Source organism: Allobosea sp. WAO (genome assembly GCF_001509835.1).
Taxonomy (GTDB): Bacteria; Pseudomonadota; Alphaproteobacteria; order Rhizobiales; family Beijerinckiaceae; genus Allobosea.
The window spans coordinates 55,015-166,830 of sequence record NZ_JXTJ01000004.1; the positions used below are offsets into that span (position 1 = coordinate 55,015).

Annotated in this window: 109 protein-coding genes and 1 tRNA gene (2 of these 110 cut by a window edge); 67 read left to right on the forward strand and 43 right to left on the reverse strand. The window is 66.9% G+C overall.

The window, feature by feature from the left end; translation table 11 throughout:
* On the reverse strand, positions 1–923 hold the start of the coding sequence (locus DK26_RS04815; protein ID WP_066468929.1) for an ABC-F family ATP-binding cassette domain-containing protein. It extends 958 nt beyond the left edge of the window; only the first 923 of its 1,881 coding nucleotides appear in the window; its start codon is at positions 921–923; its stop codon lies beyond the left edge, outside the window.
* 154 nt (positions 924–1,077) lie between these two features.
* On the opposite strand from DK26_RS04815, the gene DK26_RS04820 reads away from it, so the two are divergent.
* The 6 genes from DK26_RS04820 (at position 1,078) to DK26_RS04845 (ending at position 7,460) form a co-directional block, all read left to right on the forward strand.
* A complete protein-coding gene (locus tag DK26_RS04820; RefSeq protein WP_066468932.1) occupies positions 1,078–1,260 on the forward strand; it encodes a hypothetical protein in 183 nt (60 codons plus the stop codon).
* Between the two features lie 57 nt (positions 1,261–1,317).
* A complete protein-coding gene (locus DK26_RS04825; RefSeq protein WP_066468933.1) occupies positions 1,318–3,456 on the forward strand; it encodes a methyl-accepting chemotaxis protein in 2,139 nt (712 codons plus the stop codon).
* Between the two features lie 39 nt (positions 3,457–3,495).
* Positions 3,496–3,996 carry a pantetheine-phosphate adenylyltransferase gene (coaD, locus tag DK26_RS04830; protein WP_066468934.1) on the forward strand — a complete coding sequence of 167 codons (501 nt, stop codon included), beginning with the start codon at positions 3,496–3,498 and terminating at the stop codon, positions 3,994–3,996.
* A 120-nt stretch (positions 3,997–4,116) separates the two neighbouring features.
* Positions 4,117–5,448 (forward strand): proline--tRNA ligase, encoded by a 1,332-nt coding sequence (gene proS, locus DK26_RS04835; RefSeq protein WP_066468936.1) that lies wholly within the window; start codon positions 4,117–4,119, stop codon positions 5,446–5,448.
* 13 nt (positions 5,449–5,461) lie between these two features.
* Positions 5,462–6,760: a lipoprotein-releasing ABC transporter permease subunit gene (locus tag DK26_RS04840; protein ID WP_066468939.1), complete on the forward strand. Its 1,299-nt coding sequence runs from the start codon at positions 5,462–5,464 to the stop codon at positions 6,758–6,760.
* Positions 6,761–6,770: 10 nt separating this feature from the next.
* Positions 6,771–7,460 carry an ABC transporter ATP-binding protein gene (locus tag DK26_RS04845; RefSeq protein ID WP_066468941.1) on the forward strand — a complete coding sequence of 230 codons (690 nt, stop codon included), beginning with the start codon at positions 6,771–6,773 and terminating at the stop codon, positions 7,458–7,460.
* 134 nt (positions 7,461–7,594) lie between these two features.
* Here the strand turns inward: DK26_RS04845 and DK26_RS04850 are convergent, their stop codons facing one another.
* Entirely contained in the window at positions 7,595–8,548 is a 954-nt protein-coding gene (locus DK26_RS04850) for a DMT family transporter (RefSeq protein ID WP_066468943.1), read from the reverse strand.
* A gap of 443 nt (positions 8,549–8,991) precedes the next feature.
* On the opposite strand from DK26_RS04850, the gene dnaE reads away from it, so the two are divergent.
* The 3 genes from dnaE to pncA all read left to right on the forward strand — a co-directional run bounded on the left by dnaE (position 8,992) and on the right by pncA (position 13,967).
* Positions 8,992–12,462 carry a DNA polymerase III subunit alpha gene (gene dnaE, locus DK26_RS04855; protein WP_066468949.1) on the forward strand — a complete coding sequence of 1,157 codons (3,471 nt, stop codon included), beginning with the start codon at positions 8,992–8,994 and terminating at the stop codon, positions 12,460–12,462.
* Between the two features lie 156 nt (positions 12,463–12,618).
* Positions 12,619–13,344, forward strand: coding sequence for an FkbM family methyltransferase (locus DK26_RS04860; RefSeq protein WP_066468951.1), 726 nt, complete (start codon positions 12,619–12,621; stop codon positions 13,342–13,344).
* Positions 13,341–13,967 (forward strand): bifunctional nicotinamidase/pyrazinamidase, encoded by a 627-nt coding sequence (pncA, locus tag DK26_RS04865; RefSeq protein ID WP_066468952.1) that lies wholly within the window; start codon positions 13,341–13,343, stop codon positions 13,965–13,967. The genes DK26_RS04860 and pncA overlap by 4 nt, the downstream gene beginning before the upstream one ends.
* A gap of 13 nt (positions 13,968–13,980) precedes the next feature.
* Here the strand turns inward: pncA and DK26_RS04870 are convergent, their stop codons facing one another.
* Positions 13,981–15,147: a GGDEF domain-containing protein gene (locus DK26_RS04870; RefSeq protein ID WP_066468958.1), complete on the reverse strand. Its 1,167-nt coding sequence runs from the start codon at positions 15,145–15,147 to the stop codon at positions 13,981–13,983.
* Between the two features lie 249 nt (positions 15,148–15,396).
* Between DK26_RS04870 and DK26_RS04875 the strand changes: the two genes are divergently transcribed.
* A complete protein-coding gene (locus DK26_RS04875; RefSeq protein ID WP_184231672.1) occupies positions 15,397–15,792 on the forward strand; it encodes a pore-forming ESAT-6 family protein in 396 nt (131 codons plus the stop codon).
* A gap of 151 nt (positions 15,793–15,943) precedes the next feature.
* Here the strand turns inward: DK26_RS04875 and DK26_RS04880 are convergent, their stop codons facing one another.
* Positions 15,944–16,129, reverse strand: a complete 186-nt coding sequence (locus DK26_RS04880; RefSeq protein ID WP_066468959.1) for a hypothetical protein — start codon at positions 16,127–16,129, stop codon at positions 15,944–15,946.
* A 240-nt stretch (positions 16,130–16,369) separates the two neighbouring features.
* On the opposite strand from DK26_RS04880, the gene DK26_RS04885 reads away from it, so the two are divergent.
* The 3 genes from DK26_RS04885 to cysN are packed head-to-tail and all read left to right on the forward strand — an operon-like array spanning position 16,370 to position 19,748.
* Positions 16,370–17,203: a phosphoadenylyl-sulfate reductase gene (locus DK26_RS04885; RefSeq protein ID WP_083532969.1), complete on the forward strand. Its 834-nt coding sequence runs from the start codon at positions 16,370–16,372 to the stop codon at positions 17,201–17,203.
* Positions 17,200–18,102, forward strand: coding sequence for a sulfate adenylyltransferase subunit CysD (cysD, locus tag DK26_RS04890; protein ID WP_066468960.1), 903 nt, complete (start codon positions 17,200–17,202; stop codon positions 18,100–18,102). The genes DK26_RS04885 and cysD overlap by 4 nt, the downstream gene beginning before the upstream one ends.
* A complete protein-coding gene (cysN, locus tag DK26_RS04895; RefSeq protein WP_066468962.1) occupies positions 18,102–19,748 on the forward strand; it encodes a sulfate adenylyltransferase subunit CysN in 1,647 nt (548 codons plus the stop codon). Before cysD ends, cysN begins: the two co-directional genes overlap by 1 nt.
* A gap of 161 nt (positions 19,749–19,909) precedes the next feature.
* Here the strand turns inward: cysN and DK26_RS04900 are convergent, their stop codons facing one another.
* The 6 genes from DK26_RS04900 to DK26_RS04925 form a co-directional block, all read right to left on the reverse strand.
* Positions 19,910–20,341, reverse strand: a complete 432-nt coding sequence (locus DK26_RS04900; protein WP_066468964.1) for a RidA family protein — start codon at positions 20,339–20,341, stop codon at positions 19,910–19,912.
* A 26-nt stretch (positions 20,342–20,367) separates the two neighbouring features.
* Positions 20,368–22,014: an AMP-binding protein gene (locus tag DK26_RS04905; protein ID WP_066468965.1), complete on the reverse strand. Its 1,647-nt coding sequence runs from the start codon at positions 22,012–22,014 to the stop codon at positions 20,368–20,370.
* 156 nt (positions 22,015–22,170) lie between these two features.
* Complete coding sequence (locus tag DK26_RS04910) at positions 22,171–23,376, reverse strand: acyl-CoA dehydrogenase family protein (RefSeq protein ID WP_066468970.1); 1,206 nt, start codon at positions 23,374–23,376, stop codon at positions 22,171–22,173.
* A gap of 1 nt (position 23,377) precedes the next feature.
* Complete coding sequence (locus DK26_RS04915; RefSeq protein WP_066468972.1) at positions 23,378–24,211, reverse strand: enoyl-CoA hydratase family protein; 834 nt, start codon at positions 24,209–24,211, stop codon at positions 23,378–23,380.
* On the reverse strand, positions 24,208–24,753 hold the full coding sequence (locus DK26_RS04920) for a MarR family transcriptional regulator (protein WP_066468974.1): 546 nt from the start codon (positions 24,751–24,753) through the stop codon (positions 24,208–24,210). Before DK26_RS04920 ends, DK26_RS04915 begins: the two co-directional genes overlap by 4 nt.
* A gap of 2 nt (positions 24,754–24,755) precedes the next feature.
* Positions 24,756–25,517, reverse strand: coding sequence for an SDR family oxidoreductase (locus tag DK26_RS04925; RefSeq protein WP_066468977.1), 762 nt, complete (start codon positions 25,515–25,517; stop codon positions 24,756–24,758).
* Between the two features lie 234 nt (positions 25,518–25,751).
* Between DK26_RS04925 and DK26_RS04930 the strand changes: the two genes are divergently transcribed.
* The 7 genes from DK26_RS04930 to DK26_RS04960 all read left to right on the forward strand — a co-directional run bounded on the left by DK26_RS04930 (position 25,752) and on the right by DK26_RS04960 (position 32,256).
* Positions 25,752–28,106 carry a bifunctional salicylyl-CoA 5-hydroxylase/oxidoreductase gene (locus DK26_RS04930; RefSeq protein WP_066468979.1) on the forward strand — a complete coding sequence of 785 codons (2,355 nt, stop codon included), beginning with the start codon at positions 25,752–25,754 and terminating at the stop codon, positions 28,104–28,106.
* Positions 28,107–28,175: 69 nt separating this feature from the next.
* Positions 28,176–28,526, forward strand: a complete 351-nt coding sequence (locus DK26_RS04935; RefSeq protein WP_157089514.1) for a hypothetical protein — start codon at positions 28,176–28,178, stop codon at positions 28,524–28,526.
* Between the two features lie 136 nt (positions 28,527–28,662).
* Positions 28,663–29,610 carry a ring-cleaving dioxygenase gene (locus DK26_RS04940; RefSeq protein WP_066468983.1) on the forward strand — a complete coding sequence of 316 codons (948 nt, stop codon included), beginning with the start codon at positions 28,663–28,665 and terminating at the stop codon, positions 29,608–29,610.
* A 246-nt stretch (positions 29,611–29,856) separates the two neighbouring features.
* Positions 29,857–30,978 (forward strand): DUF2778 domain-containing protein, encoded by a 1,122-nt coding sequence (locus DK26_RS04945; protein WP_066468984.1) that lies wholly within the window; start codon positions 29,857–29,859, stop codon positions 30,976–30,978.
* A gap of 110 nt (positions 30,979–31,088) precedes the next feature.
* A complete protein-coding gene (locus DK26_RS04950) occupies positions 31,089–31,496 on the forward strand; it encodes a DUF6152 family protein (protein ID WP_083532972.1) in 408 nt (135 codons plus the stop codon).
* 8 nt (positions 31,497–31,504) lie between these two features.
* A complete protein-coding gene (locus DK26_RS04955; RefSeq protein WP_066468986.1) occupies positions 31,505–31,972 on the forward strand; it encodes a hypothetical protein in 468 nt (155 codons plus the stop codon).
* A gap of 8 nt (positions 31,973–31,980) precedes the next feature.
* Positions 31,981–32,256: a hypothetical protein gene (locus tag DK26_RS04960; protein ID WP_066468988.1), complete on the forward strand. Its 276-nt coding sequence runs from the start codon at positions 31,981–31,983 to the stop codon at positions 32,254–32,256.
* Between the two features lie 94 nt (positions 32,257–32,350).
* On the opposite strand, the gene DK26_RS04965 is transcribed toward DK26_RS04960, so the two are convergent.
* Entirely contained in the window at positions 32,351–34,438 is a 2,088-nt protein-coding gene (locus DK26_RS04965) for a methyl-accepting chemotaxis protein (RefSeq protein WP_083532973.1), read from the reverse strand.
* Between the two features lie 92 nt (positions 34,439–34,530).
* Positions 34,531–37,197, reverse strand: a complete 2,667-nt coding sequence (gene topA / locus DK26_RS04970) for a type I DNA topoisomerase (protein WP_066468993.1) — start codon at positions 37,195–37,197, stop codon at positions 34,531–34,533.
* Between the two features lie 221 nt (positions 37,198–37,418).
* Here topA and panB point away from each other — a divergent pair, with 221 nt between their 5' ends.
* From panB to dprA, 5 genes are all read left to right on the forward strand, one after another.
* A complete protein-coding gene (gene panB / locus DK26_RS04975; protein ID WP_066468997.1) occupies positions 37,419–38,240 on the forward strand; it encodes a 3-methyl-2-oxobutanoate hydroxymethyltransferase in 822 nt (273 codons plus the stop codon).
* Positions 38,241–38,350: 110 nt separating this feature from the next.
* Positions 38,351–39,295 carry an aspartate carbamoyltransferase catalytic subunit gene (locus tag DK26_RS04980; RefSeq protein ID WP_066468998.1) on the forward strand — a complete coding sequence of 315 codons (945 nt, stop codon included), beginning with the start codon at positions 38,351–38,353 and terminating at the stop codon, positions 39,293–39,295.
* 53 nt (positions 39,296–39,348) lie between these two features.
* Entirely contained in the window at positions 39,349–40,653 is a 1,305-nt protein-coding gene (gene pyrC, locus DK26_RS04985; protein WP_066468999.1) for a dihydroorotase, read from the forward strand.
* A gap of 111 nt (positions 40,654–40,764) precedes the next feature.
* Entirely contained in the window at positions 40,765–41,388 is a 624-nt protein-coding gene (gene plsY / locus DK26_RS04990) for a glycerol-3-phosphate 1-O-acyltransferase PlsY (RefSeq protein WP_066469001.1), read from the forward strand.
* A 6-nt stretch (positions 41,389–41,394) separates the two neighbouring features.
* Positions 41,395–42,603, forward strand: coding sequence for a DNA-processing protein DprA (gene dprA / locus DK26_RS04995; RefSeq protein WP_066469003.1), 1,209 nt, complete (start codon positions 41,395–41,397; stop codon positions 42,601–42,603).
* Here the strand turns inward: dprA and DK26_RS28865 are convergent, their stop codons facing one another.
* Positions 42,604–42,912 (reverse strand): hypothetical protein, encoded by a 309-nt coding sequence (locus tag DK26_RS28865; protein ID WP_157089515.1) that lies wholly within the window; start codon positions 42,910–42,912, stop codon positions 42,604–42,606.
* 222 nt (positions 42,913–43,134) lie between these two features.
* Here DK26_RS28865 and DK26_RS28870 point away from each other — a divergent pair, with 222 nt between their 5' ends.
* From DK26_RS28870 to DK26_RS29295, 3 genes are all read left to right on the forward strand, one after another.
* Entirely contained in the window at positions 43,135–43,569 is a 435-nt protein-coding gene (locus DK26_RS28870; RefSeq protein WP_157089516.1) for a hypothetical protein, read from the forward strand.
* Between the two features lie 496 nt (positions 43,570–44,065).
* A complete protein-coding gene (locus DK26_RS05000; protein ID WP_066469005.1) occupies positions 44,066–44,485 on the forward strand; it encodes a hypothetical protein in 420 nt (139 codons plus the stop codon).
* A 174-nt stretch (positions 44,486–44,659) separates the two neighbouring features.
* Complete coding sequence (locus tag DK26_RS29295; protein ID WP_066469007.1) at positions 44,660–45,052, forward strand: hypothetical protein; 393 nt, start codon at positions 44,660–44,662, stop codon at positions 45,050–45,052.
* On the opposite strand, the gene ruvX is transcribed toward DK26_RS29295, so the two are convergent.
* From ruvX to DK26_RS05020, 3 genes are all read right to left on the reverse strand, one after another.
* Positions 45,037–45,543 carry a Holliday junction resolvase RuvX gene (ruvX, locus tag DK26_RS05010; protein WP_066469009.1) on the reverse strand — a complete coding sequence of 169 codons (507 nt, stop codon included), beginning with the start codon at positions 45,541–45,543 and terminating at the stop codon, positions 45,037–45,039. The two genes, DK26_RS29295 and ruvX, sit on opposite strands and share 16 nt — an antisense overlap.
* Positions 45,544–45,595: 52 nt before the next feature.
* Positions 45,596–46,543, reverse strand: a complete 948-nt coding sequence (locus DK26_RS05015) for a tripartite tricarboxylate transporter substrate-binding protein (RefSeq protein WP_157089517.1) — start codon at positions 46,541–46,543, stop codon at positions 45,596–45,598.
* Positions 46,544–46,676: 133 nt separating this feature from the next.
* Positions 46,677–47,393: a GntR family transcriptional regulator gene (locus DK26_RS05020; RefSeq protein ID WP_083532974.1), complete on the reverse strand. Its 717-nt coding sequence runs from the start codon at positions 47,391–47,393 to the stop codon at positions 46,677–46,679.
* Positions 47,394–47,531: 138 nt separating this feature from the next.
* Here DK26_RS05020 and DK26_RS05025 point away from each other — a divergent pair, with 138 nt between their 5' ends.
* The 7 genes from DK26_RS05025 (at position 47,532) to DK26_RS05055 (ending at position 53,351) form a co-directional block, all read left to right on the forward strand.
* Complete coding sequence (locus DK26_RS05025) at positions 47,532–47,819, forward strand: UxaA family hydrolase (protein ID WP_066469014.1); 288 nt, start codon at positions 47,532–47,534, stop codon at positions 47,817–47,819.
* 69 nt (positions 47,820–47,888) lie between these two features.
* Positions 47,889–49,172: a UxaA family hydrolase gene (locus DK26_RS05030; RefSeq protein ID WP_083532975.1), complete on the forward strand. Its 1,284-nt coding sequence runs from the start codon at positions 47,889–47,891 to the stop codon at positions 49,170–49,172.
* A 32-nt stretch (positions 49,173–49,204) separates the two neighbouring features.
* Positions 49,205–49,804, forward strand: coding sequence for a GNAT family N-acetyltransferase (locus tag DK26_RS05035; protein WP_248309872.1), 600 nt, complete (start codon positions 49,205–49,207; stop codon positions 49,802–49,804).
* Positions 49,801–50,853, forward strand: a complete 1,053-nt coding sequence (locus DK26_RS05040; protein ID WP_066469018.1) for a putative sulfate exporter family transporter — start codon at positions 49,801–49,803, stop codon at positions 50,851–50,853. The genes DK26_RS05035 and DK26_RS05040 overlap by 4 nt, the downstream gene beginning before the upstream one ends.
* 24 nt (positions 50,854–50,877) lie before the next feature.
* On the forward strand, positions 50,878–51,810 hold the full coding sequence (locus tag DK26_RS05045) for a hydroxyacid dehydrogenase (RefSeq protein ID WP_066469024.1): 933 nt from the start codon (positions 50,878–50,880) through the stop codon (positions 51,808–51,810).
* Positions 51,807–52,772, forward strand: coding sequence for an Ldh family oxidoreductase (locus DK26_RS05050; RefSeq protein ID WP_066469031.1), 966 nt, complete (start codon positions 51,807–51,809; stop codon positions 52,770–52,772). Before DK26_RS05045 ends, DK26_RS05050 begins: the two co-directional genes overlap by 4 nt.
* 144 nt (positions 52,773–52,916) lie before the next feature.
* Positions 52,917–53,351 carry a hypothetical protein gene (locus tag DK26_RS05055; protein ID WP_157089518.1) on the forward strand — a complete coding sequence of 145 codons (435 nt, stop codon included), beginning with the start codon at positions 52,917–52,919 and terminating at the stop codon, positions 53,349–53,351.
* A 41-nt stretch (positions 53,352–53,392) separates the two neighbouring features.
* Here DK26_RS05055 and ade read toward each other — a convergent pair whose 3' ends face one another.
* Entirely contained in the window at positions 53,393–55,093 is a 1,701-nt protein-coding gene (ade, locus tag DK26_RS05060; RefSeq protein WP_066469035.1) for an adenine deaminase, read from the reverse strand.
* Between the two features lie 89 nt (positions 55,094–55,182).
* On the opposite strand from ade, the gene DK26_RS05065 reads away from it, so the two are divergent.
* From DK26_RS05065 to DK26_RS05080, 4 genes are all read left to right on the forward strand, one after another.
* The gene (locus tag DK26_RS05065; protein ID WP_066470127.1) at positions 55,183–55,881 is read left to right on the forward strand and encodes a metal-dependent hydrolase; all 699 of its coding nucleotides are present in this window, start codon (positions 55,183–55,185) and stop codon (positions 55,879–55,881) included.
* 197 nt (positions 55,882–56,078) lie between these two features.
* The gene (gene gatC / locus DK26_RS05070) at positions 56,079–56,366 is read left to right on the forward strand and encodes an Asp-tRNA(Asn)/Glu-tRNA(Gln) amidotransferase subunit GatC (protein WP_066469037.1); all 288 of its coding nucleotides are present in this window, start codon (positions 56,079–56,081) and stop codon (positions 56,364–56,366) included.
* A 99-nt stretch (positions 56,367–56,465) separates the two neighbouring features.
* Positions 56,466–57,980: an Asp-tRNA(Asn)/Glu-tRNA(Gln) amidotransferase subunit GatA gene (gatA, locus tag DK26_RS05075; protein ID WP_066469042.1), complete on the forward strand. Its 1,515-nt coding sequence runs from the start codon at positions 56,466–56,468 to the stop codon at positions 57,978–57,980.
* A gap of 118 nt (positions 57,981–58,098) precedes the next feature.
* Entirely contained in the window at positions 58,099–58,986 is an 888-nt protein-coding gene (locus tag DK26_RS05080) for a PhzF family phenazine biosynthesis protein (RefSeq protein ID WP_066469043.1), read from the forward strand.
* A gap of 120 nt (positions 58,987–59,106) precedes the next feature.
* On the opposite strand, the gene DK26_RS05085 is transcribed toward DK26_RS05080, so the two are convergent.
* The gene (locus DK26_RS05085) at positions 59,107–59,469 is read right to left on the reverse strand and encodes an MmcQ/YjbR family DNA-binding protein (RefSeq protein WP_066469044.1); all 363 of its coding nucleotides are present in this window, start codon (positions 59,467–59,469) and stop codon (positions 59,107–59,109) included.
* Between the two features lie 6 nt (positions 59,470–59,475).
* On the reverse strand, positions 59,476–60,549 hold the full coding sequence (locus DK26_RS05090; RefSeq protein WP_066469045.1) for a malate/lactate/ureidoglycolate dehydrogenase: 1,074 nt from the start codon (positions 60,547–60,549) through the stop codon (positions 59,476–59,478).
* 194 nt (positions 60,550–60,743) lie between these two features.
* Here DK26_RS05090 and DK26_RS05095 point away from each other — a divergent pair, with 194 nt between their 5' ends.
* Positions 60,744–61,139 (forward strand): iron-sulfur cluster assembly accessory protein, encoded by a 396-nt coding sequence (locus DK26_RS05095; RefSeq protein WP_066469046.1) that lies wholly within the window; start codon positions 60,744–60,746, stop codon positions 61,137–61,139.
* Positions 61,140–61,153: 14 nt separating this feature from the next.
* On the opposite strand, the gene DK26_RS05100 is transcribed toward DK26_RS05095, so the two are convergent.
* Together DK26_RS05100 and DK26_RS05105 are read right to left on the reverse strand one after the other, a co-directional pair.
* Complete coding sequence (locus tag DK26_RS05100) at positions 61,154–62,212, reverse strand: GGDEF domain-containing protein (protein WP_066469048.1); 1,059 nt, start codon at positions 62,210–62,212, stop codon at positions 61,154–61,156.
* 221 nt (positions 62,213–62,433) lie between these two features.
* Entirely contained in the window at positions 62,434–63,879 is a 1,446-nt protein-coding gene (locus DK26_RS05105; RefSeq protein WP_066469058.1) for a DEAD/DEAH box helicase, read from the reverse strand.
* Between the two features lie 168 nt (positions 63,880–64,047).
* Between DK26_RS05105 and DK26_RS05110 the strand changes: the two genes are divergently transcribed.
* Complete coding sequence (locus DK26_RS05110; RefSeq protein WP_066469060.1) at positions 64,048–64,749, forward strand: alpha/beta fold hydrolase; 702 nt, start codon at positions 64,048–64,050, stop codon at positions 64,747–64,749.
* A gap of 4 nt (positions 64,750–64,753) precedes the next feature.
* On the opposite strand, the gene DK26_RS05115 is transcribed toward DK26_RS05110, so the two are convergent.
* The 3 genes from DK26_RS05115 to parE all read right to left on the reverse strand — a co-directional run bounded on the left by DK26_RS05115 (position 64,754) and on the right by parE (position 68,305).
* Positions 64,754–65,014: a hypothetical protein gene (locus DK26_RS05115; RefSeq protein ID WP_066469062.1), complete on the reverse strand. Its 261-nt coding sequence runs from the start codon at positions 65,012–65,014 to the stop codon at positions 64,754–64,756.
* A 126-nt stretch (positions 65,015–65,140) separates the two neighbouring features.
* Positions 65,141–66,028 carry a LysR family transcriptional regulator gene (locus tag DK26_RS05120; RefSeq protein ID WP_066469064.1) on the reverse strand — a complete coding sequence of 296 codons (888 nt, stop codon included), beginning with the start codon at positions 66,026–66,028 and terminating at the stop codon, positions 65,141–65,143.
* Between the two features lie 219 nt (positions 66,029–66,247).
* A complete protein-coding gene (parE, locus tag DK26_RS05125; protein WP_066469068.1) occupies positions 66,248–68,305 on the reverse strand; it encodes a DNA topoisomerase IV subunit B in 2,058 nt (685 codons plus the stop codon).
* 301 nt (positions 68,306–68,606) lie between these two features.
* Here parE and DK26_RS05130 point away from each other — a divergent pair, with 301 nt between their 5' ends.
* Positions 68,607–68,807, forward strand: a complete 201-nt coding sequence (locus tag DK26_RS05130; protein WP_157089519.1) for a hypothetical protein — start codon at positions 68,607–68,609, stop codon at positions 68,805–68,807.
* Positions 68,808–68,864: 57 nt separating this feature from the next.
* A complete protein-coding gene (locus DK26_RS05135) occupies positions 68,865–70,100 on the forward strand; it encodes a glycosyltransferase family 4 protein (RefSeq protein WP_066469071.1) in 1,236 nt (411 codons plus the stop codon).
* Here the strand turns inward: DK26_RS05135 and DK26_RS05140 are convergent.
* From DK26_RS05140 to DK26_RS05150, 3 genes are all read right to left on the reverse strand, one after another.
* Positions 70,082–71,041, reverse strand: a complete 960-nt coding sequence (locus DK26_RS05140; RefSeq protein ID WP_066469073.1) for an FkbM family methyltransferase — start codon at positions 71,039–71,041, stop codon at positions 70,082–70,084. The two genes, DK26_RS05135 and DK26_RS05140, sit on opposite strands and share 19 nt — an antisense overlap.
* 187 nt (positions 71,042–71,228) lie before the next feature.
* Positions 71,229–72,638 (reverse strand): type I glutamate--ammonia ligase, encoded by a 1,410-nt coding sequence (gene glnA, locus DK26_RS05145; protein ID WP_066469075.1) that lies wholly within the window; start codon positions 72,636–72,638, stop codon positions 71,229–71,231.
* A 94-nt stretch (positions 72,639–72,732) separates the two neighbouring features.
* Positions 72,733–73,071 (reverse strand): P-II family nitrogen regulator, encoded by a 339-nt coding sequence (locus tag DK26_RS05150; RefSeq protein WP_066469077.1) that lies wholly within the window; start codon positions 73,069–73,071, stop codon positions 72,733–72,735.
* A 279-nt stretch (positions 73,072–73,350) separates the two neighbouring features.
* Between DK26_RS05150 and DK26_RS05155 the strand changes: the two genes are divergently transcribed.
* Entirely contained in the window at positions 73,351–74,862 is a 1,512-nt protein-coding gene (locus DK26_RS05155; protein WP_066469078.1) for a bifunctional ADP-dependent NAD(P)H-hydrate dehydratase/NAD(P)H-hydrate epimerase, read from the forward strand.
* A gap of 70 nt (positions 74,863–74,932) precedes the next feature.
* Here DK26_RS05155 and DK26_RS05160 read toward each other — a convergent pair whose 3' ends face one another.
* Positions 74,933–75,484, reverse strand: coding sequence for a PRC-barrel domain-containing protein (locus DK26_RS05160; RefSeq protein ID WP_066469079.1), 552 nt, complete (start codon positions 75,482–75,484; stop codon positions 74,933–74,935).
* A 206-nt stretch (positions 75,485–75,690) separates the two neighbouring features.
* Here DK26_RS05160 and DK26_RS05165 point away from each other — a divergent pair, with 206 nt between their 5' ends.
* Positions 75,691–75,948, forward strand: coding sequence for a hypothetical protein (locus DK26_RS05165; RefSeq protein ID WP_157089520.1), 258 nt, complete (start codon positions 75,691–75,693; stop codon positions 75,946–75,948).
* A gap of 98 nt (positions 75,949–76,046) precedes the next feature.
* Here DK26_RS05165 and DK26_RS05170 read toward each other — a convergent pair whose 3' ends face one another.
* A complete protein-coding gene (locus DK26_RS05170; RefSeq protein ID WP_066469083.1) occupies positions 76,047–76,370 on the reverse strand; it encodes a hypothetical protein in 324 nt (107 codons plus the stop codon).
* Between the two features lie 522 nt (positions 76,371–76,892).
* Here DK26_RS05170 and DK26_RS05175 point away from each other — a divergent pair.
* Both DK26_RS05175 and DK26_RS05180 read left to right on the forward strand, forming a co-directional pair.
* A complete protein-coding gene (locus DK26_RS05175; RefSeq protein WP_066469084.1) occupies positions 76,893–77,132 on the forward strand; it encodes a YdcH family protein in 240 nt (79 codons plus the stop codon).
* A 65-nt stretch (positions 77,133–77,197) separates the two neighbouring features.
* Complete coding sequence (locus DK26_RS05180; protein WP_066469086.1) at positions 77,198–77,575, forward strand: hypothetical protein; 378 nt, start codon at positions 77,198–77,200, stop codon at positions 77,573–77,575.
* Positions 77,576–77,884: 309 nt separating this feature from the next.
* Here DK26_RS05180 and DK26_RS05185 read toward each other — a convergent pair.
* Positions 77,885–77,959, reverse strand: a tRNA-Lys gene (locus DK26_RS05185).
* 198 nt (positions 77,960–78,157) lie between these two features.
* Here DK26_RS05185 and DK26_RS05190 point away from each other — a divergent pair.
* The 8 genes from DK26_RS05190 to lpdA all read left to right on the forward strand — a co-directional run bounded on the left by DK26_RS05190 (position 78,158) and on the right by lpdA (position 86,269).
* The gene (locus DK26_RS05190) at positions 78,158–79,237 is read left to right on the forward strand and encodes a hypothetical protein (protein WP_066469088.1); all 1,080 of its coding nucleotides are present in this window, start codon (positions 78,158–78,160) and stop codon (positions 79,235–79,237) included.
* Positions 79,238–79,271: 34 nt separating this feature from the next.
* Entirely contained in the window at positions 79,272–79,583 is a 312-nt protein-coding gene (locus DK26_RS05195) for a septum formation initiator family protein (protein ID WP_066469090.1), read from the forward strand.
* Between the two features lie 174 nt (positions 79,584–79,757).
* Positions 79,758–80,840 (forward strand): pyruvate dehydrogenase (acetyl-transferring) E1 component subunit alpha, encoded by a 1,083-nt coding sequence (gene pdhA, locus DK26_RS05200; protein ID WP_066469092.1) that lies wholly within the window; start codon positions 79,758–79,760, stop codon positions 80,838–80,840.
* Positions 80,841–80,905: 65 nt separating this feature from the next.
* Positions 80,906–82,312: a pyruvate dehydrogenase complex E1 component subunit beta gene (locus DK26_RS05205; RefSeq protein ID WP_066469093.1), complete on the forward strand. Its 1,407-nt coding sequence runs from the start codon at positions 80,906–80,908 to the stop codon at positions 82,310–82,312.
* Between the two features lie 24 nt (positions 82,313–82,336).
* Positions 82,337–82,699 carry a hypothetical protein gene (locus tag DK26_RS05210; RefSeq protein ID WP_066469094.1) on the forward strand — a complete coding sequence of 121 codons (363 nt, stop codon included), beginning with the start codon at positions 82,337–82,339 and terminating at the stop codon, positions 82,697–82,699.
* Complete coding sequence (locus DK26_RS05215) at positions 82,690–84,054, forward strand: pyruvate dehydrogenase complex dihydrolipoamide acetyltransferase (protein WP_066469096.1); 1,365 nt, start codon at positions 82,690–82,692, stop codon at positions 84,052–84,054. The genes DK26_RS05210 and DK26_RS05215 overlap by 10 nt, the downstream gene beginning before the upstream one ends.
* A gap of 7 nt (positions 84,055–84,061) precedes the next feature.
* Positions 84,062–84,754 (forward strand): SGNH/GDSL hydrolase family protein, encoded by a 693-nt coding sequence (locus DK26_RS05220; RefSeq protein WP_066469098.1) that lies wholly within the window; start codon positions 84,062–84,064, stop codon positions 84,752–84,754.
* A gap of 75 nt (positions 84,755–84,829) precedes the next feature.
* Positions 84,830–86,269: a dihydrolipoyl dehydrogenase gene (lpdA, locus tag DK26_RS05225; RefSeq protein WP_066469100.1), complete on the forward strand. Its 1,440-nt coding sequence runs from the start codon at positions 84,830–84,832 to the stop codon at positions 86,267–86,269.
* A 33-nt stretch (positions 86,270–86,302) separates the two neighbouring features.
* On the opposite strand, the gene DK26_RS05230 is transcribed toward lpdA, so the two are convergent.
* Positions 86,303–86,926: a hypothetical protein gene (locus DK26_RS05230; protein ID WP_066469102.1), complete on the reverse strand. Its 624-nt coding sequence runs from the start codon at positions 86,924–86,926 to the stop codon at positions 86,303–86,305.
* 319 nt (positions 86,927–87,245) lie between these two features.
* On the opposite strand from DK26_RS05230, the gene DK26_RS05235 reads away from it, so the two are divergent.
* The 5 genes from DK26_RS05235 (at position 87,246) to DK26_RS05255 (ending at position 89,818) form a co-directional block, all read left to right on the forward strand.
* Complete coding sequence (locus tag DK26_RS05235; RefSeq protein WP_066469103.1) at positions 87,246–87,494, forward strand: GlsB/YeaQ/YmgE family stress response membrane protein; 249 nt, start codon at positions 87,246–87,248, stop codon at positions 87,492–87,494.
* 46 nt (positions 87,495–87,540) lie between these two features.
* Positions 87,541–87,879: a hypothetical protein gene (locus tag DK26_RS05240; RefSeq protein ID WP_066469105.1), complete on the forward strand. Its 339-nt coding sequence runs from the start codon at positions 87,541–87,543 to the stop codon at positions 87,877–87,879.
* A gap of 79 nt (positions 87,880–87,958) precedes the next feature.
* Positions 87,959–88,234: a GlsB/YeaQ/YmgE family stress response membrane protein gene (locus tag DK26_RS05245; RefSeq protein ID WP_066469106.1), complete on the forward strand. Its 276-nt coding sequence runs from the start codon at positions 87,959–87,961 to the stop codon at positions 88,232–88,234.
* 95 nt (positions 88,235–88,329) lie between these two features.
* Positions 88,330–89,334: a lipoyl synthase gene (gene lipA / locus DK26_RS05250; protein ID WP_066469107.1), complete on the forward strand. Its 1,005-nt coding sequence runs from the start codon at positions 88,330–88,332 to the stop codon at positions 89,332–89,334.
* Between the two features lie 13 nt (positions 89,335–89,347).
* Positions 89,348–89,818: a type II toxin-antitoxin system RatA family toxin gene (locus tag DK26_RS05255; RefSeq protein WP_066469108.1), complete on the forward strand. Its 471-nt coding sequence runs from the start codon at positions 89,348–89,350 to the stop codon at positions 89,816–89,818.
* Here DK26_RS05255 and DK26_RS05260 read toward each other — a convergent pair.
* Genes DK26_RS05260 through DK26_RS29300 form a run of 3 tightly spaced genes read right to left on the reverse strand, consistent with a single transcriptional unit; the run spans position 89,805 to position 91,814 of the window.
* Positions 89,805–90,302 (reverse strand): CinA family protein, encoded by a 498-nt coding sequence (locus DK26_RS05260; RefSeq protein WP_066469109.1) that lies wholly within the window; start codon positions 90,300–90,302, stop codon positions 89,805–89,807. The genes DK26_RS05255 and DK26_RS05260 overlap by 14 nt on opposite strands.
* 4 nt (positions 90,303–90,306) lie before the next feature.
* On the reverse strand, positions 90,307–91,494 hold the full coding sequence (locus DK26_RS05265; protein WP_083533054.1) for a bifunctional 2-C-methyl-D-erythritol 4-phosphate cytidylyltransferase/2-C-methyl-D-erythritol 2,4-cyclodiphosphate synthase: 1,188 nt from the start codon (positions 91,492–91,494) through the stop codon (positions 90,307–90,309).
* Between the two features lie 2 nt (positions 91,495–91,496).
* Positions 91,497–91,814, reverse strand: a complete 318-nt coding sequence (locus DK26_RS29300; protein ID WP_184231678.1) for a hypothetical protein — start codon at positions 91,812–91,814, stop codon at positions 91,497–91,499.
* Between DK26_RS29300 and dusB the strand changes: the two genes are divergently transcribed.
* The 3 genes from dusB (at position 91,789) to ntrC (ending at position 95,366) form a co-directional block, all read left to right on the forward strand.
* Positions 91,789–92,730, forward strand: coding sequence for a tRNA dihydrouridine synthase DusB (gene dusB, locus DK26_RS05270; protein WP_248309894.1), 942 nt, complete (start codon positions 91,789–91,791; stop codon positions 92,728–92,730). The two genes, DK26_RS29300 and dusB, sit on opposite strands and share 26 nt — an antisense overlap.
* A 108-nt stretch (positions 92,731–92,838) precedes the next feature.
* Complete coding sequence (locus tag DK26_RS05275; RefSeq protein ID WP_248309895.1) at positions 92,839–93,891, forward strand: ATP-binding protein; 1,053 nt, start codon at positions 92,839–92,841, stop codon at positions 93,889–93,891.
* Positions 93,892–93,914: 23 nt separating this feature from the next.
* On the forward strand, positions 93,915–95,366 hold the full coding sequence (ntrC, locus tag DK26_RS05280) for a nitrogen regulation protein NR(I) (RefSeq protein WP_066469113.1): 1,452 nt from the start codon (positions 93,915–93,917) through the stop codon (positions 95,364–95,366).
* Between the two features lie 60 nt (positions 95,367–95,426).
* Here the strand turns inward: ntrC and DK26_RS05285 are convergent, their stop codons facing one another.
* Entirely contained in the window at positions 95,427–96,371 is a 945-nt protein-coding gene (locus DK26_RS05285; protein ID WP_157089521.1) for a DUF4239 domain-containing protein, read from the reverse strand.
* A 110-nt stretch (positions 96,372–96,481) separates the two neighbouring features.
* On the opposite strand from DK26_RS05285, the gene DK26_RS05290 reads away from it, so the two are divergent.
* The 4 genes from DK26_RS05290 to hflX all read left to right on the forward strand — a co-directional run bounded on the left by DK26_RS05290 (position 96,482) and on the right by hflX (position 101,940).
* Positions 96,482–98,731 carry a PAS domain-containing sensor histidine kinase gene (locus DK26_RS05290; RefSeq protein ID WP_083533056.1) on the forward strand — a complete coding sequence of 750 codons (2,250 nt, stop codon included), beginning with the start codon at positions 96,482–96,484 and terminating at the stop codon, positions 98,729–98,731.
* Positions 98,728–100,095, forward strand: a complete 1,368-nt coding sequence (locus DK26_RS05295) for a sigma-54 dependent transcriptional regulator (protein ID WP_066469117.1) — start codon at positions 98,728–98,730, stop codon at positions 100,093–100,095. The genes DK26_RS05290 and DK26_RS05295 overlap by 4 nt, the downstream gene beginning before the upstream one ends.
* Before the next feature lie 195 nt (positions 100,096–100,290).
* Positions 100,291–100,539, forward strand: a complete 249-nt coding sequence (hfq, locus tag DK26_RS05300) for an RNA chaperone Hfq (RefSeq protein ID WP_066469118.1) — start codon at positions 100,291–100,293, stop codon at positions 100,537–100,539.
* 12 nt (positions 100,540–100,551) lie between these two features.
* Positions 100,552–101,940 (forward strand): GTPase HflX, encoded by a 1,389-nt coding sequence (gene hflX / locus DK26_RS05305; RefSeq protein WP_066469119.1) that lies wholly within the window; start codon positions 100,552–100,554, stop codon positions 101,938–101,940.
* Positions 101,941–102,042: 102 nt separating this feature from the next.
* On the opposite strand, the gene hspQ is transcribed toward hflX, so the two are convergent.
* The 8 genes from hspQ to guaB all read right to left on the reverse strand — a co-directional run.
* Positions 102,043–102,372 carry a heat shock protein HspQ gene (gene hspQ, locus DK26_RS05310; protein WP_066469120.1) on the reverse strand — a complete coding sequence of 110 codons (330 nt, stop codon included), beginning with the start codon at positions 102,370–102,372 and terminating at the stop codon, positions 102,043–102,045.
* 121 nt (positions 102,373–102,493) lie between these two features.
* Positions 102,494–103,543 carry a CoA ester lyase gene (locus DK26_RS05315; protein ID WP_066469122.1) on the reverse strand — a complete coding sequence of 350 codons (1,050 nt, stop codon included), beginning with the start codon at positions 103,541–103,543 and terminating at the stop codon, positions 102,494–102,496.
* Positions 103,544–103,719: 176 nt separating this feature from the next.
* On the reverse strand, positions 103,720–104,658 hold the full coding sequence (locus DK26_RS05320) for a DUF2865 domain-containing protein (protein ID WP_066469124.1): 939 nt from the start codon (positions 104,656–104,658) through the stop codon (positions 103,720–103,722).
* 313 nt (positions 104,659–104,971) lie between these two features.
* Complete coding sequence (locus DK26_RS29815; protein ID WP_157089523.1) at positions 104,972–105,910, reverse strand: DUF2865 domain-containing protein; 939 nt, start codon at positions 105,908–105,910, stop codon at positions 104,972–104,974.
* Positions 105,911–106,041: 131 nt separating this feature from the next.
* A complete protein-coding gene (locus DK26_RS05330; RefSeq protein WP_066469128.1) occupies positions 106,042–109,182 on the reverse strand; it encodes an efflux RND transporter permease subunit in 3,141 nt (1,046 codons plus the stop codon).
* Positions 109,182–110,444, reverse strand: coding sequence for an efflux RND transporter periplasmic adaptor subunit (locus DK26_RS05335; RefSeq protein WP_184231669.1), 1,263 nt, complete (start codon positions 110,442–110,444; stop codon positions 109,182–109,184). Before DK26_RS05335 ends, DK26_RS05330 begins: the two co-directional genes overlap by 1 nt.
* Positions 110,445–110,661: 217 nt before the next feature.
* A complete protein-coding gene (locus tag DK26_RS05340; protein ID WP_066469132.1) occupies positions 110,662–111,072 on the reverse strand; it encodes an MAPEG family protein in 411 nt (136 codons plus the stop codon).
* Between the two features lie 49 nt (positions 111,073–111,121).
* On the reverse strand, positions 111,122–111,816 hold the 3' portion of the coding sequence (gene guaB / locus DK26_RS05345) for an IMP dehydrogenase (RefSeq protein ID WP_066469134.1). The gene runs 799 nt beyond the window's last position; only the last 695 of its 1,494 coding nucleotides appear in the window; its start codon lies beyond the right edge, outside the window — the gene reads right to left on this strand; its stop codon occupies positions 111,122–111,124.

Consider the following 111,816-nt stretch of genomic DNA (forward strand, 5'->3'; position numbering starts at 1 on the left):
GGCGACAGCGGCCTTTCGGGTGAGGGGAAGGAGAAAGGCTGGACGTCGCGGTCCTCGATGAGCGCGATCTCCTGCATCTTCTCCAGCCGTTTGACGCGCGACTGGGCCTGCCGTGCCTTGGTGGCCTTGGCTTTGAAGCGGTCGACGAAGGACTGCAGATGCTTGCGCTCGGCGTCCTGCTTCTCGCGGGCCTTGGCGAGATGCGCCTGCTTCTCGGCCCGAAGCTTCTCGAAGGCGCTGTAGCCACCGCGATAGATCGTCAGCTTGCCCTGGTCGAGATGCAGGATGTGGTCGACGCAGGTGTCGAGCAGTTCGCGGTCATGGCTGACCACCAGAACGGTGTGCGGGTAGCGCTCGAGATAGTCGTAGAGCCAGAGTGTGCCTTCGAGGTCGAGATAATTGGTCGGTTCGTCGAGCAGCAGCAGGTCAGGCTCGGAGAACAGCACGGCGGCCAGTGCGACGCGCATGCGCCAGCCGCCCGAGAAGTCGGAGCAAGGGCGTTGCTGGGCCGCTTCGTCGAAGCCGAGCCCGTAGAGAACCGTTGCGGCGCGGGCGGGAGCCGAGTGCGCGCCGATATCGGCGAGTCGCGTCTCGATTTCGGCGATGCGCATCGGATCGGTCGCGCTTTGCGCCTCCTGCATCAGCGCGGCGCGCTCGGTATCGGCCGCGAGCACGACGTCGATCAGCGACTCCGGTCCGCCGGGTGCCTCCTGAGCCACGCCGCCGATACGCATGCCCCTCGGCAGGCTGACGCTGCCGCCTTCGGGCGAGAGATCACCGGTGATGATGCGGAACAGGGTGGTCTTGCCGGTGCCGTTGCGGCCGACGAGGCCGACGCGCGCGCCGGTCGGCAGCGCCGCGCCGGCCTTGTCCAGCAGCAGCCTGTCGCCGAGCCGGTAGGTGATATCGCTGAGGGTGAGCATGGGCTGGCTTTAGGCAAACTTGCCTGCGCGATGCAAACGCGAAATCGCTCGAAATGATCGAGTCACGAATTCGACATATTCCAGCCACGCTGGAGCCCGCCGGCTCCCGCACCTCGAAGGTCTATGTAACGCACTGATTCGCAAAGAACAATCCATGCAGCTCGGCTTCCTTGTCCAGCAGCGGCGTCGCGTTTCGCTCATGGCTGTCTTCATCGTTCTTCTGGCTGTCGTCGTCGGCAGCGCCGCCGCGCTCGCGGCGCTGGCCCCGTCTCCGGGCTCCCTGCGAGGCGAGGCGGGGGCCTCGACGCACCAAACCGGCGTCTTCAAGCAAAGTTAACCGGCTTAGGATTGTATCCTCCGCAATCGACTGAAGATCGAGCGGGGATAGAGAGCAGTGTTCAGCCTCAGGGTGCGGCTTCCCGCCGCCATGCTCGCGCTCGCCTGTCTTGCTGCGATAGCCGTCGGTGTCTCCGCCTATCTCGCCGTCTCCAACTGGGCCCATGAAGCGGCGCGGGCGCGATTGCATGCGCTTGCCGAGAGCCATTCGCGCGCCATCGAGCGCCGGCTCGTGCTGCTGCGTTCCGAGCTCGCCGTCCAGGCACGCAGCGCCTACACGGTCTCGGCCCTGGACGAGCTCGGCAAATGGCTGGAGCTCGGATCGCATGATCTCAACAGCATCCTCTCGCATTATCAGGGGGACGGGATGCGGCCTGTGGCCGAGCGCATCGCGCTGTCCGGGCAGGACCATCGCCACGGCTACTCCTGGCGCCATACCAAGATCCACGAGACCTATGCGGCGGCCCTGAAGCAGTTCAACTACGCGGACATCTATCTCGTCTCGATGAAGGGCAGGGTGGTCTACAGCGTCACCAAGGGCCCAGAATTCGGCCGACTGGTTAGCGATCCGGCGCTTGCAGATTCAGGGCTGGCGCATGTCGTCGAGGCCGCCCGGGACAAGCCTGTCGGGACGCAGATTCTGCGCGATTACGCCCCCTACAACCTGATCGGGGGCGAGCCGCGGGCATTTCTCGCAGCTCCGTTCTACGATGCCGAATCGGGCGAAATCGAGCAGGTAGGCACGATCGTCATTTCGGTCGGCTCCGGGCTGATCGACGATGCACTCGGCGCCAACGCTGCCGGGACCGGCGACATTCGCGTCTTCGTCGTCGGCGATGATGGTCTGATGCGTTCCAACCCCGCCGCCCGCCGTGAGGCATCGGCGCCGCGCGATACGCTCGACCAAGGGCGCCTAGCCGGCCTGGCCAGCGACGCATTGCTGCGCATGTCGAGCCAGGATGGCACACCTCTCGTCGCCAGCGGCCAGAAGATCTCGGCCGGCGATTGGAACTGGCAACTCTGGCTGACCGAGCCGGAACGCACGGCCTTTGCCGTCGTCGGCGAGATTCGCGAGGCGATCGTCACTGCCGGCCTGCTCGTGCTGGCGCCTTTGCTCGGCTTTGCGATCCTGCTTGGCTGGTCGGTGGCGCGGCCGATCGGGGGGCTCTCCGATGCGCTGGCCGGCATCGCCGCCGGTCGCACCGACCAGCCGATCCCCGGCGCCCAGCGGCGCGACGAGATCGGCGGCATCGCCGCCTCGATCGCCGCGATACGCGAGACCTTGCAGCGCGAGGCACAATGGCGCGAGGCGCAGCAGGAGACGCGCCGTGCCGATGCGGACCGGCATCGCCGCAGCCTTCTCGGCGAGCTCGCCGGCGAGCTCGAGCAGTCGGTCCGGACCGTCAGCGGTTTGGTCGCGACGGCGGCCGAAGAGCTCGCCAACACGGCCAACCAGCTCAGCGAGAGCGCCGGCGAGGCCAGGACGGGTGCCGCCGACGCCGATGTCTCGACCGGAAACGCGATCGCCCGCGTCCATTCGATCGAGCGGGCGGCGCGGGAACTGCTCGGTGCGGTCGATAGCCTGTCGGCGGAAGTCCGCCATTCCGATCTCACGGCGGGGCAGGCGCATCGGCACGCAGACGAGGTCAGCCAGGTCGTCGATGGGCTGGCCACGGGCGCAGCCCGCGTCTCCGAGGTCGTGGGGCTGATCTCGGCCATTGCCGGCCAGACCAATCTCCTCGCACTCAACGCGACGATCGAGGCTGCCCGAGCCGGCGAGGCGGGGAGGGGCTTTGCCGTCGTTGCCGCCGAGGTGAAGTCGCTCGCGACCCAGACGGCCGGCGCGACCCAGGACATCGCGCTTCAGATCGACGCGATGAACCGCGCGACCGCCGCCACGGTCGACGGCATGGCCGGGATTCGCGCCATGGTGCAGGAGCTCAGCGAGGCGACGCGGCGCACCGCACACACCATGCTGCGCCAGCACGAGGCGACGCACGCAATCGCCGCCGACGTCGTCGCTGCGACGCAGGAGATCGTCCAGATCGGCCAGGCGACGGGGCAGGTCGCGCTGGCGTCGCATCAGACCGCCGGTTCGGCCGAAGCCGTGCTGGCCGCCGCCGGCGAGCTGACCGGGTTGGCGCAGGCGCTGGAAGGCCGCGTCGACCGGCTGATCGTCGAACTTCGCGTGGCCTGAGCGCTTGTCGTCGTCCGACGCTTTGGCTAACGCTGGAGTATGCGTACCGCCTTCTACACCGGCTCCTTCGATCCCGTGACCAATGGCCATGCCGACGTCATTGCGGCGGCGGCGAAACTATGCGACCGCCTCGTGCTGGCGATCGGCGTCCACCCCGGAAAGAAGCCGGTGCTGTCGGTCGAGCAACGCGCCGAGCTGCTGCGCATCGTCGCGGAGCCTCTGGCGCAGGCCGCCGGGGCGAGCGTCGAGGTCGTGACCTTCGACGATCTCGCGGTCGACGCGGCGCGGAAGGCCGGCGCCGGCATCATCATCCGCGGCCTGCGTGACGGCACCGATCTCGACTACGAGATGCAGATGGTCGGCATGAATGCGGCGATGGCGCCGGAGCTGCAGACCGTGTTTCTGCCGGCGACCCCGCTGACCCGCCATATCACCGCCACCCTGGTGCGCCAGATCGCTGCGATGGGCGGCGATATCTCGGCCTTCGTGCCGGCGCCGGTCGAGCACGCGCTGAAGGCTGCTTTCGCCGACAAGGCGTGATGGGGCTGTCCAGCGTTTAAGGCACTCGCCGGGTTGCAATTTCGCGACCGGGATGGTGTTTCTGGAACCTTGCCGACTCGCTGCGCCGGCCGGCGCAATCTCCTCCTGAAGAGCCCTGCGATGCGCCTCTCCCGCTATTTCCTGCCGATCCTGCGCGATACGCCCAAGGAGGCCGAGATCGTCTCGCATCGGCTGATGCTGCGCGCGGGCATGATCCGCCAGCAATCGGCCGGCATCTATTCCTGGCTGCCGCTGGGTCTGCGCGTGCTCAACAAGATCAGCGCCGTCGTGCGCGAGGAGCAGAATCGCGCCGGCGCCGTCGAGATTCTGATGCCGACGATCCAGTCCGCCGATCTTTGGCGCGAGAGCGGCCGCTACGACGCCTATGGCAAGGAGATGCTGCGGCTCAAGGACCGGCACGACCGCGAGATGCTCTACGGCCCGACCAATGAGGAGATGGTCACCGAGATCTTCCGCTCCTACGTCAAGTCCTACAAGGATCTGCCGCTCAATCTCTACCACATCCAGTGGAAGTTCCGGGACGAGGTCCGTCCGCGCTTCGGCGTGATGCGCGGCCGCGAGTTCCTGATGAAGGACGCCTATTCCTTCGATCTCGACCAAGCCGGCGCCCGCCATGCCTACAATCGCATGTTTACCGCCTATCTGCGCACCTTCGCCCGGCTCGGTCTGAAGGCGATCCCGATGCGGGCCGATACCGGCCCGATCGGTGGTGACCTCAGCCACGAGTTCATCGTGCTCGCCTCGACCGGCGAGAGCGAGGTCTTCTGCCACCAGGACTACCTCGGCTTCGAGACGCCGTCGGCCGACACCGATTTCGCCAGCGTCGCAGGGCTGCAGGGCGTGGTCGACAAGTGGACGAGCCTCTACGCCGCCACCGAGGAGATGCACGACAAGCCGGCCTTCGACGCCATCCCCGCCGACAAGCAGGTCTCGGCCCGCGGCATCGAGGTCGGCCACATCTTCTATTTCGGCACCAAGTACTCCGAGCCGATGGGCGCGACGGTCGCCGGGCCGGACGGGCGTGAGACGCCGGTCCATATGGGCTCCTACGGCATCGGCCCGAGCCGGCTCGTCGCCGCGCTGATCGAGGCTGGCCATGATGAGGCCGGCATCGTCTGGCCGGACGAGATCGCGCCCTTCGACATCGCGGTCCTGAACCTCAAGACCGGCGATGCCGCGACCGACGCCGCCTGCGAGCAGCTCTACAAGGGTCTCGCCGCCAAGGGCTATGACATGCTCTATGACGACCGCGACGAGCGGCCGGGCGGCAAGTTCGCCACCGCCGATCTGATCGGCATGCCCTGGCAGGTCATCGTCGGGCCGAAATCCCTCGCCGAAGGCAAGGTCGAGCTGAAGCGGCGCGCCGGCGGCGAGCGCGAGCTGGTTTCGCTGGAAGCGGCCCTGGCCCGCTTCCCCGGCAAGAACGCGTGAGCGGGGCGCGGCGATGAGCACGGCCAGCGAGGCGCCTCCAGCTGCAGCGGCGCCCACCGGCACGAAGCCTTTTGCCGGCTTCGAATGGCTGCTCGCCGGGCGCTATCTGCGCACGCGCCGCCGCGAGGGCTTCGTCTCGGTCATCGCCGGCTTCTCGTTTCTCGGCATCCTGCTCGGCGTCGCGACGCTGATCATCGTGATGTCGGTGATGAACGGCTTCCGCAAGGAGCTGCTGGAGAAGATCGTCGGCGTCAACGGCCACATCTTCGCCACCCCGATCGACCGGCCTCTCGACGATTACGAGGCGGTGGCGCAGCGGCTGCGCAAGGTGCCCGGCATCAAGTTCGCGATCCCGCTGGTCGAGGGGCAGGCCCTGGCCTCCTCGCAGGTCGGCAATGGCGGCGTGCTGGTCCGCGGCATCTCGGAGGACGACATCAAGTCGATCCCCTTCGTCGCCAACAACATCAAGCAGGGCACGCTCGACGGTTTCGGCACGTCCGGCGGCGTCGCCATCGGCCGGCGGCTCGCAGGCTCGCTCGGCCTGCAGGCCGGCGACACCATCACCATCGTCACGCCGCGCGGGGCTTCGACACCCTTCGGCACGGCGCCGCGGATAAAAGCCTATCCGATCACGGCGATCTTCGAGATCGGAATGTCGGAGTTCGACGCCTCCTTCGTCTTCATGCCGCTCGGCGAGAGCCAAGCCTATTTCAACCGCGACGGCGACGTGAACGTCATCGAGATCTTCATCGACAACCCCGACCAGACCCAGGCGGTGCGCGATGCGATCGAGGCGGACGCGCCGCGCCCGCTCGTCCTGTCCGACTGGCGCCAGCGCAACCGCACCTTCTTCAATGCGCTCGAGGTCGAGCGCAACGTGATGTTCATCATCCTGACCCTGATCGTGCTCGTTGCGACCCTGAACATCGTCTCGGGCCTGATCATGCTGGTTAAGGACAAGACCGAGGACATCGCGATCATGCGCACCATGGGGGCTTCGCGCGGCACGGTGCTGCGGGTGTTCCTGATCACCGGTGCGGCGATCGGCGTGATCGGCACCTTCGCCGGTTTCGTTCTCGGCCTGCTTTTCGCCAAGAACATCCAGACCATCAACAAGGGCGTGAGCAGCCTCCTCGGGGTCAACCCGTGGGATCCGACCGTGCGCTTCCTCAGCGACATCCCTTCGGTGGTCGACTGGCGCGAAGTGACCGCTGTGGTTGTGATGACGCTCGTCCTGTCGCTGCTGGCGACGCTCTATCCGGCCTGGAAGGCGGCGCGGCTCGACCCCGTCCAGGCCCTGCGCATGGGCTAGGGGCAAGGCCATGGCAACCGAGACCCCCTCGCTCTTCCTCTCGCAGATCGAGCGCTTCTATCCGCAGACCGACGGGCCGCTGGAGATCCTGCGCAAGGCCGATTTCGCGATCTGGCCCGGCGAGATGGTGGCGCTGGTCGCGCCGAGCGGTACCGGCAAGTCGACGCTGCTCCACGTCGCCGGCCTGCTGGAGAGCCCCGATGCCGGCGAGGTCTTCGTCGGCGGCGTCGCGACCTCGCAGCTCGACGACAAGGGGCTGACCCGGCTGAGGCGCACCGAGATCGGCTTCGTCTATCAGTTCCACCACCTCCTGCCCGAGTTCACCGCGCTGGAGAACGTCGTGCTGCCGCAGCGCATTCGCGGCCTCGGCAAGCGGGAGGCGTCAGAGCGGGCGACCGAGCTCCTGACCTTCCTCGGCCTGGGCGACCGGCTCGACCATCTGCCGAGCGAATTGTCGGGCGGCGAGCAGCAGCGCGTCGCCATCGGCCGCGCCGTTGCGAATGCGCCGCGCCTGCTGCTGGCCGACGAGCCGACCGGCAATCTCGACCCGCACACCTCGCTGCACGTGTTTTCCACGCTGGTGGCGCTGGCCCGGGCCTCTGGCCTCGCAGCGCTGATAGCAACCCATAATCTCGACCTGGCCTATCGCATGGACCGGCGCGTCACGATTCGCGACGGGTTGGTCGTTCCGCTCGACTAGCACCAGTTCGAGCAGGAGAGCTGGTCAGGTGGAAGCGAGCTGACCGGCACGTCCGCCAAATGCAGACGGCAGATTGGGGCAGGGCTCGACCGTGCGCGCCGCGCGGCTACTCGTGCTGGGCTCCTTGGCCCGGCTCAGGGCGCTCTCGGTTTCCGGCGCGGTGCGACGACGATCAGGCCGGCGATGACGATCACCGCGATCCCGGCCCAGGTCGCCGGCGCCGGAAAGTCGCCGAACACCGCGAGGCCCAGAGCCGTCGCTCCGACCAGTTCGAGATAGACCAGCGGCGACAGCGTCGAGACCTGGGCGAAGCGAAAGGCGCTGATCGTCATCAGATTGCTGGCGGCCGAGACCAGGCCCATCAGCAGGATCAGCATGATGCCCTCGCGGTCGGGCATGCTCCATTGGAAGATCACGAAGGGCGTCAGCATGGCGATGCCGAGCGTGAGCTGCAGCGTCAGCGTCGACAGCGGCGAGGAGGCCTTCGCCGTGGCGCGGGTCATCACGAGATAGCAGGCCATCAGCGCTCCCGAGGCCAGGGCGATGAGCGTGCCGCTGCTGGTCTCGGCACCGGGGCGAACGACCAGAAGTGCACCGGCAAAGCCGAGCCCGACTGCCGCGAGGCGGCGCCAGTCGAGCCGCTCGCGCAGGATCACGGTTGCGAGCAAGGTCGCGATGATCGGAGCGACGAAATAGGCCCCTAGCGCATCGGCCAGCGGCACATGCTTGATGGCCATGAAGTACAGCGTCATGGCGCCAACGAGGAAGGCCGTCCGGATGATCTGCGGCAGGAGCTGCTCGCGCGCGATCAGCGGTTCCGGCGAACGCCACTGTGCAACGGCGACGATTGGAAGCAGGAAGCCGAGCGCCGCGACATAGCGGGCCCAGCTCAGGAAGGCGGCCGAATGCGCGCCGCTGAGATATTTGGCGATCGCGTCGGAGCTCGGGATGATCAGCATCGCCCCTGCCATCAACGCGATGCCCATCGCCGTGTTGCGCCCGTGATCGGTCTGGCCCGGGCGGGGAGCTTCGGCCGCAACCGCTTCATCCAGGGCTTCGGACACCCCGTCCTTGTTCTGCGAGTTCATGGGCAGGTCCCGGCCACTCCGGCTCCGCCGTCATGGAAGCCGAGCCCGCGCCGGGCTTGACGCGGAGCCGTCGTCGGCGCAAGTCCGGCAGATGCTGCGAAAGGTTTTGTTAACCGCCGTCGAACGTGCGGCAGGTGGAACTAACCTATCGGCATTGACGTGAACAAAATAGGAACTAACCTGAACATAGATCGAACGAAGGAGACCGACATGCTGATCGCTCGCAAGCTGATGGCCGGCGCCGCCGAGTTTTTCGCCCTCGCGCTGTTCGTCGGGATGATCTGGGTCTGGGCGGCGCTGGCCTCCGCCCCGGGCGTCTGAGGAGGTTCCCGACATGCCTCGCGGCCCCGGCTGCGCGGCATGCGCCTGGCGTCCACAGCCCGGCCGCCGCAGCGTCTCGACCCCGGCGCAACGCTGCGCGATAACCCGCCCGAGAGGGCATCATGACCGACCGGAAGAACGATTCGCAGGTTGAGGACGAGGTCGGATTCGTCCACCTCCACGTCCATTCGAGCTATTCCTTGCTCGAAGGCGCGATCCAGGTCGGCGCGCTGGCGAAGCTCGCCGCTGGCGACGGTCAGCCGGCAATGGCGCTGACCGACACCAACAACATGTTCGGCGCGCTCGAATTCTCCGAGAAGCTGGCGGGCATCGGCGTCCAGCCGATCGTCGGCGTGCAGCTCGGCGTCGATTTCCAGGACGAGGAGGGCGGCGGCCGCAAGCCCGTCCAGCCGGTGATCGGCCATCTCGTCCTGCTCGCCATGAACGAGGCGGGCTACGGCAATCTGATGAAGCTGGTGAGCCAGGCCTGCCTGGCGGCCGGCGCCGGCCAGCCCGTGGTGACCATCGAACAGCTGCACGATGGACGCGAGAACCTGATCGCTCTCACGGGCGGCGCTGGCGGGCCGCTGGACCTTGCCTTGCGGGCTGGCCAGCCGGCGCAGGCCGGGGCGCGTTTGAAGCGACTGCAGGCGAGCTTCGGCGACCGTCTCTATGTCGAGCTGCAGCGCCATGAGCGCGATGACGGCCCCTCGGTCGAGGCCGGGCTGCTCAAGCTCGCCTATGACGCCGACCTGCCGATCGTAGCAACCAACGAGCCCTATTTCGGCAAGCCGACGGATTTCGAGGCGCACGACGCTTTGCTGGCGGTCGCGGCCGGCCGGCTTCTGTCCGACAATGAGCGCCGCCGCGTGACGCCGGAACACTATTTCGCGACGCGGGCCGAGATGAAGCGCCGCTTCGCCGATCTACCGGAAGCGCTGGCCTCGACTGTCGAGATCGCGCGGCGCTGCTCCTGGCGCGTCGGCACCCGCAAGCCGATCCTGCCGCGCTTCGGCGAGGAGGGCCGCGACGAGGCGGAGGAGCTGGAGAGTCAGGCGCGTGCAGGGCTCGCCGCCCGGCTGGAGAAGCATGGCCCAGCCCAGGGCTTCACCGTCGAGGACTACGACAAGCGGCTCACCTTCGAGCTCTCGATCATCACCCGGATGAAGTTCCCGGGCTACTTCCTCATCGTTTCCGATTTCATCAAATGGGCCAAGGACCACGACATCCCGGTCGGGCCCGGCCGCGGTTCGGGTGCCGGCTCACTCGTCGCCTATGCGCTGACCATCACCGACGTCGACCCGCTGCGCTTCGGCCTGCTGTTCGAGCGCTTCCTCAATCCGGATCGCGTCTCGATGCCGGACTTCGACATCGACTTCTGCCAGTACCGGCGTGAAGAGGTGATCGAGTACGTCAAGCACCGCTATGGCCAGGAGCGCGTCGCCCAGATCATCACCTTCGGTACCTTGCAGGCACGCGGCGTGCTGCGCGACGTCGGCCGCGTCCTGGAAATGCCCTACGGCCAGGTCGACAAGCTGACCAAGCTCGTGCCGCAGAACCCGGCCAAGCCGATCACCCTGCCGGAAGCGATCGCCGGCGAGCCGAAGCTACAGGAGGCGGCGGCGGAGGAACCTGTCGTCGCGCGACTGCTCGAGATCGCCCAGAAGCTCGAAGGCCTGCACCGCCACGCCTCGACCCACGCCGCCGGCGTCGTCATCGGTGATCGGCCGCTGGAGCAGCTCGTCGCGCTCTCGGTCGATCCGCGCACCGGCATGCGCGTCACCCAGTTCAACATGAAATGGGTCGAGCAGGCCGGGCTGGTGAAGTTCGACTTCCTCGGCCTGAAGACGCTGACGACGCTGACCATCGCGGTCAAGCTGATCGCCCAGCGCGACATCAAGGTCGACCTCGCGCAATTGCCGTTCGACGATCCGACGACCTACGCCATGTTGGCGCGCGGCGAGACGGTCGGCGTGTTCCAGGTGGAATCGGTCGGCATGCGCAAGGCGCTGGTCGAGATGAAGGCCGACCGGATCGAGGATCTGATCGCGCTGGTGGCGCTCTACCGCCCCGGTCCGATGGACAACATCCCAACCTATTGCCGCCGCAAGCTCGGGCTGGAGGAGCCGACCTATCTCCATCCCGGCATGGAGCCCTATCTCTCCGAGACACATGGCATCATCGTCTACCAGGAGCAGGTGATGCAGGTGGCGCAGGCGCTCTCGGGCTATTCGCTCGGCGAAGCCGACCTGCTGCGTCGCGCCATGGGCAAGAAGATCAAGGCGGAGATGGACGCCCAGCGCGATCGCTTCGTGAAGGGCGCCATCGAGAACGGCATCAAGAAGGACATCGCCTCCGAGATCTTCGACCTGCTGGCGAAATTCGCGGACTACGGCTTCAACAAGAGCCATGCCGCGGCCTATGCCGTCGTCGCCTTCCAGACGGCCTATCTCAAGGCCAATTTCCCGGTCGAGTTCCTGGCGGCGTCGATGACGCTCGACATCGGCAACACCGACAAGCTCTCGGAATTCCGCCGCGATGCCGAACGCCTCGGCATCAAGGTCGAACGGCCCTCGATCAACCGCTCCGGCGTCGATTTCGACGTCGCCGATGGTGCGATCCGCTATGCGCTGGGAGCGATCAAGGGCGTCGGACGCGCCGCGGTCGAGTCGATCGTCGTGGCGCGCGCCAAGGAAGGTCCCTTCCGCGACCTCGCCGATTTCGCGCGCAGGATCGATACGCGGCTGGTCAACCGCCGCACGATCGAGGCGCTGATCTGCGCCGGCACGCTCGACGAGATCGAGCCGGAGCGCGCCAAGGCGATGGCGGCGGTCGACGGCATGCTGGCGCTCTCGAACCGCATTCGTGACGAGGCCGCGGCTGGACAGCTCGACATGCTCGGCAGCGGCGGGAGCGCGGAAGCCTTCCGCATTCCGCCCTTCGAGCCCTGGGCGCCGGCTGAGCGCCTGCAGCGCGAGCACGACGCCGTCGGTTTCTTCCTCTCCGGCCATCCGCTCGACGATTACGAGCATGTGCTGAAGCGCCTGCGGGTCCAGAGCTATGCCGATTTCGCCCGCACCGTTCGGGCCAGCGGCACCTCGATCGCCAAGGTCGCCGCCTCCGTCATCGACCGATCGGAGCGCCGGACCAAATCGGGCAACAAGATGGGCATCGTCCAGCTCTCGGACCCGACCGGCCAGTTCGAGGCGATCCTGTTCTCGGAAGGCCTGCAGCGCTATCGCGACCTGCTCGAGCCAGGTGCGGCGCTGGTGATCAGGCTCTCGGCCGTGCTCGACGGCGAGGAAGTCCGTCCGCGCATCGAGGATGTCGAGCGGCTCGACGAACTCGCCTCGCGCCAGAAGCAGGATCTCTGCGTCTTCCTGCGCGACGACAAGGCGCTCGCCTCGATCGCCGAACGGATCAAACCGCGCGGCGACGGTGCCCGCGCCGTCGGCAAGGTCTCGCTGGTGATGATCCTCGACGATGGCGCACAGGAGGTCGAGGTCGAGCTGCCCGGGCGCTATCCGATCAACCAGCAGGTCGCGAACGCCGTCCGCGCTGCCCCGGGCGTAGTGAACGTCGAGCTGAGCTGACGGACCGCATGTCCAAGCAGGGCCTTCCTGGCCCTCATCCTGAGAAGCGCTCCTCAGGACGAGAGCTGGGGAAGGCCGCAAGCAGTTTCTTGAGCTTGCGCCGTAAGCCGCTGCTGCCTCAGAGTGTTTGCAGAAGACGATGACGTCCGGGGGGACATGATGAAGCAGTATGTCGCGCGCATTCCGATGAGCCTTGCCGTGCCGGATGCCATGCATTGGGCGATCAAGGACGTGCTCGAGGGTGAGTACGAGGCTGGTTTCGATGGCGTCGGTCTCGACATCCTCGATATCGGCGCCAATGTCGGCTCCTTCGCGCTTTGGGCGACGGCGCGCTGGCCGGGCAGCGTCGTCACCTCCTATGAGCCGCATCCCGGCACCTTCGAACTGCTCAAGCGCAATACCGATCGGCGCCGCGACATCCGGCCGGTCAATGCGGCGCTGTTTCCAGGTGGTCAGAAGACGGCGAGCTTCGTCAGCCGCTTCGCCGGCGACGGGGAATCGGGGCTGGCATCCTATGCCGGCGACACCTTCGTCGACGGCGCCATGCTCGAGCGCTACGAGGTCGCGGTGGTCGATCCAGCGAGCCTGCCCTCGGCCGATATCGTCAAGATCGACATCGAGGGCGGCGAGGGCGACGTGCTCGATCACATCGACCTCTCGCAGACCTCGCTCGTCCTGCTGGAATACCAGAACCGCAAGAACCGGCTGCAGCTCGAGGCTCGGCTCGCGGCCAATTTCGAGCTGATCGACACTGTGGAGCATATCTGGGACCCGCTGCTCGAGCAGCGCTGCTACCGCCCCGACCTGGCCGGAGACGTCTATGGCCGTATGTTCGCGGCCCGCAGGGGGATCACCCGGATGACCAGGTCAGCCACGCGATGATCGACGCCGGGACGGCGCTGATCGCCGTCGATCTCCAGAACGATTTCTGCAGCGGTGGCAGCCTCGCCGTGCCGGGTGGCGAGGAGGTCGTTCCGCTCGTCAACGCGCTCGGTAGCCGCTTCTCCACGGTGGTGCTCACGCAGGACTGGCACCCAGCCGGCCACGCCTCCTTTGCCTCGAGCCATCCCGGACGCTCGCCCTTCGAGGTCATCGAGATGCCTTACGGCCCGCAGGTGCTCTGGCCCGACCATTGCGTTCAGGGCGAAGCCGGTGCCGATTTTCATCCGGCGCTCGCGCTCAGTGCGGCGCAGGCCGTGATCCGCAAGGGATTCCATCGCGGGGTCGACAGCTATTCCGGCTTCATCGAAGCCGATGGCCGCACGCCGACGGGCCTTGCCGGCTATCTGCGCGAGCGCGGTGTCGGGTGCATCGTCATCGCCGGCCTCGCCACGGATTTCTGCGTCAACTGGACGGCGCAGGATGCCGTCCGGGGCGGGTTCGAGGTGCTCGTCGTCGAGGAGGCCTGCCGGGCCATCGATCTCGACGGCTCGCTTGATCGGGCCTGGGCCGAGATGGCCGCGCTCGGCGTCCGGCGTGTGAGCATGGCCGAGTTCGCCGGCTAGACCGCATCATGCTTCAGTAGAGCGCGGCGGCCGGGTGCAGCTCGGCGCGGTCGCGGCCGAGGCGCTTCGAGCGGTAGAGCGCTTCGTCGGCCTGCAGCAGCAGCGCTTCCAGGCGATTATCGGCAAAGCTGCCTTCGGCGACGCCGATGCTGAGCGTCGGCTTCACCCTGGTCTCGCCCCAGGCCGCCAGGGCCCGGCCGAAGGCGGCGCGAATCCGGTTGGCGACGCTGATCGCCTCGGCCGCCGTCAGATGCGGGAGGACGACCACGAACTCGTCGCCGCCTTGGCGCGCCAGGACATCGCTCGCCCGCAGTTCGCTGCGCGCCGCATCGGCGAAGATCAGCAGAATCTTGTCTCCGGCAGCGTGGCCATGGGTGTCGTTGAGTCGCTTGAAATGGTCGATGTCGATGAGCAGAAGCGCCAGCCTTTGCGGTCGCCGGACGGCCTCGGCGGTCAGCGCCTCGATCGAGCGCTCCAAGCCGTTGCGGTTCAGGGCTCCGGTCAGCGCATCCTGCTGGGCGAGCGAGACGAGCGCGTTGCGATGGCGCTCGGTGGCGAGCAGCAGCAAAGCGCAGCCGCGCAGCAGCAGGAAAGCGGTGCCGGTGACCGCCAGCCATGGCTGCGGCTCATTGGGCGTGAAGAGCTCGGGGCCGATCTGGCCGGAGGCGGCGAGGTAAGCGTTGAAGGCGAAGGTCACGGCGGTCGGCGCGAACAGGCCGATCAGGATCGCGCCCGAGACCAGACGCTCGCGCCGCAACAGGTTGAACCCCTCGCGGACCACGGCGATGTCGCAGCAGCTCGCCAGCACGGACATCAGGATGACGCGCTTGGTGAAGCCCTCCGGCTCGTTCCAGAGCACGAGCAGCATGCCGGCGATCGCAATCGCGACGAAATAGACCGGCAACCGCGACGGGCGCCCGGCGAAGCTCCTGATGCTGTAGAGCGTGAGCAGATAGCCGGTCCAGCTCACGAGATTGGCGAGCGGTATCGAGATCAGATCCGGGATGGTGCCGCGCAGGGCAACCCCGATCGTGCCGATCCCGATCAGCAGATTGCTCAGACCCCACCACAGCGGCCAGCGCTCGAATCGACCCGTGGCGAACGCGAGCAGCTGCACGAGCCCGAGCAGCGTGCAGGTGATCGCGCCTGCCAGATAGATTGTCCTCAGGTCGAGATCCACGCAGCCGCCAAGTCGATTCTGTCGTAGCGAAACGCCTAGCAGCATCACGTGAATGGTTGGTTCACGGCTCGCATGTCGCTCGGGAAACGGCCAGCCCGATCTGCCGGCGCAGCCGGCGACGATCCTGTCAATCAGTGTTCGCTCATGATCGTCATGCGCTTGTCTTCGGCCTGACGCAACGCTAGCTCGGACACGGCCGGGGGGCGCCACCGCATCGACAGATGCCATGATCGGAAACGGAAGATCCCCATGACATTTCCTCTGAAGTCTTTCTGCGCTGCCGTTGCGGTTTCCATCCTCGGCTTCAGCTCCGGCGCCTTTGCCCAGGCTACGGCCGACCAGATGGCCATCGCCTATCAGGCGGGGCGCAACCAGCTCGGTATCCTCGCCTATTGCGCGGACAAGGGTCATGCCGGGGCCGACGTCGTCGAGATCCAACGCAAGATGCTGGGCCTGATTCCGGTGCCTGCGGACAAGAGCGCTGGCGATTCCGCCGAGGAGGCGGGCCGCAAGGGGACGATCTCGATGATGGGCGTCACCCAGGATATCGAAACGATCGCCAAGGCGCAGGGCGGCTCGGCGGCGTCGTACTGCAAGCAGATCGGCGATGTCGTGAAGCAGGCCGGCGCCTCGCTGCCGAAGTAACGGCGATCAGGGCAGGGGCGTCGCCCCGCTAGGATTGCGAAACGTATTGCGCGGCATGCTGGCTCGTCACCACGACGACAATTCGAGATGGAGCCGGCACGCCGCGCGGTCGACTGGTCGCAGGGCGAGGCAAGGGAATTCCCGGCGTGTCTCAGGCCCGCCGCTGCTTCGGTGCCCCTGGCGTCGTGGGCGAGACCGGGGCTGCCGGGTCGCTGGCCGGGAAGCTCTCTCGCAAGGCCTCATCGAGCCGCTTCTCGGCCGAGCCATTGCCTTCCTGCTTCTGCTTGCGCTGTTCCTTGCGCAGGCTCTCGACGGCTTTGCTGGCGGGTTTCGTCATGGTTTCCCCCTGTCGAATGTCGCATTGCGCCGACCGGTTCGTGCCTAGCGCAGCTCACCTTTGAAAACGCCGGATTCGCCCGCAGGTTCCGAAGAGCAGTGCTCTGCCGATCTTGCCGGACCGCGGAAGAAATTCTCCTTCGCCGGGGAAATTTGGAATTTCACGCTATCATTTGTGAATTGAGCTTGCGCCCCGGCGGGGATATTGAAGTGTTCGTTTTACAGAACATTCGAGCGTCCCATGAAGCGATCGGCGGAGGGTGATGAAGGCAGCGCGATCCGCGCTGCCGCTGGACTGCCTGTGCAAGCGAGCGCCCTGGACCGGCTGAGCCGGCAAGCCGAAGATCTGGTTGCGGCGTTCGAAACGGCGGATGCAGCGGCAAGGCTCGCCGGGCTTTGCGAGCGGGTCGAAGGCCGGCTGGTTTTCACTACCAGCTTCGGCCTCGAGGACCAGGTCGTTATCCATCTGATCGCGACTCAGGGGCTGTCCGTCGAGATCGTCACGCTCGATACCGGACGGCTCTTCGCCGAGGTCCATGCGCTCTGGGCCCAGACCGAGGCCCGCTACGGGCTCGCCATCAAGCCGTTCTATCCGCGCCATGATGCGGTCGAAGGCTTCGTTCGCGACCACGGCATCAACGGCTTCTACGCCTCCATCGCGGCCCGCAAGGCCTGCTGCGGGGTGCGCAAGGTCGAGCCGCTCGGCCGCGCGCTGGAAGGGGCTTCCGCCTGGATCACTGGATTGCGCGCCGACCAGTCGGCCGCGCGCGGCGCTGTTGCGCTTGCGGAGGCCGATGCCGAGCGTGGCCTCGTCAAGTTCAACCCGCTGCTCGACTGGTCACGCGAGCAGGCGCTCGCCTTCGCGAGGGCGAACGCAGTGCCGCTCAACCCGTTGCATGAGCAGGGTTTCCTCTCGATCGGCTGCCAGCCATGCACCCGTGCCATCCAGCCGGGCGAGCCGGAGCGGGCAGGGCGCTGGTGGTGGGAGGAGGAGGCGGCCAAGGAATGCGGGCTGCATCTCGGTCCCGACGGGCGGCTCGTCCGGGGAAAGCCGGCTTTGGAGGTTTCGGCGTGATCCAGCTCAGCCATCTGCAGAAGCTCGAAGCCGAAGCGATCTTCATCATCCGCGAGGTCGCCGCGACCTGCGAGAAGCCGGTGCTGCTCTACTCGATCGGCAAGGACTCCGCGGTTCTGCTGCATCTTGCGATGAAGGCCTTCCATCCCGGCAAGCCGCCTTTCCCGCTGCTCCATGTCGATACGACCTGGAAGTTCCGCGAGATGATCGCCTTTCGCGACGACACGGCGCGCCGGCTCGGGCTCGACCTCATCGTCCACATCAACGAGGAAGGCGTGCGCGCCGGCGTGAACCCGTTCAGCTCCGGTTCGCGCCTGCACACCGACGTGATGAAGACGCAGGGGCTGAAGCAGGCTCTCGACAAGTACGGCTTCGATGCGGCCTTCGGTGGCGCCCGCCGCGACGAGGAGAAGAGCCGGGCCAAGGAACGGGTCTTCTCGCTGCGCTCGGCGCAGCATCGTTGGGACCCGAAGAACCAGCGGCCGGAACCTTGGCGGCTGTTCAACACGCGCAAGGCGGCAGGCGAGAGCTTTCGCGTCTTTCCACTGTCCAACTGGACCGAAAAGGACGTCTGGGACTACATCGCGCTCGAGAACATTCCGGTCGTGCCGCTCTATTTCGCCGCTCCGCGCCCGGTCGTGCGCCGGAACGGCGCCTGGATCATGCGCGATGACGAACGCATGGAACTGTTGCCCGGCGAGGTGGTCGAGACCAGGCTGGTCCGCTTCCGCACGCTCGGCTGCTATCCGCTGACCGGCGCGGTCGAGAGCGAGGCGGCGAGCCTTACCGACATTATCGCGGAAATGCGGGCATCGCGTTCCTCGGAGCGCGAAGGCCGCGTCATCGACCATGACGGCTCCGGCTCGATGGAGCAGAAGAAGCAGGAAGGCTATTTCTGATGGGCGCGCTCGCCGAAACAAGAGGCGCGCCGGCGCCCGCGGGCGCATTCCGCCCGGCCAATGACGAAGGCCAGAATGCCGAGGGCAGCGCCCGCGCCCTGCTGCGCTTCATCACCTGCGGCTCGGTCGATGACGGCAAGTCGACCCTGATCGGGCGGATTCTCTACGAGGCCGGTGCGGTCTTCGACGATCAATTGACCGCGCTCGATGCCGATTCCCGCAGGTTCGGCACGCAGGGGCAGGCGCCGGATTTCGCGCTGCTGGTCGACGGGCTCTCCGCCGAGCGCGAACAGGGCATCACCATCGACGTCGCCTATCGCTATTTCTCGACGGAGCAGCGCAGCTTCATCGTCGCCGACACGCCCGGCCACGAGCAGTACACCCGCAACATGGCGACCGGCGCCTCGACCGCCGATCTCGCGATCATCCTGGTCGATGCACGCAAGGGCCTGCTGCCGCAGACGCGGCGCCACTCCTTCATCGTCTCGCTGGTCGGCGTGCGCCGGATCGTGGTGGCCGTGAACAAGATGGATCTCGTCGGCTATGACGAGGCGGTCTTCCGGCAGATCGAGGCCGACTACCGCGCCATGGCGGCCGGGCTCGGCTTCAGCGCGATCGACTTCATCCCGGTTTCGGCCCGCGACGGCGAGAACGTCACGCAAGCCTCGCGCTTGACACCCTGGTATCGCGGGCCGGCTCTCCTGCCTTTCCTCGAGGCCGTGACCGTTGCGGCCGAGGCGCGCGACGAGGCGGGCTTTGCGCTGCCGGTTCAGTGGGTCAACCGGCCCGATCTCGACTTCCGCGGCTATGCCGGCCTGGTCGCGCAGGGGCGCCTCCGCATTGGCGACAGCATCACGGTGCTGCCTAGCGGGCGCCGCAGCAGCATTGCGCGCATCCTCGCGCCATCCGGCGAGGTCTCGCAGGCGAGCGCCGGGCAGTCCGTCACCGTGACGCTGGCGGACGAGGTCGACGTCTCGCGCGGTGACGTCATCGCCTCGCTCGCCGACGGACCGCTCGTCCGGCAGGACTTGCGGGCGCGGCTGCTCTGGACCGGCGAGGCGCCCTTGCGCGAGGGCGCCGAGTTCATCCTGAAGCTCGCCACCGCCACTGCGAATGCCAGCGTTACGCAGCTGCAGCACAGGCTCGATGTCGAGAGCTTTGCCGAAGTGCCGGCCGACAGCCTGCCGATGAATGCGATCGGCCTCGCGACGCTGCGGCTCGACAGGCCATTGGCGGTCCAGGACTATGCGGGGAGCCCCGAGCTCGGCGGCTTCATCCTGATCGAGCGGCTGAGCAACCAGACGGTCGCCTTCGGCTTCGTCGAGGAGCTGCGACCGGTGGCACAGCTTGGCACCAGTGATGCCGGGCAGGAGCCTGGCCTGCCGCTTCGCCTGCGCCACGCCCTGGTGCGCCGGGTTGGCCGGCCTGGCTCAGCCCAGCGCCGCGCCTTCGCCAGCGGCTTGAGCTGGCGGGCTGGGTCGAGCCTGGTGCTGGCTGGCGCGACGATCGCGCTCGGTGCCTCGGGCGGCTTTGCAGCCACACTCGCAGTCGGGGATTTCGTACTGCGGCCCCTGGCCCACCGCGCGCATAAGCGGCTCTGGCGCCGGGAAGGCGCCGGCGATTTGCAGGATGGGGCGGGGATCTGAGGTCTGCTGGAGGCGCGGCCCTCCCAGACAGTTCCCTCGTCATTCCGGACAAGCGGCGTAGCCGCGCAGCTCCGGAATCCATCGAAAGGCGCTGAACTCTACGATGGATTCCGGCGCTCCGCTTCGCTGCGGCCGGAATGACGAAAACACGGGAGGCGGTCTCAGCCCGCTAGCACCGCCGTCGCTTCGATCTCGACCATCGCCTCGGGCTCGACCAGGGCCGAGACGGCGACGACCGCCATGGCCGGGAAATGCCGGCCGAGATGGGCGCGGTAGACCGGGCCGAGCTCGGAGAGACAGCCGCGATAGGCCTCGATGTCGGTGACGTACCAGGTCAGGCGCATGATGTCGGTGACCTCGCCGCCGCCGGCTTCGATGACCGCCTTGATATTGGCGAGCGTCTGGCCGACCTGGCCGAGGAAATCCCTCGCGAAAACGCCGTTCACGTCCCAGCCGACGAGGCCGCCTGTGGTCAGGACTTTTCCTTGCGCGATCATGCCGTTGGCATAGCCGCGCGGCTGCGGCCAGCCGTCCGGCAGGACGGGGCGGGGCTTGTGCGTGGCAAGGTCGGAGGGCGGCGCACCGCTGGACATGGCGTGTTCCTGCAATCGTCTGGTATTCACGGCTTATCGGCCGCTTCGGCTCGCGCCATCTCACGCAGCGCGAAACGCTGCAGCTTCCCGGTAGGCGTCTTCGGCAGGCTTGTCACGAAGGCGATGGCGCGCGGATACTTGTAGGGCGCGATCGTCGCCTTGACGTGCTCCTGAAGCGCCTTGGCGAGCGCGGCGTCGCCGGTGAAGCCCGGGCTCAGCAGGACATAGGCCTTAACGATCTGGCCGCGGTCCGGGCAGGGCGCGCCGACCACGCCGCATTCGGCCACCGCCTCATGCGCGATCAGGCAAGCCTCGACCTCGGGACCGGCGATGTTGTAGCCGGCCGAGACGATCATGTCGTCCGAGCGGGCCTGGTACCAGAAATAGCCGTCGGCATCGCGCAGATAGGTGTCGCCGGTGATGTTCCAGCCGTCCTCGACATAGCGGGACTGGCGGCTGTCGGCGAGATAGCGGCAGCCGGTCGGCCCGCGCACGGCGAGGCGCCCGGGCGTGCCGTCGGGTACTTCCTTGCCGTGCTCGTCGACGATCCGCGCCTCGTAGCCGGGGACCGGCAGGCCGGTCGCGCCCGGCCGGATCTTGTCGCGCGGCGCGCCGATGAAAATGTGCAGCATCTCGGTCGCGCCGATGCCGTCCATCAGCGGCAGGCCGGTCTTGGCCTGCCAGGCGTCGAAGGTCGCCTTGGGCAGGGTCTCTCCAGCCGAGACGCAGATGCGCAGCGAGGAGAGGTCGCGCCCCTCTGCATGGCCAAGGATGGCGCGATAGGCGGTCGGGGCGGTGAAGCAGACGCTGGCCCGATGCTGCTCGATCGCGGCCGCAAGATCGGCCGGCCCGGTCTTCTCCGGTAGGACGATGGCCGCGCCGATGCGCAGCGGGAACAGCACGATACCGCCGAGGCCGAAGGTGAAGGCGAGCGGCGGCGAGCCGATGAAGCGGTCATCGGGCGAGGCCTGCAGCACCCGCGCGCCATAGCTGTCGCAGATCGCCAGCAGGTCGCGCTGGAAATGTATGGTGCCCTTGGGCTCGCCGGTCGTGCCCGAGGTGAAGGCGATCAAGCAGACATCGTCCTGCGCCGTGTCCGCGGCGGCGAACTCCTCATAACCGGGCTTGACCATCAGGGCTTCGAGCTTGCCGTCGCCCCATGACACAATGGTCGAGAGTTCCGGTGCAAGTAGCTGGGCCGATTTGAGATCGTCAATCACGCGATGGTCGCAGAGCGCGAGCGCGATCCTGGCCTTGCGGATCGGGTAGAGCAGTTCGCCGGTGCGAAGCATCGGCATGGTCGCGACGGCGACGCCGCCTGCCTTGAGCACGGCGAGATAGGCAGCGACCATCATCGGCGTGTTGGCGGCACGCAGCAGCACCCGATGACCGGGGACGAGGCCGAGATCGCGGGTGAGCGCATTGGCGATGCGGTTCACTGTCTCGGCGAGCCTCGCATAGCTCCAAGTCTCGCTCGGCCCGATCACCGCCTCGCGCTCGCCCAGCCCCGCCGCGACGTGCCGGTCGACGAATTCGCTGACGACATTGAGCCGCTCGGGATAGCTCAACCCGGCGGCTGCGAGGTCGAGCCGCGGCCAGCTTTCGCGCGGCGGCAGATTATCCCGCGCGAAGCTGTCCACATGTCCCGACCGCAAGAGATCTGCGGTACCCATCTCGTTCCCCTGGCCTTGTTTGTCTTGTCCGCGGCCCTCATCCAGAGGAGCGCCCCCCCAGGAGCGCGTCTCGAAGGATGCTCCGGTTGGTTCCGGAGTCTCCCCGATCATCCTTCGGGACGCCGCTTTCGCGGCTCCTCGGGATGAGGGCCGGAGCTAAGTCTTGCCGTTGTTCGATATTTTGACGTTCTTCAGCAGGTCGCGCGCGATCACGACCTTCTGCACCTCGCTGGCGCCCTCATAGATCCTGAGCGCCCTGATCTCCCGGTAGAGTTCCTCGACCTTGACGCCGCGGGTGACGCCGAGGCCGCCATGGATCTGCACGGCGCGGTCGATGACCCGCTGGGCGTTCTCGGTGGCGACGAGCTTGGCGAGCGCTGCCTCGCGGGTGACGCGGGCCGCGCCGCGATCCTTGGTCCAGGCGGAGCGGTAGACCAGCAGCGCCGCCGCATCGACCTCCGCCGCGCTGTCGGCGATGGCGGCCTGGGAAAGCTGGAGGTCTCCGAGCGTGCCGCCGAACAGCTTGCGGCCGTTCGCATGGCTCACCGTCTCGTGCAGGGCCCGCCTCGCAAAGCCGAGCGCGGCGGCGCCGACCGTCGAGCGGAAGATGTCGAGCGTCGCCATCGCGACCTTGAAGCCGTCGCCGGGGCCGCCGATGCGGTTTTCGACCGGAATGCGGCAGGCATCGAAGCGCAGCGTCGCCAGTGGGTGCGGCGCGATCACGTCGATGCGCTCGGTGATGGAAAGGCCGGGCGTATCGGCCTCGACCAGATAGGCCGAGAGCCCGCGTGCGCCGGGCGCCTCGCCCGAGCGGGCGAAGACGACGTAATGGTCGGCGATGCCGCCGTTCGAGATCCAGGTCTTCTCGCCGTCGATGCGGACATGCGCGTTGCCGTCCGGGGTCGCCGTAGTCGCCATCGCGGCGACGTCGGAGCCGGCCTCCTTCTCGGAGAGGGCGAAGGCAGCGATGCGCTTGCCGTCGCGCACGCCGGGCAGGATGCGCTGCCGCATCGCCTCGCTGCCGGCGATCGAGATCGAGCCGGTGCCGAGGCCCTGCATCGCGAAGGCGAAATCGGCGAGCCCGTCGCGAGCGGCTAGGGTCTCACGGGCAAGGCAGAGCGTGCGGACATCGAGCGCGGCGTAGAGCCCGCCATGGGCGGCGGGCACCGTGGCGCGCAGGAAGCCGGCCTCGCCGAGCGCCTTCACGCGGGCGCGGCAGGCGGCATCGACATCGTCATGCGGCAGGCCGGGCAGAGTAGCGTCGGCCCAGGCCGCCAGCTTTTCGGCGAAGTCGCGGTGCTGCGGCTCGAAGAACGGCCAGTCCAGCGTATCGCCAAGAATCCCGACGCCGAGCGAGACCATGTCAGTTGCCCTCGAAGACCGGCTTCTGCTTGGCGGCGAAGGCGTGGTAGGCGCGGGCGAAGTCCTCGGTCTGCATGCACAGCGCCTGCGCCACCGCTTCCGCCTCGATCGCTGATTCCACCGACATCGCCCATTCCATCTCCAGCATGCGCTTGGTCATGGCGTTGGCGAAGGTCGGCCCGTCGGCGAGCTCGGCGGCGATCGCCTGCGCCTCCGCCAGCACGTTCTCGCGGGCGACCAGCCGGTTGAGGAACCCCCAGCGCTCGGCCTCGTCGCCGCGCAGGACGCGGCCGGTGTAGAGCAATTCGGCGGCACGCCCCTGGCCGATGATCCGCGGCAGCATCGCGCAGGCGCCCATGTCGCAGCCGGCGAGACCGACGCGGTTGAACAGGAACGCGACCTTGGTCTCGGCGGTACCGAGGCGCAGGTCGGAGGCCATGGCGATGATCGCGCCGGCACCGGCGCAGATGCCGTCGATCGCGGCGATGATCGGCTGCGGGCAGGCGCGCATGGTCTTGACCAGCTCGCCGGTCATGCGCGTGAACTTCAGCAGGTCCTTGGTCTCCATCGCGACCAGCGGCCCGATGATCTCGAAGACGTCGCCGCCCGAGGAGAAATTGCCGCCGGCGCCGGTGACGACGATCGCCTTGATCTCCTCCTCCTTCTGCGCCGCGAGGAAGAAGTCGGCGAGCTCGCGATAGCTCTCGAAGGTGAGGGGGTTCTTCTTCTCCGGCCGGTTCAGGGTCACCGTCGCGACCTTGCCGGCGACCGAAAGCTCGAAATGCTGCGGCGTGAAGCCGGCGAGCGGCAGGGTGACGGGGTTGGCGCTGGTCATGTCTGGTCTCCCGCCGAATCCGGCGTGCCGCTCTGGCGGCGGCCGATGGCGTTGTGCAGCGAGGCCTTGGTGCGGCCGAGCAGATGGAAGAGCTGCGCCGTCTCGGCCGGTTCGAGCCCGGCGAAGAGTTCGGCGATCCAGTCCTCGTGGCGCTCCGCCATCGCCTTGAAGGCGCGGCGGCCCTGGGCGGTCAGCGTCAGCACCTGCACACGCCGGTCCTGGGCGGCGGGGCGCTTGTCGACCAGCCCGTCGGCGAGGAGGCCCGCGACGACGGCGGTGACATTGCCATTCGAGACCATCAGGCGCTGCGAGACCTCGCCGACCGTCATGCCCGTGGTCGATTTTTCGAGCTGGGCCATCAGGTCGAAGCGCGGCAGTGTCGTCTTGAACTCCTCGCGCAGGCGGGTGCGGATTTCGCTCTCGATCAGGGTCGAGCAGGTCAAAAGCCGGAGCCAGAGGCGAAGCTCGTCCTTATGGTCGCCGGGGCGCTCGCTCGCCTTGGTCTCGCGGTCGAGCAGCAGGGCGTTGACGGGGATTTCCATGCTCAGAACTCCCCGCCATTGATCAGGAGGGATTGGCCGGTGATGCCGCGGCTCTCCGGTTGGCAGAGATGCAGCACGCTCGCCGCGACTTCCTCTGGGGTGATCAGCCGGCCCTGCGGGTTGTCCTTCACCAACTGCGCCAGCGCATCCTGCGCCGCCACGCCGGTCTTGCCGGTGATTGTGGCGATGCTGCCGGCAACCATGTCGGTGTCGGTATATCCGGGGCAGATGGCGTTGACGGTCACGCCGCTGCGGGCGGTCTCCAGTGCGAGAGAGCGCACCAGTCCGACCACGGCATGCTTGGCCGCGACATAGGCGGAAACATAGGGGTAGCCGCGATGCCCGGCGGTCGAGGCGATGGCGATCAGCCGGCCGGAGCCGCGCTCGATTATCGCCGGCAGGGCCGGGCGGAAGCTGTTGACCGTGCCGACCAGGTTGATCTCGACCATGCGCCGGAACAGAGCCGCATCGCTCTTGCGGAAAGGGGCTGTCTCGACCGCGCCGGCATTGGCCACCACGATGTCGAAAGGCTGCTCGGCCGAGAGTTCCGCCAGGGTCCGGGCCATGGCAGCCTCGTCGGTGACGTCGACGGCCGCGGCCCTGTCGGCCTCGCCAGCGTCAACAACCTGCTGCAGGATGGTTCCGTTGCGACCGATAATCGAGACCCGGACGCCGGCACGGTGAAGCGCCGCGGCGATCGCGCGGCCAATGCCGCGCCCGCCGCCGCTCACCAGGGCATGTTGTCCCGCCAGAGCCGATGCCATGAAGCCGCCACTCCCGTCTTGTGGATCAATATATTTTAGGTCTGAAGCATTTTGCAAGAGACCGATGGGGCACCGGCGCGGCCGCGATCGATCTTATGAAAATGTATTATTTTTTAGTAGTTTGATTGATGGTGACAGTCGGCGTCAGGGCTCATGGACTTGACCTTTCGCGTCGCTGTTGAAAGAAAATTATTTCAGACCTAAAATAACTCGGTCAGCTTGCGGAGGAGCGTCATGCGCATTGCGGTGGTGGGCGGCGGGCCGGCAGGGCTCTATTACGCGCTCCTGATGAAGCGCGACTGGCCGGCGCTCGACGTCACGGTGTTCGAGCGCAACCGCCATGACGACACGTTCGGCTTCGGCGTCGTCTTCTCCGATCAGACGCTCGATCTCTTCAAGGCGGCGGACCAGCCGAGCTATGAGGCGATCGTCTCGCGCTTCGCCTACTGGGACGATATCTCGATCCATTTCAAAGGCACGCAGCAGCGGATCTCCGGCAATGGCTTCTGCGGCTGCTCGCGGCGCACCCTGCTGATGCTGCTGCAGGAGCGGGCGCGGCAGGTCGGCGTCGCGCTGCGCTTCACCGAGGAGATCGTCGACATCGCCGCGCTGAAGCGCGATTATGACCTCGTCGTGGGAGCCGACGGCATCAACAGCCGCATCCGCGAGGGCGATCGCGAGCGCTTCGCGCCCGAAGTCGATCTGCGGCCGAACCGCTTCGTCTGGATGGGCTCGACCCGGCCCTTCGACGCTTTCACCTTCTTCTTCAAGGAGACGCGGCACGGCGTCTTCATCGCGCATTGCTACCAGTACGAGGCGGGGCAATCGACCTGGGTGCTGGAGACCGACCCGGAGACCTTCGCCCGTGCCGGACTCGAGGCCATGGACGAGGCGGGCTCGGCCGACTTCCTGGAGGAGATATTCGCCGAGGAGCTTCAGGGCCACCGGTTGATCACCAATCGCTCGCTCTGGCGCCAGTTCCCGATGATCCGCTGCCGGAACTGGGTGGTCGACAATGTCGTGCTGCTCGGCGACGCCAAGGCGACCGCGCATTTCTCGATCGGCTCGGGCACCAAGCTCGCCATGGAGGATGCGATCGCGCTGCACGGCGCCTTCCGCAGGGCCGGGCTCGATGTGAAGGCGGCGCTCGCATCCTTCGAGACGACGCGGCGCGAGGAGGTCGAGAAGACCCAGCACGCGGCCGATGTCTCGCTGGTCTGGTTCGAGCAGCTCCAGCGCTTCTGGGATTTCGACCCGCTGCGCTTCGCCTTCGGGCTGATGACCCGCTCCAAGGCGATCACGTATGACAATCTCGCCCTGCGGGCCCCGGAATTCGTCGCGGCGGTCGACAGGCTCGTCGCTGAGAATCTCGGCGCGGACCAGGCGGTGCGACGGGACGGTTCGCCGGTGCCGCCGGCCTTCCAGCCCTTCCGGATGCGCGAGATGCAGGTCGCAAACCGCTTCGTCGTCTCGCCGATGTGCCAATACTCGGCGCAGGAGGGCATGCCGGGCGACTGGCACCTCATGCATTACGGCGCCCGCGCCATCGGCGGGGCGGGGCTGGTCTTCACCGAGATGACCTGCGTCTCGGCCGACGCCCGGATCACGCCCGGCTGCGCGGGACTCTACAGCGACGAGCAGGAGGCGGCCTGGAGGCGGATCGTCGACTTCGTGCACGCCAATTCGGCGGCGAAGTTTTGCCTCCAGCTCGGCCATGCCGGGCGCAAGGGCGCGAGCAAGCTGATGTGGGATGGGATGGACCGCCCCTTGGAAGAGGGCGCCTGGCCGATCCTCTCGGCCTCGCCGCTGCCCTATTATCCCGAGAGCCAGGTTCCGCGCGAGATGACGCGGGTCGACATGGACCGGGTCAAGGCCGATTTCGTGCTGGCGGCAGAGCGCGGCCTGCGCGCCGGTTTCGATATGCTCGAGCTGCACTGCGCCCATGGCTACCTGCTGGCCAGCTTCCTCTCGCCGCTGACCAACCGGCGCGACGACGCCTATGGCGGTTCGCTCGAAAACCGGATGCACTATCCGCTCGAAGTCTTTGCTGCGCTTCGCGAAAACTGGCCTGCGGACAAGCCGATGTCGGTCCGCATCTCGGCGACTGACTGGCAGGAAGGCGGCATCAGTGCCGAGGAGGCGGTGGCGATCTCGGAGGCCTTCGCAGAGGCCGGCTGCGACCTCGTCGACGTCTCGACCGGGCAGACCACGCCCAAGGCCCGGCCGCATTACGGCCGCATGTTCCAGACCCCGTTCTCCGACCGCATCCGCAACGAGGCCGGTGTCGCGACGATGTGCGTCGGCGCGATCACCTCGGCCGACCAGGCCAACACCATCGTCGCGGCCGGCCGGGCCGATCTCGTCGCGCTCGGCCGGCCGCATCTGGCGGACCCCTCCTTCGTGCTGCGTGCGGCGGCCTGGTACGGGGCGGATGTCGCGCAGCCCGTGCAGTACCTGCCGGGCAAGGACCAGCTGATGCGGAACACGCCGCGCGAGCGCGAGGAGCTGCGCGAGCTCAAGCTCAAGGCCAAACCCAGCCGCCATGGCGAGGGCGCCGTCGCTGTGCAACCGGCCCGGGCCGCGGAATAACGCGGGAACCTCGCGGCCTGCCGGCGGGTTGTCGTCCGAAGCTCTTTTCGGACGATGGGAGGCAAGGCCATGGCACGAGGCCGCACTGGAACGACCGTATTCGCACTGCTGATCGGCCTCGGGCTCGGCGCAGGTCAGGCCTTCGCGCAGGCCGCGACACCCGCCCAGCCTTCGCCGACGCCGAGCCCGCCGGAGCAGCCCGGTGTCGGCCCGCGGGCGACGCATCCGTCGCAGGTCGACAAGGGCCAGAACATGATCCTGCCTTCGGCCGGGCAGGCGGGGCAGTCGGCGGCGCCGACCATGGTCTATGATTGCGAGAAGAAGCCGCAGGACTGCACGACCCCGACGAGTCCGGGGGATCAGGCTGACAAGCCTGCCCTGTCGCCGCCGCCGGCGGGAGCGCCGCCCGCGAAGCCATAGAGTTCGTTGCATTTTCGCAATGTATGATTGTCGTGAGCTTGGCTTTATGGCGTGACGGCAATGCCTATCTTGGTGGCGACCGATGCAACAGCGTGCGTCGCCGAAAGGTGACGCCGCCAGGAAAGGGGCTCACGCCATGCAACTGACAGGCATTCACCACGTCACAGCGATCACCGCGCAGGCTGCGCAGAACCACCGCTTCTATGTCGAGACGCTCGGCCTGCGGCTGGTCAAGAAGACCGTGAACCAGGACGACACCTCGGCCTATCATCTGTTCTATGCCGACGGCGCCGGCTCGCCCGGTACCGATCTGACCTTCTTCGACTGGCCGACGGCGCCCGCACGGCGCGGCACCCATTCGATCGTCCGCACCGCGCTGCGCGTCGCGAATGAAGCCTCGCTCGAATGGTGGCGGCAGCGGCTCGCAGCTGCCGGCGTCACGGTCTCGGACATCGTCACCATCAATGGTCGGGCGGCGCTCGACTTTGAGGATCCGGAGGGGCAGCGCCTGACGCTCGTCGCCGATTGCGGAGAGATTCCCTTCGCGGTCTGGGAAAAGAGCTCCGTTCCGGCCGAGCACCAGATCCGGGGCCTCGGGCCGGTGACGATCTCGGTCCCGCAGATCGAGCGCACCGAACTCGTCCTGACCAAGCTGCTCGGGCTGGAGCGGACCTCGAACTACAAGCATGCGCCGCATGCCTCGGGGGACATTCACGTCTTCAAGATCGGCGAGGGCGGTCCGGCCGCAGAGCTGCACGTCGCGGTCGAGCCCGGCCTGCCGCAGGCCCGCGAAGGGGCGGGCGGCGTGCACCATCTCGCGCTGCGGACGCCGAGCTTCGGCGAGTACGACGCCTGGGCCGAGCGGCTGCGGGAATCTGGCTACCCCAATAGCGGGCCGGTCGATCGGTTCTATTTCCGCTCGCTCTATTTGCGCGAGCCGAATGGCATCCTGATCGAGATCGCCAGCGACGGCCCGGGATTCGCTACCGACGAGCCGGCCGAGACGATGGGCGAGGCCCTGTCGCTGCCGCCCTTCCTGGAAGCGAAGCGGACCGCGATTGAGGCCGGCCTGAAGCCGCTGTAGCAGTGCGCTGAACGGGCCGGGGTACCAGCCGAGAGGCAGGTGCCCCGGCCTTTTTGTTGCCGGATGTCGAGTCAATTTTCTTCGCCGCGATTCATCCAGGATTAACCAAGCGCGCGCTCAATGAGCGCACGAGGTTGGGTGCTTCCCGAAACCACGGATCGGCCGGCAACGCCCTGATCGCTGGATGAGCGAAGGGCGTCGTCGCTGGGTCCTGGCGGCGTGCTCATGTGTCCCGAGGCGTTGCGTATGCGTATTTCGAACAGGTCGGCCGGCTATGCCTATAGCCTCGGGCGCAAGCGTCGCCATGGGCCCTTCATGCGCCTTGCCATCCTGCTCACGGTCGGCGGTGCCGCCGCCGCCGGTGTCTCGTTCTGGCAGGGCAAGGGTAGCGGAACCAGTGGCGCACAGGTCGCGCGGACGTTGCCGTTCAAGGCTGCTGCCCCCGCGAACGTCGCGGCGATGCCGGTGCTGCGGCCCGGCTATGTCGCTGGTTATGTCGCGCGACCCATGGCCGAGAGCAGGCCGCTTGCCGGCGCCTTCCAGTCGGCGAAGCCGGCGCCGAAACTTGCCGTGCTCGATCCCGAGACGACCGGCTCGATCGCGCCGTCCGCGGTCTCCAGTCCCGCGGTCGCGGCCATCCTGCCGCCTGTCCCGCCCGCAGCCGATCCGGCGCCGAAGATCGCGCTGATCAGCCCCTTGCCGGTGCCGCGCCCGTCTGATCTCAAGCTGCCTTCCGTGCCCGAGCCGCGTGCCACGGCCCGCGCAGGCTCGCGCCGGAGCAAGGATGTCGCCGCCGCGGCCGAGCCCCAGGTCGACAACCGCTCCTTCCTCGAAAAGATCTTCGGTGCGCGGACGCCGAGCACTGGCACGCAGCTCGCCTATGCCGCACCGCAGGACGATATCACGGGGCGTCGCGGCAGCGGCCTGACGGTGGCTCCCGAGCCGGCGCCTGCGCCATCTCCGATGGCGTCGCCGATGAGCGTCGGTCCCAAGACGGCGGTCTACGACATCAGCGCCCGCACGCTCTATCTGCCGAATGGCGAGCGGCTCGTGGCGAATTCCGGCCTCGGCGACAAGATGAACGACCTGCGCTACGTCCATGTCCGGATGCACGGGCCGACGCCGCCGCATGTCTACACGCTGACCGAGCGTGAGGCGCTGTTCCACGGCGTGCGGGCGATCCGGATGCATCCGGTCGGCGGCGCCGGCAAGATATTCGGCCGCACCGGCCTTCTGGTGCACAGCTACCTGCTCGGCCCGCGCGGCGATTCCAATGGCTGCGTCTCGGTCAAGGACTATGACCGCTTCCTGCAGGCCTTCCTGCGCGGCGAGGTCACGCGGCTGGTCGTGGTGGCCGGGCGGGGCTGACGCGGCCGCTGATCGGATCGTGAACCGCGAGATCGGGGCTCAGCCATGGGCATGGCGACGCCGGGAGCTATAGTTCCCGGCAATCGCCAGAGCGCATAGGGAGCCAAGCCATGACCCATCGCAGCTTTCGCCTTTCGCCTTCCCGCCGGAAACTGCTCTCCTGGTCGCTGGCCGCGGTCGTTCCCGTCGTCGGCCCCGTGCTTGCCCATCATGGCTGGTCCTGGGCCGAAGGCGAGCAGATGGAGCTGAAGGGCACGATCCGCAGCATCTCGATGGCGCCGCCGCATCCGATGCTGATGGTCACCGCGGCTGACGGCAAGGTCTGGCAGGTCGATCTCGGCAATCCCAACCAGACCGAGCGCTCGGGCTTCACCGGCGCGACCGCCAAGCCGGGCGATGCGGTGACGGCGATCGGCAACAGGCATCTCGACAAGACCAAGGCCCATATGAAGGCGGTCCGGATCGTGCTGGCCGGCAAGAACTACGACATGTATCCGGAACGGATCCGCACGAACTGACGCTGCCGATGGATCTCGTCGCCGGTCTCGAGGCCTGGCCGGGCGCCGCGCTGATCCGCCAGTCCGGCACGGCCTATCTCTTCGTCAATGCCGCCCATATCCTCGGGATCGGCCTGCTCGTCGGCGCGATCCTGCCGCTCGACCTGCGGCTGCTCGGCTGCTTTCGCGCCGTGCCGCTGGCGGTGATCGGTGCCTTCCTGACGCGTGCCGCCGCGGTTGGGCTGGCATTGGCGCTCTCGACCGGATTCTGGCTGTTCACCGTCAAGCCGGCGGAATACCTCGCCAATGAAGCCTTCCTCTGGAAGCTCGGCTTGCTCGCCTTCGCCATCACCAATATCGGTCTGCAGCATGGTGGCGGCTTTCGTGCCGCCATGGCGCGTGGTGAGGTCTCGGGCGCGATACGTCTCCGTGCCGCGATCTCGGTGACGCTCTGGCTCGGGACGCTGCTGGCGGGGCGCTGGATCGGGTTTCTGTAGGGGGCGGGATGGCGAGGTTGCAGGCCGGGGCAGGGCGCCTGATTGCGGGGGCGCTGTCCGCCTTCCTGCTCGTCCTAACGCTACCAGCTGCCGCCGAGGTGCGCTTCGGCAACAATGTCCGCATCGGCGGGCATGACGCTTCGAACCAGCGCTTCGACCGAAGGAACCGCGGCGTCTATCATCTCTACGAGGGCAGGCCGCGCAATCCGGGCTGTAGCTGGCGTTCGGACGGCCGAGGCGGGCGGGTCAAGGTCTGCCATCTGCAGCGCATCACGCGGCGCTGACGGAGAGATTCTCTAAAAACGTCGCAGACACCGCCGGCTTTGGCGCCGAGCGGGCCCTCGCGGTCTGCGCGGCCCGCCCAGTCCTTCGCGTGGTTCAGAATTCCTCCCAGCCAGCATCCCCGCCACGGGCGTTGGCGATCTTGCGGGCCGGGGCGGGGGCATGGATTGCTGCCGGGCGCTCGCGACGCGGGGCGTGCTGATGCTGCACAAAGGCCGCTTCAGCCAGCTTGCGCAATCGCTCCGGCTCGGAATCGTTGGCCGGCTCGGACGAGCCCGAGTGGTACGATCCGGCGCCGATGCTCTCACCGGTCCGGAAGCCCGAAACCAGGGCGTTGAGCTCGCCGATCTTGCTCGACAGCGCGCTTGCGGAAGCCGCACTCTGCTCGGCGAGGGCCGCGTTGGCTTGCGTCATCTCGTCCATATGGGCGACGGTCTGGCTCATCTCCTCGATGCCGTTCGCCTGCTCGCTCGATGCGGCGGCGACTTCCGAGACGGTGGCCTGAACGTTCTGCGACGCCGCGACGATGCGGGTCAGGGCATCGCCGGCCTGCCGGACCAGCTTCACGCCGGCCTCGACCTCGGTGTTCGAGGAGGAGATCAGGCCGGAGATATCCTTGGCCGCCTCGCCCGAGCGCTGCGCGAGCGTGCGGACCTCGGATGCGACCACGGCGAAGCCCTTGCCGGCGTCGCCGGCCCGGGCCGCCTCGACCGCCGCGTTGAGCGCCAAGAGGTTGGTCTGGAAGGCGATGTCGTCGATGACGCGGGTGATGTCGGAGATCTTCTTCGAGGCCTGCTCGATGCGTTCCATGGCCGAGACCGCCTCGGTGACGATGCTGCCGCCGGTCTGGGCGACCTGCATGGCCTCGCCGGCCTGCCGCACGGCCTGCTGGGCGGCCTGTGCGGCGGCCTTGACCGAGGCCGCGAGCTCTTCGGTCGTCGCTGCGCTTTCCTCCAGCGACGATGCCTGCTCCTCAGTGCGCTTCGAGAGGTCGTCGGAGCCCGAGGTGATCTCGCGGGCCGAGAGGCCGACATCGGACGACATCGCCTGGATCGTGCTGACGGTCGAGGACAGGCGCGCCATGGTCTCGTTGATCGCATCCTTCAGCTCGGCGAAGCGGCCGCGATAGGCGGTCGACACCTGCTGGGTCAGATCGCCGGCCGCGAGCGCCTGCAGGGCCGCGACGAATTCGGTCGTGGCGCTGTCGACCACGCTGTTGATCTCGTTGATGCCCTCGACCAGCTGCTGCATCTGCGCGTCGCCATCGTCGATTTGAAGCCGCGCCGAGAAGTCACCAGCCGCGGCGGCCGTGACGACCTCGCCGACATCCGACACCACCGAGGCCATCGCATCGGCCGAGCGAATGCGCGCGGCGGAAGCCTCGCGCTCCTGCTCCTGGAGCAGCGCGACCTGCTCGGTGCTTTCGCGCAGCACGGAGACCGCGCGCGCCATCTCGCCGATCTCGTCACGGCGCGCCGTATGGGGAACCTCGATCCTGGTGTCGCCCGCGGTCAGGCGGCTCATCGTTCCGCCGAGATCGACGAGGGGGCGGATGATCGAGCGCCGGGAGAAGACGAGAGCGCCTGCAATGGCGCCGCCGAGAACCAGGATGAGCGCGGAAGGCAGCCAGATCCGCACTTGCCCCGAAAACGCGCTTGCCTCCGTGTCGAGTTCATTGGCGCGTGCCTCGTTGAAGCTGCTGAGCGAGGTGAGCCCTTCCTGAAGCGCTGCGCGGTTCTTCCTGCTCGCATCGCTGTTGCCCCAGGCTTCGGCGGCCCGGGCCGAAATCTCGCGGACCAAGCGCGTCGTCTCGGTCCGGATGGCGATGAACTCGGCGATGAGCCCGCTGATCTTCTCCATGCGCTCGGCCTCGCTGGAGGGCATTATCTCGGCGAGGTCCTTGCGGCGTTGCTCGACGTTGAACATTCCGGCTTCGACCGTCGTCGCCGCGATGCCCGCCATATGCGGGTTGCGGGCGGTGTAGATGAGGTAGGAATCGGCGACGACGAGGTTGACCGCCACATTGAGCCGCTCGGCGGAGAGCGCGACGTGGTTTTGTTGCGAGGATCGCGTATTCATCGTGTCGATGCGCGCCATCGCCAGCAGGGCGAAGCCGACCGCAACCAAGGCGCCGGTCGCGACAATCGCGATCAACCCCAGAATCTGGGTCCTGATGGATTTCATGCTGTTCCCCTGCGCCGTCGTTTTTAATTGCGGCGACGCAGGGTAACCCAGGGCATTGAATGCAGTGTTAACTGCGCTTGGCCCGGCCGGGACTAGTCCTCGGTCTTGGCGGCCTTCTTGGTTGCGCTGGCCTTCTTGGGCGCCGCAGTCTTCTTGGCCGCGGTGCTCTTTGCTTTCGCTGGTGCCTTGGCGGCTGCCGGCTTTGCACTTGCCTTCGCCTTGGTCTTGGCGCCACCGCCCGCCGCCGCCTTGGCGTTGACCAGCTCGATGGCCTGCTCGGGAGTGATCTCCTCCTGCGTCATCGATTTGGGCAGGGTGGCGTTGACCTTGCCCCAGTTGACGTAAGGCCCGTACTTGCCGGCGCGCACCACCATCTTGCCGCCGGCGGGGTGGTCGCCGAGCTCACGGCCGGGCGTCGCCGCAGCGCCGAAGCGCCGGCCGCCGGCACCGCTCTCCTTGGCGACGATCAGATCGATGGCGCGGTTGGCGCCGATGTCGAGGATGTCGTCGTCCTTGTCGATATTGGCGTAGGTCTTGCCGTGCTGGACGTAAGGCCCGTAGCGGCCGATGCCCGCAAGGATCGGCTCGCCGCTTTCGGGATGGCGCGCAACCTCGCGCGGCAGCGAGAGCAGAGCGAGCGCCTTCTCGAGTGAGAGCGTGGCTGCGTTCTCGCCCTTCGGCAGGCTGGAGCGCTTCGGCTTCTCGCCCTCGCCGAGCTGGACATAGGTGCCGAAGCGTCCCTCGCGCACGCTGACCTCCAGCCCGCTATCGGGGTCCGTGCCGAGCACGCGCACGCCGTTGACCATCTGGCTGCCGTCACCGGAGCCTTCGCCCTCGGCCGGTACGGTCAGCGGCCGGGTGAAGCGGCATTCGGGATAGTTCGAGCAGCCGACGAAGGCACCGAACTTGCCAAGCTTGAGCGAGAGCGTACCGGTGCCGCAGACCTGGCAGCGGCGCGGATCGCCGCCATCGGCGCGCGGCGGGAAGACATAATCGCCGAGGATGCCGTTCAGCGAGTCCAGGACCTCGGTGACACGCAGCTCCTTGGTTTCGCCGATCGTCGCGGTGAACTCTTCCCAGAACTCACGGAGCAGCGCCTTCCAGTCGATCTCGGCGTTCGAGACGCGGTCGAGCTTCTCTTCGAGGCTCGCCGTGAAGTCGAACTCGACATAGCGCTTGAAGAAGCTTTCCAGGAATGCCGTGACCAGCATGCCCTTGTCCTCAGGCACCAGGCGCTTCTTCTCGATGCGGACATATTCGCGGTCGCGCAGCGTTCCCAGAGTCGCAGCATAGGTCGAGGGACGGCCGATGCCGAGCTCTTCCATGCGCTTGACCAGGCTCGCTTCAGAGAAGCGCGGCGGCGGCTCGGTGAAGTGCTGGTCGGCGGCGATGGCGCGCTTCTCCAGCGGATCGCCGGCCTTCATGGGCGGCAGCTTCCTGGAGTCCTCGTCCTCCTCGTCGTCGCGGCTTTCCTGATAGAGCGTCAGGAAACCGTCGAAGAGCACGACCTGGCCGGTGGCGCGCAGTTCGAGATCGCGGGCGCCGACCTTGGCGGCGATGTCGACGGTGGTGCGCTCGATCGAGGCGGATTCCATCTGGCTGGCGATGGTGCGCTTCCAGATCAGCTCGTAGAGCTTGGCCTGCTCGGGCTCGAGATGACGCGCGACCATCGCCGGCAGCCTGCCGAGATCGGTCGGGCGGATCGCCTCGTGCGCCTCCTGCGCATTCTTGGCCTTGACCGTGTACTTGCGCGGGGAGCCGGGGACATAGTTCTCGCCGAACTCCTTGCCGATGACGCGGCGGGCGGCGGCGATCGCCGAGCTGTCCATGTCGACGCCGTCGGTACGCATATAGGTGATCAGGCCGACCGTCTCGCCGCCGATGTCGGCGCCCTCGTAGAGCCGCTGGGCCAGCTGCATGGTGCGGGCCGGGGCGAAGCCGAGCTTGCGCGAAGCTTCCTGCTGCAGCGTCGAGGTCTGGAACGGCGGTTGCGGGTGGCGCTTGACCGGCTTGGCCTCGACTTCGGCGACGCTGAAAGCCGCGGTCTCCAGCGCGGTCTTGAAGGCGGCCGCTTCCTCGCCGGTGCCGATGTCGAGACGGGTGATCTTCTTGCCGTCAGCGCCGCTCAGGCGGGCATCGAAGGTCGCGCCCGTCTTGGTCGCGAGTGTCGCGGTGAGAGACCAGTATTCGCGGGCCCGGAAAGCCTCGATCTCGCGCTCGCGGTCGCAGACCAGGCGCAGGGCCACCGACTGGACGCGACCGGCCGAGCGGGCGCCCGGCAGCTTGCGCCAGAGTACCGGCGAGAGCGTGAAGCCGACGAGATAGTCGAGCGCGCGGCGGGCGAGATAGGCGTCGACCAGGGCCTGGTCGATCTGGCGCGGATTGGCCAGAGCGGTCTGCACCGCCTCCTTGGTCACGGCGTTGAAGGTGACCCGCTCGACCGGGATTCCCTTGATGGCGCGCTTCTGGTTCAGCGCCTCCAGCACGTGCCAGGAGATCGCCTCACCCTCGCGATCCGGGTCGGTTGCGAGAATGATCTTCTCGGCGTTCTTGGCTGCCTTGGCGATTTCGGCGACCTGCTTCGCGCCGCGGCCCTCGGTCTCCCAGAGCATGGCGAAATCGTTCTCGGGATCGACCGAGCCGTCCTTGGCCGGCAGGTCGCGGATGTGCCCGAACGAGGCGATCACCTCGTAGTCGGAGCCCAGGTACTTGTTGATCGTCTTGGCCTTGGCCGGCGACTCGACGACGAGAAGCTTCATGATGCGGATACTCGATGAGACAGCCTCCGCCACCGCACACCCGGCCGAGAAGGCGGCAGGCGCGGCAGATGGAGGCTCCGAAGGTTCGGAATTTGCGCGCGAAAGTGGTTCAGCCCGCCGCCACTGTCAAACGGCGATTATGCTTTGCGTCAAGTGGGGAAAGGGGTAGGGCGCTCCCGCAACCGCGAAGCAGGCGGTGCGGCAGAAATGGGGGAGCGCCGATGTCCGTTCAAGTCCGGATCAACCGTATGACTGCGCAGGATGTCCGCCGGCGCAAATCTGGCGAGCCGATCGTCTCGCTGACCGCCTATACGGCACCCATGGCTGCGCTGGTCGACGAGGTCGCGGATTTCATCCTGGTCGGCGACTCCCTCGGCATGGTGGTCTACGGGCTCGACAGCACCGTGCCGGTGACGCTCGAGATGATGATCCTGCACGGGCAGGCGGTGATGCGGGCGACAAAGAAGGCGCTCATCGTCGTCGACATGCCGTTCGGCTCCTATGAGGAGAGCCGCGAGCAGGCCCTACGCAATGCGGCGCGGATCCTGAAGGAGACCGGCTGCGGCGCGGTGAAGCTCGAAGGCGGGCTGCGCATGGCCGACACGGTGCGCTTCCTGGTCGAGCGCGGCGTGCCCGTGATGGGGCATGTCGGGCTGACCCCGCAGGCGGTGAACACGCTCGGCGGCTTCAAGGCGCAGGGGCGCGACAGGGCGGAATGGCCGGCGATCCTGGCCGACGCCGAAGCGGTCGCGGAGGCCGGCGCCTTTTCGCTGGTGGTCGAGGCTGTGGCCGAGCCGCTGGCGGCGGAGATCACGCGGCGGGTCGCGGTGCCGACGATCGGGATTGGTGCCTCGGCTGCCTGCGACGGGCAGATCCTGGTGCTCGACGACATGCTCGGTCTGACCGGGCGCGTGCCGAAATTCGTCAAGACCTATGGCAGCCTCGCCGGGCAGGTGCGCGAGGCGGTGGCGGCCTATTCGAGCGAGGTCAAGGCGCGGCAGTTTCCGGCGGCGGAGCATGTCTATTCGGTGAAGGGCGAGTGAGGGGTAGCCTGGCGGCGCGAGCCGAAGCAGCGGCTGGCTGAGAAAGCTTGTGCAGCAGCCCGCGCGGCATCTTGCGCGCAGGTTGGGGCGCGCCTAAACAGCCTGCTTTAATGACATCGCAAGCGCCCCTTTATCCCCACCGCCATCTCCTCGGAATCGAGGGGCTTTCGCATCTGGACATCGAGGCGCTGCTCGACCGGGCCGAGGCCTATGTCGCGCTCTCTCGGCAGGTCGAGAAGAAGACCGCGACCTTGCGCGGGCGCACCCAGATCAACCTGTTCTTCGAGCCCTCGACCCGCACTCAGGCCTCGTTCGAGCTGGCCGGCAAGCGGCTCGGCGCCGACGTGATGAACATGTCGGTCGGCTCGTCCTCGGTGAAGAAGGGCGAGACGCTGATCGACACAGCGGCGACGCTGAATGCGATGCGCCCCGATATCCTGGTGGTGCGCCACCATGCGGCCGGCGCCGTGAACCTGCTCGCCCGCAAGGTCGGCTGCTCGGTGGTCAATGCCGGCGACGGCGCTCATGAGCACCCGACGCAGGCACTGCTCGACGCTCTGACCATCCGCCGCAACAAGGGGCGGATCATGGGGCTGACCGTCGCGATCTGCGGCGATATCCTGCATTCGCGCGTCGCCCGCTCCAACATCATCCTGCTCAACGCGCTCGGAGCCAAGGTCAGGCTGATCGCGCCCTCGACATTGCTGCCGGCCGGGGTGGAGCGCATGGGCGTCGAGGTCTTCCGCGACATGCGCAAGGGCCTCGAAGGCGCTGATATCGTGATGATGCTGCGCCTGCAGCTCGAGCGGATGAATGGCGCCTTCGTGCCGTCCCCGAAGGAATATTTCCGCTATTTCGGGCTCGACCGCGACAAGCTCGAACTGGCGGCGTCCGACGCGCTGGTGATGCATCCCGGCCCGATGAATCGCGGCGTCGAAATCTCCTCGGAGGTCGCGGACGGCGCGCAGTCGCTGATCCGCGAGCAGGTCGAGATGGGCGTCGCGGTGCGCATGGCGGTCCTCGACGCGCTTTCGCAGCATCTTCCCAATGTCTGAGGCGGCACAAGGCGCGGTTTCGAGCCTGTCGGTCGCTCTGAAAGGAAATTCCGATGTCTGAGGCCCGCGACATCGCCATTCTCGGGGCGACGCTGGTCGACCCCGCCAGCGGCCGCGAGGAGCGCGGCTCCGTGCTCGTGCGCGACGGCGCCATCGCCTCGGTCGCCTGGGGCGAAGCGGCACCGGCTCTGCCCGAAGGCGCCGAACGGATCGAGGGACGCGATCTCGTCCTGGCGCCCGGCCTCGTCGATATGCGTGCCTTCCTCGGCGAGCCTGGGGCGGAATTCCGCGAGACGCTCGGTACCGGCTCGCAGGCCGCCGCAGCCGGCGGCGTCACCACCGTGCTATGCCGGCCCGATACCGACCCGCCGATCGACGATCCCTCGGTGATCGACTTCATTAAGCGCCGGGCCCGCGACAAGGCGATCGTCAACGTCCTGCCCTCGGCGGCGCTGACCAAGGGGCTCGCCGGCAAGGAGATCACCGAATTCGGCCTGCTGCTGGAGGCCGGGGCTGTGGCCTTCAGCGATGGCGCGAAGGCGGTCCGCAACCCGCAGGTCATGCGCCGGGCGATGATCTATGGCCGGGACTTCGACGCTCTGCTGATCAACCATGTCGAAGACCCCGAGCTGCGCGGCGACGGTGTGATGAATCTCGGCGAGTTCGCCAGCCGCAAGGGCCTGCCGGGCATTCCGGTCGAGGCCGAGACGGTGATGCTGGAACGTGACATCCGGCTCGCGCGGGCCACGGGTGCCCGCTACCACGCGGCAATGGTTTCCTGCTCCGACTCGCTCGATCTGATCCGCCGCGCCAAGGCGGACGGGCTCGCCGTCACCTGCGGCGTCTCGATCAACAATCTCTGCCTGAACGAGAACGATGTCGGCGAGTACCGTACCTTCTGCAAGGTCTCGCCGCCGCTGCGCCATGAGGACGAGCGCCTCGCCATGGTCGCGGGCGTTGCCGAGGGGCTGATCGACGTGATCGTCTCCGACCACGACCCGCAGGATGTCGAGACCAAGCGCCAGCCCTTTGCCGAAGCGGCGAATGGCGCGCTCGGCATCGAGACCCTGCTCTCGGCGAGCCTGCGGCTGTTCCATGCCGGCCAGATCGGCCTGCCGGCGCTCTTCGCCGCCCTGTCAGGCCGGCCCGCCAGGCTGCTCGGCCTCGACTGCGGCCGGCTCGTCGCCGGTGCGCCGGCCGACCTTGTCCTGCTCGATCCCGATGCCCCCTTCGTCGTCGACAAGCGCAAGCTGAAGTCGCGGGCCAAGAACTCGCCCTTCGACGAGGCGAAGCTGCAGGGCATGGTGCAACTGACCCTGGTCGGTGGCGCCGCGGTCTACCGTGGCGAGCAGGGCTAAGCGGTCGGTGCGCGCCTGCACCGGCAGGCAACACGGCGGCAATGATGCGAAAACCGGTTCCTTCTTTGCGGAAACCTGCTCTAATCGCGCCCGAAGGGCAGGGGAGGCTCTATGGCTGAGACGTTGAGCTGGGCGCTGTCGGGCCCGCAGGGCGCGATGGCGCTCATTCTGGGCTACCTGCTCGGCTCCATCCCCTTCGGAATCATCCTGACCCGACTCTCGGGCGGGCCCGATCTGCGCAGCGTCGGCTCGGGCAATATCGGTGCGACCAATGTGCTGCGCACCGGCAACAAGAAGCTCGCGGCGCTGACGCTGGTCGGCGACATGCTGAAGGGCACGGTCGCGGTCGTGCTCGCAGGCTATCTGCTGGGCGGCAGGAATGCCGCGCTGGTCGCCGGCCTTGGCGCCTTTGTCGGGCATCTCTTCCCGATCTGGCTGCGCTTCAAGGGCGGCAAGGGCGTCGCCACCTATCTAGGCATCCTGATCGGGTTGAAATGGCCAATAGCGGTGACCTTCGCGGCGATCTGGCTCAGCATCGCCTATCTCAGCCGCTACTCCTCGCTATCGGCGCTGGTCGCGACGCTGCTGACGCCGCTGCTGTTCTGGTTCTGGGTGAGAGACCCGCAGGCGGCCGCGCTGATGGCGATCCTGACCGTGCTGCTCTGGTTCATGCACCGCGAGAACATCGCGCGGCTGCTGGCCGGCAGCGAAGGCAAGATCGGCCAGAAGGGATAGCGTCTCATGCCGGGACCGGCTCTCGACGATCGGCAGCGCCTCGAATGGCTTCGCCTGATCCGCAGCGAGAGCATCGGCCCGCGCACCTTCCGCGCGCTGCTCAATCGTTTCGGCGGAGCCGCCGCGGCACTCGACGCTCTTCCCGAACTCGCCCGCCAGGCCGGGAAAAGCCTGAAGATCTGTTCGCCGGCTGAGGCCGAGCGCGAAATCGACATGCTGAGCCGCCGAAGCGCGCGGCTGATCGCGCTGGGCGAGGCGGATTACCCGCTGCCTTTGCAGGCGATCGACTCGGCGCCGCCGCTACTCACCGTCCAGGGCGATCCCGCGGTCCTGAACCGGCCCTGCGTCGCCATCGTCGGTTCGCGCAATGCGTCTGCAGCCGGTCTGAAGCTCACGGCGGTGCTCGCGCGGGAGCTCGGCGAGGCCGGTTTCGTGGTCGTCTCCGGGCTGGCGCGCGGGATCGACACCGCCGCCCATGGCGCGAGTCTCGAAAGCGGCACGGTCGCGGTGCTGGCTGGCGGTCTCGACGAGGTCTACCCGCCGCAGAACCTGCCCCTGCTCGAACGTTTGTGCGAGCGCGGCGCGGCAGTCAGCGAGATGCCGATCGGTTGGGCGCCGCGTGGACGCGATTTCCCACGGCGCAACCGGCTGGTCTCCGGGCTGGCGCTCGGTACGATCGTAGTCGAGGCGGCGCGCAAATCCGGATCGCTGATTACGGCGAGGTTCGCCAACGAGCAGGGCAGGCAGGTCTTCGCGGTGCCGGGTTCGCCGCTCGATCCCAGGGCCGAGGGCGGCAATCACCTGATCCGCGAAGGTGCAATCCTCTGTGCCGAGACCGCGCATGTGATCGAGGTGCTGGCGCCTATGCTCGGGCGCAGCGATCTGTTCGCCCCTCCGCAGCTGCTGGCGCGCGAGGAGGGAGGCGAGGCGGCAGCCTCTCAGACGCTATGGGATGAACTCGACCTGCTGGGCATCGCCGCGGCGCCCGGCCTGAACGCTGGGGCAGTGTCGATCGACGCCGTGCTTGGCGCTCCGGATGGCGGAGATCGCAAGACGCGGTTGCTCGGCTTGCTCGGTACGGCCCCTATCGGCCTCGACGATCTCGTTCGGGCGAGTGGCGATCCGGCTCGCGAGGTCAGCCGGACGATCTTCGAACTGGAGCTGGAAGGGGCCGTTCAGCGCCATGCCGGAGGAGCCCTCTCGCGCCGCTTCTGATCATGGCTGAGCGGTCTGCGATCCAGCCTGTGCCTCGCAGCTTCTGCGGGTGATCTCCGCCTCCAGACGGGTCATGTCGATGAAGTAGGCCAGGCTGTCGAGGCGGGCGGTTCGCGCCATGACGGCGAGCTCCTGACTGATCTCTTCGATATAAAGAGCAACTGAAAGTTGTGTCTGCGTGGGTGGGGTGGGAGTGCCTCGCGATCCACGCAGAATCACACGCGCGTCAGACGGTATGTCTTCACTTATGGTATTGTTTTCAGGTTCTATTTTTGCGCGTTTCCGACGATTTTGCGAGGGGGTGCTCATCGAGTCTGGCTGCTTATGACAATCGTTTCAGCACAAGGTCGTACGCCGATCATGACCTCGCTTTGCTCAATATGCAATCTTTGCGTGTATTTTTTCAGACATGGAACCTTTCGGTCGCAGCGGCGTTTAATCCCGTCCGCGATTGTTCCGGAGGTTCAGGCGCAGCAACGGTCCTGGGCAGAGTCCGGCGGCAGGGCGGATGCTCTCTGAGAGGAGAAAACCATGTCTGAACTCGGAAAGAGGTGTCTCGCCGTAGCGGCGGCCGCCGCCTGCGGTCTCGTCGCTTTGACCACTGCCCCGGCGGTTGCGGGGGAGCGCGGAGATACGCGGCTCGACAGAGGTCGTCTTGACACTGCGCCCGCGGACTACACGCAATCTCGGCGTAACATGGTCTATGTCGAGCCCGGCTATCGATCTCCGGCCGTTCGGACCTATACGCAGAGCCCCTATGCCTATCCGTCGGACAGTATCCGGGATCCGGCTGGCGGCAGTTATGTTCAGAGATCGCCCGGTTATCTCGGTAGTAACGGCTACTACTACGTCGGTGGTCAGTATGTAGACAATATTCGAGATCCGGCGGGCGGAACTTATCTTCAGAAGCCTTATGTCTACTATCCCAGCAATACATGGGCCCCGATGGGGGATGGGTATCGCTGAGCTGTCGGCGCGGCCATGTTCTCGCAGAGGGGTGACAGCCCTGGGGAGCCTGATCGCGGCTGATCCGACATCGTGAAAGTGTCACCGCCTTTGGGCGGTGACGGCTTCTTGGGGGACAGCACACCGCCCTATCGGGCTTCTGCGAGCTTCGAGGACGATGATCGCTCCCTCCGGCCGCAGCTATGGCGTTATGATTCGTGGCTGCGTCCGCTCAATGTCACGACGATGACCGCTGGCGTCCCGCCCTGAGCTGCGGGCTAGTCTTCTTCCGGGGCTAGCCGGAGAGCAGCTGGTCCAGCGTGCCCTGGAAGGGGGGCAGCGGCCATCCCGTCGACAACCGCCGGCGCGCCTGGCACGCGACGCGTCAGCGGCGCCGAAAGGTGCTCGTCGCGTTCTGTCCAGGCCGCATTTCGGCCGCGATTGGTTCAGCAGCCATTCAACGGCCCGCGTCCAGATTCCGCGGCACGGGCGGAAACACCGCCGAGAGGAGAGAGCCATGCTTGAATTCGGAAAGAGCCGCCTCGCCCTGACCGCAGCCCTGGCCGGTGGCCTGCTGGCAGCGACGATAGCCCCGGTATCGGCCGAGCAGGGGCGCGCGATTTCGGTCGACAAGAGCCGCCTCGACTCCGCGCAGGCGGAGTACTCGCAGTACTATTACCGCCGCGGTTGGCGGTACAATCGCGGTGCAGCCGTCGCGGCCGGCGTCGGCCTCGGCATCCTCGGCGCTGCGGCGATCGCCGCCAGCCGTCCCGCTTATGCCGAGCCGGTCTATGGCTACGGGTATGGATATGGCTACGAGCCGCGTTATGTCTATGAGGAGCCGGTCTATGTCGCGCCGCGTCGCTATTACGCGCCGCGTTACTACGGCTACGCCCCGGATAACATCCGCGACCCGGCCGGTGGCAGCTATCGCTGAGTTGGGAGCCAGGGTCGATCAGCCTTAAGCAATTCTGAACTCACCCTCGCCTAGCATCCCGTCATGCTTCGCCATCGCCCTGGGCGATGGCGATTCTGGTGCAATGAGCAGGCCGTCGCGGCGGGCGTGCCGCTACCACAAATCAGTGCTGACCTGCGACCTCGGAGAACGAAGATGACATCCCCGCTGAAGTCCCTGCTGACCGGCTGCGGCGCCCTGGCGGTTGCCGCATTGTGGTCCGCAGCCGCGTCGGCGCAGTATTACAGCGATGACCACCGCCGCCCGGGCTATGAGCGGCGCGGCTACGATCGGGGATACGATGGCGGCTATGACCGCCGCGACGAACGCCGCAATGAGTATCGCAATGACCGTGCCTATGATCGGGGCTACGAACGCGGTTCCCAGCGCTCTCAGCGCGACACCGGTTTCGGTCCCGGACCGGCCGCGGGTCGGGGAAAGCCGCCAAACGCCGTCGACATGATGACGGTCGACGAGCAGAAGCGGGCGCTCAAGAACTACCGCGAAGCCCAGAAGAAGGCGATCAAGCGCGGTTACGTGCTGCCCTGATCGAAGTCCTCCTCCACCTCGGGTGCCAGGCGGCAAAGCCGGTCCAGCGCGCCCTGGAGGATGTAGGCGGCGGCCATCTTGTCGACGACCGCCGCACGCTTGGCGCGCGAGGCGTCGGCATCGAGCAAGGTGCGCGTAACGGCGAGCGTCGACAGGCGCTCGTCCCAGAAGGCGATCGGCAGCGATGTCAGCGGCGACAGGTTGCGGATGAAGGCCCGTGTCGACTGGGCACGAGGGCCTTCGGTGCCGTCCATGTTGAGCGGCAGGCCAATCACCAGCCCGGCGACAGCGTATTTCTCGGCGATCTTCAGCAGGGCTGCTGCATCGATACCGAATTTGACGCGCTGGATCGTCTCCAGCGGCGTCGCGATCTGGCGTTCGACATCGGAGAGGGCGAGCCCGATCGTCTTGGTGCCGAGATCGAGCCCAAGCAGCCGGGCGTGCGCCGGCAGGTCAAGATAGGTTTCTAACGGCACGAGATTGGCGGACATTCCCCGCCGGTAGCACGCGCCGCCCGCAGTTGCGAGCGGCGCGTGTGGTCGATCAGTTGACGTTCTGCTGGGTGACCCCGGCCGCCTTGAGCGAGGCCGCCCATTTCGCGATCTCGGCAGAGAAGCGCTTCGCATGCGCCTCGCGGGTCCAGTCGGCCTGCGGGAAGGCGCTGGTGCCGACCGCCTTGAAGCGCTCAAGCACGCTCGGCTGCTTCAGCGCGGCGGTGAGAGCCGCGTTGAGCTTGTCGAGCGCCGCCGCCGGCGTGCCCTTCGGCGCATAGAGGCCGTGCCAGATCGTCATGTCGATCTTGGTGCCGGCCTGCTCCGCAGTCGGGACATTGGGCAGCACGTCGAGGCGTTCGGCCGACGTCACCGCATAGGCGCGGATTTTGTCGCCCTGGACCTGCGGGACGGCCGTGGTCGACTGGTCGCAGAGCACGTCGACCTGGCCGGCGACGAGGTCGTTCATGGCCGGGCCGGTGCCGCGATAGGCGACCTGGGCGAACTTCACGCCCAGAGCCTGCGAAAGCAGGACCGCGCAAAGATGCGCGTTCGAGCCGACGCCGGCATGGGCGACGGTGAGCTTGTCGGCCTGCTGCTTGGCGAAGGGGAAGAAGGCCTTGCCGTCGACCGGTGGCAAAGCGAGCTTGCCGGCGACGACCATCGGGCCGGTGTTGACGAGGCCGACCGGCGCGAAGGCGGTCTGCGTGTCGTAGCCGAGATTGTTGTAGAGCGCGGGCGCTGCCGCCAAAGCAAGGTGGTGGATCAGCAACGTGTGACCGTCGGGTTCGGCCGTCGCCAGGCGCTTGGCGCCCGCCGTGCCGCCGGCGCCGGCGACGTTCTCGACGACGACCTGCTGCCCGAGTGTCCGGCCCATATGCTCGCCGAGCAGGCGGGCGATCACGTCGCTGGGGCCGCCGGCCGCGAAGGGCACGATCAGGGTGATCGGCTTGCTCGGAAAATTCTGGGCTGCCGCGGGCGCGCAAAGCGCGAATGCCATCAAGCCGGCGAGGGCGCTACGGCGCGTTGCCAGCAATCGTCTGAAACCTGCAATCATTCACTTCCTCCGGTTAAGTCTGACCGCTCTGCGGCGGCTTGCTTGGAAAGTGCGGTCTCTGCCGACCTCGCGCCCCTCAGCGCAGGTCGGAGAGGTAGTGGACCTCCTGTGTCAGGCAGAGGCTGAGCCGGCGCTCGACGGGCATGCCGTCGAGCGAAAGGGCGAGCCTGTCGATCTGCAATGCCGGCTCGCCCGTGGCGACGCCGAGTACGGCGGCATCCTCGGCCGCCAGCGCGATCGCCTTCAGGCGCTCGCGCGCGTGAGCGATCGTCACGCCGTAATGGCCGGCATAGAGGCTGTAGAGGTTGTTCGGGATCGGGCCGGCTTCTAGCCCGGGAAAGAGCTTCTGCGGCAGGCTCAGCGTCTCGATGATCAGCGGCGTCTCGCCGAAGGAGCGCAGACGCCGGATCCGGATGACGCTGTCGCTGTCGGCAAGGTCGAGCGCCTCGCGCTCGGCGGGGTCGGCGAGGCCGGTCGCGGTGCTCAAGACGACGCTGTCGGGGAAGCGCGGCGCGCCCTGGTCAGGCGCGAGCTTGAAGAACTGGAAGAGGATGCGGCGCTCGTCATGCTCGGCGACGAAGGTGCCGCGCCCCTGACGTCGCACCACCAGATTCTCAGCTGCGAGCTCGTCGAGCGCCTTGCGCACCGTGCCTTGGCTCACGCCGATCTCGGCCGCGAGCTGGCCCTCGCTCGGCAGCACGGCGCCGGGTGCCCAGACCCCATCGACGAGGCGGCGCACGAAGATCGCCTTCACCTGCCGATAGAGCGGCCGGAAGCCCAGAGCCTCGGGCATGCCGGCCGCATTGGATGGTGCTGCATTTTCCAGCTTGTGCACACTCATGTGTCTTATATAAGACTTGGCGCCGGGAAGGTCGAGCCCGATTTTCACGAGGCCCGACAAATCACCCGAGGAACAAGCAAGGAGGCCGGAATGAGCAAGCCGCATCTCTTGGTGCACGAGAAAAAGGACACCGTCGGCGTCGTCGTGGTCGAGGGCCTGAAGGCCGGGACCGACATGCTGGGCGTCATCACCCACGACAATTCCGATTTCCGGCTGACCGCCAAGATGGACATTCCGATCGGCCACAAGGTCGCGCTGAAGGACATCAAGACGGGCGACACGATCTGGAAGTACGGCCAGGACATCGGCAAGGCCATCGGCGACATCCGCCAGGGCGAGCATCTCCACGTCCACAATGTGAAGACTAAGCGCTGGTGAGCGCTGCCTGCCGCCATTCCTGAAATTCGGGCTCCCGCAGCCGGTAGAGCCTAAGTCGAGGATTTTCCCATGTCGTCCATCGTCGCCAATTTCGATCTCGTGAAAGGCAAGCTCGGCCGCGTCAAAGGCCGCAAGATCGAGGCGCCCGAGTTCAAGGTGCCGCAGATCAAGCGCCCCAGCGGCCGCTCGCTCGACTCCTTCTTCGGCTGGCGCCGCGAGAATGGCCGCGTCGGCGTGCGCAACCATGTGCTGCTGCTGCCGCTCGATGACCTCTCCAACGCCGCCTGCGAAGCCGTCGCCAACAACGTCAAGGGCACGCTGGCGATCCCCCATGCCTATGGCCGCCTGCAGTTCGGCGAGGATCTCGAGGTCCATTTCCGCACGCTGATCGGCACCGGCTCGAACCCGAACGTCGCCGCCGTCGTCGTGATCGGCATCGAGGATGGCTGGACCAAGCGCGTCGTCGACGGCATCGCCAAGACCGGTAAGCCGGTGGTCGGCTTCGGCATCGAGGGCCATGGCGACATCTCGACGATCGCCCGCGCCTCCTATGTCGCCAAGGAATTCGTGCAGTGGGCGACCGAACTGCAGCGCACCAAGTGCGGCATCGAGGAGCTCTGGGTCTCGACCAAGTGCGGCGAGTCGGACACCACCACGGGCCTGTCCTCCTGCCCGACCGTCGGCAACATGTACGACAAGTGGATCCCGCGCGGCGTCTACGGCGTCTTCGGCGAGACCTCCGAGATCACCGGCGCCGAGCATCTCTGCAAGGCGCGCGCGGCGACGCCTGAGGTCGGCGAGCGCTGGTACAAGATGTGGAAGGCCTATCAGGACGACGTCATCGAGGCCCACAAGACCGACGACCTCTCCGATTCGCAGCCGACCAAGGGCAACATCGCCGGCGGCCTGACGACAATCGAGGAAAAGGCGCTCGGCAACCTCGAGAAGATCGGCCGCGAGTGCAAGTTCATCGACATCCTGCAGCCGGCCGAGGCGCCTGCGAGCGGGCCGGGCCTGTACTACATGGACACCTCCTCGGCCGCGGCCGAGTGCGTCACCCTGATGGCGGCCGGCGGCTATGTCGTGCACACCTTCCCGACCGGGCAGGGCAACGTCATAGGCAACCCGATCGTCCCGGTGATCAAGATCACCGGCAACCCGAAGACGATGCGGACCATGCCCGAGCACATCGATGTCGACGTCTCCGGTATCCTGCGTCGCGACATGACGATCCCGCAGGCCGGCGACGCGCTGATCGAGAACATCGTGCGCACGGCGAATGGCCGCCTCACGGCAGCCGAAGCGCTGGGCCATCGCGAGTTCTCGATGACCAAGCTATACCGCAGCGCCTGAGGAGCTGCGTCTCCGGGCGCGACGAGGCAGAAGTGTCGGACAGGGTCCTTTCCAAGATCGTCTCATTGCATGCGCCGGGGCGGGACGTGTTGCCCGCCTACGTCCGTGCCTTGGAAGCGGGCTGGTCCCCGAACACCATGCGCGATGTCGCGCCCGAGCAACTCGCCGCAATCGCGGCGGACCCGGACGCCTTTCTGTCCGGGCTCACCGCGCGAGGCGGCAAGATCCGTCTGCACGATGGCAGCGAAGTCGACCGACTGCCGGACATCATCCGCTGGATCATTGCCACTGACCGGCCCGGGCGCCCGTTCGTCGGCAGTATCAACCTGCGCTGGCAGGAAGATGATGCCGGCAGGCCGGTCACGGAACTGCCGCCGCATGTGCTCGGCCATGTCGGCTACACTGTCCTGCCGAATCATGCCGGCAACGGCTATGCCAGCGCGGCCCTGGCGGCTGTTCTGGCCGAGGCTCGCACTGTCGGCCTGCCCTTCATCAAGATCACCTGCGATGCCGAAAATGCGGCCTCGCGGCGGATCATCGAGAAGAATGGCGGGTGTTTTGTCGAGAGTTTTGTCGCTCCGTTCTACGGACCCGAGGAGCGACTAATGTACCGGATCGAATTGCAATCATGACAGAAACAGCCGCCCCGCGCCTGGCGAAAGGCCTTGGCCCGCTCCTGCCGGGCATCGCGCTCTCGACTGCGGTGGCCATCGTCTCGGTGCTGGCCGAGCCGGTGCTGAAGCAGCTGGCTGGCGGCAAGGTCGGCATCCCCGCCGTCGTCATCGCGCTCCTGATCGGCATGGCGCTGCATCTGGTCGCGAACAACCAGCGCTTCCTTCCGGGCATGACTTTCTGTGTCAAGAAGATGCTGCGCTGGGCGATCGCGTTGCTCGGGCTGCGCATCGCGCTCGGCGACATCATCGCGCTCGGGCTCGGCACGGCGTTGCTGGTCGTGGTTTCGATGGCGGCCACCATCGCCTCCGGCTTCCTGCTGGCGCGCCTGCTCGGCCGCGAGACCGGCATGGGCGCGCTCGGCGGCGTCGCCACCGCCGTCTGCGGCGCCTCGGCGGCGCTCGCCACTGCGACGGTCGTGCCGGATTACCGCAACAAGGCGGCCGACATCGCCTTCACCGTCATCGCGATGAACGCGCTCTCGACGCTCGCAATGCTGGCCTATCCGCTGATCTGCGTCTGGCTCGGCCTGAACGAGCAGCAGACCGGCGTCATGCTGGGCGCGACCATCCATGACGTCGCCCAGGTCGTCGGCGCCGGCCAGTCTGTCTCGGACGAGGCGGCCAACGCCGCCGTGATCGTCAAGCTCTTCCGCGTCTTCATGCTGCTGCCGGCTGTTCTGATCGTTGGTTGGTGGCTGACGCGCCATGGCGGCGAGCATGGCGAGGCGAAGGTGCCAGTGCCGGTCTTCGCAATCGTTTTCCTCCTCCTGTGCCTGGTGAACAGCATCCTCGCCACGCAGCCTGCGTTCGCCGGGGTCTACGAGCCGATCCGCGCCGCCCTGCTCGAAGCCTCGCGCTGGGGGCTGCTGATCGCCATCGCGGCGCTGGGCCTCGGCACCTCGATCGCGGCGATGGTCCGGCTCGGCTGGCGCCATATCGCGCTCGTCACCGGCACGAGCCTCGTCATCCTCGTGGTCGCCACAGGCGGCCTGATCCTCATGGGCTGAAGCCAGCCAACCCTGCGAGACGCCATGACCGACATCGTCATCACCGAATTCATGGACGAGGCGGCGGTCGAGTCGCTCAAGGCGCGCTATGCCGTGCATCACGATCCCGAGCTGTTCGGCAAGCCGGAGGAGCTCGCCCGGCTCGTCGCCACGGTGCCGGCCCTGATCGTGCGCAACCAGACGCAGGTGCGGGGCGAACTGCTGGCGGCCGCCAAGAACCTCAAGGTCGTCGGCCGGCTGGGCGTCGGTCTCGACAACATCGACATAGCGGCCTGCGCGGCGCGCGACATCAAGGTCTTCCCGGCGACCGGGGCCAACAGCCTCTCCGTGGTCGAGTACGTAATCGGCACGGCGATGACGCTGCTGCGCGGTGCCTATTTCGCCAATGCGGCGATGCTCGCCGGCGAGTTCCCGAAGACCAAGCTGATCGGCCGCGAGATCGCCGGCAAGCGCATGGGGCTCGTCGGTTTCGGCGCGATCGCGCGCGACGTCGCCCGTCACGCGCAGGCGCTCGGCATGACCGTCGCGGCCTACGACCCCTATGTGCCAGCGGACACGCCGGTCTGGCAGGGCGTGGAGAAGCTCGAGCTCGATGCGCTGCTTTCGACCTCGGACGTGATCTCGATCCATCTGCCGCTGACGCCGGAAACGCGCGGCGTGATCGGCGCTGCCGCCTTCGGCAAGATGAAGTCCGACGCGGTGCTGATCAACGCGGCGCGCGGCGGCGTCATGGACGAGGCGGAGTTGGTTGCGGCCCTGAAGGGCGGCAGGCTGGCAGGGGCCGCACTCGACGTCTTCGAGCAGGAGCCGCTCAAGGCGGACGGTGCCAAGCTGTTCGCCGGCACGCCGAACCTGATCCTGACCCCGCATATCGCCGGCAACACCGTCGAATCGAACGGGCGGGTCTCCGGGCTCGTCGCCGAGCGGGTCATCGCTGCTCTGGAGGGCCGGGCATGACGCGGCTGTCGCTCGCACGGGCCGAGGAGAAGGTCGCGGGGCTCTTCGTCGAAGCAGGGGCATCGGCCGCCAATGCCGCCTCGGTAGCGCAGGCTCTGGTCGCGGCTGAGGCAGATGGCCTAAAGGGCCACGGCCTGTCGCGCGTGCCGACCTATCTCGCCATGCTGAAGTCCGGCAAGATCGACGGCCAGGCGGTGCCGACGGCACGCCAGCCCAAGCCCGGTGTGCTGGCGATCGACGCCGCCCATGGCTTTGCCTACCCGGCGATCGACCTCGCCATCGTCGAGTTGCCCGAGCTCGCGCGCCGGCAAGGCATCGTCGCGGCGCCGATCCGCCGTTCCAACCATTGCGGCGCAGCCGGGCTGCATGTCGAAAGGCTTGCCGAACAGGGGCTGGTCGCCTTGCTCTTCGCCAACACGCCGGGCGCGATCGCGCCCTGGGGCGGGGCGAAGCCGGTTTTCGGTACCAATCCGATCGCCTTCGCCGCTCCGCTCCCCGGTCGCGAGCCGCTGGTCATCGACATGGCGCTGTCCAAGGTCGCCCGCGGGCCGATCGTCGCAGCCAAGCAGAAGGGCGAGAACATCCCCGAAGGCTGGGCGCTGGACACCGCCGGCAAGCCGACGACGGATCCCGCCGCCGCACTCGCCGGCACGATGGTGCCGCTCGGCGATGCCAAGGGCGCTACGCTCGCAATGATGGTCGAGATCCTGGCCGCCGCGCTGGTCGGTACGCATTTCGCCTTTCAGGCTTCTTCCTTCCTCGACGACAAGGGCGGCCCGCCCGATACCGGCCAGCTCATCCTCGCCATCGACCCGGCGAGCATGGGCGGAAACTGGTTCGCAGAGCGCATGAAGATTTTGACGCATGCCATTGAGGAGCAGGACGGAACCAGGCTACCGGGCATGCGCCGCTACGGCCTGCGCGCGAAGGCGAAGGCCGAGGGGATCGAGGTCGATCTCTGACGCTCATCCGGCCGGCGCTGCGGCGACGGCCGGTTAATCGCGTGCCGTCGATTTTAGGGAACCGCGTCGCGAAACCTGAAGGTCTCTGCGCTAGTGGATCGTTCCTGCCGGCATAGGGGGCCGGGGGAACCGTTCAGGGACGAGATGAAGACGACTATGCTTGTTGCCGCGATCGCCGTGGCTTTGGCCGGATGCCAGACCACGCAGCAGGCGGCGGAGAACCTCCAGAGTAACTGGGTCGGACAGAGCGCCGATTCCTTCTTCGTCGCGAACGGCCCGCCGGTCACCGGCTTTCCGCGCGACAATGGCGGCCAAATCTACACCTGGCGCGGCGGCGAGGCGACCTCTTATCGCCCCGGCAGCTTCCAGACCCGTAGCGTGCCGACCCAGACGCTGGACGGCCGGCGCACCATGACCACGACCACGAGCTACCAGCCGCCGCGGCAGCTTAACTATGTCTGCGAAGCCCAGATCGCGGCCGATCCGCAGGGGATCATCGAGTCGATCCGCATCAGCCGGGATACCGGCGGCATGGGCCTGTCCTTCTCGCGTTGCGCGGAACTCTTCGCGCGCGACTGACGCTGCGTCCTCGACGCGCGGATCGGGGACGGCATGCCTCGCTAGACGAAGTCGAAGCGATCGACGTCGACCAGGCCCTTATCGGTGATCTTCAGATGCGGGATCACCGGCAGGGTCAGGAAGGCGACCTGCAGGAAGGGCTCGGCGAGAACCACGCCGAGGGCCTTTGCCGCCCTGCGCAGGCCCTCCAGACCATGACGGACCTCCTCGAAGGGCCGGTCGCTCATCAGCCCGGCGACGGGGAGCGCGAGCTCGGCCGTGACTTCGCCGGCTTCCGCCACGGCGAAGCCGCCGCCGAGTGCGATCAGCCGGTTCGCCGCCGCCGCCATCGAAGGTTCGTCCACGCCGACGACGCAAAGATTATGGCTGTCATGGCCGACCGAGGACGCGATGGCGCCGTGCCTCATTCCGAAGCCGTGGACGAAGCCAGTGGCGATGCCGCCATTGCGGCCATGGCGCTCGATCACCGTGACTTTGATCGCATCCTGGGCGAGATCGGGCAGGGCGGCATCGTCCTGTTCCGGCAGGCGCATGGACAGCCGCTCGGTGATGATGCGGCCGGGCACGACGCCAATCACCGGCGTCTCGCCGGGGCGGGCGCGGACCGTGAAATCATCCGGCGTCAGGTGGCGGCTCTTCACGCTGGAGAGGCCGACCGGTGCGACCGGCCGGCGATCGGCGAACAGCGCCTCCTTGACCAGCCTGCCGCCGGCGAAGACATGGGCAACGCGGCAGGCGGCGAGGTCTTCCACCAGCACGATGTCGGCGCGCTTGCCCGGCCCGATGAAGCCGCGGTCGAACAGGCCGAAATTGCGCGCGGCCGACAGGCTGGCAGTACGGTAGGTCGCAAGCACATCGGCGCCATGGGCGATCGCGGTGCGGATCATGAAATCGAGATGGCCTTCCTCGGCGATGTCGAGCGGGTTGCGATCGTCGGTGCAGAAGGCGAGGAAGGGCGAGGCATCGCGCGTGATCAGCGGGATCAGGGCGTGCAGGTCCTTAGAGACCGAGCCTTCGCGGATCAGGATCGCCATGCCCTTGGCGAGCTTCTCTCGCGCTTCGTCGAGCGTCGTCGTCTCATGGTCGGTGCGGATGCCGGCGGCGAGATAGCCGTTCAGGTCCTTGCCGCGGACCAGCGGCGCATGCCCGTCGATATGGCGTTCCGAGAAGGCCGCGAGCTTGGCGAGGCAGCCGGGATCGCGATGCAGCACGCCTGGAAAGTTCATGAACTCGGCGAGGCCGATCACTTGCGGATGGTTCATGAACGGCGCGAGGTCGCCGGCCTCGAGCGCCGCGCCAGCCGTTTCCAGATGCGTCGCCGGCACACAGCTCGACAGCTGGACGCGCAGATCCATCCGCATCGCCTGCGCGCAGGCGAGGAAATAGCGGATTCCCTCGACGCCCAGCACGTTCGCGATCTCGTGCGGATCGCAGATCGCGGTGGTGACGCCATGCGGCAGGACACAGCGCTCGAATTCGAGCGGCGTCACCAGCGAGGATTCGACATGCAGATGCGTGTCGATGAAACCGGGGACGGCGACCAGCCCCTTCGCGTCGAAGACCGCCTTGCCTTCATAACGGCCATGGGCGCCGACGATCGTGTCGCCGCAGAGCGCGATATCGGTCTCGACGAGGTCGCCCCCGACGAGGTCGAGCAGTTTTGCGCCATGGATGACGAGGTCGGCCGGTTCATCCCCACGGCCTTGCGCGATCCGGTGGGCGAGGGTGGCTGCGTCGGTCATGGCTGGGTCCTCCGCGTGCGGTTCGGCTTGGCGGCTTCATCTCGCCGTCCTAGACAGGCGCTGTCCAGATGCCTTTCGCGGAGACCGCCATGCAGCTCACCTGGTTCGGCCATTCGGCCTTTCGCCTCGACCTGCCTCAGACCTCGATTCTGATCGATCCGTTCTTCACCGGCAATCCGTCCTTCGAGGGCGATGCGGCAGCGGCGGCCAAGGGCGTCAGCCACATCGTTATCACCCATGGCCATGGCGACCATGTCGGCGACGCGCTCAGCATTGCCGAGGCGAACGATGCCACGGTGATCAGCAATTACGACCTTTGCATGCATCTCGCCTCCAAGGGCCTGAAGAAGTTCGAGCCGATGAACACCGGCGGCACGGTCGATCTCGGCGCCTTCTCGGTCAGCCTCGTCCGCGCCGATCACTCGGCCGGGATGGGCGAGGCCGGCGTCGTTGTACCCGTAGGCAGCCCCAATGGCGCCATCATCAAGGCGGCCGGCGAGAAGACGCTCTGGCACATGGGCGATACCGACATCTTCTCGGATATGGCGCTGATTTCCGAGATGCACGGCGTCGAAGTCTGCATCTGCCCGGTTGGCGACCGCTTCACCATGGGCGGCAAGGCTGCTGCCTTGGCGATGACCCGGTTCGTCAAGCCGAAGCTGGCGATTCCCTGCCATTACGGCACGTTCCCGATCATCGATCAGAGCGCTTCGGCCTTCGTCTCGGCGATGGCGGGCAGCGGCATCGAGGTGCTGGTGCCGCAGAAGGGCAAGGCGGTCGCGGTCTGAGGCGCCGCCGCCGTTGCGGCTGTCGGAATTCATCGTCGGCTTCACAGCTCTTCGTTGGTTTCCGGCGCCGCGCGGCTTTGCCGCTTGCCCGGAATGACGGCAGGTTCCGGCGGATGTGTTGCGAGCCGCCGATGGGCGCCGTATAGCCGCGGGGTAGCAGACCTATCCAAGACTGCCCGAAGTTCAGGAGCCCGCCCATGTCGGTCGACGCCGCCACCGTCAAACGCGTCGCACATCTCTCGCGCATCGCCGTCGAGGATGCTGATGTCGCGAAGCTGCAAGGCGAGCTCAACGCCATTCTCGGCTTCGTCGAGCAGCTCAACGAGGTCGATGTCGCCGGCGTCGAGCCGATGACCTCGGTAACGCCTATGGCGATGAAGAAGCGCCAGGACGTCGTCAACGACGGCGAGATCGCCAAGACGATCGTCGCCAACGCCCCCGCCTCCGAGGACGATTATTTCATGGTGCCGAAGGTCATCGAGTAAGGCGCGCGCTCGCCGGCGCGGCGAGCCCTGCGAGGCGGACCAGCCCTCGCGCCCGTACTGACGAAACGCCCGACAGCCCAGTTTTTCGGATTTTCCATCGTGACTGATCTCACCCACCTGACCCTGACCGAAGCCCGCGATGGGCTGAAGGCCAAGAGCTTCTCCGCCACCGAGCTCGCCAAGGCGCATGTCGCCGCTGTCGAGCAGGCGCGGGCGCTCAACGCCTATGTGCTGGAGACCCCGGAGCAGGCGCTGAAGCAGGCTGCCGCCTCCGATGCGCGGCTGGCCAAGGGCGAGGCCGGGCCGCTCGAAGGCCTGCCGCTCGGCATCAAGGACCTGTTCGCGACGCAAGGCGTGCGCACCACCGCCTGCTCGAAGATCCTCGGCAATTTCGTGCCGGCCTATGAATCGACCGTCTCGAGCCAGCTCTGGCGCGATGGCGCGGTGATGCTCGGCAAGCTCAACAATGACGAGTTCGCCATGGGCTCGTCGAACGAGACCTCGGCCTTTGGACCGGTGGTGAACCCCTGGCGCCGTGAAGGCTCGAATGTCGGTGCGGGTGCGGCCGGCAGTGTCGAGGGCAATCACCTCGTTCCCGGTGGCTCCTCCGGCGGTTCGGCCGCGGCCGTCGCCGCGCATCTGTGCCTCGCCGCGACCGCGACCGATACCGGCGGCTCGATCCGCCAGCCGGCCGCCTTCACCGGCACGGTCGGCATCAAGCCGACCTATGGCCGCTGCTCGCGCTGGGGCATCGTCGCCTTCGCGTCCTCGCTCGACCAGGCCGGGCCGATCGGCAAGACGGTGCGCGACTGCGCCGTGATGCTGCGCTCCATGGCCGGGCACGACCCGAAGGACACGACCTCGGTTGACCAGCCGGTGCCGGACTACGAGGCTTCCGTCGGTCGCTCGGTCAAGGGCATGAAGATCGGCATTCCCAAGGAGTACCGCATCGACGGCATCTCGCCGGAGATCGAGGCACTCTGGCAGCAGGGCATCGCCTGGCTGAAGGCCGCCGGAGCCGAGATCGTGGAGATCTCGCTGCCGCACACCAAATACGCGCTACCGGCCTACTACATCGTCGCACCGGCCGAGGCCTCTTCGAACCTCGCTCGCTATGACGGCGTGCGCTACGGCCTGCGCGAGCCCGGCCGCGACATCGTCGAGATGTACGAGAAGACCCGCGCCGCCGGCTTCGGCGCCGAGGTCAAGCGCCGCATCATGATCGGCACCTATGTGCTCTCGTCGGGCTATTACGACGCCTATTACCTGCGCGCCCAGAAGGTCCGCACGCTGATCAAGCGCGATTTCGAAGAGGCCTATGCCTCGGGGATCGACGCGGTGCTGACGCCGGCGACGCCGTCGGCCGCGTTCGGCATCGGCGAGAAGGGCTCGGCTGACCCGGTCGAGATGTATCTCAACGACATCTTCACGGTGACGGTGAACATGGCGGGCCTGCCGGGCATCGCCGTGCCTGCTGGCCTCGACAGCCAGGGCCTGCCGCTGGGCCTGCAGCTGATCGGCCGCCCCTTCGACGAGGAGACGCTGTTCTCGCTCGGCGAGGTGATCGAGCAGGCAGCCGGGCGTTTGGCCATCGGCGAGCGCTGGTGGGCCTGACCGACTTCTGACATCGGGCGGGCGCGGGCTGATCGGTCGCATTCCGAATCCTGATTTCCCGCGCGCGCACGCCGGTGGCAGTCTCCGTGCAACCTGATCGGGCTGCCGGAGAACCGCCATGCCGAATTATCCCTATGAGACCGTCGACGTCTTCACCGACCGGCGCTTCGGCGGCAATCAGCTCGCGGTCTTCACCGATGCGCGCGGCATGTCCGACGCCGAGATGCAGGCGCTCGCGGCCGAGATGAACTACAGCGAGACGACCTTCGTCCTGCCGCCGAGCGATCCGGCGAACACCGCCCGGGTCCGCATCTTCCATCGCACCGCCGAAATGCCCTTCGCCGGCCACCCCAATGTCGGAACGGCATGCGTGCTCGCGGCCCATGGCCGCGATCGCGACGGTCTGTTGCTGTTCGAGGAGATGGCGGGGCTCGTCGAGGTCAAGGTGGCGCGCGATGCCGCCGGGCTGGTGACCGGCGCCACCATCGCCGCGCCGCAGCCGCTCTCGCTCGGCCTGACGCTGCCGGTCGATGCGATCGCAGCCTGCGTCGGGCTCGCCCCGGAGGATATCCTCGTCAGCCGCCACCAGCCGCAGCAGGCCTCGGTCGGCGTCAAGTTCGTGCTGGTCGAGATCAGGCCAGAGGCGCTCGCCCGCGCAACGCCGGACATCAACGCCTACCGTAGGCTCGAGCGTGCGAACCCCGCGCTCGAGGGCCGGCTGTCCCTGTTCCTCTATGCCTGGGACGGCGGCAACGCTCGCGCCCGGATGTTCGCGCCGCTCGCCGGCACCTGGGAGGACCCGGCGACTGGCAGCGCCAGCGCGACGCTGGCAGCGCTGACATTGTCGCTCGGAAGCGAGGACGCGGTCGCCTTCGAGATCACCCAAGGTGTCGAGATGGGGCGACCGAGCCTGCTGCATGTCGCTGCGCGGCGGGTCGACGGCGAGATCCGCGCGACCGTGGGCGGCGGCTGCGTACCGGTGCTGCGCGGCGAAGCGACGCTGTGAGCAAGGCGCGTCATGCTCGGGCTTGACCCGAGCATCTCAGGCCGGATGAGCTTCCGATTGGCGTCTTCTCGTCCTGGGTTTCTCGGGTCTGCGCTTCGCTTCGCCCGAGAGTAGGGGCTGTCAGCCGCTCAAACCCAGTTCTGCACGCAGCTTGCGCGTCAGCCCGGCAGCGACCAGCCGATGGCTCTCGCGCAGATAGTCGCGAAAGGCATCGTCCGGCAGGCTCTCATCGGAGAAGCGCTGGATCCACTTCATGCCGCGCGAGGCGAGATAGGGCGCCGGACGGCACCCGGGCGCATCGCGCAGCATCTCATAGGCCATGGGCGAGCACTTGAACGAGACGAAGAGGGTCCCGTCGGCCTCGTCGCGGCCGAGCGCGAAGACCTTGCCGCCGACCTTCCAGACATCGGCGCCACCCCATTGCACGACATGGGTCGTCGCTGGCAGGGCGGCGCAGAAGGCGTTGTACTCGGCGAGGGTCATGCCGCCTCAGAAGCTCTCGGCGTCGATGCCGTGGCGCTTGGCGGCAGCGACGATCTGCGACCAGGTTTCGTCGTCGAGCGGGATGCCATCACGCTGCCGTTCGATCCGGGTCGCGCGCTCCTTGTCGCCCGGCGCCAGCACCGGCGCCGCCGGATCCTGCGGCGCGGCGGCGCGCACGAATGCAAGATAGCTCTCGATGCGCTTGCGGCGCAGGCTCGCGTCGGGCTCGAGGCGGGCAGGGTCGATCAGCACGCCGAAGAGCGAGTTGATGATCCAGCTGCGGTGCGGCTTCTCGTCGATGCGGGCGGCGCCCATCAGCCCGGCCGAGAGCAGCTCGGCGACCAGCGAGAGGCCGGCGCCCTTATGGTCGCCGAAGGGCAGCAGCGCGCCGAGCGGCAGGTCGGGAATGGCGTGCTGGAAGACGTGCTTGGGGTCGGTCGTCGGGCGGCCCTCGCCGTCGATGATGTAATCCTCCGGCACCGGCACGCCCTTGTTGAGCGCGACGCGGGCCTTGCCATGGGCCATGCGGCTGGTGGCGAAATCGAGGATGATCGGATCGTTCTCGGGCACCGGGATGCCGATCGCGTGCGGGTTGGTGCCGAAGCGCGCTTCCTTCGCGGCATAGGGCGCAACGATCGGCGGGCGGCCGGCGACATTGACCCAGAACAGCGAGATCAGCCCCGCCGCCGCCGCGACCTCCGCGTAATGACCGATGCGGCCGATATGGTGGGCGTCGAGCAGGTTCAGGATGGCGACGCCGCCGGCCTGCGCGATGGTGATGCCGCGCTCCACGGCATCACGGGCCGTCGGCTGGCCGAGCGCGACATTGCCGTCGGCGATCAGGAACGGCCCGGCCTCGATGCGGATCGACAGCTTCGATTCCGGCTTCAGATTGCCGTCGGCGAGCGAGTTGAAATAGAGCGGCAGCATGCCGACGCCGTGGCTGTCATGGCCGCTGAGATTGGCGAGCACGAGATGCTCGGCCGTCTCCCGGGCCTCGGTCTCGCTCCAGCCAGCGGCGGTGATCATGGCGGCGGTGAGGGCGCGGAGTGCTTCGGGCCGGTGCAGGCGATAGGTCATGGCGGCTTCTGGTCGGTATCCGGAAAAGGGAGATGAAGCGCCACAGTGCACGGGCAGCGATGCCGCGCAATGCACCAAGGTGAATTGGCGTGGCGGCGCCGGCGCATCTCGACGTTGCGTTCACCAATCCCTATGTTGCGGGATGCAATCCTGTTTTCACCGGACCTTGAATCCGGTCGAGGAGGGACGAGGGAATGTTCTCGATACCTGGTTTGAAAGTGGTCTCGCTGACCGATGCCGCTGCGGCGCGCATTCGCGAGATCATGGCGCAATCGGCCAATGACGATGCGGGGGCGCCCGCGCTCGGGCTGCGCGTCGGCGTCAAGAAGGGCGGCTGCGCCGGCATGGAATACACCTTCGAGGTCGCGCGCGAAGCCAAGAAGGGCGACGAGGTTGTGACCGAGAAGGGCGCGACCGTGGTCGTCGACGGCAAGGCCGTGCTGTTCCTGCTGGGTACCGAGCTCGATTTCAGGACGGACCGCTTCTCGTCGACCTTCGTCTTCAACAATCCCAATCAGGTCTCGGCCTGCGGCTGCGGCGAATCGGTCGAGATCAAGCCGCGGGCGGAGAGTGCAGTCGCGGCGCAGTAGCGCCCGGGCGGCCCTCAGGCGACCCTGGTCGAATCCATCACAGCGTCCTCGGTGACGGTCCGATTGCGGCCGTCGCGTTTGGCCTGCATCAGCGCGCTGTCGGCCCGCTCGACGATAGAGCTGATCGTGTCGCCGCGATGATAGACCGCGACGCCGAGCGAGATGGTGATGCGGCCGAGGTTCTCATTGGTCGAACGCTTGACCAGCTCGCGCGTCAGCAAGGCCTGCCGCACGGTCTCGGCACCGAATTTTCCGGCGGTGACGTCGGCATCGGGCAGGATGATCGCGAACTCCTCGCCGCCGAAGCGGGTGATCACCGCCTTGTCCTTGAACTTGTCCTTCATGGTCCGCGAGACCAGGCGCAACACCTGGTCGCCGGTGAGGTGGCCATGTGTGTCGTTGAAATGCTTGAAGAAGTCGATGTCGGCCATGACCAGCGCGAAGGGCTCGCGCCGCAAGGTGGCCTGATCGATCGCCTTCTGCAGCATCTCCTCGAAATGGCGGCGGTTGGCGAGGCCGGTCAGCGGGTCGGTCAGCGCTTCGGCGCGGGTCGATTCCAGTGCCTCGCGCAGATTGCGGATCTCATGGGCGCTTTCCCGCAGCTGGGTTTCGAGCTGGGTTTTGCGCGCGACTTCTTCACGGGTCGAAAGAACGAGCGCCTCGACCCATTCGCGCAAGCGCTGGCGATCCGCCGAAGGCGGAACTTCGTCGGACATGGCGCAGAGCCGGCCATGGTACTTTTCGCTGGAGGCGAGGGTCTGGTCGACCAGCGCCATCATCGCGTCGATCTCGCCGAGCACCTGCAGGCTGGTACGCTCGGCCTGGCGGGAGAGCCGCTCCGTACCGATGAAGCGCTCATAGAGGGTGTCGATATCGGCGACGCCGACCTCGCCATTGCTGCCGGCGATGATCGCATTCATCGCGATGCTCAGTGCCGGCATCTCGCCGCTGAGATGGGCGTACCAGACTTCGAAGGCGCGGGGATACCCGGGCGAGTAATGTTGACGCATGGCGGCGACGACGCGCTCCGCCAGATCGTGAACCTGCGGCGAAGCTGAATTGTCGGTACTCATCACGCCTGTCCCCCGCCGGGCGATCACTCGTCTTGCGACGATGACCGGCCCTGCATCAACCGAAACGGGACATCCTGTCCTGGTCTGGCTGGAACAAGCTTCCCGCCGAAAGCCGGCGAGCGCCGACCTTCAACCCGGACGGGACCTTAAGGGAGTGGGGTTAAGGCAACGTTTCCTTGCCGAATTCTGCCGTTCGGCGGGCTCGATGCTTGAGGAAGACTTCAGTCGGCCCGAACCGAGCGCAGCAGGAATGCCGGCACGTGATCGCCGAGGCCCTTGACCTTCGGCCCGTCGTCGAGATCGTCCCGACGCGGAGTGCGCGGCCGCTCGCTGTTCCGACGCGGAGCGTGGTCGGCGACCGGCTCGTGGCGCGGCTGACGCTCGCGCTGCGGCGTCGCCTCGCGGGTGGCTTCGGCGTCTGCCTTCGGCTCGCTGCGCGGCGGCCTGGCGTCGCGACCGCCGCGGGTGTTGCGTCCACCCCGGCGCTCCTCGCCGCGGCGACCACGGCGCTCTTCGCGCGGCTCCGCCGGCGGCAGGGAGTCGAGGCCCGGGCCTTCCCATTCGATGGTCTTGCCGGTCAGCTTCTCGATCGCCGCGACCAGTTTGTCGTCATGGCGTGTCACGATGGTGAAGGAGGCGCCTTCGCGCCCGGCGCGGCCAGTGCGGCCGATGCGATGGACATAGTCCTCGGCGTGGGTCGGAACGTCGAAATTGAAGACGTGGCTGACCGCAGGGATGTCGAGGCCGCGGGCCGCGACATCGCTCGCCACCAGGATCGGGTTCTCGCCGGTGCGGAAGGATTCGAGAGCCGCCATGCGGGCGTACTGGTCCATGTCGCCATGCAGGGCGACAGCTGGGAAGCCGTGCTTCTGCAGGGACTTGTGCAGCGTTGCTACATCGCGCTTGCGGTTGCAGAAGACGATCGCGTTCTGCAGGTCCTTGGCGTCGCGGATAAGCTTCCGCAAGGTCTCGCGCTTCTCGTAGTCCTGGCTGTTCGAAGCGATCAGGCGCTGGGTGATGGTGGCGGCGGCGGTCGCCGGGCGCGAAACCTCGACGCGCACCGGGTTGTGCAGGAACTGCTCGCTGATCCGCGTGATTTCCGGCGGCATGGTCGCCGTGAAGAACAGGGTCTGCCGGGTGAAGGGCACCAGCTTGCAGACGCGCTCGATGTCCGGAATGAAGCCCATGTCGAGCATGCGGTCGGCCTCGTCGATGACGAGCAGTTCGACGCCGGTGAGCAGGAGCTTGCCGCGCTCGACATGGTCGAGCAGACGACCGGGCGTCGCGATCAGCACGTCGACGCCGCGGGTGATCTTGGCATCCTGGTCGCCGAAGGAGACGCCGCCGATCAGCAGCGCGACCGAGAGCTTCTGGTTGACGCCGTAGCGGGTGAAGTTCTCCTCGACCTGGGCCGCGAGCTCACGGGTCGGCTCGAGGATCAGGGTGCGGGGCATCCTGGCGCGGGCGCGGCCGTTCTCCAGGATGGTCAGCATCGGCAGGGTGAAGGCCGCGGTCTTGCCCGTTCCGGTCTGGGCGATGCCCAGAACGTCCTTACGAGCCAGGACATGCGGAATGGCCTGGGCCTGGATCGGCGTCGGCGTCGTGTAGCCAGCGTTAGTGACGGCCGTCAGAACTTTATCGCTCAGGCCGAGTTCGGCGAAGGACATCGAGGGTTGCGCTTCTTCTGGGTCGGTGACACGTGGCGGGATGACCGATCGACCACCACGGTGGCGCGACTTTGCTTGCCTGCGCGCCTTCGGACGTTCGTGGAATGCAGAAAAAGCAGGGCAAAGTCAACATTCTAGCGAGGTTAGGCGATGATGAGCGCGAGAAGCATGGCAGTTCCCGAGCCCCTGGTGCTGATCCCGGGGCTGAATTGCACCGCAGCGCTCTATGCGCCGCAATGGCCGGCTTTGGCGCCCGGAAGGCCGATTCTTGTCGCTGAAACGAGTTCTGACGAGACTATCGGCGCGATCGCCGAACGTCTGCTGGCGGCCGCGCCCGAGCGTTTCGCACTCTGCGGATTGTCGATGGGCGGCTACGTCGCCTTCGAGGTGATGCGGCGTGCGCCGAAGCGCGTGACGCGGCTGGCGCTGCTCGACACCAGCGCGAAACCCGCGACGCCGGAAACCAACCAGCCCCGCGAGCAGATGATCGCGCTCGCCGAGAAGGGTGCCTTCGACAACGTCACGACCCTGCTGTGGCAGAAGCTGGTGGCGCCGGCGCGGCTCGCCGACGAGGCGCTGCGGCTCGTGGTGCGCCAGATGTCCGAGGAGGTCGGCGCCGAGGGTTTCGTGCGCCAGCAGCGGGCGATCATGGGGCGGATCGATTCACGCCCCGGACTGTCGGCCATCGCGGTGCCGAGCCTGGTGATCGTCGGCGCCGAGGACGAGATCACGCCGCCGGCCGAGGCGAAGACGATTGCGAGCGGAATCGGCGCCAGCGCGCGCTATCTGGAGATTCCGGGCTGCGGCCATCTCTCGACGCTGGAGGCGCCGGAGATCGTGACGAAGGCGCTGCTCGACTGGTTCGGCTGAGGCTTCAGCGCTGGACGACGCACGGGTCGAGCCTGGTCTCGCCGGCGCGCTTGGCGAGCGAGCCGGTGACCATCGGGTCGACGATCTGGCCCTTGGCGGCGGCGGTGGCGGCTTGCCGCATTCCGTCACGGTCGAGATGGGCCGTCTGGTAGGAGACGAAATTGGCTGCGATCACCGAAAGGAAGGCGATCGCTGCGCCGGCTTTGGCGACATCGGCGACCATGCCGCCGTGTTCGTTGCGCAAGAAGGCCATGACGAGGCGCATCGCGCTCTCCTGAAAGAAGGCATGGCGTCAGACGCCGACAAGCAGAGAATGCAACCGAGCCTGTAAAGACTTGGTTAGCGAAATTGTCGCGTGGCCGAAGACTGCATAAGGCGCCGGCCTGGAAGGTCAGGTCGCCGAGGGCAGGGCGCCGATGCCTCTGCCGACCCCTTCCAGATTCGCCCGGTTCTCGCGGAAGACCCGGCGCAGCTCCGCCAGCACGGCAAGCACCGCCGGGCGCTGACGGGCGATCTCGTGCGAGACGAGGAAGATCGCGTCGGCGGTCGCCTCCGGTGGCTCCTCGATGCGGACGAGGTTCTCGTCGGCATCGGCGATGAAGCAAGGCGCCATCGAGACCGCGCCGGAAGAGCGGATGCTTTCGTAGCGTGCGGCGGAATCGGCGACCCGCGCCGCGATCGGCCGGCCGGCGGCCCAGGCGAGGATATGCTCGTCTATTCGTGAGGAGACATCGCGGCTGACCGAGATGATCGGCGCCTTGGCCGGGTCGACGCCGCGCTTGGTATAGAGCGCCTGCACGAGCCGGCCGACCTTCTGGCCGAAATAGCCGTTGCCCTCCGGCGGCTTGCGCATGCGGATCGCGATCTCGGCCTCGCCGCGGGCAAGGTCGAGCCGCTCGCGCGTGCTGAGTATCACGATCTCGACGCCGCCGGCGGCCGCCGAGAGCCGCGTCGCGTTCATGGTGAGGAGCAGGCTGATCGAGGTCGTCGCGGTGATCCGCACCGGCGCATCGTCGGCGGGCAGGGCTGCCTTCGCGCGGTTGGCGAAGCGGGCGGCCGCCGCGGCGACTGCTGCCGCCTCCTGCGCCAGCGCCGCGCCGATTTCGGTCGGGATCAGGCGGTTGGCGCCGCGCTTGAACAGGGGAAAGCCGAGCCTCGCCTCGAAGCTGCGCAACCGTCTTGCGACCGTGGTCTCGCTCAGCCCGAGCGCCACCGCCGCCACGGCCAGCGCACCGGCGGTCGCGACCGCGTGGAAGATCTCGATATCCTCCCAAGGCATGGCCCCGGGCACGCCGTCGCGTCGAGATGGAGAGGAAGCAGGCTGCCCCATGCGATCAGCTGCCAGCGGCAGGGCGTGGAGGCTGGATGCTCCGGCGTTTCATGGCAGGTACAGGATGAGAGGTTTCGCATGCGGACAGGATGTCCGCATGGCAGTGTTCCCGCAGCCCGGCAGGAATGCGGGGGAGCCCGGCGCGGTCGCCGCTGCCGGGCCGCGAGATCACAGGTCGATCAGCTCGCCGGCGAACGCGGCGCGTTCCTGGATGAAGACGAAGCGGGCTTCGGGCTTGTTGCCCATCAGCCGTTCGACCGTATCCGAGGTCTCCTGCTTGTTTTCGTGATCGACCATCACCTTCAGCAGCAGACGCTTGGCCGGGTCCATGGTCGTCTCCTTGAGCTCGGCCGGCATCATCTCGCCGAGGCCCTTGAAGCGGCCGATCTCCGGCTTCTTGCCCTTGAACACCGTCTCGAGCAGTTCGGCCTTGTGGGCGTCGTCGCGGGCATAGACCGACTTGCTGCCGTGGCGTAGCCGGTAGAGCGGCGGCACGGACAGGTAGAGGTGCCCCTTTTCGATCAGGCGCGGCATCTGGCGCCAGAAGAAGGTGACCAGCAGCGAGGCGATATGGGCGCCGTCGACGTCCGCGTCGGTCATCACGATGACCTTCTCGTAGCGCAGGTCGTCCTCGCGGAACTGCGTGCCGATGCCGCAGCCGAGCGCCAGGATCAGGTCGGCGAGCTGCTGATTGGCGTTGAGCTTGTCCCGCGTGGCATTGGCGACGTTGAGGATCTTGCCGCGCAGCGGCAAGATCGCCTGCGTCTTGCGGTTGCGGGCCTGCTTGGCCGAGCCGCCGGCCGAGTCACCCTCGACGATGAATAGCTCCGAGCCGGCCGCGCCGGCATTGCTGCAGTCCGCGAGCTTGCCGGGCAGGCGCAGCTTGCGCGTCGCGGTCTTGCGCGAGACTTCCTTTTCGAGCCGGCGGCGCAGACGCTCGTCGGCGCGGTCGACCGACCAGTCGAGGAGCCGCAGCGCTTGCTGCGGCGAGGCGGCGAGCCAGTGGTCGAAGGCATCGCGCACGGCATTCTCGACGATGCGGGCCGCCTCGAGCGTCGCCAGCTTGTCCTTGGTCTGGCCCTGGAATTCCGGCTCGCGGATGAAGACCGAGAGCATGGCGGTGCAGGTCGCCATCACGTCGTCGGAGGTGACCTGAGCCATGCGCTTGCTCTGGCCGATGCGCTCGGCGTGGTCGCGCAGGCCGCGCAGCAGGGCGATGCGCAGGCCCTGCTCATGCGTGCCGCCCTCAGGCGTCGGAATAGTGTTGCAGTAGGAGGAGCTGAAGCCGTCCTCGCCGGTGGCGAGCCAGGCGACCGCCCATTCGAGCGAGCCGTGGCCGCCTTCCTTGGTGACCTTGCCGCCGAAGATCGGCTCGGCGACCAGATCCTTGCCCTCGATCTCGCCGGCGAGATAGTCGCGCAGGCCGCCGGGGAACTTGAACACCGCCTCGGCCGCGACATCGCCCTCCGGCTTGAGCAAACTCGGTGCGCAGCGCCAGCGGATCTCGACGCCGCCGAAGAGGTAGGCCTTCGAGCGGGCCATCCGGAACAGGCGTGCCGGCACGAAATGCGCGCCCTCACCGAAGATCTGGGCATCGGGATGGAAGCGCACGCGGGTGCCGCGCCGGTTGGCGACGCGCCCGACCGTCTCCAGCGGACCCTGCGGAATGCCGCGCGAGAAGATCTGGCGGTACAGCACCTGCCCGCGTGCGACCTCGACCTCGAGCCGGTCGGAGAGGGCGTTGACGACGGACACGCCGACGCCGTGCAGGCCGCCCGAGGTCTCGTAGGCCCGGGAGTCGAATTTTCCGCCGGCGTGCAGGATCGTCATGATCACTTCGAGGGCGGACTTGCCGGGAAACTTCGGGTGCGGATCGACCGGGATGCCACGGCCATTGTCGGTGACGGCGAGCGAACCGTCCTCGAAAAGCTCGACATCAATGAAGGTGGCGTGGCCGGCGACGGCCTCGTCCATGGCGTTGTCGATCACCTCGGCGAAGAGGTGGTGCAAAGCGCGCTCATCGGTGCCGCCGATGTACATGCCGGGGCGCCGGCGCACGGGCTCGAGCCCTTCCAGCACCTCGATCGCCGAGGCGTCGTAACCGGCTTCCGAAAGGGTCCCGGAGCGGGCAGGGGCACGCGCCGACTTCGGCGGCGCGGCGGCGGGCGCGTGCGATTCCGCGCGCTCCAGCTTGCCTTCGTCGTCGCCGAAAAGATCGTCAGCCATCGCTTTTGCGCCCAGGTGATTCGTAACACGAAAATATAGCGCATTCGCTGCCCGGCAGTGGCAAGCAAGGCGCTACCTGCCCGCAATAGACCGATATCGCCTCCGCCGGAAGGCCGGATGGCAAGCGGGGGACCGAATGTCACGGCGCCGTCACGCTCGCCTGTCAAGAGCAAGGGAACTTCAAGCGCCGCTGCGCGGTTCAGGCATCGTTAACCATACCGCCCCGATGCTCGCCATTGTCCGGCGCGGGCTTGGCTTGGTCGGTGGTTTGGATATGCTGGTGCTCAAGGGGAGGAATGCCGTGGCGTCGCGTGCCGTAGTGCCGAAGATCAGGCTTGCCGGGCTCGAACGTGCGGCGCGCCATGCCGGCGAGGCTTTCGCCTATGAGGAGCTTTCCGGCCACCCCGACACCCGTGACGCTGAGACAGCGCAACTGCGCCGTCTGTGGTGGCTCGCCGCGGCGGTTGCGCTGGTCGGACTGGTCGCCCTCGCACTGCGCTGAGGCGGCGTCAGCCCTTCTTCAATCTTTCGCCGTTAGAAGGCCTCTGCGGAGGTCGTCATGCGCGTAGTCGTCGTCAGTGATTTCGGTGCCGTCAACGGCGGCGCCGCCAAGGTCGCGATCGAGAGCGCGCGCGGGCTCGCCGAGTTGGGCGTCGATGTCGTCTTCGCCTGCGCGATCGGCCCGGTTTCCGACAGGCTGGATCACCCCCGCATCACCGTCGCGCGCTATCCGGGCGAAGAGGTCTGGCAGGTCGGCAGCAAGATCGTGGCGGCCCGCCAGGGCATCTGGAATGCAGCCGCCCATGATTTCCTGAGCGCCTTGCTGGCAGAGCAGCCGCGCCGCGAAACCCTCGTGCACCTGCATCAGTGGACCAAGGCTTTCAGCCCGGCTGCGATCGCCGCGGCTGGCGCCAGCGGACTGCCGGTTGCCATCACCATGCACGACTACTTCTCCTTCTGCCCGACCGGCGCCTATTTCGACTTCAAGGCCGGCGCCGCCTGCCAGCAGAGCCCGATGTCTGTCGGCTGCATTACCGCCAACTGCGACCGGGCGTCCTATGTCCACAAGGTGGTGCGCGTCGCCCGGCAATGGCGTTCAGACGAGGCGATGCGGAGCCTAACGGCACCACTTTTCATCCATGTCAGCGATTTCGCCCGGCGCTTCGCCGAACCCTTCCTGCCGAAGCGGGCACGGCACGTCGTGGTGGAAAACATGATGGAGGCGCAGCGGCGGGCGCCTGCCGATGTGGCGTCCAACAAGCACGCGCTGTTTCTCGGCCGTTTCACGCAGGAAAAGGCCGGAGATGTGCTGGCGCGCGCTGCGCTCATCGCCGACATGCCGGTGCGCTTCGTCGGCGAGGGGCCGCTTACCGGTGAGATCGCCCGGATCAACCCGCGCGCGGATATACGCGGCTGGGTGTCGGCCGATCATGTCTTCGACGAGATCGCGCAGGCGCGCTGCCTGGTGCTGCCCTCGCTTTGGTATGAGCCTGGACCTCTGGTGATCGCCGAAGCGCGTTCGCTGGGCGTGCCCGTCGTGCTGGCGCGCACCACCGGTCCGGCAAGCTGGATCGCGGATGGCGAGGACGGAATCCTCGTCGAGGGCGGCGATGTCGATGGGCTGAGCGAGGCCTTGATGCGGATGCAGAGCGACGAGGTTGCGGCGCGCATGGGCGCAGCCGCCTATCGCCGCTACTGGGACGACCCGCTGACCACGGGGCGCCATGTCGAGCGCACGGTCGCGGCCTATCGCAACCTGCTGACAGTCGCCACAGATCAGGCCGCCAGCGCCTGATCCGCAATGATCGCAGCCCATTGCGATGATTGCTTCAGCGCGATCAGGTTGTAGCCCTTGGTGCGGTCGCGCTTGTGCGCGTCGAGTTCGCCCGCTTCCGAGATAGCGACGATGCCGTCGTCGAGCAGCAGATGGACCGCAAGGCCACGCTCTTCGAGGATGTGCCGGGTCAAGCCATGCGTCGGGTCGGAGCCGTGGTCTTCGTAGATCACCAGCGCGTCGCCGCGCAGCGCCTGCTCCATCCCAGCGAGTGCCTCGCGCTCGACACCTTCGACGTCGAGCTTGACCACCAACCGTCGCCCCGTCCAGCCCTGCTCGGCGAGCAGGTCGTCGATCGAGATCGAGGTGACGCTTTCGCCGTTGGAAGCTTCGCCGTCGGACGCGATGCCACGGGCTTCGTGTGCCTCCGCGTTGAGCCAGACCGCCACGCCCGAGCGATCGAGGATGGCACGATGGAATGCGGCGACCCTCTCGGCGTGCGGCGCGACGTTTTGAGTCAGCAAGGCGAATGTCGGAGCTGAGGCCTCGATCGCGAGGACCGGCTTGCGGCCTCCGGTGCGAGAGGCGACGAACACCGACCAGTAGCCGATATTCGCACCGCAATCGACGAAGCCATAGTCGGCTCCGGCAAGCAGCCGCAGGAAGCGCGCCATTTCCGGCTCGTGATCATAGGATCGCAGCAGCATCCGGTTCCAATAGGGATCGCTGGCGGGAAAGCTGATCTGAGCGTCCGGGCCGAGCCCGATCCGCGCGGTGCGTCCGGCCCAGGCCGTGTTGCCGACCAGCCGGCAGGCTTTGTAGAGGCCGCGTTGCATTAGGGGGCGCGAGAGTGCGCCATAGGCATCGAGTGCTCCGATGAGGGCGCGCTGGCGCCAGTCGCCGGCGACCAGGCGCCCGGTGCTGCGGTCGATGGCGATGTCGGCATTGCCGGGGGCGGCCATGGCGTGGCTCCGCTGAAAAGGGAGCCCAGCGTTAGCGGAAAGTCTTTGCCGGCCGGTAAAGGCGCCGACGGAAACTTGCCGCAACCGCTCCGCCGCAGCGCAAAAAACCGGGGCGTCGCCGCCCCGGTTCGTAAGGTGGATCGCGAACAGGTCGCGATCGGGAGGAAATCCTTGGCTGAGCAGGCGCTCAGTAGGAGTAGTACATCGCGAACTCGACCGGGTGCGGCGTCATCTCATAACGCATCACGTCCTGCATCTTGAGCTCGATATAGCTCTCGATGAAGTCGTCGTTGAAGACGCCGCCGGCCTTGAGGAAGGCGTTGTCCTTCTTCAGCGCGTCGAGCGCCTCGCGCAGCGAACCGCAGACGGTCGGGATCTTCTTCAGCTCGCGCGGCGGCAGGTCGTAGAGATCCTTGTCCATCGCCGGGCCGGGATCGATCTTGTTGATGATGCCGTCGAGGCCGGCCATCGTCAGCGCGGCGAAGGCGAGATAGGGGTTCGCCATCGGATCGGGGAAGCGGACCTCGACGCGCTTGGCCTTCGGCGAGGTCGTCCACGGAATACGGCAGGAGGCCGAGCGGTTGCGCGCCGAATAGGCGAGCAGCACCGGGGCTTCATAGCCCGGGACCAGGCGCTTGTAGGAGTTGGTCGAGGGGTTGGTGAAGGCGTTCAGGGCCTTGGCGTGCTTAATGATGCCGCCGATGTACCAGAGGCACTCCTGCGACAGGTCGGCGTACTTGTTGCCGGCCATGATCGGCTTGCCGTTCTTCCAGATCGACTGGTGGACGTGCATGCCCGAGCCGTTGTCGCCATAGACGGGCTTGGGCATGAAGGTCGCGGTCTTGCCGTAGCTCTGGGCGACGTTGTGGATGCAGTACTTGTAGACCTGCATCTGGTCGGCCATGTGCGTCAGCGTGTCGAACTTCAGGCCGAGCTCATGCTGGGCCGAGGCGACCTCGTGATGGTGCTTCTCGACCTTGGCGCCCATGGCGGCCATGGCAGCCAGCATCTCGCCGCGCATGTCCTGCGCCGAATCCTGCGGCGGAACCGGGAAATAGCCGCCCTTGGTGGCGATGCGGTGGCCGAGATTGCCGCCTTCGTACTCGGTCATGCCGTTGATCGGCAGCTCGACGTTGTCGAGCTTGAAGCCGGTATTGTACGGGTCGGCAGCGATCTTGACGTCGTCGAAGACGAAGAATTCGGCCTCGGGGCCGACATAGACGGTGTCGCCGATGCCGGTCGACTTGAGGTAGGCCTCGGCCTTCTTGGCGATACCGCGCGGGTCACGGCCATAGGGCTCGCCGGTGGCCGGCTCGAGCACGTCGCAGGTGATGACCATGGTCGAGGCCGAGAAGAACGGGTCGATGCAGGCCGTCGTCGGATCGGGCATCAGCAGCATGTCGGACTCGTTGATCGCCTTCCAGCCGGCGATCGAGGAGCCGTCGAACATCGTGCCCTCGGCGAAGATCTCTTCGTCGATCATGGAGATGTCGAAGGTGACGTGCTGCCACTTGCCGCGCGGGTCGGTGAAGCGGAAGTCGACGTATTTGACGTCATTGTCCTTGATGGCCTTCAGCACATCCTTGGCGTTCTTCATTTTCGGCATTCCTCTCGACTGCATTTCTCACGACCGGCGTCGTCCGCGGCTTCCTTGCCGCCGGTGCACGCCTGCCGGGTTCCGGAAAAATTCCTCAGATCGCGTCCGCGCCGGACTCGCCGGTGCGGATGCGGATCGCCCCCTCGATGGACGATACAAATATCTTGCCATCGCCGATGCGGCCCGTCTGGGCCGCCTTCTTGATGGCTTCGATGGCGCGCTCGACCATGTCGTCGGCGAGCACGATCTCGATCTTCACCTTGGGCAGGAAGTCGACGACGTATTCGGCGCCGCGATAGAGCTCGGTATGGCCCTTCTGGCGGCCGAAACCCTTGGCTTCGAGGACGGTGATGCCCTGGAGGCCGACTTCCTGGAGCGCTTCCTTCACCTCGTCGAGCTTGAAGGGTTTGATGATCGCCTCGATCTTCTTCATGCGCCGACCAGCCTCCGTGGCGTAAGATTACCGAATTCGCAGTCCAGGCCTGGTTCTCACCATGGCGACGGTCGAGCATCAACCGTGCCGGGTCAACCAAGCCCCGCCTGCTTTGCTCATAGCATCGGCGCGGCCCGCTCGCCATGTCGGCACGCCCGCAAAAGCGCCCGTTCAGGCGGCAGAAAACAGGCTAAAATTTGTGCATATGCTGCATAATTGGACATTGTGGCTCAATGGGCCGTCCTTGTCCGTGTGCGATGGCTCATGGATGATCCGGCAATGACCGAGCCTACGCCAGATTCACTCGCTTTGCTCAGCGTCGCCGAGATGGCGGCTGCGGACGAGGCGGCGATTGCCTCAGGGATCGCTGGCTTCACACTGATGGAGCGGGCTGGCCGGGCTGTGGCCGACGCGGTCTCGCGACGCGGCCGGCCGGGCGAGCGCGTGCTGGTGCTGTGCGGCCCCGGCAAGAACGGCGGGGACGGATTCGTCGCGGCGAATCTCCTCGCCGGACGCGGCTTTTCGGTCACGCTCGCGCTGGCGGGAGAGCGTGGGCGGCTTACCGGCGATGCTGGCCAGGCGGCTTCGGGCTGGCAGGGGTCCGTCCTGGCCATTGCGGAGGCTGCACCGGAAGAGCACGACATCGTCGTCGACGCCTTGTTCGGGGCAGGGCTCAACCGGCCTATCGAAGGCGCGGTTGCCGTGCTGGTCGAGCGCGTCAATGCCGGCGGTCGCCCGGTCGTCGCGGTCGACGTACCGAGCGGCGTCTCCGGCGACAGCGGCATGACGGGCGGCCCGACTATTAGGGCCGACGAGACCGTCACTTTCTTCCGCCTCAAGCCCGGGCACCTTCTCTATCCCGGCAGGGCGCTCTGCGGTGTCGTCACCCTCGCAGACATCGGGATCACCGCCGAGATGGCCTTCGGCCCGGGCAAACCCGCAGCGATGACCTTCAGCAACGAGCCGGCGCTCTGGCAGGGACAGCTTCCACGGCACGAGGCGGGCACGCACAAATATCGGCGCGGTGCGGTGGCTGTCGCTGCCGGCGGACTTTCCGGAGTCGGTGCGCCGCGGCTGGGCGCACGGGCGGCGCTGCGGATCGGGGCGGGGCTGGCGACGATCATCTGCCGGCCGGAGGCGCTTGCGGCCCATGCCGGGCGTGGCCCGGACGCACTGATGCAGATGGCCGCGTCGGACGGTGCGGCTTTCGCGGCGGTGCTGGCGAAGCGAAAGCTGTCGGCGGTGCTCGCCGGGCCGGCACTTGGGCTCGACGACATGGCTGGGGAGGTGGTGACGGCGGCGCTGCGCTCGAATCTGCCGCTTGTGCTCGATGCCGACGCGTTGACTGTCCTGGCCGCCCGACCGGAGTTGCTGGTCGAACTCACCGGCCGGCGGCCGGCACCGACCGTGCTGACGCCGCATGAAGGCGAATTTCTTCGTCTATTCGGCGATCGCCACCCTTACGCCTCCGGCGCATCACGCCTTGTCCGCGCGCGAGCGGCCGCGGCTGTGACCGCTTCAGTGGTTGTATTGAAGGGGCCGGATAGCGTGATCGCCGCCCCGGACGGTCGGGCGGCCATCAACGCGACGGGCTCGGCCGTGCTTGCGACGGCTGGCTCCGGCGATGTGCTCGGCGGCATCGTCGCCGGCCTGCTGGCGCAGGGCATGCCAGCTTTCGAGGCGGCCTGTGCAGCAGTCTGGCTGCATGGCAAGGCGGGAGAGGCACTCGGCCTCGGCTTGATCGCCGACGACCTGCCCGAGGCGCTGCCCGCGTTGCTGCGGTCGGTCTGAGGCCGAGGCATCGACAAAAAAAAGCCCGCCTCCTTTCGGAGGCGGGCCGCATTTGCGGGCTGAGCAGGACTCAGCGGGCGGCGTAGGTCACGGCCGGAGCGCTGGTGAGCTGCTCCTTGCTCATGGTGATCTTGCCGTGGTCCGGATACATCTCCGGCGCGCGGGGCGTGGGAGCCGGCGCACTAACGACGCCACCACCGGTACCACCGGTCGGGGCCGGCGCTGCAGCCGCCATCGGCTGGTCGCTCCAGGTCACCTGGTCGAACGGGATTGCGACATCCTTCGAGCCGATGCCCAGGAATCCGCCGACTCCGACCGTGACCAGCTCGATCTTGCCGTTCTTGTCGAATACGACCTCGGTGACGTCGCCGACCTTCTTGTTGTCGGGGCCGTAGATGTCGACGCCCATCAGCTTCGAGGCGCGCCATTTGCCCTGGCCGGCCAGGTTGTTCTCCGGCGCCTTCGCCGTGTCGGCGGCAGGGGCGGGCATCGCCGGCGCAGTGGTCGCCGGCGCGGACGGCTGCGGGCTCGGGGGCGTGCTGGGAGACGTGGTCTGGGCGACCGCAGCTGCGGCAAGCATGACGCTACCGATCGCGGTCAATGCAACGTGACGCTTGAACATCGTTTTCCTCCTGTCGGCTTCCGCATGATGCGGGATGCCTGAACAACGCCGACAGCAGGGTTTTGTTCACGCCGTCTTGAACAAGCGCTCTGAAAGAGGGGCAAAAGGGTTCATACTCAGCAATTCTTTGCGCTCAGTGCGGCTCGTTTAAGGGAAAAGCGCGAGGCTGGGCTTACGACTTGAAAGGCGACCGGATGCACAGGAGCTTGATCATCGCTGCCCTTGCCGTCGGCGTCACGAGCGTGGTCTCGCCGGCGGAGGCGTTCTGGCCACGCACGCAGCTGCAGGCCTGTTCGGCGGTCGCGAACGAGGCCGATTTCCAGCGCTGGCGCTGCTGGGAACTGGATGGGCAGGTGCCGATGTTCTTCGGCGCGCCAGCAACCGATTTCTACCCTGGCCCAACGGCGCGGGAATGGCGGCGACCATCGTCGCGCCCCGGGCCGATCGTCAGACGGTTGGGCTGATGGCCGCCCGCGCGCCAGGGCCCGAAGGCTGAGTAGGCAGGCCGGGCGCTCGCTTGCGCCGCCCGGCCCTTGAGCATGTGCTCGACCCGAGCCCCGCGTCAGCCCCAGACCCAATGACAGCGCTGCACACGGCGGCCCCAGCGATCGAAGTGAATGCGGCAGACGCGGCGGCGGCGAACATGGCGCCGATGGTAACGGTGCCGCCGGTTGCGGTGATGCCAATGCACCGAGTTGCGATTCTGGGCGGACTCGATCGGAGTTCCGTCGGGCGCCGCCATGGTCGTGTCCAGGGCTGCCGCCTCGGGCAGCAGGGAGATGATTCCCTGCGCTGCGGGCGCCGCCTCGGCCTCGAGAGCGGCAAAGGTTCCGGTGCCGCCGGCGGCGAGCGCCAGCAGTCCGGTGATGAAAGATCGACGCTGCATGCTTGCTCCTCGGTCGTCGTCCCGTCGCCCCATGACGATCATGCATGCGGACGAGGGGAGGTCCAGCCGTGCCGACCTCACGGAAGGCGGGCAGGGGCCCTCATCTCCGGTTGGGTATCACAGCCGGTGCCGCGTTGAAGGCCGGCAGCAAGTCCGTCCCGAAGTGGAGGAGGGTGCCTAGAGCCAGCAGAAAAGGAGCAAGGTGCCCGCGCCTGCGAGGTTGATCAGCGTCGTCAGCCAATGCGGCATGGCGGCGACCAGTTGCGCTTGAAAGCGCCATTCATATTCGCATCCCGGCACGTCAGATTCCCCCTTTTCGAGAGAAGTGCTGACTTTCGCGTGCCCGTGCGCCCCCCAAATGGGGGCTTTCATCGCAAATCAGTGTCGTTGGCTATGGGCGTGCGATGCGCCCCGCGGTCGTCGGCCTGAGCATCTCACGCCGATCGCTTGCGTTGAATCAAGTTCGGTTCCGTCTCGGGCCGCTAGCTTTGGGTTCAGGAAGTTCCCGAACAGGATTTTGCTATGTCCAACACACCGCACACCTTGGCCGAAGAGTTTCCGGGTCAGCAGGACGCGATCCACAGGCTGAAGGTGAAGGATCCCGATTTCGCGCAGCTTCTGGCTCGCTATGACGAGGTGAACGATCAGGTCCACCTGGCGGAGACGAACATCGCTCCCGTCGGGGAGCTCGCCGAAACCGAGCTGCGCAAGGAACGCCTTCGGATCAAGGACGCCATCAGCCAGGCGCTGTCCAGAAGTTGAGCCGACGGCTCGCCGCAGGCCGGCCCGACCGGGCCGCTCGGACCTCAGAGAAAGGATGATTTCCGATGAGCACACTGCCGCGCAGTTTCAGGCATGTCCGGCTCGTGCTGGCTCGCGAAAAGGGCGCGCCTCAGGGCGACAGCCACAATGGCTACGACCTCCTGGCTCCGCTCGATGAGGAGAATCGGCTCGATCCGGCCGAATGGAAAGCCAACCGTGCAGCCTGCCGCGTTCGTCGCTTCCAGCCGGGACAGGCCGACATGATCGGCCTCCTGCGTCGCAAGCCCGGCGGAAGCTGGTTCATCGACTATAAGGACGGGGACGACGACGACGAAGCCGGCTATCGCCTGGGCGAGGAACGCTTCGTCGCCGGCGAGTATGTCTCGATTCACGATGGCGACCAGATGCACACCTATCAGGTGCTCTCGGTCAATCGCCCCTGATGCTGCGAGCTCGCTCCCCCCAAGGGGGAGCGAGCTCGTTCTTTCGCCGATTTTCCGTCGAGCGCGATGACCGGTCCGGCTCGGGCCGGGCGGTCGCATGCGACGGTTCGACCAAGGCGGCGCCGGCCGCGACGCCGCCAGTCCGAGGCGGACGATCGGCCGCTTACGCGCAGGTTCTGTATTGGGGCGGTGCTGGCAGGAACGTCCTCTGACGGGTCGTTGGAAGCCAGGCCGGTCATTCCGGCTGCGCAATCTTGCCTTGAAACCCTGGTCTGGCGACCTAAGTCCCGACAATAACGGCCTAGGCCGTGGTGAGCGGGGAGGGGATCGAACCCTCGACCACATGATTAAAAGTCACGTGCTCTACCACTGAGCTACCCGCCCTCACTGTCGCGCTGAATAGGCAGGGCCGGCGTTCCGGTCAACATTGTTCGTAACGCTTCAACATGGCAGAAGCGCCGCAGAGGTTCCCGATGTTACCGTTCGCCATGTTTCGACAGCCAAGCCAGATGCAGATCGCCCCCGCCGGCGCGGTGTCGGGCGCCCCGCCATGGTACTGGCTCTCAGCGGCCGTCTGAGCCGATGGCGACTGAGGAAATCCGCCGCTGGCGCGGCTGGACGAAGACTTTCGGACTGACGGCGCTCGGGTCGATCGCCGCCCTGTTGGGCTTCGTCGTACTGCTCGATCCTTACGGCGCACGCGTTCAGGCCGGCCAGTCGGCGCGGCCGCTGATGGATCTCAATCAGCGCTTCATGTATCCGCAGCTGGTGCGCTCCGGCGCCTTCGATTCCGCGATTCTCGGCACGTCGACCCTGCGGCTGCTCGACCCGGCGATTCTGTCGCAGGGCCTTGGGGGGCGCTTTGCCAACCTCGGCATGAACGCCGCGACGCCCTGGGAGCAGATCCAGATCGCCGGCCTGTTCGCGCGCAAGACCGCGGCGCCAAAATTCGTGATCTGGGGCATCGACCTGCCCTGGTGCGAGGCTGATGCGACGCAGGAGGAGCGCCGGCTGACGCCACGGCCGTTCCCGCCCTGGCTTTATGACGATGCCTACTGGAACGACTGGGCCGAGCAGCTCAACTTCACCGCGCTCGAAATCGCCGTTCGCCTCGCCGGGCATCGCCTCGGGCTGGTGCCGCCGCGGATTCGCGGTGATGGCTACGAGGTCTTTACGCCGCCCGAGCCGAGCTACGATCTCGCCCGTGCCCGTTTCCACTTGTATCGCGGCAACGACGGCAAGCCGTCCGACCTTGCACCGCTGACGGCGCCGGAGGCGGTCACGCCCGAGCAGCGGTCCGCATGGCGCTTCCCGGCCCTGGCCTGGCTCGATCAGGCGCTGGCAGCCTTCCCGGCGCAGACGCGGCGCATTCTGGTCCTGCCGCCGATCCATGGCGGGGCGCTGCCGCGCGAGGGGACGGTGGCCTTTCAGCGCCAGCTGGCCTGCAAGGCGCAGCTCGGTGCGATCGCCGCCAGGCATGGTGCCGTCATCGCCGATTACGCCCATCTCTCGCCGTTGACCCGGGAGGATGCGAATTACTGGGATCCGGCCCATTACCGGCTGCCGATCGCGCGACGGATCGAGGTCGACCTGATCGCGCTCGGCAGGGGTGAAAAGCCGCCGGCGGACCCGGCTCTGCATGTGGTCGAACCCATTCGTTAACGCGGCATAAACCAAGCCGTTCTAGCCTCGCGGCATGGTCATTCGTCGCGGCGTCCGCTCCATCCTGATCACCTTGGCGCTCTACCTCGTCTCGAGCGGGGTCGTCGGCTACTTCCTGTTCCACGCGCAGCACGGCGCGCGCGGACTGGAGGCGCTGGGCGGGCTGCGCGAGAAGCTCGGCGAGATGGAGGTCGAGATCGCCGAGCTCACTGCCGAGCGGCAGGTCTGGGAAAAGCGTCTCAGCCTGATGCGCGACCAGGCCGTCGATCGTGATCTTCTCGAGGAGCGAGCCCGGGCCAGCCTCGGGCGGATCCATCGCAACGATGTCGTGGTGATGGGGCGCTGAGGCGGTTCCGATCCCTGCAATAGTCGCAAAAAGATCGATTAACCGAAATTGAGTTAAGTCGATATAGTTATGTAATTGCAGCATGTTAAGTCATGTTGCACTGCGAGATATCTATCTCGCCAAGGCTTTTGCGTTCCTCTACAACCGAAGCAGTTGAGCTTCGGAGGACTGCTTATGGCCATTGCCGCGCGTAAGACGAAGGCGGGTGCTCCTGCCAAGGCGGCCGGAAAGACCCCGGCGAAGGCGGCCAAGAGCGACAGCAAGGCGATCTCCAACATTCCGGTCTTCGACAAGGACGAGGAGTTGCACGCCTATCGCGAGATGCTGCTGATCCGGCGTTTCGAGGAGAAGGCCGGCCAGATGTATGGCATGGGCCTGATCGGCGGCTTCTGCCATCTCTATATCGGCCAGGAGGCCGTGGTGATCGGCATGCAGATGGCCTCCAAGGAAGGCGATCAGATCATCACCGGCTATCGCGATCACGGCCATATGCTGGCCTGCGGTATGGAATCGCGCGGCGTGATGGCCGAGCTGACCGGCCGGCGCGGCGGCTATTCGCGCGGCAAGGGCGGCTCGATGCACATGTTCAGCCGCGAGAAGAACTTCTATGGCGGCCACGGCATCGTCGGCGCGCAGGTTTCGCTCGGCGCCGGTCTCGGCTTCGCCAACTGGTATCGCCAGGACGGGCGAGTATCGATGGCCTATTTCGGCGACGGCGCCGCCAATCAGGGCCAGGTCTATGAGAGCTTCAACATGGCCCAGCTCTGGAAGTTGCCGGTCGTGTTCGTGATCGAGAACAACCGCTACGCCATGGGCACTTCGGTCAATCGCGCCTCCGCGCAGACCGATTTCTCGCGCCGCGGCGTTTCCTTCGGCATTCCCGGCGAGCAGGTCGACGGCATGGACGTGCGGGCGGTGCGTGCCGCCGGCCAGCGGGCGATCGACCATGCCCGCTCCGGCAAGGGCCCCTACATCCTGGAGATGCAGACCTATCGCTATCGCGGGCACTCCATGTCCGACCCGGCGAAGTACCGCTCCAAGGACGAGGTCCAGCGCATGCGCGAGGAGCACGACCCGATCGAGCAGGTCCGTGGCCGCCTGATGCGCGAGCACAAGGTCGGCGAGGAGGAGTTCAAGGCGATCGACGCCAAGGTGCGCGAGATCGTCAACGACGCGGCCGAGTTCGCGACGCACGATCCCGAGCCGGACGTCTCCGAGCTCTTCACCGATATCCTGCTGGAGCCGGCGCAGGCCTGACCGGCACTGCGCTCCCATATCGACCTTTCAGCCCCGACGGGCTTTCCAGAAATCCAGGTGCGTTCATGCCGATCGACATTCTCATGCCTGCGCTGTCGCCGACCATGGAGCAGGGCAAGCTCGCCAAATGGCTGAAAGCCGAGGGTGACAAGGTCAAGGCCGGCGACATCATCGCCGAGATCGAGACCGACAAGGCGACGATGGAAGTCGAGGCGGTGGACGAGGGCATCCTCGCCAAGATCCTGATCGCCGACGGCACCGAGAACGTCGCGGTCAACACGCCGATCGGCGTGATCGCCGCCGATGGCGAGGATGTGAACGCCGCCGCCAGCGGTGCCGCCAAGGCGGAGGCGCCGCCCGCCGCTGCTGCCGAGCCGGAGAAAGCTCAGGAGGCGCCGGCCGAGAAGCCCGCGTCGGCATCGGCCCCGAGCGTTCCGGCCCAGGCCAAGTCCTATGACGCCTCGTCGGAGTTCCCGGCCGGCGCCGAGGTCGTCACTATGACGGTGCGCGAGGCGCTGCGCGACGCGATGGCCGAGGAGATGCGCCGCGATGCCGACGTCTTCGTGATGGGCGAGGAGGTTGCCGAGTACCAGGGCGCCTACAAGGTCACGCAGGGCCTGCTGCAGGAGTTCGGCGCGCGCCGCGTGATCGATACGCCGATCACCGAGCACGGCTTCGCCGGCATCGGCGTCGGTGCGGCGCTGACCGGCCTGCGGCCGATCGTCGAGTTCATGACCTTCAACTTCGCCATGCAGGCGATCGACCAGATCATCAACTCGGCCGCCAAGACGCTCTATATGTCCGGCGGCCAGATGGGCTGCCCGATTGTCTTCCGCGGACCGAACGGCGCGGCCGCCCGCGTCGGCGCACAGCACAGCCATGACTACGCCGCCTGGTATTCGAACGTGCCGGGCCTGAAGGTGGTGATGCCCTACAGCGCCTCGGACGCCAAGGGCTTGCTGAAGAGCGCGATCCGCGATCCCAACCCGATCATCTTCCTCGAGAACGAGATCCTTTACGGGCGCTCCTTCGAGGTGCCGAAGGGCGACGACTTCCTGGTCCCGATCGGCAAGGCCAAGGTCGTTCGCCCGGGCACGGACGTGACCATCGTCTCCTTCGGCATCGGCATGACCTATGCGCTCGGCGCCGCCGAGGCCCTGGCTAAGGAAGGCATCGAAGCCGAGGTCATCGACCTGCGCACGATCCGGCCGATGGACATCGAGACCGTTGTCGCCTCGGTGCAGAAAACCAATCGCTGCGTCGCGGTCGAGGAGGGCTTCCCGCAGTCCGGCGTCACCGCCGAGATCGGCATGAAGATCATGGAGGCGGCCTTCGACTATCTCGATGCGCCGGTCGCTCGCGTCACCGGCAAGGACGTGCCGATGCCCTACGCCGCCAATCTCGAGAAGCTGGCGCTTCCGAATGTCGGCGAGGTCGTCGCTGCGGCCAAGGCCGTCTGCTACAGGGCCTGACGCGTGCAGCTGACGATCGGAGCCATGATCGCTTCGGTCGCCCTCGCGTTGATCGGGGGGCTGTCGGCCTATGCCTATGTCCAGCCGAAGCGTCGGCTGGCGCCCCGCCCGCTGGTGCCGCGCGATCTCGCTTTGGCGAGGCTCAGCCTGCACCGCGTCGACCTCATCTCCTTCGTGCTGGCGGCGGCCGGTGTCCTGACGCTCATTCCTGAATCGGTCCAGGCCTTCGCGCCTGAACTGATGAGGGGACGGACACTTGCCGGCACCGCGCTCGAACGTCTCGACTATATCGCCTTCGTTCTCGTCTCCCTCAGCTTCGGCATGGGCACTGTCCGCCGTATGCTGGTCATCGCATTGGAAAAAGCGAGCCTCCCGTCATGCCCGTGAACATCCTGATGCCCGCACTGTCTCCGACCATGGAGAAGGGCAACCTCGCCAAATGGCTCAAGAAGGAAGGCGACGCGATCAAGGCTGGTGACATCATCGCCGAGATCGAGACCGACAAGGCGACCATGGAGGTCGAGGCGGTCGACGAGGGCGTCCTCGCCAAGATCGTCGTGCCGGAGGGCACTGCCGACGTCGCCGTCAACGAGATCATCGGCGTGATCGCCGGCGAGGGCGAGGACGCCAAGAGCGTCTCGGCCCCGAGTGCCGCGCCGGCTAAGGCCGAGCCTGCACCGAAGGCGGAAGCCAAGGCGGCGGCGCCCGCTCCGGCAGTGTCCGCTCCGGCTGCACCAGCACCGGCCGCGGCGCCCGCTGCCCAGGCCCAGGCCTCGGCAGCGGCCTCCGGCGAGCGTCCCTTCGCCTCGCCGCTGGCGCGCCGCCTCGCAAAGGACGCCGGCATCGATCTCGGCAAGGTCCAGGGCTCGGGCCCGCATGGCCGCATCGTCGAGAAGGACATCGAAGCCGCCAAGCAGGGCGGCGCCGCGAAGGCCGCTCCGGCTGCGGCCGCCGCTCCGGCAGCTGCTGCGCCGAAAGCCGCCGCGGCACCGCTCGCCAGCGGTCCCTCGGACGATCAGGTCAAGAAGCTGTTCGCTGCGGGATCCTATGAGGAGATCCCGCATGACGGCATGCGCAAGACGATCGCGCGCCGCCTGACCGAGGCCAAGCAGACCATCCCGCATTTCTACGTGACGGTCGATTGCGAGCTCGATGCGCTGCTGAAGCTGCGGGCCGAGCTCAATGCCGCCGCTCCGGAGAAGGACGGCAAGCCGGCCTACAAGCTCTCGGTCAACGACATGGTGATCAAGGCGCTCGCCCTGGCGCTGCGGGCTGTGCCGGACGCCAACGTCTCCTGGACCGACGGCGCGATGCTGAAGCACAAGCATGCCGATGTCGGCGTCGCGGTTTCGATCCCGGGCGGCCTGATCACGCCGATCGTCCGGGACGCCTGCCACAAGACGCTCTCCCAGATCTCCAACGAGATGAAGGACCTCGCGGCCCGCGCCAAGAACCGCAAGCTCAAGCCCGAGGAATACCAGGGCGGCACGTCGGCGGTCAGCAATCTCGGCATGTTCGGGGTCAAGGACTTCGCCGCGGTGATCAACCCGCCGCATGCGACGATCCTGGCGGTCGGGGCCGGCGAGCAGCGCGCTGTGGTCAAGGGCGGGCAACTCGCGGTCGCGACCGTGATGTCGGTGACGCTCTCGACCGATCACCGCGCCGTCGACGGCGCGCTCGGGGCCGAGCTGCTCCAGGCCTTCAAGGGCTATATCGAGAAGCCGATGGCGATGCTGGTCTGAGGCGGCCATGACCCGCCAGGCCCGCATCCTCGCCTTCGGCGACTCCCTGACCTGGGGGCGTATCGCCAACCGGCCGGAGCGCCATGGCGATGACGTCCGCTGGCCACGCGTGCTCGAAAAGGCGCTCGGCGGCTATGCGACGGTGATCGAGGAAGGGCTGAACGGACGGCGGATCGCATTGGAAGACCCGCTGCGGCCCTACCGCTCTGGTATCTCGCTGTTGCCGCTGTTCATCGAGTGCCATGCGCCGCTCGACCTCGTCATCCTGATGCTCGGCACCAATGACTGCCAGCGCCAGCACTCGCTGGCGCCCTATGATGTCGCTCGCTCGATGCGGATGCTGGCGCAGGTGGCGCAGCGCCCGCCGGTCGAGCCCGGCATGCCGGTGCCGGAAGTGCTGATCGTCTCGCCGCCGGTGGTTCGCATGCCCGATGATCCCGAGCATGAGGCCAACTTCTTCATGGAGGGCGCTCCGGAGAAGATGGCATTGCTGGCAAAGTATTATCGCCGGATCGCCGACGAGGTCGGCGTCCATTTCTTCGACGCGGCGGCGGTCGCGAGCGTCACCGGTGCCGACGGCATCCATCTCGACGCCGAGAACACCCGCGCCATCGGGCAAGCCCTTGCGCCGGTAGTCGACGGGCTGCTCGGCCTGCCGCTGCCGGCCCGCGGGCCGGCGCTGCGGATCACCGGTCCGTAATAGAAATTACCGGGGTAGCGCCCCCGCAACATCAACGCCTCCCAAAGATGGGAGGGAAGAGCCGAGGTGCCTTTCATGGCTGATTACGACATCATCATCATCGGTTCCGGCCCAGGCGGCTACATTGCGGCGATCCGCGCGGCGCAGCTCGGCTTCAAGACGGCGATCGTCGAGCGCGAGCACCTCGCCGGCATCTGCTCGAACTGGGGCTGCATCCCGACCAAGGCGCTGCTGCGCTCGGCCGAGATCCTGCATTACGGCCAGCACGCCAAGGATTACGGCCTGACGCTCGAAGGCACATTCAAGGCCGATCTCGAAGCCGTGGTGAAGCGTTCGCGCGGCATCGCCGCCCGGATGAACAACGGCGTCCAGTTCCTGATGAAGAAGAACAAGGTCGACGTGATCTGGGGCGAGGCCAAGCTCAGCAAGGCCAACACCATCGTCGTCGCGCCGACCAAGAAGCCGGCTATGCAGCCGCAGGTGCCGCCGCCGAAGAACGCCAAGGGCGAGGGTACCTACACCGCCGACCACATCATCGTCGCGACCGGCGCCCGCCCGCGGGTGCTGCCGGGGCTGGAGCCCGACGGCAAGCTGATCTGGACCTATTTCGAGGCTCTGGTACCGCCGACCATGCCGAAGTCGCTGGTGGTGATGGGCTCGGGCGCGATCGGCATCGAATTCGCCTCGTTCTACCGCACGCTCGGTGCCGAGGTGACTGTGGTTGAGGTGATGCCGCAGGTCGTCCCGGTCGAGGATGCCGAGATCGGCGCCTTCGCGCGCAAAGCCTTCGAGAAGCAGGGCATGAAGATCCTGACTTCGACCAAGGTCACCAAGGTCGAGAAGGGGGCGAACTCCGTCACCGCCCATATCGAGGACGACAAGGGCAACAAGCAGACGATCACCGCCGAGCGGATGATCTCGGCTGTCGGCGTCGTCGCCAATGTCGAGAATCTCGGGCTCGAGGCGCTCGGCGTGAAGCTCGACCGCGGCGTGATCGCGATCGACGGGCTCTGCCGCACCAATGTAAAGGGTGTCTATGCGATCGGCGACGTCGCCGGCCCGCCGATGCTGGCGCACAAGGCCGAGCACGAGGCGGTGATCTGCGTCGAGGCGATCAAGGGCCTGCATCCGCACCCGATGGACAAGGCGATGATCCCGGGCTGCACCTATTGCCACCCGCAGATCGCCAGCGTCGGCCTGACCGAGGCCAAGGCCAAGGAAGCCGGGCATCAGCTTAAGGTCGGCCGCTTCAACTTCGTCGCCAACGGCAAGGCCGTGGCGCTCGGCGAAGACAGCGGCATGGTCAAGACGATCTTCGACGCCAAGACCGGCAAGCTGCTCGGCGCCCATATGGTCGGGCCCGAGGTCACCGAGCTGATCCAGGGCTTCGTCGTCGCGATGAACCTCGAGACCACCGAGGAAGAGCTGATGCACACCATCTTCCCGCATCCGACCCTGTCGGAGACGATGAAGGAGGCCGTGCTCGACGCCTATGGCAAGGTGCTCAACGCCTGAGACTTGCGACTGCACGGTTGCGTTTGGAGGGCGCTAGCGCAGGTCGATCCTGATGCCGACGCCGATGAAGTTCGAACCGGACTTCTTCGGCGCGATCAGGCCGAAGACGCCAGAACGGTGATGCAGCCGGGTGACGAACGAGACGCCCGGCGCAGAGGCGTGCGAGAACTCCGCCTCGAAGGCGAGATAGTTCAGCACCCGCGAGGGACGGACGTCGATGGCGCCCTCGAAACGCGGCCGCTCCGACGCGACTGACAATCCCTCTCCGACCGCGAGATTGGCCTCGAGCCCGCCTCCGAGCGGGATCTGCCCGGTTCTGAACATCAGCGCCAGCGTGCCCTCCCAATGGCTCTGGCCGCCGAAATGCTTGAGGACCTGGCCTTCCAGCTCGATGCGGTTGCCGCGGAAGGCAAAGTCGGTGAACGGCAGCGGGATCGAGAACGAGGGCACGATCACCCGCGACAGCCCGACACCGGCGAAATTCGTGTCCGAGAAGCTCAGATTGCCGGTGATCGCCCGGCTGGGCACGTCGAGCAGATCGGTGTTGACCCAGCGACTGACATAGCCGGTCGCGTGCCAGCGCCGCTCTCCGGAACGCTCGAAGGCCTCGGCAACCGGACTGCCACCGAACGCAGCCGCAAGAAGCCCTCCCGTCATCAGCACGCCCGAGTGGCGTGGCCGGGTTCTGCCTCCGGGGTCGATAACGCCGTCGCAGCAGGGCATGGCCGGCATCCTCCTCCACGCTGCCGTAGAGCCAGAGCCTCCAGTCCAAGGCGGTAGGGAAACGCCAAAGCGCCGTTCCGTCAACCGCAGCGGCTCGTGAGGGGGGCTCGTGGGGGGGGGGGGGGCGGCGCGTGCATTCGGCCACGAGGACAATTGTTTCCTGGCCGCTCCCATCTATCCTCTGTTGCCGAGGCGCGTTTCCCGTGGATTTGCGCCGAACAGGTGCAAGGTCGGTCGCTTCCGGAGGTTTCCAATGGATATGCGTGCAATCCTCGTCGCCATCGTCATCGGCCTCGTCGCCGGATGGCTCGCCAGCATCGTGGTCGGTGGCGGCGGACTCATCCGCTACATCATCACCGGCCTGATCGGCTCCTTCGTCGGCAGCTTTCTGCTCGCCGCACTCGGCATCAATCTCGGCATCGGCAACCCGCTGGTCTCGCAGATCGTCACCGCGACGATCGGCGCGATCGTCGTCGTCTTCCTCGCCCGGCTGATCGCCTGAGCGCTCACCTCTGGAAACGACGAGGCGCGATGCGCATATCGCGGCGATGACGACACGCACGCGCAAGGCCCGAGGTCCCGGCCGGGTCATCGAGGACGACAAGGTCGAGATCCTGCCGCCGAAGCGGGGCATCGCCGTCGACTGGCGCCGGCTGCTGCCGCCTGTGGCGTTCGGAACTGCGGCGGGCTTCATCGCCAGCCTCGTCGTCGGTGGCGGCGGCTTCCTGCGCCATGCCGTGGTCGGCCTGCTCGGCATGCTGGTCGGCCAGGGCATCGTGCGCGTCACGGGTTGGCGGGTCTCCACCGGCTCGCGCTTCGCCGACGACATGGCCATGGCCGTGATCGGAGCGATCCTGGTGGTGCTGCTGGCGCGGTTCATCGCCTGAGGGACGGGAACCGGCCGGCAAGGCCGGCGTTGAACGCAAGGCCGCGGGTGCCGCGGCCAGCGAGGGCAGGGGGACTACTATGAACAACGAGATCGTCGCCGCGCTCGGCACGCCGGGCTACGGCTTCTTCATGACGCTGCTGATCGGCATCATCGCCGGCTGGATCGCCGAGAGGGTGACCTCCTCCGACCATGGGCTCTTCACCAACATGATCGTCGGCGTCGCCGGCTCCTTCGTCGGCAGCCGGCTCGCCGATCTGCTGGAGATTCCGGTCTATGGCTTCTGGCGCACGCTTACTGCCGCCATCGCCGGCGCCTGCCTGTTGATCGTGGTCTGGCGCGCCCTGCGCAACTGAGTCACGCGCCACCGCGGGTTGCCCGCGAGGCGCTTCGGGATTAGCTAGACGGCGAGGTCGCCTTTCTCTCGCGGCCGCAGGAAACGGACCCATCCATGGCCGTCGTGCTCGACCTTCTGAACCGCGACCCGCGTCCCAATATCGGCAATCCGAAGGCCGAGCCGAAGCCGGGCGGCGAACTGCGCCACCCGGAGAAGCAGAAGCGCGCCGAGAACCCGATCCTGCGCAAGCCTGACTGGATCCGCGTCAAGGCGCCGGGCTCGCCGAAATGGGCCGAGACCCAGAAGATCGTGAAGGCCGAGAAGCTCGTCACCGTCTGCGAGGAGGCGGGCTGCCCCAATATCGGCGAGTGCTGGGAAAAGAAGCACGCCACCTTCATGATCATGGGCGACACCTGCACGCGGGCCTGCGCCTTCTGCAACGTCAAGACCGGCGTGCCGGAAGCGCTCGACCATGAGGAGCCGCGCAAGATCGCCGAGGCCGTCGCCAAGCTCGGGCTCGAGCATGTCGTGATCACCTCGGTCGACCGCGACGATCTCAAGGACGGCGGCGCCGAGCATTTCGCCCGCGTCATCCGCGCCATCCGAGAGACCTCGCCGACGACGACCATCGAAATCCTCACGCCTGACTTCCTGCGCAAGCCCGGAGCGCTCGAGGTCGTGGTTGCGGCCAAGCCCGACGTCTTCAACCACAATCTCGAAACGGTTCCCGGCAAGTACCTGACGGTGCGTCCCGGCGCCCGCTATTTCCATTCGCTGCGCCTGCTGCAGCGGGTGAAGGAGCTCGACCCGACCATCTTCACCAAGTCCGGCATCATGGTCGGCCTCGGCGAGGAGCGGAACGAGGTCCTGCAGCTGATGGACGATCTGCGCTCGGCCGAGGTCGATTTCATCACCATCGGCCAGTATCTGGCACCGTCGCGCAAGCACCATGCGGTGATCCGCTTCGTCACGCCCGACGAGTTCAAGAGCTTCGAGACCATCGCCTATGTGAAGGGCTTCCTGATGGTCTCCGCGACGCCGCTGACGCGCTCGTCGCATCACGCGGGCGAGGACTTCGCCAAGCTGCGGGCGGCGCGCGCCGCGAAGACGGGCGCCTGAGAGCCGCTCTCCGATGCCGATGTTCAACAACACCAGGCGGGTGAAGCACTCGCCCGCCGAGATGTTCGCTCTCGTCGCCGACGTAGAGAAGTACCCGCAGTTCCTGCCGCTCTGCGAGGGGCTCGTGGTACGCCGGCGCACGCCGCGCGAGGACGGAGGCGAGGTGCTGCTCGCCGACATGACCGTCGGCTACAAGGCGATCCGCGAGACCTTCACCAGCCGGGTCACGCTCGATCCCGCCAATCTGAAGATCCTGGTCGAGTATGTCGACGGGCCGTTCCGCTATCTCGAGAACCGCTGGAGCTTCCGGCCGGCCGAGAAGGGCTCCGAGGTGGTGTTCTTCATCTCCTACGAGTTCGCCAGCCGCATGCTCGGCCTGCTGATGGGCGCGATGTTCGACAAGGCTTTCCGCAAGTTCGCCGAGGCCTTCGAGCGTCGGGCCGATGTGGTCTATGGCGCCGGGGTGCAGCTCACCTCAGGCTGAGCGAGGCTTCGCGCAGCAGGTCGAGCGCTTCAAGCACGCTGAGGCGGCGGATCTCGTCGCGGCCGAGCGCACCGAAGCGCCTTTCGCGATGCAGGGTCCGGTTGGCGCCGGCGCAGGCGAAATGGACAAGGCCGACCGGCTTTTCCTCGCTGCCGCCATCCGGGCCGGCGACGCCGGTGATCGAAACGGCAAGACGCGCGGAAAGCCGTTCCCGGCCGCCTTCGGCCATGGCCCTCGCCACCGGCTCGCTGACCGCGCCGTGCCGAAGGATCAGTTCGGCCGGAACATTGGCGAGCGTGGTCTTGGCTTCGTTGGAGTAGGTGACGAGGCCTCCAAGAACCATGCTCGACGAGCCCGCAATCGCCGTCAGCGCGCCGCAGACGAGCCCGCCGGTGCAGGATTCGACGGTGGCGACAGTGACCCCACGCTCGCGCGAGATATTCAGCAGTTCAGCGGCGAGCGAGCGGGTTTCGAGGTCGAACATACTCTCACTCCGGTTCCGGCAGGCGGATGCTGGCCGAGGCCTGTGCCGCCAGCCCTTCGCCGCGCCCGGTGAAGCCCAGGCGTTCAGAGGTCGTTGCCTTGACCCCGACCTGGTCGAGCCGCAGGCCGGCGATCGCCGCGATGCGGGCGCGGATGGCGTCGCGATGCGGGCCGACCTTCGGCGCCTCGCAGATGATCGTCAGGTCGAGATGGTCGATCTTACCGCTGCGGGCCGCGACCCGCTCCACCGCGAAGGCAAGGAAGCGATCGGACGAGGCGCCGCGCCATTGCGGGTCGCTCGGCGGGAAATGGCTGCCGATATCGCCATCGGCGAGGGCGCCGAGCAGCGCGTCGGTCAAGGCGTGCAGGCCGACATCGCCGTCCGAGTGCGCGGTCACGCCGCGCGTATGGGGAATGCTGATCCCGCCGATCCAGACATGGTCGCCGTCGGCGAAGGCGTGAACGTCGTAGCCGGTTCCGACCCGGGTCACGAGGTTGCGTCCCAGCCGCTGCTCGGCGGCGATGAAGTCTTCGGGGTGGGTCAGCTTCACGTTCATCGGGTCTCCCGCAAAGGTCGCGACTTCGTGGCCGGCCCATTCCATGATCGCTGAATCGTCGGTGAAGCCGTCGGCTCCTGCCGCGAAGGCCGCCTCGTGCGCGGCGAGCAGCGGCGCGAAGGCGAAGGCCTGCGGCGTCTGCACCGAGACGAGACGGTCGCGCGGAGGCGTCTCGACGATCCGGCCGTCGGCATCGAGGCGTTTCACCGTGTCGGTCAGGCCGAGGGCGGGCACGGCGGCCTGCGTCTTGCGCGCGGCGACGAGCGCCCGGTGGACCAGTTCGGGCGAAACGAGCGCGCGGGCGGCGTCGTGCACCAGCACGGCGCCGGTGAAACCTACCTCCGACAGCGCCTTCAGCCCGGCCCGGACCGAGGCCTGGCGGGTTTCGCCGCCATGGGTCGGCGGCAGCAGGCGGGCGCGCTCGGCTTCGCCGAGTTCCGCGACGGCATTGCGGTAGCGTGCGTCGTCCCTGGCGCCGATCACGACCAGCACCGGGCCGATGCGGGCCTCGGCAAGGAACGGAGCGAGTGCCCGGCAGAGCACCGGCTGGCCGCCGAGGCGGCGGTACTGCTTCGGCGCCTCGGCACCGGCGCGCAGGCCGCGTCCGGCGGCGACGATCAGGGCGGCAACGGCCATGGTCATGAAAGCGTCGTGGGCTCCGGAATCTGCTGGTGCTGGGTGATAGGCCGCACGGCGCCGATAGCCAAGCGGCGGAGGCGCCGCAGGGCCGTGTTGGCCCCATTGCACATCGGAAAGGCAGCTTGCGCCGCCGGCTTGCGACAATGGTGCAATGCAGCATTGCTCAGAAATCCCTTGCGCACTGCAATAGATGTCCAATAAATCACCACAATGGAATCTGCCTCAAAATCAGGCGACGCAGCTGCGGCCATTGGCGGGCTCGCTCCGGCCACTCGCGCCTTCCTGGCGCCGATGTCGGGCGTGACCGATGTGGTCATGCGCCGGATCGCCGCGCGCTTCGGTGCTGGCCTGGTCGTTTCGGAGATGGTTGCTTCCGACGAGTTGGTGCGTGGCAGCGAGGAAGCGCGCCTGCGGGCCGAGGGTTCGGGCGTGACGCCGCATGTGGTGCAGCTCGCAGGTTGCGAGGCGCGCTGGCTCGCCGAAGCGGCGCAGGTCGCCGAAGCCTCCGGGGCCGAAATCGTCGATATCAACATGGGTTGCCCGGCCAAGAAGGTCGTCGGCGGCTGGGCGGGCTCCGCCCTGATGCGCGACATCGACCATGCGATCGGCCTCGTCGAGGCGGTGGTCGCGGCCGTGAAGGTACCGGTGACCGTCAAGATGCGGCTCGGCTGGGACGATGCCTCGCGCAATGCGCCGGAACTCGCGCGCCGCGCCGTCGCGGCCGGAGCTGCTGCGATCACCGTGCACGGTCGCACCCGCCAGCAGTTCTACAAGGGCGTCGCCGACTGGGGTGCGATCGCGTCGGTCCGGGAAGCCGGCGCCTTTCCACTGGTCGCCAATGGCGATATCGCGACCGCGGCACAGGCGCGCGACTGCCTTGAACAATCCGGTGCCGACTATGTGATGATCGGCCGTGCCGCGCTCGGGCGTCCCTGGCTGCCCGGCCAGATCGGCGCCGTGCTTGCCGGGCGCGAGCCCGACGCAATCGCGCTCGAAACCAAGGGCGAGGTGGCGCGCGAGCACTATGAGGGCCTGCTCTCGCTGATGGGCCGCGAAGTCGGCGTCCGTCACGCCCGCAAGCATCTTGCCGCCTATGCCGACGAGGCGCTGGCCTGCGGGCTCGCGCCCGATGAGCAGGCCCGGCGCGAGCTCCTGACCACGATCGAGCCGGCCCGCGCCCTTGCGGCGCTAACGCGCCTGTTTTCGACCGAGCGCCTCGGCGCCGCCGCCTGAACACGAGGAAGATCGCGTATGACCATGGCGATATTCGGCGAAAGCGGAGAGACGCCGGATGGGGGGCTGTTCGACAGCCTCGAGATCCAGGCGCTGAATGTGCTGCCGATGCCGGTCGTCGTGGTCGGGGATGGGCACGCGGTGCTCTACGCGAATACCGCGGCTGAGGATTTCTTCCAAGCCAGTGCCGTGGTGCTGAAGCGCCAGCGCCTGCAGGATCTGATCGCCTTCGGCTCGCCGGTGCTGTCGCTCGTCGAAGAAGTCCAGCGCCGCGGCGCCAGCGTCAGCGAATACCGGCTGGAGCTCGGCTCGCCCCGGCTCGGGCTCGATCGGATCGTCGATGTTTTTGCCTCGCCATTGCCCGGCCAGCCGGATGCGGTCGTGCTTCTGCTGCAAGAACGGACAATTGCCGAAAAAATGGACAGGCAGCTGACGCATCGCGGAGCAGCTCGCTCAATTACTGCGCTCGGCGCAATGCTGGCGCATGAGATCAAGAACCCGCTCTCGGGCATTCGCGGCGCGGCTCAGCTGCTGGAAACCTCGGTTCCGGATGACGACCGCCTGCTGACTCAGCTGATCTGCGACGAGGCCGATCGCATCGTGAAGCTGGTCGAGCGCGTCGAATTGTTCGGTGACGAACGGCCGAGCGAGCGTGGCCCGGTCAATGTCCATGACGTGCTCGATCACGTGAAAAGGCTGGCCCAGTCCGGCTTTGCCCGGCACATCCGTTTCAGCGAGGCCTATGACCCATCGCTTCCGCCGGTCTCCGGCAATCGCGACCAGCTCGTCCAGGTGCTGCTCAACCTGGTCAAGAACGCCGCCGAAGCGATCGGCTCCGATGCCATCGACGGCGAGATCACGCTGACAACGGCCTACCGGCCGGGAATCCGCATGCAGGCCCCGGGATCGCATGCGCGGCTTGCCCTGCCGCTTGAGATCGGCGTGCGCGACAATGGCCCCGGCGTGCCCACCGATCTGCACGCCCACCTGTTCGATCCCTTCGTCACCACCAAGGCTCAGGGCAGTGGCCTTGGACTTGCACTCGTCGCCAAGGTGATCGGCGATCACGGCGGAATCGTCGAGTGCGAGTCCGTGCCGCGGCGCACGTCATTTCGAATCCGGTTGCCGCTGCACGAAGCGCGTGAGCGCCAGGCAGGGTAAACCCCACCAGGAAGCAGGACTGCATGCCGACGGGTAACATTCTCATCGCCGATGACGACGCCGCCATCCGCACGGTCCTCAACCAGGCGCTCGCCCGCGCCGGCTACGAGGTCAGGACCACCGGACAGGCGGCAACGCTGTGGACCTGGGCGGCCCAGGGGCTCGGCGACCTGATCATCACCGACGTCGTCATGCCCGACGGTAATGCCTTCGACCTGCTGCCGCGGATCAAGCGGGTTCGACCCGAACTGCCGATCATCGTGATGAGCGCGCAGAACACCTTTATGACCGCGATCAAGGCCTCCGAGCGCGGCGCCTATGAATACCTGCCCAAGCCCTTCGACCTGAAGGAGCTGGTCGCGATCGTCGGCCGCGCCTTGTCGCGTCCGCGCGGCGAGGTCGGGCGCGGGCATGCGGCGGAGCCCGACGATATCCCGCTGATCGGCCGCTCGCCGGCCATGCAGGACGTCTATCGCGCCCTGGCGCGCCTTATGCCGATAGACCTCACCGTGATGATCAACGGCGAATCCGGAACCGGCAAGGAATTGGTGGCGCGGGCGCTGCACGACTACGGCAAGCGCCGCAACGGCCCGTTCGTCGCGATCAACATGGCGGCGATTCCGAAGGACCTGATCGAATCGGAGCTGTTCGGCCATGAGAAGGGCGCCTTCACCGGCGCCTTGACCCGCTCCTCCGGCCGCTTCGAGCAGGCCGAGGGCGGCACGCTCTTCCTCGACGAGATCGGCGACATGCCGATGGAGGCCCAGACGCGCCTGCTGCGCGTGCTGCAGCAGGGCGAATACACCACGGTCGGCGGACGCACGCCGATCAAGACCAATGTCCGCATCGTCGCCGCGACGAACAAGGATCTGCGCATCTCTATCGCGCATGGGCTGTTCCGTGAGGACCTGTTTTTCCGGCTGAACGTCGTGCCGATCCGCCTGCCGCCGCTGCGTGAGCGGGTCGAGGACGTGCCGGACCTCGTCCGCCATTTCTTCGGGCTGGTCGAGAAAGAGGGCCTGCCGCGCAAGCAGATCGATTCCGAGGCGATGGACGTGATGCGGCGCTATCGCTGGCCGGGCAATGTCCGCGAGCTGGAGAACCTCGTCCGGCGGCTGGCGGCGCTCTATCCGCAGGAGACGATCACTGCTCCGATCGTCGAGGCGGAGCTCCAGCCTGCCGCGGCGACGCCGAGCTATGCCGGGTCCAGCAGCGGCCAGGAACGGGCCGAGACGCTTTCAGGCTCGATGGAGCGCCATCTCAACCAGTACTTCTCTGGTTTTGGCGACCATGTGCCGCCTCCGGGGCTCTATCATCGCATCCTGCGCGAGATCGAGCCGCCGCTGATCGCGGCGGCGCTGGCGGCGACACGCGGCAATCAGATCCGTGCCGCCGAGCTGCTCGGTCTCAACCGTAACACCCTGCGCAAGAAGATCCGCGAGCTCGACATGCAGGTGGTGCGTTCACCGCGCTGAGGCGGCGGGCGAATGCGATCGAGCGAGGCGCCGCGCCGTCAGGGCGCGCGCCTCGGCCGATCACTTCGCAGCTAGATGAGTCACTAGGCCCTGCATCGCGGTCGGCTGGATCGATATCTTGCCGACGAACGGTCGGTCATGCGCCAGGACCACGAAATAGGCCGCGGCGGCGACCAGCACATAGATGTGCGACGCCAGGATCTGCATGCGGAAGGTGTGGCTGTGGCAGATGACGATCAGCAGCAGCGTCGCTGTTGATATCAGCCACATCGCGCTCCATTGCGCCCAGGTCGTTCCGGCTCTAGAGGCGGCGAGGCGCGCGAGCCGGGCGTGCCGGATCTCCAGCAGTTGACCGAGCAGCGGTGAGTAGCTCGTTCCGTTGGCTAGGGCGCGATTCTGCCGCGCGATCAGGTCGATCGCTCCCAGCAGATGTTTTTCCGACTGGTCGAAGACCGCATCGTCGAGCGACGTGCTTCTGGCCATCGCCGGCCAGTCGACTGCGATGACGTCCTTAAGATAGGCTTCGAGCCCGCCGTTCAACTGGCTTTGCACTTCGTCCGGCAAGCCCGCGGAAACCACCAGGGCGTTCTCCACGGCATCGGCTTCGCGCTGGACGGAGGTGCGCGCGGAAACCGCGTCGTTCCAGATGCCGGCTGCCGAGAAGGCGACGATCAGGGCAAAGAGCGCGCCGCAGGCATTGATGAGGGAATCGCGAATCGGCAGCGGCTCGCTCAACCGGTAGCCCATGCGCGGAACGGCGAACCGGACCAGGCCGATCAGCAGCCAGCAGATCGCGGTGCTGATCGCCCAGACGACGAGAAACATCGCGGCCAACGGCAGTTGATGGAAAGCGATGAGCATGATGGCCTCTGCGGTGCGGCTAATACACAGGCTAGAGGCTGTCTGAGAGGGGGCAAAGAGGCCCCAAGCCGACTTCAACAGATTGGCTTGCAGGAGTTCGGTCCGCCGGACGTCGCCTGCCTTGCCCGTGTCATATTTTGACAACACCGTTGCGGCGGCGCATCACAGCGCCGGATCGCCCGGCTGCCCCTCGGCCTGTGAGCGTCCAACGGAGCTTAGACATCGCATTGACTGCCTCGATCGGCGACCTTCGCATGACGCCGCGCACGGAAGAGACGCCAAGGCGGGTTTCGGCCTGGCTCGGAGCCATGGTGGTCTGCTTCGCACTGGTCTCGGGGCTCGCGACCTTCCTCGTGCTCGCGGGCGCGACGCCGGTGGCGCCGGTGCACGAGGTCGTGCTTGGCCTCTTCGTCCTGAATGGCTTCCTGATCCTGCTGCTGCTGGTCATCGTCGCCGTCGAGGCGGCGGTGCTGATCCGGGCGAGGCGCGCGGGTGTCGCCGCCGCCGGGCTGCATGTGCGTATCGTCAGCCTGTTCAGCATCGTCGCCGCCTTGCCGGCGGCCTTGGTCGCGGTGGTCGCGACCGTGACGCTGGAGCGCGGCCTCGAACCCTGGTTCTCCGACCGGATGCGCGACGCGATCTTCAAATCGGTCGAGGTCGCCGATGCCTATACGGCCAGCCAGTGCCGGTCTCTCGGCCGTGAAATCCGCCTGCTGGCCGATGATCTCGGCCGGGCCAAGCCGGCTTTCGACGTCGACCGGCCGTGGTTCGAGAATTTTCTGACGGCACGTGCCACCGCACTCGGCCTGCCGGTGGTCTGGATCATGAAGCCGCCGGACACCGTTGTCGTCCGGGCCAATATCGACGTGCTGCGCGGCGCGAGCAAACCCGACGCAGCCGCTTTCGAGGATGCCGAGACCTCACCCGAGCCGATCTGCGTCATACCGACGACAGGCCGTGTCTTCGGGGCGTTGGTGAAGCTCGCCTCCTATGATGGTGCGTTCCTCTATGTCGCGCGCGAGGTCGATCCGCTTGCGGTCGAATTCCCTGCGGTGGCTCGTGCCGCGGCGGTGGAATATCTCGGCATCGATGCGCGCAGGAAAGGCGTCCAGGTCGCCTTCGCCTCGATGTACGGGTTGATCGCGGTGATCCTGCTGCTTTCGGCGAGCTGGCTCGGGCTCAACTTCGCCAACGGTCTGGTCGCGCCGATTCGCCGGATGATCCACGCCACCGACCAGGTCTCCAGCGGGAACTTCTACGTGCAGGTTCCGATCCGACGGGCGGAGGGCGATCTCGCTCATCTCGGCGAGACCTTCAACAAGATGACAGCGGAGCTCAGGCGACAGCGCGACGGGCTGGTGACGGCGAGCGAGGTGATAGACCGCCGCCGCCGCTTCACCGAGACGGTTCTTTCCGGCGTCTCGTCGGGCGTACTGAGTCTGGACGAAGGCGGCCATGTGACGATCAGCAACCGCTCGGCCGATGCCCTGCTCGGCACCGGAGGGCGCCTGCTCGGGCGCCCCATTGCTGAGGTTGCGCCGGAGATCGCCGAGTTCGTCTCGGAAGCGATGGCCAATCGCCAGCGCCTGAGCTCCGGCCAGGTCGCGATCACCCGTGGCGGGCGCGACCGCATGGTCAATATTCGCGCCGTGCGCGAGGGCGAGGGCGCCGGGGCCGGGCTGGTCGTGACGCTCGACGACATCACCGATCTCGTCACCGCCCAGCGCACTGCGGCCTGGGCCGATGTGGCGCGCCGCATCGCGCATGAAATCAAGAACCCGCTGACGCCCATTCAGCTCTCTGCCGAGCGCATCCGCAGGAAGTTCGGCAAGGTCATCGTCGAGGACAAGGAGATCTTCGACCAGTGCACGGCGACGATCGTGCGGCAGGTCGACGACATCCGCCGCATGGTCGACGAATTCTCGTCCTTCGCGCGGATGCCGAAGCCCTCGCTGGCGCAGGAGGACATCGTCGAGACGGTTCGCCAGATCGTTTTCCTGATGCGGGTCGGCAATCCCGAACTCACCATCGCCGACACGCTGCCGGCCGAGCCGGTGATGGCGCAGTTCGACCGCCGGTTGATCTCGCAGGCGCTGACCAATGTCATCAAGAACGCCACGGAGGCGGTCGAGGCGGTTCCGGCCGAGGAGCGCGGCAAGGGCCGGATTGACGTTACTCTGGAGCGCCATGGCGACGGCCGCATCGTCATCGACATCGTCGACAACGGCAAGGGCCTGCCCGCCGACCAGCGCCACAAGCTGCTGGAGCCCTATATGACGACCCGTGACGGCGGCACCGGCCTCGGCCTCGCGATCGTCGGCAAGATCCTCGAGGACCATGGCGGCGGCATCGAGCTGCTGGACCGGCCTGACAATGCGCGGGGTGCGCAGATCAGGCTCTGGTTCGTCGAGACCGGGCCGCCGGACAGTGGCGAAGAAACGTCAAAGACACGCAATGGATCGGCGGAAAGCGCCGGAGGACAGATGAACGGGACCCAGGCATGAGCGCTGACATTCTCGTCGTCGACGACGAGGCCGACATTCGCGAACTCGTCGCCGGACTGCTCGAGGACGAGGGCTACCGGACACGCAAGGCGGGTTCGGCCGACGAGGCGCTGGCGGCGATCGCCGCACGACGACCAAACCTCGTCTTCCTCGACATCTGGCTGCAGGGCAGCCGGCTCGACGGCTTGCAGGTGCTGGAGCTGATCAAGGAGAGCCATCCCGAGCTCGCCGTGGTCATGATCTCCGGCCACGGCAACATCGAGACGGCGGTCTCGGCGATCAAGCACGGCGCCTACGACTTCATCGAGAAGCCGTTCAAGGCCGACAGGCTGGTGCTCGTCGCCGAGCGTGCGCTCGAGGCGTCGCGGCTGCGCCGCGAGGTGCGCGACCTTAAGACGCGCTCGGTCCAGGCGAGCCGGATCGTCGGTCGGTCCACCGCAGTCAACCAGCTCAGGCAGACGCTGGAGCGCGTGGCGCCGACCAATGCGCGGGTGCTGATCACCGGGGAACCCGGCTGCGGCAAGGAGCTGACGGCGCGGACCCTGCACGAGGCTTCAACCCGCTCCGGCGGCCCGTTCATCGTCATCAATGCGGCGACGATCACTCCCGAGACGATGGAGGAGGAGCTCTTCGGCATCGAGGGCGGCGAGGGGCGCTCGCGCCGCGTCGGCGCGCTCGAGGAGGCGCATGGTGGCTCGCTCTATATCGACGAGATCGGCGACATGCCGCGCGAGACCCAGAACCGGATCCTGCGCGTGCTGGTCGACCAGAATTTCCAGCGCGTCGGCGGCGCGACCCGCGTCCATGTCGACGTGCGGATCATCTCATCGAGCAGTCGCGACCTCGTCAAGCTGATCGCCGAGGGCCAGTTGCGCGAGGATCTCTATCACCGCCTCGGCGTGGTGCCGATCCGCGTCCCGGCGCTGTCGGAGCGGCGTGAGGACGTGCCGGAGCTGATCGAGTTCTTCATGGAGCAGATCTCGGTCGCCAGCGGCCTGCCCAAGCGCCGCATTGGCGGCGACGCGATGGCGATCCTGCAATCGCATGAATGGCCGGGGAACGTGCGCGAGCTGCGCAACAACGTCGAACGGCTCATGATTCTGACCAAGGGTGACCCCGGCGCGGAGATCACCGTCGAGATGCTGCCGGCCGAGGTCGGGGCGATGGTTCCGACGACGCCTTCCGGCTCCGGCGGCGAGAAACTGATGAGCCTGCCGCTGCGCGATGCCCGCGAGATCTTCGAGCGCGAGTACCTGATGGCGCAGATCGCCCGCTTCTCCGGTAACATCTCGCGCACCGCGGAGTTCATCGGCATGGAGCGCTCGGCGCTTCATCGCAAGCTGAAATCGCTGGGGGTGGGGTAGTTCCGGGCGCGCGCAATGCGTTTCGCGCAAGGCGATCGCCTAAAAATGGTGCACCGCAACCCTTGCGCGACAAGGCCCCCTCACGATCTAATGAAGTGTCGGTGTTCCGAAGCGCGACGGCTCTCGTCGTAGTCCAACGGAACGATCTGGATCGCATGCGCAAGCCGATTGCGGTCCCAACAACAGAGGCAAAACATGGCCGCAGAGCGGGCTCAAAATCTCCAGGACACGTTTCTCAACCACGTCCGCAAGCAGAAGATTCCCCTCACCATTTTCCTTGTGAACGGCGTCAAATTGCAGGGCGTCGTCACCTGGTTCGACAATTTCTGCGTGTTGCTGCGCCGCGATGGCCACTCGCAGCTCGTCTACAAGCATGCGATCTCGACGATCATGCCCGGTCATCCGGTGCAGCTGTTCGAGTCCGAGGAACAGGAAAAGGCCTAAGTCGTGGCCGGCATGGCCGGAACTGACGACGACGCCTCGGCAGGCAAGCCGATCGACGCGGCCGAACATGCGGTCGCAGCCGGTACTCGCGCCTTTGTGATCGGCCCCTATCTGGCGCGTCAGGCGCCGGGTAGGGCGATCGCGGCCGACGAGAACCAGCGCAGCTACGCGGCGCGTCTCGACGAGGCGATCGGTCTTGCAGGCGCCATCGACCTGCAGGTGGTCGAGGCGATCCAGGTCATGCTGAGCGCTCTGCGTCCTGCGACCTATCTCGGCAAGGGCAAGGTCGAGGAGCTGGCCGAACGGGTCAAGCTCGAGGAGATCGGGCTCGTCGTGATGGACTGCGCGCTGTCGCCGGTGCAGCAGCGTAACCTCGAAAAGGCCTTCGGCTGCAAGGTCATCGACCGGACCGGGCTGATCCTCGAGATCTTCGGCCGTCGCGCCCGCACGCGCGAAGGCACGCTGCAGGTCGAACTCGCGCATCTGAACTATCAGAAGAGCCGTCTGGTGCGGTCCTGGACCCACCTCGAACGGCAGCGCGGCGGTTTCGGCTTCCTCGGCGGGCCGGGCGAAACCCAGATCGAGGCCGACAGGCGGGTCATCCAGGAGCGGATGACCAAGATCGAGCGCGATCTCGAGACGGTCAAGCGCACGCGGTCGCTGCACCGGGCGAGCCGCAAGCGTGTGCCCTATCCTATCGTGGCGCTGGTCGGCTACACCAATGCCGGCAAGTCGACGCTGTTCAACCGGCTGACCTCGGCCGAGGTGCTGGCGCAGGACATGCTGTTCGCGACGCTCGATCCGACGGCGCGGGCGCTCAAGCTGCCGCATGGCGCGAAGATCCTGCTCTCAGACACGGTCGGATTCATCTCGGATCTGCCGACGCAACTCATCGCCGCCTTCAGGGCGACGCTGGAAGACGCGATCGAGGCCGACGTGCTGCTGCATGTGCGCGACGTCTCGCATGAGGACACGCAGGCCCAGGCCACCGATGTCCGCGCCATCCTGCGTGATCTCGGGATCGATCCGGAGGATGGCCGGCGCGTCATCGAGGTCTGGAACAAGGCCGATCTGCTCGAAGATGCGGAGCGCGAGCGCCAGGCGGCGCTGGCCGAACTCAAGCCGGAAGCGACTCGCCCCGTTCTGGTCTCTGCCCTGACCGGCGAAGGCATGGCCCGTTTGACCGATGCCATTGAGGCGAGGATAGCCAAAAGCCGGCCGGTCTACAGGCTGGTGCTGGCGCCGGGCGATGGAAAGTCGCTGGCTTGGCTGCATGCCAACGGTGAGATCCTGACGCGCAGCGACGGCGAGGACGGGGCGCTCAGCCTGCTGGTGCGTCTGCCGCCCGAGCGGGAAGGGGCCTTCACCGCACGCTTCCCTGAGGCGGAGCGGGAACGGTAGTTCGTTTCGCCTGCCGCTGGGAGCAGAGTTGCGATTCGCTCTTCCTCAGAGCGCGCGCTTCGTCCGAGAGCCCCCTCCCGGCTTTCGGACAGATTCTCCAGCCTAGTTCAGCTCGACCTTGTCGAGCCGGTAGCGCCCCTTGCGATCGCGTCGGAAGAATTCGCGCGCCTGCGGATGGCGGATCGGCTGGCCGGTCTCGTCGCTGACCAGGTTCTGCTCGGAGACATAGGCGACGTATTCAGTCTCCTCGTTCTCGGCGAACAGATGATAGAAGGGCTGATCCTTGGACGGGCGCAGATGTTCGGGGATCGCGAGCCACCATTCCTCGGAATTGGAAAAGACCGGATCGACATCGAAGATCACGCCGCGGAACGGGTAGACGCGATGGCGTACCACCTGCCCGATGCGGAATTTCGCGGTTCTTGCTTCCATGTTCCTTCGATCTGTTTCTGAGATGACAGGGATTCGCCCCGCCAGCATGCGTCGCCATCCAAGGCCTGACCTAGGATTGCGCCGGCAATAGGTCAATCTCCGCCGCAGTCACGACTTCGCGTCAGAAGCCGTAGCGCGCCGCCAGGGCCGGGTCCCGTCCCGCAACCTGCTTGGCCAGGTCGACGATGACCTTCGCCTGCTTCCAGGTTGCGTCGTCCTGCATCTTGCCGTCGATCATCACCGCGCCGGAACCGTCGGGCATGGCTTCCAGGATTCGCTGGGCGAAGGCGACTTCGTCCGGGTCCGGGCTGAAGACGCGCTTGGCGATTTCGATCTGCGAAGGATGGAGCGTCCAGGCGCCGGCGCAGCCGAGCAGGAAGGCATTGCGGAACTGCGCCTCGCAGGCGGCCCCGTCCGAGAAATCGCCGAAAGGACCATAGAACGGCTTCAGGCCGGCCGAGGCGCAGGCATCGACCATCTTCGCGAGGGTATAATGCCAGAGGTCCTGCTGGGCGACGGCACGGGGCCCGCCATCGGCCGTGGGGTCGGCGATGACCTTGTACTCCGGATGTCCGCCGCCGACGCGCGTCGTCTTCATCGCGCGCGAGGCGGCAAGGTCCGCCGGGCCGAGGCTCATGCCGTGCATGCGCGGGGAGGCGGTGGCGATCGCATCGACATTCTTGACGCCCTCGGCTGTTTCCAAGATTGCGTGGATCAGCACGGGCTTGCGCAGGGCGTGCCGCGCCTCGTACTGCGCCAGCAGCTGATCGACATAGTGGATGTCCCAGGGGCCCTCGACCTTAGGCACCATGACCACATCGAGCTTGCCGCCGATCTCGCTCATGATCGCGGTGATGTCGTCGAGGAACCAGGGCGAGTTCAGCGCATTGACCCGCGTCCACAGGCCGGTCGCGCCAAAATCGGTCTCCTTCGCCAGTTCGATGAAGCCGTCGCGCGCCGCCTGCTTGGCCTCGACCGGGATCGCATCCTCGAGGTTGCCGAGCACGATGTCGACTTGGCCGGCGAGTTCGGGGACCTTGGCGCGGACCTTCTCCAGATGTGGCGGAACGAAATGGATCATCCGCTCCAGGCGCAGCGGCAATTCGCGATAGGGTTCCGGCGCGCCGATCGCCAGGGAACGGAAGAACTGGCGAGGCGTCTTCGTAGTCATGCTCGGCTCCATGCTGCGCTGCAGCGAGTGTGGCCGAGAGAGCCGGCGCCGTCCACTCGCCTTTGGGCGGAGCTGGGCAGGTTAATTGTCCTAGGAAAATAAGCCTTCAGCCAAGAGCAGGAAAATGATCCGTTCGGCGCGGCGCAATAAAGGAGCCTGTCGGAGCTCCGGCGAGTTCAGTTCCGGGTGAAGGGCGTTTCAAGGACGACGCGCAGCGGGCTGCCGATACGGTCGCGCGGCTCGATCCCGCCGCGCAGGTTGAGCGCGTCGCTGGCGAAATCGGGATCGTGCAGGCTCGCCTCGCGCACCCGCAGCTTGCGCTGGAAGCTGCGCATCTCGGCCTCGCGGTGAGAGATTCCGACCCTGGCATCGATCTCGCGCCGCTGGTTCGCGTTCAGGTCGGCAGAGGCCCGGAAATCCCGGAAATCCGAGGCCGTGTACGGCCATTTCGTCGAGCCGGCGAAGGTTCGCACCTTCCCGTCCAGAACGACGCTGTCGCCCGGCCGCAAGGTGATGTCGCGCAGCAAGGAGACGCGACGCTCGCCCCGGTTGACGATGGCCGGACGGCAGGCTGGATCGGAGGATTGCTCGTAGCCATAGGCGACCGGGAGGGCGCCATAGGTCTTGCCGTCGGGGCCGACGGCACCATCGATCGTCGTGGCACCGGCGGCAACCTTGAAGACCTTGACCGGAATGCCGGGATTGCTGGCCTGGCAAAGCGCCTCATGTGCCTTCAGATCGCTCTGGCTCCTGAGATAGCCGATCGGGGCGTGGAAGCCGTCGCACATGCGCACGCAGATGGTGCGCGTCACGTCGGCCGCGCCGGAGACGGTGTCGTAGCGGATCGCTGGCTGGCGCTTGGCTGCGCGCTTGGGCGTCGCCTCGCGCCGCTTGAACGGGTTCAACTCGACCGCCGGGTGCCGGATCACGCCGTCGGGACGAGCCTGCCAGAGCGGCAGAGTCCAGAGATTGCGGTCGGGGGCGTAAGCTCTCGTGGAGGCATAGACCGCGCGCGGAGCCGCTTCGCGTTGCGCCTGCCGGGTTGCTGCCTCCTGCCGATGGAAGGCGCGGATTCCGGCATCGTCCTCGGCCTGGACGAGGGAAACCGTAAGCACTGCGCCGCTCGCGCCAAGCGCAAGACCAAGCCCCGTCATCGCTGCCAGACGCAAGGGCTTGCGCCCGCGGCCTGGCAGAGAGGTAGAATCTGAAACGGAAACGGCGGCAGGTGCCGCCTTGGAAGCAATCGATTCGATATTACGGACACGAAACACCGCGATCACTCCATCGCTCGCTGGTTCAGCTGTCCGCCGCAAACGAGCCATAATTTACTTTTTGTTAGTATTCAATCGCCGGACGCCGCAACGGCAAACGGGCGCGATGCTTAACGTCGCGCCCGCCGCGAAGCTCAGTCGATGGCTTGTTCCTGCGTTAGCGCAGGATCGTCTCGCGCAATGTCGCTGACAGCGGCGTATCGGCGCCGAGCGTGCCGCGAAGTTCGGCGATATCTGCGAGTTCGCGCGGCGCCTCGCGCACCTGCAGGCTCTGGCGCAGGAGCTTCTGGCGGGTCTCGGCCTGGGTGATGCCGACGGTCTCGTCGATCATCCGTCTCGTCGTCGAGCCGAGCTTTGCGGCCTGGCGGAAATCCGCGAAATCGCCGGCTTCGTAGGGAAAGGCTGAGGAGCCCGTGAAGGTCTCGACCTTGCCGTCGAGGACGATGGAGTCGCCCGGACGCAAGGTGATGTCGCGCAGCAGGGAGATGTGCCGTTCGCCGGCGGTGACGATGGCCGGCCGGCAGATCGGATCGGCCTTCTTCTCATAGGCATAGGCGTTCGGCAGCGCGGTATAGCTCGTGCCGTCGCCGGCGACGGCGCGGTCGACCGATATGGCGCCCGCCGACAGCCGGAACAGCTTGACGGGAACGCCGGGGTTCTGGGCCTCGCACAGGGCCTCCTGCGCACTGAAATCCGCTCGCGAGCGGGCATGGCCGAGGGGGGCATGGAAGCCGTCGCAAAGCCGCACACAGATCGTGCGTCCGGCTCCGCCGCTCCAGGCAATGCTCTCCTGATTGCGAGGCGTAGCTAGCCGCAGCGTCGGACGGACCGGCTGGCCGAGGCGAAACTCGGCTCGCGTTGCGAGGGGTGGGCGGGCGAACCGGAAAGGGCTTGGCGCAAAGGCCGCGCTCGTTGCCGGGCGGCCGGCCGATCTGGCTGCTTCGTCACGGTGGAAGGCACGGATGCCGGCATCGTCCTCGGCGAGCACCAGAGTGGACGCCGCAAGCGCTGTCGCAGCGCAAAGAGCGGCCGTGAGGAGGCCGAGCGGGCGGATGCGGCGCGGCCGCTCTCCCATACCTGCCCGAACGCCTGACATATCCTTGCGCTCCCCCACGAAGCTCGTCTCGGGGAAAGCGATAGGTCGAAGGCTGTTCAGAACGCTCGAAAAAATCCTCGAAAATTTGAACGATCGAACCGCAAGAGCCGAGGATCCTTAACGGATCGCGATCAGCTCTCGGCCCGGTGCAGGGCTTGCGGGACGGCAACCGGCACCGCCGCGCCAGGCACTTCCGCCGGTTCACCCCGGCCGCGACCGGAAAGCCAGCTGTCGACCTTGTCGAGATAGAAGTAGATCACCGGCGTGATGTAGAGCGTCAGCAATTGCGAGACTAGGAGGCCGCCGACCACGGCGATGCCGAGCGGCTGGCGCAGCTCGGCGCCGGCGCCGGCACCGAGCGCGATCGGCAGCACGCCGAAGATCGCGGCGAAGCTCGTCATCATGATCGGACGGAAGCGGACAAGCGCGGCCTCGCGGATCGCCGAGAGGGCATCGTCGCCATGGCGGCGGCGCTCGATCGCGAAGTCGACCATCATGATCGCGTTCTTCTTGACGATGCCGACCAGCATCAGGATGCCGATGATCGCGATGACCGACAGATCCATGTGGAAGTACTGCAGCGCGAGCAGGGCGCCGAGGCCGGCCGAAGGCAGGCCGGAGAGGATCGTGATCGGGTGGATGAAGCTCTCGTAGAGGATGCCGAGGATGATGTAGATCACCAGGATCGCCGCGAAGATCAGCAGTCCCTGGCCCTTTAGCGCATCCTGGAAGAGCTGGGCCGAGCCGGCGAAGCTGGTGACGATCGAAGCCGGCAGGTTCACGTCGCGCTCGGCCGCACGGATCGCGTTGACGGCGTCGCCGAGCGAGACACCGGGCGCGGTGTTGAAGGAGATCGTCACCGCCGGCTGCTGCGAGATGCGGTTGACCGCGAGCGGGCCGACGCTCGGCTTGATCGTCGCCACCGTCTCCAGCGGCACGTTCTGGCCGTTCGCGGCCTTGAGCAGCAGCCGCGAGAGCACGCCCGGATCCTGTTGATAGGCGCGGTTCGCCTCCATGATCACCTGATAGTCGGTGGCCGGCGTGAAGATCGTGGCGATCTGGCGCGAGCCGAAGGCATTGCCCAGCGCCTGGCGGATCTGGTCGCTTGAGATGCCGAGACTGGCGGCGCGCTCGCGGTCGATGTCGATCGAGAGCTGCGGATTGCGTAGCTGAAGATCGATATTGGCGTCTCGCAGCTGCGGGATCTGGCTCAATCGCTGCTGCATCAGCGGCGCGTAGTTGAACAGGGCTGCGAGATCCGGCCCCTGCAGCGAATACAGATACTGCGCGCGCGAGGCGCGGCCGGCATTGAGGTTGATGTTCTGGACCTGCTGGAACACCGCCGTCATGCCCGGCACTTCCGAGGTGGCCCGGCGCAGCCGCGCGATCACCACATCCGCCTTGTCGCGTTCGGATTTGGGCTTCAGCGCGATGAACAAGAAGCCGTTATTGGTCGCGTTGAAGCCGCCGATATTCGAGGTCAGGTAGTCGACCGCCGGGTCGGCCCGGACGATCTCGGCGACGCGGGTCTGGCGCTCCGCCATCGCCTCGAATGAGGTGTCCGGCGGGCCCTCGGTCGCGCCGCGCAACAGGCCGGTATCTTCCAGCGGGAAGAAGCCCTTGGGGATGTCGATGTAGAGCTGGACCGAGACATAGACCGTGCCGAGCGTGAACAGCAGCATCAGGAAGCGGGCCTTCAGCACATGGTCCAGCGTCCAGCGATAGGCTGACAGCATGCCCTGGAAACCGGCCTCGAAGGTGCGATCGAGCAGGTTTGGCTTCTTGTGATGGTCATGCGCCTTGAGGAAGCGGGCGCAGAGCATCGGGGTCAGGGTCAGCGAGACGAAGCCGGAGACGATGATCGCCGCGGCGATCGTGCCGGCGAATTCGGCGAAGACCTTGCCGACGACGCCGCCCATGAAGAAGACCGGGATGAAGACGGCGACCAGCGAGATGGTGATCGAAAGGATCGTGAAGCCGATTTCGCGCGAGCCGTCGAGCGCCGCCTGGAACGGCTTCTTGCCCATCTCGATATGCCGGATGATGTTCTCCAGCATGACGATGGCGTCGTCGACGACGAAGCCGACGGCGAGCGTCAGCGCCAGCAACGAGATATTGTCGAGCGAATAGCCGAGCGCATACATGATCGCGAAGGTACCGATCAGCGAGATCGGCAGGGCCAGCGTCGGGATCAGCGTGGCGGTCAGGTTCTTCAGGAACAGGAAGATCACCATGATCACCAGCACGATGGCGATCATCAGCGATACCTCGACATCCTCGACCGCCTCGCGGATCGGGATCGAACGGTCGTTCAGCACCACGAGATTCATCGCCGCCGGCAATTGCGAGCGATAGGATTCGAGCCGGTCCCTGATGCTGTCGACGACCTCGACGGTGTTGGCGTCGGACTGGCGATAGACGGCGAGAATGATCGAGCGCTCGCCATTGTACCAGCTCGCCGTCTGGTTGTTCTCGACGGAGTCGAAGGTCTGCGCGACGTCGCTGAGCCGGATCGGGATGCCGTTCTTCTGCGAGATGATCAGGTTGCCGTATTCGGCGGCGCGCTCGAGCTGGCCGGTGGCGCCGAGCGTCAGGCGCTGGTTGATGCCGTTCAGAGTGCCGACCGGCGAATTGGAGTTGGCGGCCGAGACCGCGTTGCGGACATCGGCGAGCGAGAGGCCGCGCGCCGAAACGGCATCCGGATTGACCAGGATGCGCACGGCGTATTTTTGCGCGCCGAAGATGTTGACCTGGGCGACGCCCGGCAATTGCGCGATCTGCTGCTGCAGCACGTTCTCGCCGAATTCATGGACCTCGTAGAGCGGCTTTGTCGCCGAGGTCAGCACCATGAACAGCACCGGCTGGTCGGCCGGATTGACCTTTCTGAAGCTCGGCGGGGCAGGGAGCTCGGGCGGCAGGCGCCGCGTCGTGGCGCTGAGCGCCGCCTGCACGTCGAGCGCGGCGCCGTCTATGTTGCGGTTGAGGTCGAATTGCAGGGTGATCGAGGTCGAGCCGAGCTGCGAGACCGAGGACATCGAGGTGATGCCGGAGATCGAGGCGAATTCGCGTTCGAGCGGGGCGGCGATGGAGGAGGCCATTGTCTCCGGGCTCGCACCGGGCAGGCGCGCGCTGACATTGATGGTCGGGAAGTCGACGCGGGGCAGGGCCGCGACCGGCAGCTGCTTGAAGGCGAACAGCCCGAAGATCAGGAACGTCGCCATGACCAGGGTGGTCATGACCGGGCGACGGATGCAGAGCTCGGGCAGGTTCATCAGCCGGCGCTCCCTCGCTGTGAGGTCTGGTTCGGCGGCGGGCTCTGGCCGCCGCGGTCGCGATTGCGCTCGATGGTACGGGCGCCCTCGGTCAGCAGGAGCTGGCCATCGACCACCACCGTCTCGCCGCCGCTGAGGCCGGAGGCGATCACCACGCGGTCATCGACCGTGCGGTCGACCACGACCGTGCGGGCTCGCGCCATCCCATCCTCGATGATGAAGACGAATGAGCCGTTCTGCCCGGTCTGGATGGCCTCGCGGGGGACGGTCACGGCCTCCGGATCGACCCGCAGTGTCACGCGGACCTGACAGAGCGCGCCGGGCCAGAGTGTCTCGTCGGCATTGTCGAAGGAGGCACGGATCTGGATGGTGCCGGTCGTTGCATCGACCAGGTTGTCGATGACGGCGATCGTGCCCTCGACGCTTTTCGAGACGCCATGCTGCGTCGCCTGCACGACGGCAGTCCCTGCCGCCATCGCCGCACGGATCTCGGGCAGATGGCGCTGGGCGACGGCGAAGCTGACATAGATCGGGTCGATCTGGTTGATCGTCACCAGCACGGTCGAATTGTCGCCGGTCTTGGCGATGTTGCCTTCCTTCAGCCCGGCGGCGCCGATGCGGCCCGAGACGGGAGCGAGGATGGTGTAATAGCTGAGCTGGACCTTGAGGGCCTCGACCGCAGCCTCACCGCCGCGAATGGCCGCCTTCAAGGTCGCGACCTGGGTGCGCGCAGTGTCGAGCCGCTGGTCGGTGGCGAAGTCGCGCTTGGCGAGTTCCTCGGCCCGCCTGAGATCCGTCTCGGCCGAGGCGAGCGAGGCGCGGTCCTTCGCGACACTGGCTTCAGATTGCTTGATCAGCGCCTCGGCCAGGCGTGAATCGAGCCGGAACAGCACGTCTCCCTTCTTGACGTAGCCACCATCCTTGAAGGCGACCTCGGTGATCTGCGTGTCGACGCGCGAGCGGACATTGACCGACGAGATCGCCTGCACGGTTCCGATCGCATCGAGGCGGACCGGCATCGCCCGGCGCTCTGCCTTGGCGGTAACGACCGTGACAGGCGGGCGGTTGCCCGCGGCGCCGCGCCCACTCGGTGTCGCGGCGACCGGCGCAGGCGGCTTTGCCTGCGTCGGGACCAGCTTGCCGAAGGGGACCTGATCGAGCGGCCAGGGGATTGGCCGGCCGGTGTAATGGAGTGCGGCGCCGACTGCGAGGATGCCCGCAGCCGAAAACAGAGCTAGACGCCCGAAACTCAGCCTTGCCATGAAAAGCCTTGCGCCATGCGGGCGGCCCGGCCGAACCTTTACGGAACCGCCGCCCCTCCAACCATCGCCGCCGCCGAAATCAAGCATGCAGAGGGTGGTTTGCCGGCGCAAGCCGGCATCACGCATTGTTGCGGCATGTAGCGGCAATGTGACACGGCCGGCGAATACCTGTCGCCGGCGTTCGCTTTCAGTGCCGGCGGGCGCGAAGCGCGCCCGATCACAGTATCGCGATGACGATTCCTATCCACATCAAGAACAGGCAGGCGACGCCGGCTGCGTAGACGAGGGCGCGCTGGCGCAGATCGTTGCTGCCGGTGTGGATCAGCGTATGCACGATGCGCGTCGCTACGAAGGCCCAGGCCAGGACCACCATGACATAGCCGGTGGCGCCGACATGGATCGCGATCAGCACCAGCGCGAAGAACAGCACCGGCGTCTCGAACTGGTTGCTGAAATTCGCGGCGGCGAGCCGGGCCGGCTCCGGATAACGCTCGGTCGAGACGGCGACATCCGCCGTCCTGACCTCGCGATTGTCGAAGGCCTTCTTGCGACGCAGGAACACGATCATAAGCACGACGAATGTCCAGAAGACCTGGGCAAGCGCCGGATAGATCAGCTTGAGCGTCATGGCCTACCTCGTGAAGGACCTGCTGCAGACGTGCATCAAAGCAGGTTTCTCACGAGCGGGTGGGATAATTCGGGCTCTCGCGCACGATGGTGACGTCGTGGACATGGCTTTCGCGCAGGCCGGCGCTGGTGATGCGGATGAAGCGGGCCTTGGCGCGGTAGTCCTCGAGGTTCCTGCCGCCGACATAGCCCATCGCCGCCCGCAGGCCGCCGGCGAGCTGGTGCAGCACATTGGCGACCGGGCCCTTATAGGCGACCTGGCCCTCAATGCCCTCAGGCACCAGCTTCAGCGAGTCCTTGATGTCCTGCTGGAAATAGCGGTCGGCCGAGCCGCGCGCCATCGCGCCGACCGAGCCCATGCCGCGATAGGATTTGTAGGAGCGACCCTGGTACAGGAACGTCTCCCCGGGGGTCTCGTCGGTGCCGGCAAGCAACGAGCCGACCATGGCGCAGGCGGCGCCTGCGGCGAGCGCCTTGGCGAGATCGCCCGAATACTTGATGCCGCCATCGGCGATCACCGGGATGCCGGCCTTGTTGGCGGCGGAAGCTGCATCCATGATCGCGGTGAGCTGCGGCACGCCGACGCCGGCGACGATGCGGGTGGTGCAGATCGAGCCAGGGCCGATGCCGACCTTGATCGCATCCGCGCCGGCATCGATCAGGGCCTGGGCGCCACCGGCCGTGGCGACGTTGCCGGCGATGATCTGGACGGCGTTGGAGAGCTTCTTCACCCGCGTTACGGCTT

Bases quoted from the DNA above. Each gene is read 5' to 3' on its own strand.
- DK26_RS04820 (WP_066468932.1), top strand. From the start codon at position 1,078: ATGCAGCTCGGCTTCCTTGTCCAGCAGCGGCGTCGCGTTTCGCTCATG.
- coaD (WP_066468934.1), top strand. From the start codon at position 3,496: ATGCGTACCGCCTTCTACACCGGCTCCTTCGATCCCGTGACCAATGGC.
- proS (WP_066468936.1), top strand. From the start codon at position 4,117: ATGCGCCTCTCCCGCTATTTCCTGCCGATCCTGCGCGATACGCCCAAG.
- DK26_RS04840 (WP_066468939.1), top strand. From the start codon at position 5,462: ATGAGCACGGCCAGCGAGGCGCCTCCAGCTGCAGCGGCGCCCACCGGC.
- DK26_RS04845 (WP_066468941.1), top strand. From the start codon at position 6,771: ATGGCAACCGAGACCCCCTCGCTCTTCCTCTCGCAGATCGAGCGCTTC.
- DK26_RS04850 (WP_066468943.1), bottom strand. From the start codon at position 8,548: ATGAACTCGCAGAACAAGGACGGGGTGTCCGAAGCCCTGGATGAAGCG.
- dnaE (WP_066468949.1), top strand. From the start codon at position 8,992: ATGACCGACCGGAAGAACGATTCGCAGGTTGAGGACGAGGTCGGATTC.
- DK26_RS04860 (WP_066468951.1), top strand. From the start codon at position 12,619: ATGATGAAGCAGTATGTCGCGCGCATTCCGATGAGCCTTGCCGTGCCG.
- pncA (WP_066468952.1), top strand. From the start codon at position 13,341: ATGATCGACGCCGGGACGGCGCTGATCGCCGTCGATCTCCAGAACGAT.
- DK26_RS04875 (WP_184231672.1), top strand. From the start codon at position 15,397: ATGACATTTCCTCTGAAGTCTTTCTGCGCTGCCGTTGCGGTTTCCATC.
- DK26_RS04880 (WP_066468959.1), bottom strand. From the start codon at position 16,129: ATGACGAAACCCGCCAGCAAAGCCGTCGAGAGCCTGCGCAAGGAACAG.
- DK26_RS04885 (WP_083532969.1), top strand. From the start codon at position 16,370: ATGAAGCGATCGGCGGAGGGTGATGAAGGCAGCGCGATCCGCGCTGCC.
- cysN (WP_066468962.1), top strand. From the start codon at position 18,102: ATGGGCGCGCTCGCCGAAACAAGAGGCGCGCCGGCGCCCGCGGGCGCA.
- DK26_RS04900 (WP_066468964.1), bottom strand. From the start codon at position 20,341: ATGTCCAGCGGTGCGCCGCCCTCCGACCTTGCCACGCACAAGCCCCGC.
- DK26_RS04905 (WP_066468965.1), bottom strand. From the start codon at position 22,014: ATGGGTACCGCAGATCTCTTGCGGTCGGGACATGTGGACAGCTTCGCG.
- DK26_RS04910 (WP_066468970.1), bottom strand. From the start codon at position 23,376: ATGGTCTCGCTCGGCGTCGGGATTCTTGGCGATACGCTGGACTGGCCG.
- DK26_RS04915 (WP_066468972.1), bottom strand. From the start codon at position 24,211: ATGACCAGCGCCAACCCCGTCACCCTGCCGCTCGCCGGCTTCACGCCG.
- DK26_RS04920 (WP_066468974.1), bottom strand. From the start codon at position 24,753: ATGGAAATCCCCGTCAACGCCCTGCTGCTCGACCGCGAGACCAAGGCG.
- DK26_RS04925 (WP_066468977.1), bottom strand. From the start codon at position 25,517: ATGGCATCGGCTCTGGCGGGACAACATGCCCTGGTGAGCGGCGGCGGG.
- DK26_RS04930 (WP_066468979.1), top strand. From the start codon at position 25,752: ATGCGCATTGCGGTGGTGGGCGGCGGGCCGGCAGGGCTCTATTACGCG.
- DK26_RS04935 (WP_157089514.1), top strand. From the start codon at position 28,176: ATGGCACGAGGCCGCACTGGAACGACCGTATTCGCACTGCTGATCGGC.
- DK26_RS04940 (WP_066468983.1), top strand. From the start codon at position 28,663: ATGCAACTGACAGGCATTCACCACGTCACAGCGATCACCGCGCAGGCT.
- DK26_RS04945 (WP_066468984.1), top strand. From the start codon at position 29,857: ATGCGTATTTCGAACAGGTCGGCCGGCTATGCCTATAGCCTCGGGCGC.
- DK26_RS04950 (WP_083532972.1), top strand. From the start codon at position 31,089: ATGACCCATCGCAGCTTTCGCCTTTCGCCTTCCCGCCGGAAACTGCTC.
- DK26_RS04955 (WP_066468986.1), top strand. From the start codon at position 31,505: ATGGATCTCGTCGCCGGTCTCGAGGCCTGGCCGGGCGCCGCGCTGATC.
- DK26_RS04960 (WP_066468988.1), top strand. From the start codon at position 31,981: ATGGCGAGGTTGCAGGCCGGGGCAGGGCGCCTGATTGCGGGGGCGCTG.
- DK26_RS04965 (WP_083532973.1), bottom strand. From the start codon at position 34,438: ATGAAATCCATCAGGACCCAGATTCTGGGGTTGATCGCGATTGTCGCG.
- topA (WP_066468993.1), bottom strand. From the start codon at position 37,197: ATGAAGCTTCTCGTCGTCGAGTCGCCGGCCAAGGCCAAGACGATCAAC.
- panB (WP_066468997.1), top strand. From the start codon at position 37,419: ATGTCCGTTCAAGTCCGGATCAACCGTATGACTGCGCAGGATGTCCGC.
- DK26_RS04980 (WP_066468998.1), top strand. From the start codon at position 38,351: ATGACATCGCAAGCGCCCCTTTATCCCCACCGCCATCTCCTCGGAATC.
- pyrC (WP_066468999.1), top strand. From the start codon at position 39,349: ATGTCTGAGGCCCGCGACATCGCCATTCTCGGGGCGACGCTGGTCGAC.
- plsY (WP_066469001.1), top strand. From the start codon at position 40,765: ATGGCTGAGACGTTGAGCTGGGCGCTGTCGGGCCCGCAGGGCGCGATG.
- dprA (WP_066469003.1), top strand. From the start codon at position 41,395: ATGCCGGGACCGGCTCTCGACGATCGGCAGCGCCTCGAATGGCTTCGC.
- DK26_RS28865 (WP_157089515.1), bottom strand. From the start codon at position 42,912: ATGAGCACCCCCTCGCAAAATCGTCGGAAACGCGCAAAAATAGAACCT.
- DK26_RS28870 (WP_157089516.1), top strand. From the start codon at position 43,135: ATGTCTGAACTCGGAAAGAGGTGTCTCGCCGTAGCGGCGGCCGCCGCC.
- DK26_RS05000 (WP_066469005.1), top strand. From the start codon at position 44,066: ATGCTTGAATTCGGAAAGAGCCGCCTCGCCCTGACCGCAGCCCTGGCC.
- DK26_RS29295 (WP_066469007.1), top strand. From the start codon at position 44,660: ATGACATCCCCGCTGAAGTCCCTGCTGACCGGCTGCGGCGCCCTGGCG.
- ruvX (WP_066469009.1), bottom strand. From the start codon at position 45,543: ATGTCCGCCAATCTCGTGCCGTTAGAAACCTATCTTGACCTGCCGGCG.
- DK26_RS05015 (WP_157089517.1), bottom strand. From the start codon at position 46,543: ATGGCATTCGCGCTTTGCGCGCCCGCGGCAGCCCAGAATTTTCCGAGC.
- DK26_RS05020 (WP_083532974.1), bottom strand. From the start codon at position 47,393: ATGCCCGAGGCTCTGGGCTTCCGGCCGCTCTATCGGCAGGTGAAGGCG.
- DK26_RS05025 (WP_066469014.1), top strand. From the start codon at position 47,532: ATGAGCAAGCCGCATCTCTTGGTGCACGAGAAAAAGGACACCGTCGGC.
- DK26_RS05030 (WP_083532975.1), top strand. From the start codon at position 47,889: ATGTCGTCCATCGTCGCCAATTTCGATCTCGTGAAAGGCAAGCTCGGC.
- DK26_RS05040 (WP_066469018.1), top strand. From the start codon at position 49,801: ATGACAGAAACAGCCGCCCCGCGCCTGGCGAAAGGCCTTGGCCCGCTC.
- DK26_RS05045 (WP_066469024.1), top strand. From the start codon at position 50,878: ATGACCGACATCGTCATCACCGAATTCATGGACGAGGCGGCGGTCGAG.
- DK26_RS05050 (WP_066469031.1), top strand. From the start codon at position 51,807: ATGACGCGGCTGTCGCTCGCACGGGCCGAGGAGAAGGTCGCGGGGCTC.
- DK26_RS05055 (WP_157089518.1), top strand. From the start codon at position 52,917: ATGAAGACGACTATGCTTGTTGCCGCGATCGCCGTGGCTTTGGCCGGA.
- ade (WP_066469035.1), bottom strand. From the start codon at position 55,093: ATGACCGACGCAGCCACCCTCGCCCACCGGATCGCGCAAGGCCGTGGG.
- DK26_RS05065 (WP_066470127.1), top strand. From the start codon at position 55,183: ATGCAGCTCACCTGGTTCGGCCATTCGGCCTTTCGCCTCGACCTGCCT.
- gatC (WP_066469037.1), top strand. From the start codon at position 56,079: ATGTCGGTCGACGCCGCCACCGTCAAACGCGTCGCACATCTCTCGCGC.
- DK26_RS05080 (WP_066469043.1), top strand. From the start codon at position 58,099: ATGCCGAATTATCCCTATGAGACCGTCGACGTCTTCACCGACCGGCGC.
- DK26_RS05085 (WP_066469044.1), bottom strand. From the start codon at position 59,469: ATGACCCTCGCCGAGTACAACGCCTTCTGCGCCGCCCTGCCAGCGACG.
- DK26_RS05090 (WP_066469045.1), bottom strand. From the start codon at position 60,549: ATGACCTATCGCCTGCACCGGCCCGAAGCACTCCGCGCCCTCACCGCC.
- DK26_RS05095 (WP_066469046.1), top strand. From the start codon at position 60,744: ATGTTCTCGATACCTGGTTTGAAAGTGGTCTCGCTGACCGATGCCGCT.
- DK26_RS05100 (WP_066469048.1), bottom strand. From the start codon at position 62,212: ATGAGTACCGACAATTCAGCTTCGCCGCAGGTTCACGATCTGGCGGAG.
- DK26_RS05105 (WP_066469058.1), bottom strand. From the start codon at position 63,879: ATGTCCTTCGCCGAACTCGGCCTGAGCGATAAAGTTCTGACGGCCGTC.
- DK26_RS05110 (WP_066469060.1), top strand. From the start codon at position 64,048: ATGGCAGTTCCCGAGCCCCTGGTGCTGATCCCGGGGCTGAATTGCACC.
- DK26_RS05115 (WP_066469062.1), bottom strand. From the start codon at position 65,014: ATGCGCCTCGTCATGGCCTTCTTGCGCAACGAACACGGCGGCATGGTC.
- DK26_RS05120 (WP_066469064.1), bottom strand. From the start codon at position 66,028: ATGCCTTGGGAGGATATCGAGATCTTCCACGCGGTCGCGACCGCCGGT.
- parE (WP_066469068.1), bottom strand. From the start codon at position 68,305: ATGGCTGACGATCTTTTCGGCGACGACGAAGGCAAGCTGGAGCGCGCG.
- DK26_RS05135 (WP_066469071.1), top strand. From the start codon at position 68,865: ATGCGCGTAGTCGTCGTCAGTGATTTCGGTGCCGTCAACGGCGGCGCC.
- DK26_RS05140 (WP_066469073.1), bottom strand. From the start codon at position 71,041: ATGGCCGCCCCCGGCAATGCCGACATCGCCATCGACCGCAGCACCGGG.
- glnA (WP_066469075.1), bottom strand. From the start codon at position 72,638: ATGAAGAACGCCAAGGATGTGCTGAAGGCCATCAAGGACAATGACGTC.
- DK26_RS05150 (WP_066469077.1), bottom strand. From the start codon at position 73,071: ATGAAGAAGATCGAGGCGATCATCAAACCCTTCAAGCTCGACGAGGTG.
- DK26_RS05155 (WP_066469078.1), top strand. From the start codon at position 73,351: ATGACCGAGCCTACGCCAGATTCACTCGCTTTGCTCAGCGTCGCCGAG.
- DK26_RS05160 (WP_066469079.1), bottom strand. From the start codon at position 75,484: ATGTTCAAGCGTCACGTTGCATTGACCGCGATCGGTAGCGTCATGCTT.
- DK26_RS05170 (WP_066469083.1), bottom strand. From the start codon at position 76,370: ATGCAGCGTCGATCTTTCATCACCGGACTGCTGGCGCTCGCCGCCGGC.
- DK26_RS05175 (WP_066469084.1), top strand. From the start codon at position 76,893: ATGTCCAACACACCGCACACCTTGGCCGAAGAGTTTCCGGGTCAGCAG.
- DK26_RS05180 (WP_066469086.1), top strand. From the start codon at position 77,198: ATGAGCACACTGCCGCGCAGTTTCAGGCATGTCCGGCTCGTGCTGGCT.
- DK26_RS05190 (WP_066469088.1), top strand. From the start codon at position 78,158: ATGGCGACTGAGGAAATCCGCCGCTGGCGCGGCTGGACGAAGACTTTC.
- DK26_RS05195 (WP_066469090.1), top strand. From the start codon at position 79,272: ATGGTCATTCGTCGCGGCGTCCGCTCCATCCTGATCACCTTGGCGCTC.
- pdhA (WP_066469092.1), top strand. From the start codon at position 79,758: ATGGCCATTGCCGCGCGTAAGACGAAGGCGGGTGCTCCTGCCAAGGCG.
- DK26_RS05205 (WP_066469093.1), top strand. From the start codon at position 80,906: ATGCCGATCGACATTCTCATGCCTGCGCTGTCGCCGACCATGGAGCAG.
- DK26_RS05210 (WP_066469094.1), top strand. From the start codon at position 82,337: ATGATCGCTTCGGTCGCCCTCGCGTTGATCGGGGGGCTGTCGGCCTAT.
- DK26_RS05215 (WP_066469096.1), top strand. From the start codon at position 82,690: ATGCCCGTGAACATCCTGATGCCCGCACTGTCTCCGACCATGGAGAAG.
- DK26_RS05220 (WP_066469098.1), top strand. From the start codon at position 84,062: ATGACCCGCCAGGCCCGCATCCTCGCCTTCGGCGACTCCCTGACCTGG.
- lpdA (WP_066469100.1), top strand. From the start codon at position 84,830: ATGGCTGATTACGACATCATCATCATCGGTTCCGGCCCAGGCGGCTAC.
- DK26_RS05230 (WP_066469102.1), bottom strand. From the start codon at position 86,926: ATGACGGGAGGGCTTCTTGCGGCTGCGTTCGGTGGCAGTCCGGTTGCC.
- DK26_RS05235 (WP_066469103.1), top strand. From the start codon at position 87,246: ATGGATATGCGTGCAATCCTCGTCGCCATCGTCATCGGCCTCGTCGCC.
- DK26_RS05240 (WP_066469105.1), top strand. From the start codon at position 87,541: ATGACGACACGCACGCGCAAGGCCCGAGGTCCCGGCCGGGTCATCGAG.
- DK26_RS05245 (WP_066469106.1), top strand. From the start codon at position 87,959: ATGAACAACGAGATCGTCGCCGCGCTCGGCACGCCGGGCTACGGCTTC.
- lipA (WP_066469107.1), top strand. From the start codon at position 88,330: ATGGCCGTCGTGCTCGACCTTCTGAACCGCGACCCGCGTCCCAATATC.
- DK26_RS05255 (WP_066469108.1), top strand. From the start codon at position 89,348: ATGCCGATGTTCAACAACACCAGGCGGGTGAAGCACTCGCCCGCCGAG.
- DK26_RS05260 (WP_066469109.1), bottom strand. From the start codon at position 90,302: ATGTTCGACCTCGAAACCCGCTCGCTCGCCGCTGAACTGCTGAATATC.
- DK26_RS05265 (WP_083533054.1), bottom strand. From the start codon at position 91,494: ATGGCCGTTGCCGCCCTGATCGTCGCCGCCGGACGCGGCCTGCGCGCC.
- dusB (WP_248309894.1), top strand. From the start codon at position 91,789: ATGTCGGGCGTGACCGATGTGGTCATGCGCCGGATCGCCGCGCGCTTC.
- DK26_RS29300 (WP_184231678.1), bottom strand. From the start codon at position 91,814: ATGACCACATCGGTCACGCCCGACATCGGCGCCAGGAAGGCGCGAGTG.
- DK26_RS05275 (WP_248309895.1), top strand. From the start codon at position 92,839: ATGCCGGTCGTCGTGGTCGGGGATGGGCACGCGGTGCTCTACGCGAAT.
- ntrC (WP_066469113.1), top strand. From the start codon at position 93,915: ATGCCGACGGGTAACATTCTCATCGCCGATGACGACGCCGCCATCCGC.
- DK26_RS05290 (WP_083533056.1), top strand. From the start codon at position 96,482: ATGACGCCGCGCACGGAAGAGACGCCAAGGCGGGTTTCGGCCTGGCTC.
- DK26_RS05295 (WP_066469117.1), top strand. From the start codon at position 98,728: ATGAGCGCTGACATTCTCGTCGTCGACGACGAGGCCGACATTCGCGAA.
- hfq (WP_066469118.1), top strand. From the start codon at position 100,291: ATGGCCGCAGAGCGGGCTCAAAATCTCCAGGACACGTTTCTCAACCAC.
- hflX (WP_066469119.1), top strand. From the start codon at position 100,552: ATGGCCGGAACTGACGACGACGCCTCGGCAGGCAAGCCGATCGACGCG.
- hspQ (WP_066469120.1), bottom strand. From the start codon at position 102,372: ATGGAAGCAAGAACCGCGAAATTCCGCATCGGGCAGGTGGTACGCCAT.
- DK26_RS05315 (WP_066469122.1), bottom strand. From the start codon at position 103,543: ATGACTACGAAGACGCCTCGCCAGTTCTTCCGTTCCCTGGCGATCGGC.
- DK26_RS29815 (WP_157089523.1), bottom strand. From the start codon at position 105,910: ATGTCAGGCGTTCGGGCAGGTATGGGAGAGCGGCCGCGCCGCATCCGC.
- DK26_RS05330 (WP_066469128.1), bottom strand. From the start codon at position 109,182: ATGAACCTGCCCGAGCTCTGCATCCGTCGCCCGGTCATGACCACCCTG.
- DK26_RS05335 (WP_184231669.1), bottom strand. From the start codon at position 110,444: ATGGCAAGGCTGAGTTTCGGGCGTCTAGCTCTGTTTTCGGCTGCGGGC.
- DK26_RS05340 (WP_066469132.1), bottom strand. From the start codon at position 111,072: ATGACGCTCAAGCTGATCTATCCGGCGCTTGCCCAGGTCTTCTGGACA.